Below are 115,343 nucleotides of genomic sequence, written 5' to 3' on the forward strand. Positions count from 1 at the left end.
AGTGTGTTGAGTGTTGTGGCCAGTCCAGCAAGTTTAGTGTTGGGATCCAATACAGTGACTTGGACCGTAACCGATGGTTCTAATAATACGGCAACATCTACACAAAGCGTAACGGTACTGGATAGTCAAAACCCCACAATTGCAACCTTAACAGGCATCAGTGTCAATGCGGATTCAGGAGTTTGTAGTTATGCAAGTTCTCAATTAACGAAACCTACAGCTGCAGACAATTGCAGTGTGTTGAGTGTTGTGGCCAGTCCAGCAAGTTTAGTGTTGGGATCCAATACAGTGACTTGGACCGTAACCGATGGTTCTAATAATACGGCAACATCTACACAAATCGTAACGGTATTGGATAGTCAAAAACCAACGATTACCGCACCAGCTGCAACAATAGGAACCACCAATGTGGCTTGTACATCAACCAATGTGGTTCTTGGTACACCAACAACTGGAGATAATTGTCACGTTGCTTTGGTAACCAATGATGCGCCTTCAGCTTTCTCAATTGGAATAACAACCGTAACTTGGACCGTAACGGACGGCGCTGGAAACACGGCTACCGCCACACAAAAAGTAACGGTAACCGACAACATCAAACCAACGATTGTATGTGTTGGAGATAAGGCAAAAATTACTGATACTGCTAATTGTAGTTATACTGTTTTAGGTTCTGAATTTAATCCAATCTCTTTTGGAGACAACTGTACAGGTTCAACAATAAGTAATAATTATAATAGTACAGCAACACTAGCTGGAGCTGTATTTCCTAAAGGAGTAACAATAGTAGTTTGGACGGTTAAAGATGCTTCAGGGAATACCACATCTTGTAATTTTACAGTTACAGTTGCTAGTCCTTTACTTGCAACTTCTACTACTGATAACCCACAATTGTATTTTGGTTTATCAACAGACCAGATAGCAACAATAACTACAACACCTAGCGGAAGTACTGGTCCATATACAATTGAGTATACGATGAGTCGTCCACTAAATTGTAATATAAGTGGTGGCAGTGAAACTTGGTCAACTAGTATAAATAACTCAGGAACTGGTTGTACTAGTTTAATGAATACAGGAACAGTTTCTACTGCTTCACCTTATGCAATTACACTTAAATTAATGGCAGATGCCATCATAACTGCAAAAGTTACTGATAAATTCGGGTGTGTTGTTTATACATCTGTTAAAATTTGGGCAGAGGATGTACGATGCTTTGCAGGAAAAAGTGGAAATATGAAAGTAAAAATTTGTCATAAAACAGGAAGTGTTAGTAATCCGTGTCAAGAAATATGTGTAGATGAATCAGCAGTACAATCGCATTTAAATCATGGTGATTTTGTAGGCACTTGTACGTCAAACTGTCAACCAAAAACATTTTCAAAACCTATTGTAATAGGCAAGGAAAAACTGATTGAAATTGATTCTTTTAATGTGATAGCTTATCCTAATCCTTCCAGCCACCAGTTTACATTGGCTGTACAAGGTGCTAGTGATGAAAAAGTGGAAGTTTTAGTCTATGACATGCTTGCCAGAATGGTGAAAAGAATTGAAAAAATAAATGGACAAAACATCCAATTTGGGGAGGAATTTCCTTCTGGGGAATATCTTCTAATAGTTAGACAAGGCGTTAACCAAAAAGTAATTAATGTAATAAAACAATAAATTTATTTTATAAAATTAGTTTAATAAACTCTATCCCAATTAAAAAAAGGGGGTAGAGTTTTTTTTATATAAGTAAGTGTCTCTTTATAATTCTTTCGATATTATAAGGTAAAAGTCATGCCCTAAACTGGGAAAATTAAACTTAGCAATATGAATTAATGTTATTAAATAGTTGAAATTAAAATTTTGGATTTATTATGCAAAAAAAAACACTCTGAAAACTAATTTTCAGAGTGCCTTAATTTATTTGTTATAATGATTTATAGGTATTCTCCGTGTTGAGAAATATCTAAACCTAATTCTTCTTTTTCTTCAGAAACTCTTAAAGGAGTAATTTTATTTACAATAAAGAAAAGGAAATATGATACTGAAAATGCAAATACCGAAACAAGAACTAATGCTTTTAATTGAATTAAAAACAAAGTAGCATCACCAAAAATTAAACCTTGGTTATCTCCTACAATCGCATTTACAGATTTTGATGCAAATACACCTGTTAAAAGCATACCTACCATACCTCCAACACCGTGACAAGCAAATACATCTAAAGCGTCATCAATTTTTCCTTTAGGGAATTTACTCACTACAAGGTTACTTACAATACTCGCAATAATACCAATTGCCATTGCATGAGGAATACTTACGAATCCAGCAGCAGGTGTAATAGCTACTAAACCTACAACAGCACCTATACAAGCTCCCATTGCAGAAAGTTTGTGTCCAAGAATTTTGTCAAGAAATACCCAACCCATTGCAGCAGCAGCAGCAGCAACTGTAGTAGTTCCTAAAGCTTGAGCAGCAAGACTTCCAGCTCCAACAGCAGATCCAGCATTAAAACCGAACCAACCGAACCATAATAAACCTGTTCCTAATAATACATAAGTAATACGAGCAGGATTTGATTTTTGTACTTTTCTTTTTCCTAAGAACATAGCTCCAGCAAGAGCAGCCCATCCTGCACTCATGTGTACAACAGTTCCACCGGCAAAATCCAATACTCCCCATCCAAATAACAATCCATCTGGATGCCATGTCATGTGGCACAAAGGTGCATAAACGAATAATATGAATAAAACCATAAATAATAAGTAAGCCCAGAAACGAACACGTTCTGCAAAAGCTCCTGTTATTAAGGCTGGTGTAATAATTGCAAATTTAGCTTGAAATAAAGCAAACAAAATCATTGGAATGGTTGGAGCTAATTCCCAAGCAGTGTTGGCACTTACTCCTTGAAAAAATAAGTTTGGCATAGGATTTCCTATAAGTCCACCGATTGATGGTCCAAAACATAATCCAAATCCAACGACAACCCATAGAACGGTAACTATAACCATTGCCATAAAGCTTTGTAATACGGTACTAATAACATTCTTTTTACCAACCATTCCGCCATAAAAGAATCCAAGTCCCGGAGTCATTAATAATACAAGAGCGGTAGCAACTATCATCCAAGCTGTATCTCCCGTATCTAATTTTAATGCAACAACATGTGCGCCTAATGTTGATGATTCAACAAATAGATGAATTGAAAAAATGGATAATACTAGAATTGTGATTAATATCACACTTAAAATAATCTTTCGCATAGTTTTTAGTTTTAAATTTCGATAAAAATATAAAATGATTTTAAACCCCCTATTAAAAAAGAGTATAATATTTTATTTTTATTGATTTTTCATTTTACCCCCCTATATTTTGTGGGTATGTGATAATTCAACATTAAATTTAATGATTTATTAATGTTGTTTTTCTAAAAAACAACAATTCTTATAAACTATTAAATTTATCATAATATATTAGCAGTCTTTTAATATTATAGGAGTTATTCGATTATTACACACAATAATAAACAATTTTACCGATAATTCGTTAAAATTAAAGAATAAAAAAAACACCTGATACAATAATGTATGAGGTGTTTTTTTAAATTTTAGAAGCTATTATTTTAAAATGTGTTCACTTAAAATTTTATAAACTTCATTGATATTGTTCCCTCCCTTACCAAATTGTTTAGAGATAGGGGTATCTTCGCTTTTTAACCAAATTTTTAATTCAGCATCCATGTCTAGTATTCCGGCACTTTCTTTTGAAAACTTTTTGATACTAGAATAAGGAATTGACATATAGTCGACTTTGGTTCCAACTAATTGTTTCTCCACTAAAATCAACCTTTTATTGGTAAAAATAAACATGTCTTTAATTACTTTATATGCTTTTTCGATTATTTCACCGTTAATTAAAATAGGTTCAAATTCTTTTGAAACATTTTCAATACTAACTTCTGATGCGTTGCCTAAAATGGCATTAAATAGTCCCATAATTTTTTAGAATTTATAATTTTCAAAAATAAATTAATTTCAGTGTTATTAATGCCAATATTTTACTAATTTTCATACAAAATTAACATACATGCTGATTAAAGTTTTTGGAAGTGCCGTTTTTGGAGTCGAAGCAACTACGATTACCGTCGAAGTAAATATTGATAAAGGTATAGGATATCATTTGGTAGGATTGCCCGATAATGCCATAAAAGAGAGTAGTTATAGAATTGCTGCTGCACTCAAAAATAATGGATATGCCATGCCTGGTAAAAAAATCACCATTAACATGGCTCCAGCTGATTTACGTAAGGAAGGATCAGCTTATGATTTGACTTTGACTATTGGAATCCTAGTTGCTTCTGGGCAAATTAAAGCAGATGATATTGACAAATATATTATCATGGGAGAGCTTTCTCTTGATGGAGGGTTGCAACCCATTCGCGGAGCTTTACCAATAGCTATAAAAGCTAAAGAGGAAGGTTTTAAAGGTTTTTTTCTTCCAAAGCAAAATGTAAAAGAAGCGGCAATTGTAGTAGGTTTAGATGTTTATGGGATAGAAAACATACAAGAAGTCATTGATTTTTTTGAAGGAAAAGGAACTTTGGAACCAACAAAAATAGACACAAGAGCTGAGTTTTATAAAGATTTAGATTTTCCTGAATTTGATTTTTCAGATGTCAAGGGACAAGAGAGTATTAAACGGTGTATGGAAATTGCTGCTGCAGGAGGACACAATATTATCCTAATTGGTCCACCTGGTGCAGGAAAAACAATGCTAGCCAAACGTTTACCCAGTATTTTGCCTCCCATGACTTTGCGTGAAGCATTAGAAACTACTAAAATTCATAGTGTTGCCGGAAAACTAAAAGAAGTGGGCTTGATGAATCAAAGACCGTTTCGCAGTCCGCATCACACTATTTCGAATGTAGCTTTAGTAGGAGGAGGGAGTTACCCACAACCTGGTGAAATTTCTATGGCACATAATGGTGTTTTATTCTTAGATGAGTTGCCTGAATTTAAGAGAGATGTTTTGGAAGTAATGCGTCAACCATTAGAAGATAGGGAAGTGACAATTTCCAGAGCTAAGTTTACGGTTACTTATCCGTCCTCGTTTATGTTGGTGGCGAGTATGAATCCGAGTCCGAGTGGTTTTTTTAATGATCCGGATTCACCACAAACTTCTTCGCCTCACGAAATGCAACGGTATTTGAGTAAAATTTCAGGTCCATTATTAGATCGTATTGATATTCATATAGAAGTAACTCCGGTTCCTTTCGAAAAATTATCAGATGACAGAAAAGCAGAGAGTAGCGTTGACATTCGAAAGCGAGTTACTGCTGCTCGTGAAATTCAATCAGGTCGCTTTGAGCAAATGGAAAATATACATTATAATGCGCAAATGAATACCAAACACATTCGGGAATATTGTGCCTTGGATGATGTTTCTAAGCAATTATTAAAAACAGCTATGGAACGATTGAATCTTTCGGCTAGGGCCTACGATCGTATTTTGAAAGTAGCACGCACAATCGCTGACCTTGATTCAGCTCCTACAGTAATTTCGAGCCATATTGCTGAGGCAATTCAATATCGTAGCTTGGACAGAGATGGTTGGTTGGGGTGAATTAGATTTCAGATTTTTGATTAACGATTTTTGATTGCAGATATTTAACCTCTACAAAATCGATAATACGATTGATAGCGAGAGCGTCCCGCTCGTGCCTATTACAAATTTATAGTGATTTACTTTTGTTAATGTTCATGAGCGGGACGCTCGCGCTAGCTAGGGATTTTTAAGAATATTTAAATTAAAAGCTCAAAGTCTTGAGACTTTGCGGAGCGGATTTTCCAGCGGAAAATCGAACGTGTTGTTAATGTAAAACTAGCTATTGTCCTCCGCTGTTAGGCGTAGTTTTAGGGACGAACTCGAAGGTCTAGTATTTCTAATTCAGTATTACTTACAGTTTCAATAAAAAAATAGTTTCCTGCATTTAGAAAATCAGTTGAGATTTTATATTTTCTATTTTCATTCGCAGCCTTTTGTAATAGTTGTCCCGCTGACACTATACCATTACCAGTAACACCTCCAGAAGCACTTATGAAATTTGTAGTAAAGGTTACTTCGACATCAGGCGACTTTAATGGAAATCCATCTTTTGAGCCAAAAATGAATTTAGTTCGTATGTGATTAGATAATGGATCTTTGACAGATTGACGTTCTAGAAAACTGATTTCAGGCTTGTATTGTTCTTTAGGTTGATTAATAATGTTATCTCCATTCTCATTAATTTGAATTGTCGAATTATTTGGATTTTGAATACTAATTTTTGGACCTTGTGAAGGCATACTGGAGATTTTTTTATCCACTTTTTTAATTCCACGTTCAACATTAGCGATAACATACTTTTGATTTTCAATTATTTCCTTTTTCGATTGGTTACCTTTATCTAATAGTTCTTTGTGATTAGCTGCATTTTCTTTTCCAGAGTATATTGAATATAATATTCCGCCAGCTACCGTAGAAATTGCCCCTATTACCATCATTACATATGAAATTGTTATCATTTTTCTTTTTATCATTTGTTGTATTAAGTTATTTAATTCTCCATGTTTAGTAAAAATTACGCCTAACTTGTATATATATTATCTCAAATATATTGTTTTTTTCTTACAAGTCGTCTGGTTATTTTAGATTAGTGGGATGAATTTGCAAAGTGGTATTATGAAAGTAAAAACGCTCTAAATAACCCCGATAGAAATGAAAAACCTAGTAAGAGCTGGTGTTCAGCTCTCACTAGGTTTGTAATGTATAGCGGGAAATACGTTCTAAAAAAAACGGAAATATTCTGCTCCTAAAAAAGAATAAAAATTAATTATCTATTAGAACGTCGGTCATTATTTTGACTTGGACGTCTTGGGCCAAAACTATTGTTGCTGCTACGGTTTGTAGTATCTGTTTTTGGTTTCTTAGGAGTCGAATTGCGCTGTTGTCGTCCTTGCCCTTGTTTAATTGGTTCTTTGGAAGCGTTAGGATCTGGCTCGAAACCTTTGATGTTTTCTTTAGGCAAATTCAAACCCACTAATTTTTCTATATCGCGTAAAAAGACAGTTTCGTCCGGACTGAATAACGAAATAGCTTCTCCACTAGCTCCGGCTCTACCAGTTCTACCAATGCGGTGAACGTAATCTTCAGGAATATTAGGCAATTCAAAATTAACGACATGCGGTAATAACGGGATGTCTAAACCTCGCGCTGCAATATCTGTGGCGACCAAAGCGGTTAGGCTTCCGTTTTTAAAACCGGCTAAGGCTTTGGTTCGTGCGCCCTGCCCTTTATTTCCGTGAATAGCTGCTGCTTTAATGCCAGCACTAATCATGCTTTCAGTCAACTTGTTGGCACCTTGTTTGGTACGCGTAAATACCAAAATTTGCTTCCAGTTTCCTTCCGTAATCAGTTTGATTATCAATTCTGTTTTTTTCTCTTTGGCAACAGGATATACTTTTTGAATGATAGCATCCACGGTTGTGTTTTCCGGTGTTGCTTCCACATGAACGGGATGGTGCAAAATGCCCATTGCCAATTTCTTGATGTCTTTTGAAAAGGTTGCCGAAAATAGTAAGTTTTGTCTTTTTGTAGGCAATACTTTCAAGATTCGTTCTATATCTCGTAAAAATCCCATGTCCAGCATACGGTCCGCTTCATCTAAAACTAAGATTTCAACTTTTGCAAGCGATATTAAACCTTGATTTTGCAAATCGATTAATCGGCCTGGAGTGGCGACTAAAATATCTACACCTTGACGCAATTGAGCAACTTGTGGTTTTTGGTTTACGCCTCCAAATATTACTGCGCTGCGTAAATCTAAAAACTCACTGTATTCTTTTATATTGGCCAGTATTTGTGCCGCTAATTCTCGTGTTGGGGTTAATATTAAGGCACGAATAGGTCTTTGTCGCAACTGCTGACCTTGCGATAATAATTGTAATATGGGTAGTGTAAAACCGGCAGTTTTTCCTGTTCCTGTCTGTGCAGATGCTAATACATCTTTGCCTTCTAAAATGGGTGGAATTGCTTTTTGTTGAATTGGAGAAGGGGTTGTATATCCTTTTTTGCTGACGGCTTTTAATAAAGCATCAGATAAGCCTAATGAGTTGAATGACATAAATAGTGTTTATAAAGTAAACACTATTAGTTAGGTTACTTTTTTAAGTGGGCGCAAAGGTACTGCTAATTTTTTCGATGTGCTTTTGATTGCTTGACTTTGTTTAAATAAAGATAGTATGTTGTTTTTAATCCGTTGCAAACCATCAGTATTTAAGTTTTTAATATTGCTATTGAAATTTACATTATCATTCAATCTATTCTAACTCTGCAAAAGTATCTCCTTGTTTAATATCTCCAGTTTTATATCCTTTCATAAACCAAAATTTACGCTGTTCAGAAGTACCGTGTGTAAAAGATTCAGGTACAATATGTCCTTGCATTTTACTTTGAATGGCATCATCTCCTACAGCCTGTGCGGCACTTAAAGCTTCGTCAATATCATCAATGTCAAGGTTTTCTTGATTGTGTTTTGCCCATACTCCGGCATAAAAATCAGCTTGGAGTTCCAGTGCTACAGATAATTTATTGGCTTCTGCCTCACTTTTTCCTTCTTGCATTTCTCTCATTTTACTGGAAGTTCCCAGTAGATTTTGTACATGATGTCCAACTTCGTGTGCAATTACATAAGCTACTGCAAAATCACCTCCTTTAGCACCAAATTTAGTTTGTAATTCATCAAAAAAATCTAAATCCATATATACTTTTTGATCTCCAGGACAATAAAAAGGACCAGAGGCTGAGGATGCACCTCCGCATGCAGTTTCTACGGCTCCAGTGAATAAGACCATTCCAGGATTTTTATACGTCATATTATTTTCACTAAATATCTGTCCCCAAATATCTTCGGTATCGGCAAAAACAGTTTTAGGGAATTCAGCTAATTTTTTTTCTTCAACAGATAATTCTCTCTGTTCAGTAGGAGCACTTTGTCCTTGATTCATTTGTTCTAAAATTGGAGTTAGCATTTGACCATTTTCTCCTCCAAAAACATTTAATAATAAAATTATAATTCCTATTATTCCGCCACCAACAATGGTCTTGCCTCCTGATGACATACCCCTTCTGTCTTCAACATTGTCACTTTGACGTCTTCCTATCCATTTCATAATTTTATATTTTTTTAAGTTAATCCCTTTATAAAGTTGACTCTAATTTAAAATATTTTTTAAAAATAAGAGCAAATTTCACTAGAATTAATTTGTCCATTTAGAAAGTGTCTCTTCAATAATTCCTTTTATTATTGGTTTTGAAATATAATCATTCATTCCAGCATTGATGCACTTGTCTTTTTCATCTTTCTCAGTACCGGCAGTTATTGCGATAATAGGAATTTTTTCACCAGCTTTTAAATTACGAATCTCATTAGTTGCTTCATATCCATTCATTATCGGCATTTGTATGTCCATGAAAATAATATCAGGATTTAGGGTTTCAAATTGATCTACAGCATCTTTGCCATTGAAAACTTCAGAAATGATAACATCAGAATATAAATTTTTAATTATTGTTTTAAGCAATAACATGTTAACTTTATTATCCTCAACAATCATAATTTTTATTTTTTTATTATTTTTATTGGTCTTAACCGGAGACTCTTTGTTATCAATCAATACCTCAATTTCCTTTTCGGACGTTTGATCGCTAATCTCTAAATCTAAATCAAAATAAAAGGTACTTCCTGTATTAATAATACTTTCTAATTGTAATTGACTATCCATCAAACCTAATAATTGATTTGAAATTGTTAAACCTAAACCGGTTCCACCAAATTTTCTGGTTGTAGAACTATCCTCCTGAGAAAAAGCCTGAAAGATTTTCTTTTGGTTTTCCTCTAAAATTCCAATTCCAGTATCTGTAACAGCAAAACGAATTTTTGCTCTGGAAACAGCTGTTTTTTCAATAACAGAAACATCTAATTTAATATTCCCTTTTTCTGTAAATTTTACTGCATTTGCTAAAAGATTGATAAGGATTTGTTTCAAACGAACACTGTCAATCCAAAAATATTTAGGAACATCAGAAAATATATTTAGTTCTAGACCTAGTTTTTTTTGATTGGATTCATATAAAATTAAATCAATGATTTGGCTTAATATTTCCTTAACATCATGTTTTTCAATAAATAAATCTAGTTTTCCGGCTTCTATTTTTGAAAAATCAAGAATGTCATTTATGATTTCTAACAAGGAATGAGCAGATTGATTTACAGTTGTCATGTATTTTTCCTGTGTTCTTCCCAAATTAGTTTTCATCAATAAATCAGTAAAACCAATAATTCCATTCAAAGGTGTTCTAATTTCGTGACTCATATTTGCAAGAAATTCTGATTTTGCTTTGTTGGAAGCTTCAGCTAATTCTTTTGCTTTTATAAAAGTTTCGGTTTGTTTTCTTTCTGTAATATCAATAAAAATACCCTCGATGAATGTAATTTTTCCGTCTTTATAAATAGCATCACCAAATTCTTCTACCCATATAATTTCCTTGTTTTTATGGTAAATTCGATAAATAGAATGTATAGGTCTTCCGTTTTCTATAGCATCTTGTTCTTCCAGCAAAGTTCGTTCTTTGTCTTCGGGATGGATTAAATCAATGAAAGACAGTTTTTTAGTAAGAAAATCTGATTTAGGATAACCTGTCAGTTTTTCAATTTCATCGTTGATGTAAATTTTAGTGGCGTATTTGTCATATTTAGATAAATAAACAGTACCCGGAATATTGTTAGCTAATAATCGAAATTTTTCTTCACTTTCATAGATTGCAGTCTCATTTGTGATTCGCTCAATGGAGGCAGCAATATTTTTTGCTAATGTTTGTAGAATATTGACCTCATCTTCACTCCATATTCTTTCTTTTTCGGTGTCATCAAATCCTAAAAATCCATGAAATTTATTTTTTACAAAAATTGGAAAAAGAATTAATGAAACTACATCAACATGAGATAATTTAGTTCTCAAGGATTCGTTTTTTATTTTTGGAACAACAGCTTCAAAAATTTTATTATTTAAAAGTGGCGTTAATAATTCCTCAAAATAGGCATGAGGTAAATTTTGAAGCTTGACATTGTTTTCAGTTAATTTAATATTATTGATTATCCAACGGTATTTTTGGCTTATTAACCCTGTATTTACATCATTTTCATAATAATAGGCACGATGCGATTTAGTGGCTTTTCCCATAATTATAAGAACATCCGAAAAAATAGCATTAATATCTTTACTATTTAAAAATTTATCGGTACAAAGTGTCATTGCCGATAAAAGATCACTTTTATATTCTAATTTTTTATCCGTTTCATGTCTCAATTGCGATGCTATAGCTAAGGAAATAATATCAGATATTGTTCGGGCAAAATTGATGTCTTCATTATCCCAATTTCTAATAGTTTCAGTAGTTTCAAAGCTAATGGTTCCAAATAATTCACCATTTGTAAAAATGGGTATATCGAGCAATGACTTGATATCGTTTTTTAAAAAATAGCTTTCAGTAAATTCTGAAACCTCCATTTTATTAAAAACATCTGGGGCACAAATTTGTTTTTTATTTTTTATGGATTCAAAATAAATTGGAAATTTTTCTCTTTTTAAAATATTTCCAGCACTAAATTGATTCGTTTCTAAATGATACAAATTCTCACAATTAATTAAGTCATCAGTGTATTTCCAATAACTGACGCGATTGCATTTTGAAGCTTTTGCGGCAGCTTCAAGTATTAATTTAATACTAATTTCTAAATTGCTATAACTGCTGAAATTTGTAGTGGATAATTTTTTAATTGTTTTGTTATACTCTTCCGTTTTTTCTTGACGAATTTTATTTTCGGCTTCAATATTTTTAAGTTTAGTAATGTCTCTTGCAATACCAGAGTAGCCTACTATTTTATTAGAATCATTTCTACGAATAATTACTTTTTGGGAAATCCATATTATTTCTCCATTCTTTTTTAATAAAGGAATTTCGATTGTAGGGAAATCATTTTCGTTTTCTTCTAAGTTTTGATAAAATCGCATCATTTCATCGATGTAATCAGGTCGAATAAATTCAGAATAATTTCTAGTTAAAATCTCCTCTTCTGCGTAACCTAAAATTTTAATGGTAAAGTCATTAATAAATATAAAATTGCCATCATCATCTACCTCAAAAATAATATCAGTAGCGGTTTGAATTAAATTTTTATATTGATTTTGAATTTGAACTTGATTGGTTACATCTTGTCCAATACCTATAATTAGATCATCTGTAAATTTTTTATCTTTCCACTGGATGTATTTGTATTCTCCATTTTTGCATTTAAGTTTCCTTATAAACATTGCTTCTTCATTGAAATCAGTTTGGTATGCTTCGCCAAAAAATTCGGTATCTTCAGTAAGTTCCCAATATCCTAATCCCAAAACTTCATTAATGGAATATCCTAAAATTGAAGTAATAGTTTCACTACAAAACGAAACCTCTCCTTTTTTATTTGTTGCAATAATAAGAGAATTCCCCTTATTTATAATTTGATCATTAAAACGAAATTTGTCCTTGATTTTTAATGATGATACATATCGAATGTAGTTTATAATGAATGTTATAAGGGAATAATTTAATAATAAGATACTTGTTTTAAATGGAATTAATTCTAAAATGGTAACTGTAATCAAATAAAGAATAACAGACAGAACAAAAAACCAATACAATTTTAAAGGTTTGAGAACACTATAGGAAAAGAAAAAAGTGACTATAAATGCTATAATTGGAATAATGTCAGAAGGGGTGAAAATTAAATTTCTACAGATTAAACCAAAATATAATATAAAAACTACAATGAAAAAATGCTTAATATTTTTTAAAACATAGATAGATTTTGTACTAATAAAATAGATAATCAATAAAGAAAAACCAATAAGACCGTTAGTGATTAAGAGACTTTTTGGTCTTATGTCAAAAAGTTCAAAATTAATTTCTATGATTGGTAGTATAATTCCTAAAAATAAAAGATAGATTTGATATTCTTTATTTTTTGAATCACTATAGTGGTTTTTTTCTATAAAAGTGCTGTTTAATTTTTTTTTAATTTTAAAAAAATTGTAGACTAACAAAAAAATAAAAAAGAGTAAAATAGTAATTACTAACCAAAATTTCAGATCGTTATTAATCAGTTTTTTAATTAATAAAAAATGATTGAAAATCACTAAATTATTAAACGAACTAAAAAAAGTAAGGTTAAGTTTAGTTAATAATAGGAAGCTATAGTAGGATACCATAGAATATATTTTGCTTAGGTTTGAAAGACTTGATTTGGGTTTCTATCTTTTTGGTCAAGAAATATAATGATTTTTTTAATCAAAAAACACAACATAAATTTTTTAGTTGTGTTTTTTGATGTTAAAAATTAAATATTTAAGTTAATTTATTCCAATTCACTTTCTGAATCAATTCCTATAATAGAAATGTAAATGGAATAATACATAGAATACATAAAAGGAATTGTAAAAAACACACCAATACAACAGCCTATAAATCCTACCATTGATGCTATAATAGCCACAATGATTAATCCTAAAATTACTAAGGGTTGTTTTGCAATAATGATAGCGCTAGATTTAATAGCATCGATTGCTTTTAGATTGCCAAAAATAATAAGCGGAATGGTTAAAAAAGTAAAAAAGGATAGTATCATAGACAACAAAGTTCCAATAAATTTAATTCCACTATAATCAAAAAGTGATGATAGTATTGAACTTAAAATAGAAATTGTTAAAGTAGAAATAACTAATTCCTTAAAATAGGGAGCCTTGTAATATTCGAAAACTGTTGAAACATGAAATTCTTCATCTTTTTCAGCGCAATGAGCCATTTTGATTAATCCTGCTGGAAAAGGACTTAACAGGCAAGTAAAAACTATTGCACTGACAATATATATCAAAAGAGAAATTCCTGTGAAATTTTCGTTTTTTAAATTTTCTAAAAACTGTTGATTCATACCAGACATTCCAAAAGTATAAATTATAACTCCAGCAGTTAGTATTCCTATTAATACGGAGAAAACAAATATCATTAAGCCAGCATATACTGCAATTTTTTTATAGTTTTCAAATGCCAAGTTAAAAACGTTTGCAAAATCTAATTGGTATCCATTATTTTTTATTTCTTCAATTTTTTCTTTTGTAGTTCTCATCAATTGGTTTGTTAGTTTTAAGGTGTGAATTGAATGTATTTATATTTTAAAATAGACTTCCTCAAAAGGAATCCTAAAACGTTCTCCATAAACGCCTTGTTCCTCCCGAAGACCACATCCTATAATCATATTTATCTCGGATGAAGCAGGTAAATGTAATATTTTTTTTATTCTTAGCGAATCAAAACCTTCCATAGGACAAGTATCATAGTTTATTGCAGCCATACTTATCATAAAATTTTGAGCAGCAAGTCCGGCACTTTTATGAGCGACAATACGCATATCACTTTGTCTTGCTTCTCTGTAAATGGGTTTGAAAATTCCAATAATTTGAAATACAATAAATTTTACCATTCCAATGATTCCCAGAAAATCAAAATAAAGTGTTGGGATAATTTTTTGATAATAATTTAAAGCAAATTTTTCTCTTTTTGAGTAAGTGGATTCTAGTTTGTTTCCATATAGCGATTTTAAATAATCAATATTTGACTGTACTCTTTTTCTCCATAAATCTTTTCTGGCGACAACTATAACCATTTGTTGTGCTGTTTTTGCCGCATTTTGACCAAAACTTGCTCCTGTTATTTTTTGTATAATTTCAGGAGAAACGACATGATAAAATTCCCAAAGTTGCATATTACTGCTCGTAGCTGCGAGTGTTGCTAATTGAATGCATTCTTTTACTTTTTGTGCATCAATGGGTTCGTTTTTAAAAAGCCGAACGGACCGTCGGTATTTAATGGCTTCACTTACCGATTTTTCATTGGTTACAACCATTTTAATATTTTTTTAATTGTTTTTAATTTATCATTGTAAGGGGCATAACGCATCGGTAAATCCAACCAGTTTGCTTTTTTTACGATTCCCTTTTTATGCGAAAAAGTGTCAAAACTCAAACTGCCATGATAAGCGCCTATTCCGCTATGGCCAACACCTCCAAAAGGCAATCTTTTATTAGAAAAATGGATTACAGTATCATTGATGCAACCACCTCCAAAAGAATATTTTTGTATAATTTTTTGTGCAAACGAATGGTTTTCAGTAAAAACATATAAGGCTAAAGGTTTTTCGTACTTAGAAATTACAGCATTTATTTCTGTTTCATTTTCATAGGAAAGAATAGGAAGCAAAGGACCAAAAATCTCTTCTTTCATAATCAGACTGTCCACACTCGATTCATCAATAAGGGTAGGGGATATGTAACAATTTTCAATTTCAGTCTGGCCTCCAAATATAACTTTGTCTTCCTCAATCATATTGACTAGCCGAAGCCAGTTTTTTTGATTTATAATTCGGGCATAATCAGGTGATAGTTTAGGATTTTCGCTGTATGCTTTGGTGATTTCTTCTTTCATGAATTCCAAAAAATGGCTTTTCATGTTTTTTTGAATCAAAATATAATCCGGAGCAATACATGTTTGACCAGCGTTTATGAATTTTCCCCAAACGATTCTTTTGGCAGCGAGTTTTAAATTGGCAGTTTCATCAATAATACAAGGGTTTTTTCCGCCAAGCTCCAGTGTTACAGGAGTTAAGTTTTCGGCAGCAGCTTTTGCCACAATTTTACCAACCGGAACGCTTCCTGTAAAAAAGATATAATCCCAACGTTGTGAAAGTAGATTCTGAGTGACTTCAACTCCTCCTTCTATAACTTCGACATGATTATTATGAAATGTTCGTTCAATAATTTTTGCAATAATTTCGGACGTTTTTGGGGTGAGTTCAGAAGGTTTTAAAACTACCTGATTTCCTGCCGCTACAGCCGAAATTAAAGGACAAAGAGCCAGTTGAAACGGATAATTCCAAGGCGCTATAATTAATACTTTGCCATAAGGTTCTTTGTAAATATAATCGGTGGAAGGAAAATTGAGAATGGATGGAAAAACCCTCTTTGGCTTTGCCCATTTATGTAAATTCTTTATAGTGTCTTTTAATTCAGAAATAACGTAATTGGTTTCTGTGAGTACCGCTTCAAAAGCTGGTTTCTTAAAATCATCATATAAAGCCTGAATAATTTCATTTTCATGAGTAATAATGACATTCAGTAACTTTATTAAAGTTTCTTTTCTAGAACCTATATTAGTTTTGTAATTCATTAGAGACACACCGTTTATTTAGTGCTATGCAAGTTAATTTTTATAATTTACATAATGAATTATTCTTAATAAAAAATTATAATGCATCCCAGATAGAGTCAGATGGAGTAGGAGCAGTTATAGTTATGGCTTCTTTTGTAACAGGATGGATAAATGTTAATTTTCGAGCATGTAAATGGATTCCGCCATCAGGATTACTGCGGTCAAAACCGTATTTTAAATCCCCTTTTATAGGCGAACTTATAGCGGAAAGTTGCGCCCTGATTTGGTGATGTCTTCCCGTGTGGAGATTAATTTCTAATGCAAAATAGTTATTGAGTTCCTTGAATATTTTATAATCCAAACTAGCTAATTTACTTTCTGGAACTTCTTTAATATGCGCTTTGGAAGTATTGTTTTTTTCGTTTCTTTTTATATAATGAACGAGATTGTCTTCCTCTTTTGAAGGTTTGTTTTTTACGATTGCCCAATATGTTTTTTGAGTTTCTCGGTTACTAAACAGTTCATTCATTCGAGTTAAAGCCTTACTTGTTCTGGCAAAAACTACTATTCCGGTTGTAGGTCTATCTAAACGATGTACAACACCCAGGAAAACTTCCCCGGGTTTGTTGTATTTATCTTTGATGTATTCTTTGACAACTTCACTCAAAGGTTTATCACCTGTTTTATCACCTTGCACAATATCGCCTACACGTTTATTGACCACAATAAGATGGTTGTCTTCGTGTAGAATTTGGAGGTTTTTTTTGTTTGAAATTATTTTGTTAGACACTTTTTCTGTTATTTTTTGGAAACTAAATACTGCGCGGTTGAATACTAATATTGTTCATTAGCATTAGGAAAATCACTCGATTTCACATCAGCAACATATTGACTGATTGCAGTTGTCATTCCTTCATATAAATTCATGTATCTTCTCAAGAAACGAGGACTGAATTCATTATTCATTCCCAACATATCGTGAATAACCAAAACTTGTCCGTCAACGCCACCTCCTGCACCAATACCAATAACTGGAATGGAAATGCTTTTGGCAACTTTTTCGGCTAAATCTGCAGGAACTTTTTCGATAACGATGGCAAAACAACCTAGTTTCTCAAGTAATTTGGCATCCTCCATTAATTTAAGTGCTTCTTCTTCTTCCTTGGCACGAACGGTATACGTTCCAAATTTATAGATAGATTGTGGGGTTAAACCCAAATGTCCCATAACTGGAATTCCAGCATTAAGTATTTTCTTGATAGAATCTTTGATTTCTTTTCCACCCTCCAGTTTTACGGCATGTCCACCACTTTCCTTCATGATTCTGATGGCAGAACGCAACGCTTCTTTTGGGTCCGATTGGTAACTTCCAAAAGGTAAATCAACGACAACCAAGGCTCTCTCTATGGCTCTGACTACAGAGGATGCGTGGTATATCATTTGGTCCAAAGTAATAGGTAAAGTCGTTTCGTGTCCAGCCATTACATTCGAAGCTGAATCACCAACAAGAATTACATCGATTCCAGCAGTATCAACAATTTTAGCCATCGTATAATCATAAGCGGTCAGCATGGAAATTTTCTCTCCATTGGCTTTCATTTCAATTAATGACTTTGTTGTAATTCTTTTGTAATCTTTTTTTGCTACAGACATTTGATATTAGATTTCAGATTTAGTTTGTAAAAGTAGTAAAATCGATTAGTTTTAAACAAAAAAATGGACTTGAAATAAATCAAATCCATTTTTTAACTATTGTTAAATTGAAAATATTTAAAGTTATGTAAGTGATTTTTTTTATTTATTGTTTTTACGAAAAAATCATTTCCAACTTGATCTAAGATATTTTTTTATTGATCCATTGCCTTACAGGTACGTCATATAATTTCAAGCAAATGTAAGCAAGCGCAACACACGATAATAAAACTAATATACTCACCGGAAATGCTTCACTAAAGGGTATTTTATTATCTGCTACCCATCCTGTATATATGTATATTATTGGATAGTGAGTAATGTATATCGGATACGAAATATCACCAAAAAATTTACATACCCGTGAAGAAAATTTACTTTTAATCTCTCCGCTTGCCGCCAAGAAAATAATCAGAGGGAAAAATAAAATTACAACTGCTGAATCATAAATACCATTGAGCCATAAATGCTCGCTTCCACCAATCCTTGGCATAGCTAAGGCTATTATAACTAGTAAACTACACCAAAAAAAAGCATTTTTTACTTGAATCAATTTTCCTATACGGAAAAGCAATAATCCTGCAAAAAAAGGATACATCATTCGAGCAAAACCAATATGCATTTGTTCTGGTTCTAACGACCATCCTCCAATAATATCCCCATTTGGAGCCGTAACTGCAAGATGAATTAATGCACATCCGGCAATAAATACGAGTATCGAAAGCGCTGTTTTTGAAAATTTTCTGACAAAAAGTGCATAGAGAATATTAGCTACATATTCATAAAACAAAGACCAGCCTGGGCCATTTAGCGGATGCAATTCTGTCCAGCCACGAATATCTAAAGACGGTGGAACAGGAATCAACGTAAATCCAATGAACATAACCAATAGCATTTTCCATACAGGTACATCATGAATAGTAGGCCACAATACCGAATCTTGAAAATAGAATAACAAAGCTCCGATAATCATTCCCATAATTACCATAGGCTGAAGCCTAATCAATCGACGTTTGAAAAAATTCCCGATCGACATAGTATCCCATCGGTCATCATAGGCATAGCCAATAACAAAGCCAGATAATAAAAAGAAAAAATCAACCGCAAGATACCCGTGGTTTATTATTTGGTCCAGATGACTTGTAGCATGTGCCTCAAAAATGTGAAAAGCAACCACCATCAATGCGGCTACACCACGCAAACCATCTAAAATAGGATAATGGGGTTTTGATTTTAAAGTGCTTAGATTCATATTTTTATCTTGTGTTTTGTTGTAAGTTAGTATTAGGTTTCAAAAGTATATATTTCTCTTCTTAAAAAAAGCATTTTTTCTCCTTGATAGTTAAAATAGTTAATGGGTAAATAAATTCATCAAACTTCTTTCAAGTCAGCATAAGATGCAAAAACTATTTTTATTTTAAAAGCCCAACATTGCTGTCAGGCTTTTAATTATTCTTCTTTGCAGAAGCTGCATCAATAATTTAATAATTGAAATGTATAAATTAGTGTTTCAAGTCTGCAAATTTTGTATCCGGAGCAAACGCTACATTTGTTTTTTCAACAATTTTTTCTTTTGCTAAAGTAAAATTTGCCGTTTGCTTAATATTTAATGATGACGTTCCAATTGCCACTTTATAAGAGCCTGCTTCAGCAATCCAAGCATTTTTGTTTGGAATAAATGAAGCCAAATCTTTTGAATTTAGTGTCAATACAATCGTTTGACTTTCTCCAGGTTGTAATAAATTAGTTTTACCAAAAGCTTTTAGTTCTTCGGTTGGTTTGTCAATTGTTTTTGCTGGAGCAGAAAGATATAGTTCCACTACTTCTTTACCTGCTATTTTACCGGTATTTTTTACGGTTACGGTAACATTCATTTTGTTTGCAAATGCACTTGAACTCAATTTTAAATTAGACACATCAAATGTAGTATAAGATAATCCGTAACCAAATTCATAAGATGGTTTTACATGAAATGTATTGAAATAACGGTATCCAACATAAATTCCCTCTTCGTAAGTTACACTAGTAGGATTTTCAGGAGGTGTTCCAATCCAGTTTTTAGCGGATGGTGTATCTTCATATTTTACAGGGAAAGTCATTGTTAATTTTCCAGAAGGAGTTACTTTTCCAGAGAAAACATCTGCAACAGAATTTCCACCTTCTTGACCCGGTTGCCAAGGTAAAAGTATTGCATCTACTTTATCTTTCCAGCTTGCCGTTTCTATTACACCACCAATGTTTAAAACTACTACCACTTTTTTGCCTTGAGCATGAAAAGCTGCTGAAACCGTATTGATTAAGTTGATTTCATCTTGAGCCAAATTAAAATCTTCATCTACTTTACGGTCGTCACCTTCACCAGCATTTCTTCCAATTGTAATTAATGCCAATTCAGAAGTGTTTGCTTTATTTTTAACGATTTCTGAATTTAATTCTAATTCAGGAAGTCTTTTTGGAGATGCCAATAAGCCTTCTTTTTCACGTCTTTTTGTTTCAATCTCTTTTTGAGTAGCCATAAAAGGTTTGTATAATCCTTCTAATTCTTTGTCAATAGAAAACCCAGAGTTTGTTAAACCATCAATTAGTGAAACAGAATAGGCTTCGTTAACATCACCACTACCAGTTCCACCAGAGATAAAATCATAAGAGGTTACACCAAAAACGGCTAAAGGAGCTGATTTTGAAGTAAAAGGCAATACATTGTTATTGTTTTTTAATAAAACAACTCCTTCTGCAGCAGCTTGTCTTGTAACTTCTGCATTTTCTTTTAAGTTTGGTTTGTTAGAATATTTGTAATTGCTCATTGCCGGAGATCTCATAACCAATTCTAATACTCTTCTTAAATTGATATTGATTGCTTCTTTAGATAATTTTCCGCTTTTTATATCTTCAGCAATTACTTTTTGTTGTGCAGGTAAACCTGGCATCAATAAATCATTTCCTGCTGTAAGTTGTTTGGCAACATCACTAACAACGTCTTTATTCATAATAGCTCCAAATCCATTATAACCTCCAAACCAGTCTGTCATCACTAATCCTTTAAAACCCCATTCGTTACGAAGTACTGTAGTTAATAGGTCTTTACGTGCTGATGTGTAAGTGCCATTTAATAAGTTATAAGATGACATTACCGTCCATGGTTGTGATTCTTTAACTGTAATTTCAAATCCTCTTAGATATATTTCACGTAACGCTCTTTCACTAACGTGGGCATTAACACCCATTCTGTTTCTTTCCTGATTATTGGCAGCAAAGTGTTTTATTGAAGTTCCTACGCCATTAGATTGTACACCATTTACCATTGCAGCTGCAATTTTTCCTGCTATTAATGGGTCTTCAGAATAGTATTCAAAATTTCTTCCACATAATGGGTTTCTATGAATATTCATTCCTGGACCTAATAAAACATCTACTCCATATTCTTTTACCTCATTACCCATTGCTTTACCAACAGTATTGATAAGTGCTACATTCCAAGTAGAAGCTAATGCTGTTCCCACAGGGAATGCGGTAGCATAATACGTATTCGGATCCTCGTCTCTAATGGATTTAATACGCAAACCAGCAGGACCATCAGATACAATTACGGAAGGAATTCCTAAACGAGAAATAGCTGTTGTTCCTCCTGCAGAACCGGGAACTTTTGCGGTGTCTTTTTCAGTGGAAAACTGCATTTTAGCCCAGTCAAAACCAGGCATCCCAATTCCAATAAGCATACTCGCTTTTTCGTCATCAGTCATCTGATTGATTAAATCTTGAATTCGGTCTTGAGTTGAAAGACGGTAATCTTCGTATCGGTCTAACTTTCCATTTTTGTTTAAATCAGAAAAGGTAAATCCATTTACAGTGATTATTGGGTTGGGTTTAGTCTCTTTTACTTCTGGGTTTTTTGCCCAAGAAATTCCAGAAATGACAAGCGCTGAAAGAAGCGAAGTCTTTGCGATTTTTGAAATTGAATTGTTCTTCATTTGGTTTTTTTAGTAAATAGTTTTTTATTGCTTCATTATGAAGCAATATTAATTATTTTTTTTAATATTTGCAAAAAAAAATAGTTTATTTTTTGATTATCAGTTTTTAAAGTAAAAATTATAATCAATTTCGTATTTTTGCAATCAATATAAAATAATGGAATTTAATAAAATAATAGAGGGAAAATCAGCTGAAGCTTGGGACATGTACATCCCAAATTTATCTGTGGATTGTGTCGTTTTTGGATTTCACGATACTGCCTTAAAAGTATTGGTTACTAGACTAAAAGAAGTAGATCTTTGGGCTCTTCCCGGAGGATATGTTTTAAAAACAGAAAACCTTAAAGAAGCTGCCAATAGAATTTTATTTAGTAGAACAGGTGCAGAAAATATTTATTTGCAAGAATTTAAAGTTTTTAGTGATTTGAATCGATCTGATGGAATTTTTGATAATTTTCCGGACACGCTATGGAACAAGCAGCGATTTCTATCCGTTGGATTTTATGCCTTAGTCGATTTTCATCATGTAAATTTAGTTATGGATGATTTTTCTGATGCGCTCGAATGGAAATCAATTGATGAATTGCCTGATTTTATGATGGATCACAGAAGTATTTTTGATAAAGCTTTAGAAACACTGCGCAGACAATTAAATCATAAACCGATTGGCTACAGTTTATTGCCTGAAAAATTTACGATGCCTGAACTTCAAAAATTGTATGAAATTATTTTAGCAAAGAAGTTGAATCGCGGTAATTTTTATAGAAAGATGCTGCGTTATGATATTCTCGAAAAATTAGAAGAAAGTAGAAAAGGGGGAGCGCACAAAGCACCGGATTTATATAAATTTGATTTAGAAAAATACCGATTAGCACTTAAAAATGGATTAAATGAAGGTTGGTAAAAGTTTTGAGTTGTTGAATGAGTGAATTTGTATTTTCATCATTGACGGCGAATAAAAATTACGTATTCTCCTTTACTGGAATCGTTTTAAGAAATCAGCGAAAGAAATCTTTATAAAATCTTTATGTCTTGTTCAGATATATTATAAAATACTTACAACATATCATTTAACTTTGTAGTGTTAATAAATGAGATCGTTGTGAGAAGTATTTTAAACCAAATAAAAAGAGAAAACCAATACCTGATATGTGTATTGTCGGTAAGCATAGTTGCTTCGCTTTGTTTGTTCACCAGAGATTATTTGGATTACAAAATTGTGGGTTATTTATTGCTGGTTGTAGTTTCTTTATTAGCTACATTTTTAGATATTTTGCCAGTATTGTTAAGTGCTATTTTAAGTGCTTTAATCATGAATTTTTTCTTCTTGAAACCCTATTATACATTTCATATCAGTAATGCCGAAGATTCTTTATTATTGTTTTTGTTCTTTCTAATTGCACTTATAAACGGAGTTTTGACCTACAGAATTAGAAAAGCCGAAAAAATATTGCAAATAAAGGAACTCAGGATAAATACAATGAAGCTATACGATGCCTTATTGGATTCATTATCACATGAATTACGAACTCCCATTTCTACAATTATGGGCTCGATAGATACGATACAAAGTAAAACGTTAACTATTTCGGAGGAAAATAAACAAAAATTATATTCAGAAATCGAAAAAGCATCTTTACGTTTAAATCATCAAGTGGAGAATTTATTGAATATGTCCAGATTAGAATCGGGGGTTATACAACCAAAAATGGATTGGTGTGATTTAAAAGAATTGGTTTATAATGTTCTCGATAGTTTGAAGGATGATTTACAATTTCATAAAATTGTTGTTGTTGCCGATGAAAATTTACCGCTTTTCAAATTAGATTACGGTTTGATGGAACAAATTATTTACAATTTGGTTTTTAATGCTTCACAGTATACTCCAAAAGGTGCTAAAATAGAAATCAAAGTAGAATATAATCCGGATATTGATTTTGAATATAATCCAGATAAATTAATACCGTGTGTCATCACTATTTCCGATGATGGAAACGGTTTCCCAGAAGCTGAAATAGATAAAGTCTTTGATAAGTTTTACAGATTGCAAAATTCTAAAACGGGAGGAACCGGATTAGGATTGTCTATTGTAAAAGGTTTTGTTGAAGCCCAAAATGGTAAAATAACTCTAGAAAATAAAGAAGAAGGCGGTTCCGCTTTTAAAATATATTTCCCAACATTAGTAATGAATACAGCAGCCATTTCAAATGAATAATTCAGCCGAAATATTAATCATAGACGATGAAGTTCAAATTAGGAAACTACTCGAAATCGCTTTAGATTCAAATGGGTATAAAACTATTTTCGCAGTAAATGGAAAGGAAGGGATTTCCCTTGCAGCAAACCATCAACCGGATTTAATTATCTTGGATTTAGGTTTGCCAGACGAAGATGGACAGGTAGTTTTAAAAAGATTGAGAGAATGGTATAAAAAGCCCATCTTGATTTTAACCGTAAAAAACACCGAAGAAGAAATTGTAAAAGCACTCGATAATGGGGCGAACGATTATTTGGCAAAACCATTCAGAACCCAAGAATTATTGGCTAGAATTCGCACCGCTTTAAGGAATTTAAACCAAGATGAAAATGAACCAATAATCGAGTTTGGAGCAATTTCGATTGATTTTACTTCGAGAATTGTCAAGTTAAAAAACGAAATCCTAAAATTAACAACCACTGAATATAATTTGCTTTCCATTTTGGTTAAAAATGAAGGCAGAGTACTTACGCATCAGTATTTGCTCAAACAAGTTTGGGGCAACAGCTATTCTGACCAAACACAATACCTGCGCGTTTTTGTGGCACAACTTCGTAAAAAAATAGAAGAAGATCCAAACCGACCTAAATATATCATTACAGAATCCGGAGTTGGCTATCGCTTTAATACCAGCTAAAATTCGCAATGCTTTGAGTAATCAGCTTTAAGCAATAATCAAAAATTGGCAAAAAAAATTATTGAATTGTATGTTCTAAACATCACGATAAGGGTTTCTATTGTCTAATAATTAATACGTTTTACAATCTTAAAAATTAAAATTAAAATGAATAAATCAACTATTCAAAAAGTCAGTGCCGCATCACTTTTAGTGGCATTAGGAATTATTTATGGTGACATAGGAACCAGTCCGTTGTATGTTATGAAAGCTATTATTGGACAAAGAGAAATATCAAAACTGCTTGTTTATGGAGGTATTTCCTGTATCTTTTGGACACTTACATTTCAAACAACTTTCAAATATATTTTCTTAACACTTTCAGCAGACAATCATGGCGAAGGTGGTGTTTTTTCGCTTTATGCATTGGTGAAACGGTTTGGAAAAGGTAAATTAGTAATTCCAACAATACTTGGAGCAACTACACTTTTGGCGGATGGAATTATTACGCCTCCCATTTCCGTGGCTTCTGCAGTTGAAGGATTAGGAGATGTGGTTCCCGGTATTCCAACACTTCCCATTGTGATTGTAATTTTATCTGGATTATTCTTTTTTCAACGATTTGGAACCCAAAAAGTAGGTTTCTTTTTTGGGCCGGCTATGGTAGTTTGGTTTTCGATGCTTTTTGTTTTAGGATTTGTACAAATACTGGATCATCCTGCTATTTTGACCGCATTAAACCCAATGTATGCGTATCAATTACTGGTTGAATATCCTCATGGATTCTGGCTGTTGGGAGCCGTGTTTTTATGTACAACCGGAGCAGAGGCTTTGTATTCGGATTTAGGACATTGTGGAAAAAAGAATATCAGGATTACATGGATTTTTGTTAAAATAGCTTTAGTCGTGAATTATTTGGGTCAAGCATCTTGGCTTATGACGCAAGGAAATTCATTTCTTGAAGGAAGAAATCCTTTTTATACCATCATGCCTCAATGGTTTCTTTTTTCAGGTGTTATCATTGCCACTTTTGCGGCAATCATTGCTTCACAAGCTTTGATAAGTGGTTCTTACACGTTAATAAATGAAGCGATGTCACTTAACTTTTGGCCAAGAGTTGCTATGCGAAATCCAACTAATTTGAAAGGACAAATCTATATTCCTTCGGTAAATACAATTCTTTGGGCAGGCTGTATTTTGATGATTTTATATTTTAAAAACTCCTCAAATATGGAAGCGGCTTATGGGTTTTCCATTACCATTGCCATGCTGATGACCACTGTACTTTTGAATTATTATTTGATTTATATCAAAAAAATGAACAGAATTTTGATAGCCATAATTATTACCGTTTTTGGTATTATCGAAATCGCATTTTTTGTTGCCAATATTATAAAAATCAAAGAACGTTGGATGTTCTTGTTCTTTGAGCTTTTCATTTTCATGACGATGTATACTTGGTTTTTCGCAAGAAAAATTAATAATAAATTTCTAAAATTTACGAATTTAACGGAGCATACACAGCAACTTCAAGAATTGAGTAATGACATCAGTATTCCAAAGTACTCCACGCATTTGATTTATCTCTCTAAGGCAGATAGAAATTATGAAATTGAGGAAAAAATATTAAAATCCATTTTTTCCAAAAAGCCAAAAAGAGCAGATGTTTATTGGTTTTTTCATATCAACAGAACAAATGATCCTTTTACTCTGAATTATGAAGTAATTGAGTTATTAGACGACAAAGTCATCAAAATTGTGCTAAATATTGGTTTTAGAATCCAGCCAAAGGTTGAATTGTATTTCAAGAAAATTGTTCAAAATCTGGTTCAAAATAAAGAATTGAATTTGCACATTCGCCCAGACGGTTCTACGAAATACAATGCCGAACCTGATTTCAAATTCATTATTTTGGAAAAGTTCCTTTCTGTCGAAAATGAATTTGCCGTTAAAGATGCTTTATTATTGAATTCTTATTATATGCTTAAAAACTGGTCCCTTTCAGATACGAAAGCATTTGGATTGGATAAAAGTGATGTCGAAATTGAAGAGATACCTTTTGTATACCAACCTATTCTTAAACTTGAATTAGAAAGAAAAAAGATTTAAAAATAAGTATTCAGTGTTCAATCGCAGTTACTGTGAGCTGCGATTGAACACGGAATACTTTCTTAACAATCGGCCATATTCACAGCAATTGCTAAACCTCCTTCGGAGGTTTCTTTGTATTTATTGTTCATGTCTTTGGCAGTTTGCCACATGGTGTCAACCACTTTATCTAAGGGAACTTTTGCGTTTTTAGGATCAGTTTCTAATGCTAATTCGGCGGCATTAATCGCTTTTATGGCTCCCATCGTATTTCTTTCGATACAAGGAATTTGGACTAATCCACCAATAGGATCGCACGTTAGACCAAGATGATGTTCCATGGCAATTTCGGCAGCCATTAAAACTTGTTCTGGAGTTCCACCCATTAATTCGCATAAAGCAGCCGCTGCCATTGATGATGAAACACCAATCTCTGCTTGACAGCCACCCATTGCTGCTGAAATAGTAGAACCTTTTTTGAAAATACTTCCTATTTCGCTGGCAACCATAAGGAATTGTTTGATTTCTTTTTCGCCTGCATTATGGTTTTCGATAACTAAGTAATACATTAAAACAGCTGGAATGACACCGGCACTTCCATTAGTTGGAGCGGTAACCACACGCCCTAAAGCTGCATTGACTTCATTTACAGCAAGTGCAAAACAACTTACCCATTTCAGGATTTGGCGAAACTTCACTTCGGTCAATCTAATTTGTTCTAACCAAGTTTGAGGCGAATTATAATTGGATAAACCAATTAGTTTTTGATGCATATCAAAGGCTCTTCGTCGTACATGCAATCCACCGGGTAAAATCCCTTCGGAATGGCAACCAATATACATAGACTCTAGCATGGTGTTCCAAATGCGCATTAATTCGTGATGAATAACTTCTTCGGAACGCATGGATTTTTCGTTCTCATAAACAATTTCCGAAATCTTTTTATGCTCGTTAGTACAATAATTCAAGAGTTCAGCAGCTTTGTCGATTGGAAATGGAAAAGCACATTTTATGGCAATTTTTTTCTTGGCATTGATGCGTTCTTCTTTCACAACAAAACCTCCACCAATCGAGTAGAAGGTGGAAATATATTCTTTATCATCCGTTATGTAAGCAGTAAAAGTCAGAGCATTAGCATGAAAAGGAAGGAAGTTTTTATTAAAAACAATGTCTTCTGAAAAATGGAAAGGAATCTGGTGTTCATTATCAAGATTGATTTCATTTTTATCCTTGATTAATTTTATAATTTTATCGATATCCGAAATAGGAATATATTCAGGATCTTGTCCGCTTAGACCTAACATAATTGCCAAATCAGTGGCGTGACCTTTTCCCGTAAGCGAAAGGGAACCATATAAATCTACTTTTACTCTGTTTACTTTAGGAATTAAATTTTCGTTTTTCAATTCACTCAGAAAACGTTCTGCTGCGCGCCAAGGCCCAAGTGTGTGAGAACTAGAGGGTCCAACACCAATTTTAAGCATATCAAAAACAGAGATACATTCTTCCATAATTTTATTAGTAGGTTTGTTTAAAAACAAAGATAATAGAATGTAGCAATGAAACGGTTTAAAAGTAGAGTTTTATTAAATATTTGGCAAGATATCACGTTATATTCTAATCATTCAATAACGCAAATAAATAAGAGGTTAAGATTGGAGTACAATAGGTCTTTCTGAAATTTTGGGTAGTTGGGCTAATTTGAACTAATGAGCTATTGAAATCACTTAAATTTAATTTAAAAACAGAATTACAATAGATTTTAGCTTTATTTTTACGTTACCTATGAAAATACTACTAATAGAAGACGAGCCAGAATTGCAAAAAAGTATTGAGCAATACCTTGAAATGGAAGGGAATATTGTTGAGATTTCTCCTGATTTCCATCATGCGCAACAGAAAATTGCGATTTACGATTATGATTGTATTTTGGTAGATATTACTTTGCCAAACGGTTCTGGTTTAGATTTACTCAAAGAAATTAAACTAAAAAAATCTAAAGCGGGTATCATAATAATTTCTGCAAAAAATTCTCTTGATGATAAAGTAAATGGTTTAGACCTTGGGGCGGATGATTATTTGCCAAAGCCATTCCATCTACCAGAACTTAATTCACGGATTAAAGCTTTGATTAGAAGAAAAAAATTTGATGGAAATGTAGAAATTAGCATTAATGAAATAAAAATTTTGCCTAACGAAAGGCGTGTTTTAGTTCATAACAATGATATAATTTTGACTTCAAAGGAATATGATTTATTGCTTTATTTTATATCCAATAAAAATAGGGTAGTGAGTAAAAGCGCGCTTGCAGAACATCTTTGGGGTGATAATTCGGATAGATTAGACAACTTCGATTTTATATACAATCATGTGAAAAATTTGCGTAAAAAATTATTGGAAAAAAAATGTGAAGATTATTTGCAAACTATTTATGGCATAGGTTACAATTTTAAAACTCAAGAATGAAATTATTAGCTAAAACAAGTTTGTATTATTTGATTTTGAGTATCCCGATATTAATTCTATCAGGATTTATTTGTTTTCATATTATTACAAGAGAGGTTAGAGAAAGTAATAATGAACTATTACTAAATCGCAAAGAACTAATTGAAAATTATTTAAAAGAGAAGGACACGATTTCTTTGAAAATAATTACTAAAAGCAGTGAAGCCACAATAAAAAAAATAACTAAAAATAATGCTTCCAAAATACCTGCAACTATTTTTTCGGACACTTTAATTTTTGATAAAAAAGAAAATGAACTGGCAGAAAATAGATTGCTTTCTTCTGTTTTTAAAGTTGGGAATACTAATTATTCCATTAAAATATGGAGAAGCACATTAGAATATAACGAATTGTTCAGAGGCATTTTTACTTCGTTAGTTATTTTATTGATTTTGCTTTTTGTAACCTATTTGATAATAAATTTTTGGATTTCAAAAAAGGTATGGAAACCCTTTTATCAAACAGTATCCAATTTAAAGAAATTTCGAGCCAGTGATAACGAAATTCCATTTTTGGCAAATACTTCTGTAACCGAATTTAATGAATTGAATCTTTCTTTAAATGTTATGATGCAGAAAATGATAGTTGATTTTAATAGCCAAAAGAAATTCACTGAAAATGCTTCGCATGAAATCCAAACGCCATTAGCCGTTATAAAATCGAAGATTGATTTACTTATTCAATCTGAAAATTTGAAAGAGAATGAAGTGAAATTAATAGTAGCGATTGATTATGCCTGCTCGAAAATAATTCGATTGAACAAAACATTTTTATTACTTACCAAAATTGAAAACAGACAATTTAATGCCACAGAAAAAGTATCTTTTGAAAATACTGTTGATAACTCCTTAGTCTTTTTTGAGGAGCACATTCAAGCCAATAAAATTGAGATAATAAAAAATATTGAAAGCGATTTTTGTGTTTTGATGAATGCTGATTTGTGTTTAGTACTGGTTAATAATTTATTGCAAAATGCGATTAGGCATAATATTAATAGTGGAAATATTGAAATTTTTATAGCGAAAAACAAAATTATAATCTCAAATTTGGGGGTTGATAACCCAATTGACAGTCAGTTGTTTGAGCGTTTTCATAAAAACTCTACTTCACAAGAATCACTGGGGCTTGGGCTGTCTATAGTAAAAGAGATTGCGGATGTAAGCGGATTGGTATTTAATTATAAATTTACCAATGGTAAGCATTGTTTTATTTTGACAAAAGATAATACTATTGAATTAAAATAAAAAAGAGTCAGTGTAATGAAATCAAAACAGCTTTTTAAATATTTTTTTCTTGCTCTATTGTTTTGTTGCTTAATTTCTTGTGACGTATTTCGATCCTTGAGATATGGGGGAATTCCTAGCCAAAGCGATTACAAACATTTTCCGCAAAGAATAGTTAATAATGAAGGTCCCGTTTATAATTTTTATAAATCCAATAAAGAATATCAATTAGGAACAAAAATAGGAGTAATCAATCGGGATTTTAATTCTACAAATGTCAGCTTGGATAGTTTTGCGACATTACATAAAACGATCACATTTTTAATTATTCGTAATGACACAATTGTTTACGAAAAATATAATAAAGGCTATACATCAAATTCATTTGTTTCCTCCTTTTCAATGGCTAAACCATTTGTTTCTACATTAATAGGAATAGCAATTGATGAGGGGAAAATAAAAAGTGAGAACGATTTTATCATTGATTATTTACCTGAATTTAAAGATAAAATAGGTTGGGAAAAAATCACAATAAAAAATTTGTTACAGCATACCTCCGGTATACGGTTTACTGATAGCGAATTAGATCCTGTGTCTGATAATGCGGAGTTTTATTGGGGTGATAATTTACGGGAAAGAATGATTAATATAACTCTTGAATGTCCGCCCAATACTAAATTTAGGTATAGCAGCGAAAATACATTGCTTTTAGGATACATCATTGAGAAAGTGACCGGAGGGACTATTTCAAAATATTTAGAAGATAAAATTTGGAAACCATTAGGAATGGAGGCATCTGCGGCATGGAGTTTAGACCGAAAAGATGATAAAGCAATCGAAAAATCCTTTTGTTGTTTACAAGCAAGAGCTATTGACTTTGCTAAATTAGGCAGACTTTATTTGAATGGAGGAAACTGGAATGGGAGGCAAATTGTATCCAAAAAATGGGTTGAATATTCTACACATTCTGATCCATCCGGAAATAATAAACACTTTTATAATAATAATTGGGGGATAGGACCTTTTAAATATGGCAGTTATTTTGCGGTTGGTTTGTTTGGTCAATATCTCTATATGTATCCTGAAAAGAATATTATTATAGTCCGTTTTGGAGATACTGAAACCTCGTATCATCCTAATTATTGGCAGGAAGTATTTTTGCAAATAATTGACCAGATGCAATAAACAGTTGAATTTTATTAGCGTTTAAAAAAACTGAATTGCTATGATTTTTGCATAGAATTAAAATAGAATTGTATTTGATATTTGTACTATGAAATTATTTACAATTAACTTTTAAATCTAAAAAAATGAAAAAATTAGTTATGATTATGTCGATTATATTCATTTGCAGTTGCGCATTTGCAGGAACTCCACCGGATGTAGTAAAAAAAGCCTTCGCTAAAAAATTTCCTACTGCAACAAAAGTAAGTTGGGGAGTTGAAGGTCCAAAAGAATGGGAAGCAGAATTCACATTGGAAGGAAACAAGATTTCTGCTAATTTTTCAGAAGATGGAACCTGGTTGGAAACGGAAAGAGAAATTAAAGCTGTCAATTTGCCAAAAGCAGTTTTAGCTTCTGTAAAATCGAAATACAGTGATTGGAAAATTGTAGAAGCGGACAAAACAGAAACTTCGAAACACGGAACTATTTATGAAGTAGATTTAAAAAAAGGGATGAAGAGTAAAAGTCTAGCTTTTAAAGAAGATGGAACCTCGATAAAAGAATGATTTTTTTTAAATAAATTAATATCCATTGAGAGTTGGACTTTTATATCCAACTCTTTTTAATTATGTAAAGAGTTGTGGTTTCCATAGAATTAAAATAGAATTACAGCTGAAATTCGTCTCATAAAATTAATTACAATTAACTTTTAAAGTTCTTTAAAATGAAAAAAATACTACTGTCATTTATCATTATTGCTTCTATTTCTAATAGTTACAGTCAAACCTATAAATTATCCAAAAAGATCAGCACTTCTGGCAATGACGGATGGGATTATCTCGCTGTTGATGATGTGGCGCAACATTTATTTGTTTCACACGGAAATATGGTCAATGTGATTGATTTAAAATCAGATAAAACAATAGCTACCATTCCAGATACAAAAGGAGTTCATGGAATTGCGGTTGCCAATGATCTCAATAAAGCATTTATCAGCAACGGAAAAGACAACTCTATTTCAGTTGTTAATTTAAAAACATTTAAATTACTTGAAAAAGTAAAAATTGCAGGAGTTAAACCAGATGCCGTTTTATACGATCAATTCTCTCGAAAAGTGTTTGTTTACAATGCTGAAAGTAATGATGCAACGGTTATTGATGCCAAAACAAATAAAGTGGTAAAAACAATTCCATTGGGTGGAAAACCAGAGTTTTCAGTAACGAATACTAAAAGGTTAATTTATGTAAATATTGAAGATAAAAACGAAATAAAAACGATAAATGCTTCAACATTAAAAGTTACAAATACTTGGAGTATTGCTCCCGGAGATGAACCATCAGGATTGGCAATAGATTTAGTTACTAATAGATTGTTTTCTGTTTGTGGCAATAATCTAATGATAATTGTTAATGCAACAAATGGAAAAATAATAAAGACTTTACCTATTGGTGATGGTTGTGACGGCGTTGCTTTTGATGCTAAAAAGAATCTTATTTTCAGTTCTAATGGCGAAGGAACAATTACGGTTATAAAAGAGAGTAATGCTAATACTTTTTCAGTTCTGGAAACTGTAAAAACTCAAAAAGGAGCCAGAACCATTGCACTGAATAAAACTACGAATCAATTGTATTTGTCTACTGCAGATTTTGGCGCAAAACCAGAACCAACAGTAGAAAACCCGAAACCACGAGCGGGAATAGCACCTAATTCTTTCGTTGTTTTAGTTGTTGAACCAATTTCTAAATAGTTTCATTCTTTTTACATAAATTTATCCAATGAAATGGAAGCTTTTACTACTAATTTTTATTTGTTTCAAATCTTTTTCGCAAGAAAAAGATTTGAATTACTTCATTACTAAAGCACAAAATAATTCTCCTTTAATTAAAGATTACAGCAACCAAATAAAATCAGCTACGCTGGATAGTTTATTGAATCGAGCAGTTTATAAACCACAAGTTACCGGAAATCTTAATGCTAATTACGCACCTATAATTAATGGTTTTGGCTATGATTCGGCTTTAAGTAACGGGCAATCCGTTTCGGGTTTGGTGGGTGTTAACCAGAAAATAATTGGAAAAAACAGAATCAATTCACAATCAGATTCGTTTCAATTGATAAAAGAAGCTTTGGTTTTGAATCAAAAAATTACTTTAAAAGATTTAAACAAAACCATTGTTGCTCAATATATTTCGGCTTCGGCAAGTTCAGAACAAATTGGTTTCAACCAGAAAATTGCAACTCTTTTAAAACAAGAAACAAGCATCCTAAAAAAATTAACCCAAAATGCAGTTTACAAACAAACGGACTATTTGATTTTTAGCGCAACTGTGAAGCAACAGGATTTGGTATTGTTACAATTAAAACAACAATATCAAAATGATCTGGCTTTGTTGAATTACCTTTCAGGAGAAACCGATACGACTTTTGTCCATTTAAAAAAAGCGGAGATCATTCTGAAAAATATTCAACCTTCGGATAAAATAGTTTTTATGAAACAATTTGAATTGGACAGTCTAAAACTTCAGAATCAAAATAAATTCATTGATTACAGTTATAAACCATCCTTGTCTTTATTGGGCGATGCAGGTTACAACTCCAGTTTTGCTTATCAGGCTTATAAAAATTTTGGATTTAGCGTGGGTTTAGGATTGTCAATTCCTATTTATGATGGAAACCAACGCACTTTGCAGCATCAAAAAAATGATGCGGCATTAGCTACTAATTTGGCCTATAAAAACAATTTCAATAAACAATACAAACAACAATTATTGATGTTAAATTTGAAACTGAAACAATCAGCAGCTGTAGAAAATCAGTTGCAATCGCAGCTTCTTATCGCTGACGCATTAATTGAAGCCAATAAAAAATTATTGCTTACTGGAGATGCACAAATTACCGAATATAGTATTGCTGTTGGCAATTTAATAGCAATCAAAAATGCCATTTCCCAAAATAATAGCAACAAACTCCAAATCATAAATGAAATTAATTATTGGAGTTTTAATGACTAATTCTATGAAGAAACCAATTCTATTTTTTATCCTGATAGCGCTTTTTTTTATTTCCTGTAAAAATAGCAACGAAGCCGAAAAAATAATTGACGCGAGTGTTCCTGTGACTTTAACGACTATTGATACCAGTTCAATTCAAAGTTATATTGATCTGAATGCTACAGCAACTTATTTGGTTAAAAATGTTATAAAAGCAAATGCTACTGGGTATTTGAATTCAGTTAATGTAGCTCCCAATGATTATGTTTCTAATGGGGCAGCATTATTTTCGATAAAAACTCGTGAGGCAAAAGTGTTAGGGAATACGATTAATAAAATTGACCCAAGTTTAAACTTTGGCGGAGCCATAAAAGTTAGAGCAAATACAAATGGCTTTGTAACTTCCGTAAATGTGCAACAAGGTGATTATGTTCAGGATGGGGATGCCTTAGTAACGATTAATGACGCCAATAGTTTTGCCATCGTTCTGAGTTTGCCTTATGAGTTCAAAAAATATGTTTCAATAAATGAACAACTAACGGTAATTTTACCGGATAGTACTTTGATAAAAACGAAAGTTCAAAAATACATGCCTACCGTTGATGCCACTTCACAAACACAAAGTGTGATTCTAAAAGTCATTGGTAAACATGACATTCCAGAGAATTTAATTGTAAAAGTCAGAATTAATAAAAGTTCAAATTCAAAAACGATTTCACTACCAAAAGCAGCTGTTTTAAGTGATGAAACGGAAACTGATTTTTGGATTATGAAGCTGATTAATAACAATACTGCGATAAAAATCCCGATAAAAAAAGGAGTAGAAACTCAAGATAAAGTAGAAATTCTAGCACCTGTTTTAACTCCTGAAGATAGAATTTTACTTTCAGGAAATTATGGCGTTGCAGATACAATTAAAGTAAAAGTGATAAAAGCGGATTGAAATGAATAACTTTTTTGTCAAACATAAAAACGGACTGAGTGCCATAATTTTTCTAATTATTCTGGGAGGTTTTTTTGCGTATTCTAAAATGCAAACCAGTTTATTTCCGGAGATTACTTTCCCAAAAATAAAAATCATCGCTGATGCCGGACAACAGCCCATCGATAAAATGATGATTACGGTTACAAAACCATTGGAAAATGCCATTAAAAAAGTACAGGATTTAAAAACGGTCAGAAGTACAACCAGCAGAGGAAGTTGCGAGATTTCGGCATTCATGGATTGGAAATCGGATATCGATTTGAGCAAAACCAGAATTGAGGAGCAAATCAACCAGATAAAAAATAACCTTCCGCCTGACACACAAATTTCAGTCGAGAAAATGAATCCTTCCATTCTTCCGGTAATTGGATATGCTATAGAAGGAAAAGGAATTTCGCCTATTGAACTCAAAAAAATAGCCAATTATACTATAAAACCCTTTCTTTCTCAAATTGATGGTGTTTCTGAAATTAGGATTATTGGCGGAAAAGAAAAAGAATATTGGTTGTCACTTGATTTTACTAAAATGACAGCATTGGGAATTACGCCGGATGTTATCACACAAGTTTTAAGTCAAACTAATTTTATTAAATCCAATGGGTATTTATCGGATTATCGCTATTTATATCTCACAATTACAGATGCCCAGGTTGATAAAAAGGACGAACTGGAAAATTTAGTTATTCGCAATAACGGAAAAGGAATTGTAACCTTAAAAGATATTGCTGCTGTTGAAATTAGGGAAGCTAAAGAATACATAAAAGTAAATGCGAATGGCAAAGAGAGTATTCTTATTGCCGTTCTTAAGCAACCCAATTCAAATTTGATTTCATTATCAGAGGCGATGCATGATAAACTGGAATCATTAAAAAAAATCCTTCCGAAAAACATAAAAATAACTCCATTTTATGAGCAGGCCAGTTTTGTAAATGATGCTGTAAAAAGTGTAACGGATAGTTTGTTAATAGGACTTTTGCTAGCCATAATTGTTGCTGTTTTATTTTTGAAATCAGTGAAAGCGAGCGCTACAATTTTGATTATTATTCCCGTTACTTTAGGATTAACATTGATTGTTTTGTATTTATCCGGGCAAACATTCAACATTATGACTTTAGGAGCGATTGCAGCGGCTTTAGGATTAATTATTGACGATGCAATTGTAGTTGTAGAACAAATTCATAGAACGCACGAGGAGCATCCTGATGAACCTACTGTTTCGCTTTTGCAAAAAGCGATTCACTATTTATTCCCAGCAATGGTTGGTTCATCCATAAGTACGATTGTTATTTTTATCCCTTTTGTTTTAATGAGCGGTGTTGCAGGTTCGTATTTTAAAGTATTAACGGATACTATGATAATTACTTTGGTCTGTTCCTTTTTTGTGACTTGGCTGTTACTTCCGGTAGTTTATTTATTGCTTTCCAAAAAAGAAAATAATTCGGAAACGAAAAAAGAAATTGAAATCCATGACGTGAAAACTCAGACTTGGGTAGCTTATTTTATTGGAAAACCGATAATTAGTATTTCATTTTGTATCGTACTGATACTTTCTATTTTTATTATTCTGCCCAATTTAGAAACGGGTTTTTTACCGGAAATGGATGAGGGCAGTATCATTTTGGATTATGAAAGTCCACCAGGAACTTCACTTGAAGAAACCGACAGAATGCTCAAAGAGGTAGAGAAAATAATTATAAAAATTCCTGAAGTGGAAGCGTACAGTCGCCGAACAGGAACACAAATGGGATTTTTTATAACGGAACCCAATCGCGGGGATTATTTGATTCAATTAAAAAAGGACCGAAGTAAAACCAGCAATGATATTATTGATGAAATCAGGCAAAAAGTTGAAGCGACTCAGCCCGCTTTACGTATTGATTTTGGTCAGGTAATAGGGGATATGTTGGGTGATTTAATGAGTTCTGTTTCGCCAATTGAAGTGAAAATATTTGGGGATAATCAAGCAGAATTGCAAAAAATAGCCAAGAAAGTAAATGCAATAGTAGAAAAAGTAAAAGGTACTGCTGATGTATTTGATGGTATTATTTTGGCTGGACCATCCATAAATATTGTACCTAATTATAGCCGGTTAGCACAGTATGGAATCACTCCGGCCGATTTGCAATTTCAGTTACAAACTGCGCTTGAAGGGAATGTTATTGGTAATTTATTAGAGAATGAACGCGTAACTCCCATTCGATTAATCTATAAAAATTCAGAAAAAAGAAGTTTAGAAGACATTAAAAAATTGCAACTGTTTTTACCTAATGGACAATCGATTCCTATTTCTAGTTTAGTTGCTATTTCAGCTCAAAAAGGTGTAGCCGAAATAGAACGTGAAAATCTTCAAATGATAAGTGTTGTAACCGGAAGACTGGATAATAGAGATTTAGGAAGTGTAATGAAGGATATTCAAAGACAAGTTACAAGCAATATTCATTTACCTAGTGGGTATTATATAGAATATGCGGGTGCTTATAAAGAGCAGCAGCAATCCTTCAAGGAGTTATTGATGATATTAATTGCCTCTTCCTTATTGGTTTTTGGTGTTATTTTATTTCTATTTAGAGATTTTAGAATTGCATTGGTAATCCTTTTAATTTCAGTATTGGGAATTGCAGGAAGCTATCTCTTACTTTTTATAACGCAAACACCTTTAAACGTAGGGAGTTATACAGGAATTATTATGATTGTTGGAATTATTAGTGAGAATGCTATTTTTACTTTTCTGCAATTTAGAGAAACATTCAAATTGACCCGAAATGTAAATGAATCCATAATTTATTCTATTTCAACACGATTGCGCCCCAAATTAATGACCGCGCTTGGAGCAATCATAGCTTTGTTTCCACTTGCAATAGGAATTGGAACGGGTTCCGAATTGCATCAGCCACTTGCTATTGCAGTAATCGGAGGATTTATCATTGCGATGCCTTTACTTTTGATTGTATTGCCTACTTTATTGTGTTTAGTTTACAAGAATGAAAAACATTTTACTCACTTTAATTGATTTAAATTTTTGTTTAGTTTCTTCATTTTTAAATGAATACAAATTATAGTTCAAATAAAATGTATAACTTTGATATAGAGAATGGTATGGGATAATAAGCTTTTATTTTGAATGGGTATTACGAATTTAAGATCAATTTTTTTATTATATAAGTTGGATTAGAATGAAACTAAAAAAAAATTAATTAATTTAAAACGCTGACAAAATGAAAAATTTATTATTAATACTATTAGCTTTTGCATTTACTTCTATTGGATTTGCCCAAGATACTGTAAGTAAAAAAGGGGATATGCATGAAATGATGGACGGTAAAATGATGGATGGAAAAATGCATGATTCAATGCATACAAGAATGCATGAAAAAATGTATACTTGTCCCATGCACTCCGATGTTATGCAAGATCACCCCGGAAAATGCCCTAAGTGTGGAATGAATTTAGTTGAATCTAAAAATAGGACTAAAGGCTATTGCCCAATGTGTAAAGAAAAAACCATGATGAAAGATGGCAAATGCACAAAATGTGGTAAACAAATTACAAAATATGGAGAGAAAGGGCAATCTAAAAAAGTATACATTTGTTCCTCTTGCCATGCTAAAAGTAAAACATCTGGTAAATGCCCAAAATGTGGCGCTAAAATGGAAGAAATGAAATAAATACATATGATTTAATTCCTTATAAACTCTGATGAAGCAATACTGCTTTTCAGAGTTTTTTGTTTGAATTATCCAAATACTTGTAAGTAAATTAAAGCTACTGCTGCAATTGTCATAATAACGAATGCCGAGACCCCAAGAATATTAGCAGTTTTTCCATTTGTGAATTCTCCCATTACTTTTTTGTTGTTTGAAATGTGAAGAATAATTGCAATTAATACCGGTGCTGTCAAACCATAAAGAATGGCAGTGTAAATCAGTGCTTTAATTGGCGAAATACCAATGTAATTCAGCGATAAACCCAATATAAGGGATATAGCAATGACAATGTAAAAAGCTTTGGCTTCATGAAACTTTTTATCTAACCCTTGTTCCCAACCAAAGGTTTCGGTGATAATATAAGAAAGGGAACCACTTAAAACAGGAATAGCCAAAAGACCAGTTCCAATAACTCCAATTGCAAAAAGAAGGTAAGCTGAATTACCTGCTAATGGTTTCAAAGCTAATGCCGCTTGTTCTACGGTATCAATTTGATGGATGCCACTTTTAAATAAAACCGTGCCGGTGGTAAGAATAATAAAAAACATGACTAAGCCTGAAAAGGACATGCCAAAATCAACATCTTCCTTCATATCATTAATTATTTTTTTATTGACTATCAAATGATTTTTCTTGTGTTTCATTTCTTCCACTTCCATTGATGCCTGCCAAAAGAACAAATAAGGTGAAATAGTTGTTCCAAGAATCCCAACAAGAATTCCAATGTATTCTTTATTGAATTGTATGGTAGGAATAAAAGTTGCCTTTAGTATTTCCGTTACATCCTGTTTATATAAAAAGGGAACTATTAAATATACCAAAAGAACAATACAGAGGTATTTAAGCGTTGCAGCAATTTTTTGATAAGGCAAATAGACAATCAGTATTAGTAAAATAATAGTGAAAACTACACTGAAAAAAGTGGCATCAATAGTGGGAAATAATAAATTACCCACTGCTCCCATTCCTGCAATATCGGCACCAATATTCATAACAATAGCAGGGAAACTAAATAATAACATTAGATACAAAACAGGTCTTGGATAGTTTTTTTTAAGTGTTCCTGTTAAGCCTTGCGAAGTAACTAAACCTATTCTGGCACACATTTGTTGAATAGAGGCCATAAGCGGGAATGCAATAAGTGCAGTCCACAATGTTGAAAGCCCAAATGCAGCTCCTGCTTGGGAATAAGTAGCAATACCGGATGGATCATCATCACTGGCACCAGTTATTAATCCGGGACCAAGGAGTTTCCAAAAACGCACAAACTTAGTTGATAATTTTTTTCGGGCATTCATTTTCTAACCGCTTATTTTAGTGTGTAGTAAAAGTACAACCATGCAATTTAATTTCAATAAAAAGTTGTTTCAATATTTTTAAAATCAATTCTATCAAAGCTAAAATGGATAGCCAATTGCTAAATTGAAAACTAAATTTTCTTTTCGCCATGAGCTATTTCCAAAATTGATTTGATCTAAAACCCATCGCTGTCCATCCGGTAAATAGGGTTTCCGAATAGGGAAGGCAAAGTCAGTTCTAAGAATAAGAAAAGAGAAATCAAAACGCAATCCGGCACCAGCTCCAACGCCTAATTCATTCAAGAATTTTTTAGAAAATTGAGCACCAGGTTTTTCAGGATTATTGTTCATGAGCCAAATGTTCCCGGCATCTAAGAATAATGCCCCTTTCACCAAACCATAAATCTTGGCTCTGTATTCCGTATTAAATTCCAGCTTTAAATCGCCTGATTGGTCTGCTAAAAAAGAACTTGCGGTAGCAGAACCATCATAACTTCCCGGACCTATGGAACGCGCGCGAAATGCTCTTAAACTATTGGTTCCACCAATAAAAAACTGCTTGATAAATGGCATTTCTCTAGAATTTCCATAAGCAAATCCGGCTCCAACAATTATTCTGCTGGCAAGTTGTGAATCTTGACCCAATTTTAAATAATGTCTAAATTCATTTTCTATTTTTATAAATTGACTAAACGGAACACCAAACACTTTAATGGTATCTCCTTTTTTACTGTTTGCTCCAGTAGCTAATCCCGCAATGTTTCCCGCTAGATCAATAGTTCCTTTATAGTAAAAGGTGTTTTTTCTTCTTTTTTCCAATGTATTGGTGTACGTAAAAGAGTAAGTCGGGCCAAAAATTAATTGTTTCTCAATTACTTTCCCCAAAGAAGGATTGGCATCAATTTGTTCTTGATACAAAGCCGTCACATTTTGTGGACTGGCATAGGTAATTTCAGTTACATTTAATAGATGTTCTGTTCTTTCGTTTGCTTTCCATAAATAACCAAACGAACCTTTGAATGTTTGTAAGGAATATAATTTGGTTCTGTTTTGGAATTCATATCCTATTGTAGTTTTTGTTTTTGGTACAAAACCACTTGAAGATTTTAGTTTGAAAGGGGAAATAAATCTCGGCCACACTAGATTAGCTTCAGTTCCAAAACGGTATACATTAAAGCCATTGTTTTGCCCTGAAACTTGTACTTCAACGCCACCAAATGCAGAAATGATAAGTAATTCAGCTCCTCTAAAAGTATTTCGATTACTCCAGTTCAAATTCAATTCGGTACCGGTATAATTAGCTGAATTAGTTTTTGCCAATACTTCTAAACGGAGTGATTTTTTAGGCAAAGGAGTGAGATAATAATAGGCATCCAGATAATTACCTAAAGTGTCTGAAGTTTTAAACTGATTTTTAACAAATTTGAAAGTACCTAGATTCACTAATCTGTTCAAAGATAAATTATGATTGGTACGATTGTAGAAATCTCCTTTTTTAAAATACAAAGCACGGTCAAAAATTCGGGGCTTGAATAAATTTTCTTGATCGATAATAGTAAAATCATTATACTTTACTACCGAATCGGATTCAATGCTTAAACTATCAGAGCCAATAGAAAAATTTGGATAAACGATAATTTTATTGATTTTGTATGGTGTTTCAGCCAGTTTTGGAGCTTCTTCTTTTACTTTGACAATCAAATCAACTTGATGATCAGCAACAGTGCTATCCACCTGTACTTTAAGATAATCTGGATTAAAATAATAAAAGCCTTTTTCTTTTAACCTTGTATCGATACGAATTCTTTCCTCTTTTATAACATCAAGACTATACGCTTGGTCTTTTTTTAATAAACTTCTTTTGCTGGTTTTACGAACTGCAGTGGAAATGGCTGAGGAATCCATAGGGAATTTTACTTCTCTAATTTTGTATTGTTTTCTCGGTTTTACATTATATTCTGCTGTTGCTTTTTTACCATGACGGGTTGAATCTGCGGAAGTATGTGCGTTGAAATAGCCGTTGTTTTCAACAAAGTTTTGTAAAACACTTTTATTATATTCTAAATCGACCTTACTGTATAAAACGGGTGGTTCTCCTACTTTAGTTTTCAACCAATAACGCAATCCTTTCTCTTTTTTTGGTGTTCCCACAATATTATAAACATACAATTTAGGTCGTAATCCCAGAATTGAAGAATTTGGTTTGGGTCTAACGATATTTTTTAAGGCTGTTTTTAATGCTTTATTTTCTTTATTGGATGTTTCGTTTCCTTCTATTTTTATTTTTGCGCCAGTGTACAGTAATTCTCCTTCTGGTAAATATCTCGTATTGCTGCAAGATGTAGCAAACAATGCCAAAAAAAGAATATATAGGAAATGGGGCTTATTCATTAGTTTTTTTTGATATTATTATTATTATTATTATTGTTCCGCTAGGAACTAAATATTGGTAGAAAAATTAATCAATGCATCTTTTGTCCCTTTAGGGACTATACGAATTCTAAATTAATTCATTAAAAATAAATCTTTCATCATAGTCGACTTCAAATTTTTTAAGAAAATCTAAATATTCTTCTCTGAATGTGAGCTTTTTATGGTGTAATTCTTGGTTCTGGATGTAATTTATTACTTTGTTTATCTGTGATTTACTATGAGAAAATGCACCATATCCTTCTTGCCATTCAAAATGTCCATTTACTAATTTATTCTCATTAATCCATTTTGAAGAACTTTGCTTTACATCTTTCATTAAATCGGAAATAGATTGTGATGGTCTTAGTCCAATTAAAATATGGATGTGATCCGACATTCCATTAATTGCTAATAATTTATGGTTATTATTTTGAATAATTCCTGCAGTATATTTATACAGAGAGTCTTTCCATTCAGAACGTATAATTCCATTTCTAAATTTAACTGCAAAAACAAAATGAAGATGTATTTGTGTATAAGTATTTGCCATAAAGGTTTAGTCCCTACGGGACATTATTGTGTTAGATTCATAATTATTCTACCAATATTTAGTACCTAAAGGCACATTTAAAACTTGATTTATTTTATTCTTTTTTTGATTCTTTCTTAGTTGCTTTTTTAGCTTCACTTTTGCGAAATAATTCCTTGAATGTATTATAGTCCAAAGTGATGATAAAAGCGATTCCGGTTTCAACAACTTCTCCTTGAAGCGCTACTTGATATTTATTTATTCGATAGGCTCGTATTTTATACCTTCCGTCTTTTGAAAGTTGGTAATCCAAAGAAACATCACCAGCTATATTATTGGCGTTTTGATTGACTTGTTGTGGTCCTTCAATACCAAAACTACTTCCTACGGTTACTTTTAATCGGTCGTTTAATAACTTTTTAGAAATCCCTACATTCAAATCGGTTTTGTTTTCTCGTTGCCCAGTTGTATAATCATCGGATGCATTCAAATCAAAATTAAGCTCCACACCATTGATCAAATTACCCGCAAGATTATTAAGCTGTTGCGATAAAATTTTACTGGCACTTTCTCTGGCCAAAGACGATACATTCGTTCCACCGGCTTCACTGGCAAAAGGATTTTCTCCAATGAAACGATTCAGTAGGAGTAAGGCAAAAACCTGTTTATTCAATTCATCCGGTTGCTGACGCAATTGGGTCAGTTTGGCTTGTGTTGTATTAATTATTTCAGTTGAAACGCTATTATTTCCTTCTGGCAGAACGATATTAAATGCAATGGTAGGTTTCATCAATTCGCCAGTCATTTTTAATTCAGTTTCAAAAGGAATTTTTTGTTTGTACGTATTTCTAACTACTGCGGTAACAGTTCCTAGCTGATCATTGACTAAATCTATTGGAGCAGCTTCGGTTTTATAAATCGCCGTAATATTAATATCAGCTGTAGTAGGTTCTCCGGTCCATAGAATATAACTTCCTTTTTTGATGTCAAATTTTCTTTTGATAGAACTAAAACTCATTTCATAACTCCCTTCGGATAATTCATATCTTCCAGTCAAAGTTGTTTTTCCCGAAGGATCAATTCCACCATTCAATTGTGCTTCTCCTTTTAACTTCAGGAAATCTCCGTTGGCTTTGTCTATAACCAGAGACAATTCGGCTTCTTTATCAATTTCAATATTTACCGAAGCATTGATTCCTTTTATATCCGATTGGCTATTCAATTCATTGGTAACAATAGTTTTAATTAATTGTGGTTGGTCTTGGTCAATAAATTCTACGATACCTTCTCTGTCGGCTATTGATGGATCAGATTGTGGTAAAACAATAGTGAATTTAGTGTCTTTATTAATTTTGATGTTTCCTTCAACAACAGGATTATCAAAATTACCTGTTATTTTTAAATGATTGTCTAAGTATAATTCGCCATAATACAAATCATTGTCTTTGGCTTTAGAATTGATGGCTTTGAAATTATCTGCATCTAAGTTTAAATCAAAACCAAAATTGCTGAAATTGGCACTATTAATTTTTCCATTGATAGTTAAATCATTGTCTTTTTCATCTTTTATAATAAAGTTATCGAAAAGGATAGCATCGCTTGTAAATACGATTTTATCATTTGCCGATTTGAATTTAGAATTGAGTTGCGTCGCTTTGAAACCAATTTCATTAAATTGTAATTCTCCAATAACTTTGGGCTGCTTTGTAGTACCTGTAATTTTGAAATTCCCAGTAAAAAAGCCGGTACTTTCTTTTATATTATCCAATGTAAAACCCTGAATACTTTTCAAGTTTAGTTTTTCAATTGCCAGATTCATATCAAAACTGGTGTCAGCTGTTTTATAATTCCCGTCTAAATTGACTTGATTTCCTTGGCCAGTAATCGAAATAATGGCATCATATCTATTGGCAATTTCATTATTAACTTTTATGCTAATGTTCCCAACAGTATCTTTTTTGAAAGTAAAATTTTCAATATTTAAATCTGAAGTAAAAAGTGGTGCTGTATTTACATTTTTAATAAGAGCGTGTCCGTTTATTTTTCCGCTCATTTGTAAATCACTTTTTTCGACGATACTTGTAATGGTTTTTATATCAAAATCTTTGAAATCAATTGCCATTGGTGCATTCGTTTCCTCAGATTGTGATTGTATTTTGATACTGTTTCCATCTTTGCTCAATTCAAAATTATCAGCATAAATGCCTTTTTTGCCAAAACGAATTAAATTGTCTGGAGCTATTTTCCAGGATTCATAGTTAAGTAGCAAATTTTTCGGATCAAGAATTATTTCGTTATTCCCGTTTGTTGCTTTTAGGGTTCCGGTAATTAAGTATCTTTCTTTGTCTTTTAAATCTTTTAACTGCAACGTATAATCTACAACATTGTCTTGTACTTTTCCTGAAATATTGGTGTAAGGCAACTGAATTTGTTTGTTTAGAATGTCGTCTACAATTAAACTGTAAACAAGTGCATTGTCTTTCGTGTCCACTTTAACCACAGCATTTGTAACGGTATTTTCTCCATAAATTAATTTTGGAATCGTACCATTCAGAACTAAAGAATCGTTAACTGAATTGTATCTTCCACTGATGTTTATGGGTTCGAGACTTTTCAATTCAGGGATTAATTTTAATAAAATAGGATTGTCTTTTACGCTAATTTTAAAAGCAAATTGTTGTTTTTCAATAGCGATTTTTTTTGAATAAGGTCTACTGTCATAATACTTGGAAATAGAATTTGATAAAGCTGTTGCTATTTTTGACAACTTGTATTTTCCATTTACTTCTCCATCCAAAAACGGAGATTTCAATACTAATGTATTCTTTTCAGCAGTTGAAGTTGCTGTTACATTGATAGAATCAATTACAAATTGTTCTTTTTCATTAGTGATACTTATGTTGTGGGCACTAATATTTCCGTTGAGGTAATCTAAATTACCCGACTGAATATCAGCATCTACAACACCTCTTATTTTCATTGGGCCGGCATGTAGATTTAGTTTTTCCAAATCAGCGATATCAACATTCAGTTTTAATTTTCCAGTTGGATATTTGTCTCTAAAACTTCCGTTACTGACTAAATCAAAAGTCAGATTTGGATCTTTTGCGACAGCAGTAGCGTTGAAGTTTCCGTTACGAATAGTCCCTTTTACGCTTAAATTTTGATACGTATATTTATTGTAATAGGCTTTTTGAATAGTTCCGCTGAAAGAAGCCGTAGCTGTTTTTAGATTGGAGCCACTTCCTTTTATGTTGGTTTTTAAAGTGACTTTTCCAATAGAATCGTTTTTAATGAATTTCCCTAAATCAAAATTTTCCAATTCCATTTGAGCATCGTATTTATCCTGATTTTTTATGCTGCGGTCGTATGAACCTTTGATTTTTGCTTTACCAAAATTACTCACCACATTCATATTCGTATTAAAATTAACAATAGTCCCTTTGAAAGTTCCTATGGCACTAAATTTTGTAGGCAATTGAATCGAATTAGGAATAGTTCCTGGAGGTAAAAAGCTATTAAGATCTTTTGAACCTGATTGTAGGTCTTTGATATTCAAATCAAAATAGGCTTTATTTACATCAGGTAAACCTGTAATGCTTCCGCTAGCTGAAACTTCAGTAGTACCAATGCCGCTGATCTTAATATCCGGGAACTCAAGATTCTTTATTTTTCCTTTAATAGCTCCGTTGATTTGCAGTATCGCATTAGGATTGCTCATGAAAGGATTCGTATTTATTAAAGTGGGAGCAAAAAGCAAAATATCTTTAATACCCAATTTACTTTTCTTTAGATTAGCCGTAAGACCTAATTCTCCGGGATTTTTTGCTAAAGATTCAATAGAAGGATAGCTTATCTGGATTTCATTTTTTAACTCCGTTTGAGGCGTTTTTAGATATAATTTTTTAAGAAAAGCATTTTTTTTACCGTAGAAAAACTCCGCATTAAACGATTGAATATTCAAACCGCTTTTATCTTTAAGAGTTAACGAATTGGTATCTCCAGAAATGTTTTCGGGATTGTAATACAGCGCGTCAATTTGTAAATTTAATTTAGTGAGATTTAAATGGTTGTAATCGATACCTTTTTGTACTGCTGCAACATTATTATTGTCATAACGAAAATACACGCGTTTAAAATCTGTTTTGTTTACTTTCACTTCCCAGTTGTTAGGTTCTGCATTAACAGATTCTTTTTTTACTTTTTCTAATTTTCCAAAAGCTAATGCACCTTCTACACCCGTCAAATCAATGCTGTCAATTAAAAGTATTTGATTATTGAAATCTATTTTATCAATTTTAGCTAACAGTTTTTTTAAATAAAAAGTGGTGGATAACTTGGTTTCTTCACTTTGGTAATCAATGTCAATTTTAGATAAATCAATTTCACCCAGTTTTAATTTTAAGGCAGTTTGAGAGGTGTTTTTTTCTGTAACTACTTTGCTTTGTACCAAGCCTTGTTTTAATTTAAACTTTAATCCTTTGATTTTTGCTTTAGGAATTTCAAAGTTCATTTGATCTAAATCAAAAGTCTTTATTATTGTTTCAAAATGATTTAGGTTTGCAACAATATCATTTTTTGAAATGGCATCAGTATATTTAAATTGTATCTGATTCAATTCAATTTCCTCAACAGAAAATAGCATCGGTTTTGAATTTCCTTTTTGTTTTTCAGGAGAAGCAAAAGCTTTGATGATATAATCAAAATTGAAAACCCCATTAGAATCTCTATTTAAATGAGTCGTAATACCTTCGAGTTGCATGGAGTTAATCTCGACTTTATTATTTATCAATTGCAACAAACTAATGTCAACTGCTAATTTTTTACCAGCTAAAAGCGTATCTTTTTTTTGATCCTGAAAATAAACGCCTTCCAGAATTATTTTCTCGGGAAAACCAATTTTTAGTTTGTCTATCGAAACTTTGGTTTGAATTTTCCCTTCGAGATAAGTTACCGCTTTTTCTTTGGCATAATTTTGAACGGAAGGGAATTGAATAACAATAATTAATAATAGAAACAATAGTAGAATTGTCCCTATTATCCATAGGAAAATTTTAAAACTTTTTTGTAAGTATTTTTTCAAATGGTCTTGTTTTAGGTCTAAAATTAGCCAATTTAGACTAGAAAAGCAATTTATAGTCCAAATTGGATTAAACACAAAGATGAAAATTTAAATCAGAAATGCTTTATATAATTTGAATATAAAGTTGTAAAATCTTTGGATTCAATCCTTAAAAATGATCTTAATAATTGTATTTCAAGAGTGTTAAGATAATTTGTTCTATGTTTTGTAAATAGGAATCTCATTAAAATATTCCGCTTGTTTTTCTTCCAATAAAATTTCTTTTATAGCCATAAGCATTGCTTTATTTGAGGTGAATAATTCTCTGTTAAAGTTAATGACAGTCGTTATATCAATTTTTTCAATAGGCGCATTTACGGCTTCAGTGTAAAAAGTATTGAGAGCAGTACTGTAGTTATTTTGTATGGAATCAAATAGATGTTGTAGTTCTTCAAAACTTGCTGTTTTATCTTGGGTAAGAAATGCATTCAATTCGAGATATAGGTTTTCAGTTTCTTTTTTATGATGTATAAAAAAATTGTACTTGATGTCTTTTGACGAATTTCTAAGGTTTGTAATATTAGTGCCAATGTCTTTTACACTTTTTACCGAGTGCATGGCACTGCGTACTGCAGAAATAAGTTGGTTGAGTTCCGCTTGTTGCTCTCCTTCTAATTTTGTTCGTAGCTCTAAATAAAACGCCTGTATTTCACCTTGTAATTGTTTCAGGAATTCATATTTTTCTGTTATTGTTTTCGAAAAGAAATTTCTTTTTTCATTGATAGCTTTAAAGTCATCATTTTTTCGAAGTATTAAGGTGTCAATCTTGAATAATTCCAGATTGAATAACATTGAATTATGAATGAAATATTTTGTTTCCATACGCAGTAAATCAAGAGCAGTTTCAGGTTCTTTGATTGTTGCATGACTTATAAAAGCCACAGTAGCTGCATCGGTATCTTTGAAAAAGAGTTCTAAAAACTTGGTGAATGAATTGAGTATTGGAAAAAAAATCAGGATGGCTAAAAAATTAATCAGACTGGAAAAAGTGGCCAATCCAATTAAAGGATCTTTTATATTTAAAACATCAGTTATCAAAAAAAGAATTGGATTCAGAAATAGAAAAACCAATGCTGTAATGAAAATATTAAAAAATAAATTACCAAGAACGATTCGTTTTTTTGAAGCATTGCCGCCAATCGCTCCCAATACGATTTTAATAATGGTACCCGTTTCTGAACCTAGTGCAATTATTGCCGCAATAGGAAAACTGATGGCTCCTGCATGAAGCGCACTGAGCGTAAGTGCCATAGTTACGGAGCTGGATTGTACAATAAGGGTAATGAGAAAACCAATAAGGATGAAAATAACTTGAGGCATTTCGACATATTTTGAAAAATCAAAATCCTGCACTTGTGATTCCATGGCTGTTTTCATGAAGGAAAGACCAATGAATAGCAAACCAAAACCAAAAAGAAAGTAGGCAAGATATTTCATGGACTTGCGATTACCGAAAAGGATGAGAAATATGCCTCCTAAGCATATTGCTGGATACGCAATTACTTCAATATCTACTTTAAAACCAAGGCTGGCAATAAGCCAACTATTAACTGTTGTCCCCAGATTTGCACCTAAGATAATTGCCATAGCATTTCGCATACTGAAAACTCCTGCGCCTACAAAAGCCAGTAGCATCAACGTAACCATAGAACTACTTTGAAGAATACCTGTTATGATGACACCACCTACAACAGCACCAATTTTATTTTTGGTAATACGTTGCAGAAAAAGTTTGAAACTCCTCCCTGAAAGGTTTTTTAAAGATTCCTCCAGCAGGTACATGGCAAAAAGGAATAAACCAATCCCAGCCGCAAGTTTTAAGAAATGATTGAGGGTTTCCATAGCTGTATATAGAAATAAAGATACTTAAATTTAATGGTTTTATCTTACTTAAAGCGTTCATTTTTATTCAAGTAAAGTCATGAAAAGAATAAAATTTATTTAAATTATATAAAAAAACTACAACTTTTTTAGGGTTGTAGTTTTGGTGAGTTTTTAGGAATCAGATTGATTAGTAATCGGAATAGTCAGTTGGATATAAAAAAGTAATGTCTATGTGGGAAATATTGTTTTTGTATTTTTCCATAGCGATTAATCCTTTCCATTCAGGCGAATCTACAAAGGCTTTCCAATGTGCGTCTCGACTTTCTTGATCTGCAAAACTGGTCATGTACATCAAATTTGGCATTTTGGCACCCGAAATCACTTCGCCGTAAAAAACGGGATTAAACGCAAGTCGGTCAAAGAGTTTTACTTCTCCACCGGCATTAAACATATCTACTTTATTTCTATAAATCGCTTCGGTTGCTGATTCGTAACTTCTTAATTCATACACTCGATTTGCTCTGGGACTATTCAAAGCAGGAGTTGTCAAAATGGGATGATCAGCAAATGCCTTTAATAATACAGATTCCATACGTGCATAAGGTGCTTGCTTATAACTTGCATTCAAATAATCAGCTCCAGCAGCCAAATAGGTTTTGTCTTTGGCTAATTTTTCTTCCAGTCCAAGAAATTGTGACAGGGACGAAAAAGGAATTAACACTATAATTTTTTTTAGTGTGTCTGTAGCATTTGGTCTTGGTTTGAAAACTCCAATGTTCTTTATCCCCATTTTTTTCAATCCTGGCAAATACGCTTCTTTTAAAAATTTGTCAGTTGTTTGTACTTGCTGTTCCGTATTCAAAATGTATGTTTTGAGCTGGTAGAATTCCCTAGATGGCGCAACGATTTTAGAATCAGAAGTTATAGTTTTAAAGCTGGTAATGGCTAAGGCGATAGCCATTAGGAATAGTAATTTTGTTACTTTCATATTTTATTTTGATTTATAATAATTTTGGTTTAATTAAAAATTATAGCAATAGATTTCAGCTTAAAGCAAATGCTACTGCAGCTGCCGAATGAATTATGGCGGTGTCGAAAATAGGAACGGCAACATCCTCTTGTTGAATTAATAATGGAATTTCAGTGCAACCCAGAATAATTCCTTCCGCACCATTTTCTATTAATTTATTGATGATATTGATGTAACGCTGTTTCGTATCGGAGCTAATGATTCCTTTTCCAAGTTCGTGGTAAATGGTATCTTGAATAAAATCTCTGTCTTCCTGCTCCGGTATACAAGTTTCAATATTTTCATTACTGAGTTTAGAGGTAAAAAAGTCCAGCTCCATTGTAAATTTAGTTCCTAAAAGCCCTACTTTGGATAGATTCAATTTTTTTATTTCTTTTGTAGTTTCAGTTGCAATATGAATTACGGGTATCGACATTTTTTCCTCAATTCTATCGGCTAAAAGATGCATTGTATTAGCGCATAAAACAATTGCTTCGGCACCACTTTGTTGCAGGTTTTCACAAGCTTCTGAGAGCATGATAAATGTTGATTCCCAATCATTGTTGTTGTTATTTCTTATGATATCTGCATAATTGAAAGAATGGATTATGCATTTGGCAAAATTGATACCTCCCAGTTTCTCGTTTACTCCTTCATTAATAAGTTTATAATAATCAGCAGTAGAAACCCAGCTAATCCCACCAATAAGCCCCAATGTTTTCATCTTTTTTTTATTTTTTGTTTGTCGATTTAGAATCCTTTTTTCAAAACCGTCGTTATTCTTGTTGTGTTTATAAAAGTATAAAAAAAAGTATCACTTTTTTGGAATTGCATAAATAGATTCTATCTGATTTAAGAATTTGATAAAAGGGGAAATCAACCAATAATAAATCTAATAATTTCATTTAGTGCTAATTGTAAAACTATATATTTACAAAATGAGATTTAAAGTATACAGTGAATTATCATACGAAGTTTTTTCTCCAACTACCTTTATTTTTAATATACAGGCAGCAAAATCACCGAACCAAATAATTATTTCAGAATCTATTATTGTTACTCCCGCTATAAAGTTTGAGGAATTTACTTTGAAAAATTCGGATACACGATTTGTAAAAATGGAGGTAGAGCGAGGCCAGTTTTTTACAATAATTTACCAAGCAGAAGTTGAGGTAGAACATACAATTTATGATGAAAAAGTACTTTTGAAATCCATACCAATTATAAACTTGGATAACGAAGTATTGCCCTTTATTTCTCCAAGCAGGCATTGTGAATCGGATAAATTATTGGAATTTGCCACTAAGGAATTTGGATTTTTACCCAATGAATATGCTAAAGCAAAAGCCATAAACGAATGGATTTTCAACACTGTCGAATACAAAACCGGCGTTACTAATTCCAGTACTTCAGCCTGCGATACGTTGCTTGATAAAGTGGGTGTTTGTAAAGATTTTGCCCATTTAGGGATTGCACTGTGCAGAGCTTTAGATATACCGGCACGCTATTTTACAGGATATGCCCATAATCTTAATCCACCGGATTTTCATGCTTGTTTTGAAGCGTATATCGGTGGACAATGGCTATTTTTTGATCCCACTAAATTAGCTGTTGCTAATGGATTAGTAAAAATTGCTAATGGTAAAGATGCTTCAGAAGTGGCTGTTGCCAGTTACTTTGGGGATGTTACTTGTACGTTCATGAAAATTGATTGTAATCCTGTTGCATCTGATTTTATACCTTTCAATTCTGAATTTGATACAAAAGCGATTTCTTATGAATGAAATATTGTCGCTTAAATGTTTTATTGGAGTGTTTTAATCTAAAATTTTTCTAACGGTGATTCGGTTGTCGTCTCCCATTTTCCAGATTTCTCCGAACAAAGTAACCTTTTCTCCTGTTTTAAATTCACGAAATTTTCCTGGAGTTCCAAGATTTGGAATGCTAATTACGGCAAAATAAATTGCTCCTTCGTTTGTTTTTATTTTGGCAGTATAGCCATCTTTCCCTTTTTCGACAGATTGAACTGTTCCAGTGATTTTAGCTTCGGCAATGTTCTTCTGTTTCAGTTCCAATATTTCTCTGACAGTAATTTGTTTTTCTTTTCCCATTTTCCAAAGTTCTCCTTTCACTGTTATTGTATCTCCAATTTCGACTTGTTTGAATAACTGGGGATTACTCAAATTAGGAATGCTAATTGTTCCAAAATAAATGCGTCCTTTTGTATTTTCAATTGTTGCAGTGTAGCCATCTTTCCCTTTTTGAATAGCCGAAACTTTCCCACTGACGGTAGCTGTTTTCACGGAGGAACACGATAGAATACTTAAAATAATCAGACTTGCAATGCTTTTCTTTATTTGGAATATTTTCATTTTTTTTGTTTTCTTACGGATATAATATTCGATAAATGTATCATTGTTTTTACAAATACAATACGCTATCAATACTATGTTTTCATGTTTAATTGAACGAACTTCTAAATTCTAAAGGCGAAACATTGGTTTTACTTTTGAATAATTTGCTAAAAGACTGTGGGTATTCAAAACCCAATTGGTATGCTATTTCACTAACGGATAAAGAAGTTGTAGTCAAAATTTCTTTGGCTTTTTCAATTAACTTATCGTGAATGTGCTGTTGCGTACTTTGTCCAGTGAGTGATCGAAGCATATCACTTAAATAATTTGGTGAGACATTCAATTGCTCTGAAATGTATAGAACGGTTGGAAGACCAAATTCCTGAACTTTGTTACCGTTAAAATAATCCAAAAGCAGTTTTTCCAGATTACTCAACAAATCATTACTGGCATTTTTTCGGGTAATAAACTGTCTGTTATAGAATCGGTTGGAATAATTGAGCAATAATTCGATGTGAGAGAGTATAACATCCTGACTAAAACCGTCTATTACAGAACAATATTCGGTATCAATATTTTGCATAATGTCCGTAATCATTGCTTCTTCTTTATCCGAAAGGTGTAGCGCTTCATTTACTGCATAGGAGAAAAATCCATAGTCTTTGATGCTTTTTGCCAAGGCATAATTTTGGATGAAATCAGGGTGAATGACTAACCATATCCCTGAAAGCGCTATATCTTCATCAACAACAGTCGAGATTACCTGACCCGGTGAAAAAAAGGTCATTATACCTTCGTCAAAATCATAATAGTTTTGTCCATATTTCAATTTGCCTTTAAAATCCTTTTTGGTACAAACCGAATAAAAATTATAAACGAAACTTTTTATACTTTCATCAAAATGATACTTTATTTCATTCAGATTAATGACACTAACCAACGGATGTTTTGGTTTAGGTAATTCCAATAAACGATGCAACTCAGAAATGGAATTGATGATATAAGGAGAATTGGTCTCTTTTTTCATGGTGCGAATTATAAAATCAGTAGGAAAAGCGAATAGTAAAGATAGCTTTTCCTACTGAATAATGTTGTTTTATTGATCGATAGCGCCCATATTGGCAGCGTCATAACGATCGCCTGTAATAGTTCCTAAAGGGATAATGGTTTCTAAACGATTTAGGTCTTCAATGCTTAATTTAATTTCGGCGGCAGCATTATTTTCTTCAACATATTTCACGCGTTTTGTTCCCGGAATTGGAAAAATACCTTTTGAAACAATCCAAGCAATGGCTAATTGTGAAGGTGTTATTTCTTTTTCGATAGCCAATTTTTTTATTTCATTTACCAAAGCAATGTTTTTGTAAAATTGTTCGCCTTGAAAACGAGGTAAACTTTTTCTAAAATCATTATCAGGAAAATCATCAGGGCTTTTGATATCGCCAGAAATAAATCCTCGACCTAATGGGGAATAAGCCACAAACCCGATTCCAAGATCTTGAAGTGTTTTTAAAATCCCCGTTTCTTCTACGCCACGCTCAAACAAAGAATATTCTGTTTGTACCGCAGTCAAAGGATGAATAGTATGGGCTTTTTTTATGGTCTCCGATGAAACTTCCGAAAGTCCGATGTGACCAATTTTTCCTTCTTTTACCAATTCGGCCATTGCTCCAACAGTTTCTTCAATAGGCGTATTTGGGTCTAAACGATGCAGGTAATACAAGTCAATATAGTCAGTTCCCAAATTTTTAAGCGAACGCTCCACGGCTTTTTTTACATAATCTTTTGTACCGTTGAATTGCCAAGTCAGTTGTTCTTTGTCATCAATTTCATAACCAAATTTTGTGGCAATGGTATATTGATTTCTGTTTCCTTTAATGGCTTTGGCGACAAGCCTTTCATTTAGTAAAGGACCGTATAAATCTGCAGTGTCCAGGAAGTTGTACCCTAGTTCCAATGAACGGTGAATGGTAGCTATAGATTCGGCTTCATCCGCTTTTCCATAAACATCCATTCCTGCAATTTGGGTCATCCCCATACAACCTAATCCTACTTTTGGAACAAAAAGGCCTTGACTTCCCAGTTCGATTTTTTTATTAGTATTCATACTTTTTTATTTAATTGTGGATTTAAATTAACAATGCAAATATCAGTACGATACTAAATTTAAAAGTAACCCAATCTCTTATAGTTGTATCCAAAATGAGGAAAGTTGATTTTTTTAAAAAAGTCAGCCGTAAAAATAAACCGCATTTAAATGAGATTTTGAGATGAGTTATTTACGTCGAAGTTGAGTCTCATTTATTCATTAAATAGGATGTTAAATGTTTTATTTTCTCGCTTTGCATATGGAAAACATCGCAAAATACAGCGTCGAGTAAACTGCCATTTTTCATTTGAGATTGGACCGCACCTTCTACGATTACAATATTATTTTCTTCAATCATTCTAATAATCTGTATGGTTGGACTACCAATAAAATTGTCGTTTTCTATCTCCTTATCAAATGCTTCTTTCCCAGATAAACGAAACACTCCAGGGACTTCCCAAGTGACATCTTCGGTTAAGCAGGATAAAATTTTTTCATGGTCACTAGCCATAAAGCCTTCCATATATTTTTGTACAGTTTGCTTATTTTTTGTCATGGTTTCTGTTGTGATTTAAGGAAGAATTGTCTTTGATTTAGAGACTTACGAAATCATCGCTTTTTGGAAAAATACTTAATGCTTGAACCGCAATTTCTGGAGTTGGAGAAGCTAATTTGCGAAGTTTGGTATCCATCCAAGCACCATCAACAGTTATGGTTGCACAAAGTTTGTTGTCTTCATTCAAAAACTCATGTAAAATAGACCAGCGCGAAGCATCTGCTTTCATTTTGGAGGTTTTGGTGTGCATGAAAATTTTGTCCGAAATTTTTATTTCTTTTCTAAAAACACATTCTTCCCTAAAAAGTATAGGGCCAAAACTTTGTGCTTGCATCACCTTCATCGTTAATCCAAGGCTTTCTAGAATTTCGATACGATGCTGGGCTCCAAAATCATAGTAAGCGCTATGTCGTACATGAAAATTAGGGTCAAGATCAGACCAACGGAAAGATAATTCTTTTATAAATGAAGTCATTTTATGTTATTTTAGGATACTTTTTGGATTAAATTTTAGTAAAAGTATATAGATTTAGAAAATCGAAAATAATAATAAAAAAGGAATGTAATGACGGTAGGCTTTGTTTTTTAAGGCTTTTTTATGATAATCCTGACTGAAATTCGTGCAATTCTTTAACATATTGTTTTCGTTGGTACCAATCGTTATAAACCAAATGATATTTTTCGACTTTGAATTTTCCGAAATCAAAATTCCGATACTTTTCTAAAACTTCAATCCACTTTTCTTTATGGTTGATTTCTTTTCGGAATCGTGCTACAGTTGTGTGAGCTGTATTAATAGAATAGCGTTTGTCAATGCTTTCCTCTAATCCAGAATTCGTAAAATTTGTTCTTAAGTTATTTCTCAAATTATCCAGGGAATTAGAATTAGTAAAACCTTGTAGCATTATAGCAGATGGGGAAGCAGTAATGCCTTGAAAATTAATTGCGATATCCGGTATTCTAACAAGACTTTTTTCGATAATTGCAACATAATCGGGAATCGAAATTGTTTCCAAATCAAAACCATCATAACAAGAAATAATAGATAGTATGGTGATATGAATATCCGAATTGGGATAATAATATTGCTCCGGATCGATTTGCTTGAGTTCGTCTAAAAAGCCCTGAATGTTTTTTTTGGTTTGACTGTCAGGTCGAATTAATAAAGTAATACCAAATCTATTATCTGAAAAGGAATCGATTTGATTGTCAATTTGATACGTGTCCGTCACAATCTTTTCAATAGATTCACTGTATAGCGCAGTATAATGCTGTTTTAAATCCATTTGCTTCTCTTTATCTTATCATATCCCAAAGCAAGTCAAAAGTGTCATTAATAACGGTGTCTTGTTCGGGTTTTGAAAATTCTTTAGCAACTAAATATTGATTGACGCTGAAAGTGTGTCCACAAATTAGTGTAAAAATAAGGTCAACATCCATCGGCTTTATGATTTTGTCTTTTACGCTTTTTTCTAAAAGAGCTATAATTGGTTTAATGTATTTCTGGATTTCTTCTTCAGCGATTTGTTTTAAGTAAGGCGAAGAGTTGAATTGTTCCATGAAACGGAACTCTGTTTTATGCTTTAATGCCCAATGAAGTGTAGCACAATAATAAACTTTCAAAATTCCCTGCAACGATTTTTCGTCTTTAATTATTTCTGAAATGTGTTCATTCAGGCGGCTTTTAATGTCAATATATAAGGCCTTGACTAATTCGTCTTTTGTTGGAAAAAAGTAAAACAAGGTGCCGCTGGCAATGCCCGCTTCCTTTGCAATTTTACTTGTGGGTGTATCGTGAAAGCCAAACTCAACAAATAGTTTGAGTGCCGCCGCCAGTAATTTTTCTCTCTTGTCCATTATTCAGATTTTGGTTCTTTCCAAGTGTATACCACTTTGGATTGCTTTATTCACAAGGAATTTATGGTGTTATTTTACCCCTTTCCACCATTGGGAAAATTGCTGTGTGGTATCTTTTAAATTTACTTGTTCGCCAATCATTGGTGTGATGAGGTTTATGTTTTCTTGTTTGTTATTTTCGGTTATCAATTCCAAAGGTTCGTACCAAGGGTGATTTCCGAGCGCAAATTTTGATGAATGGACGGGAAAAATTCGTTTGGCGTTTAAGTCTTTTGCTGCTTGCAAAATTTCATCTGGCATCATGTGAATGTATTTCCAACTCTTGTCATACTGACCGTTTTCTAATATGACTAAATCAAATACGCCAAACGTTTTTCCAATATCGGCAAAGTGTTTGTCATAGCCACTGTCACCACCAAGAAAAATTTGCATTGTTGGTGTTTGCAAAACATACGAGGTCCAAAGTGTCTTGTTTCTAGTTAGTCCACGACCCGAAAAATGTCTTGAAGGAACCGTATGTGCCGTAAAACCTTCTTCCAAAACTATTTTCTCGTTCCAGTCTTTTTCAATGATTTTATTGGTGTCAAAACCCCAGTATTCAAAATGTTCGCCGGTACCCAGTCCGCAGATTATTTTTTTGATTTTAGGTTTTAGTTTCAAAATGGTTTTGTAATCCAAATGATCCCAATGGTCGTGCGAAATAAAAAGGTAATCAATTTCGGGAATGTCATCTGTTGTATAACGATCAGTTCCTTTGAAGGCTTTTGTTGAAAATGAAAATGGAGAAGCAACACCACTTAAAACAGGATCAACTAAAATTCGTTTTCCGTCAATTTGAATGTAGTAGGAGGAATGCCCAAACCAAACCAAAATGTTTTCGTTTAGATCTGCATTCAAAATGTCCGTCTTAGTAGATGGAATTTTGTCCACTGGTGTAACATTCTTGTGCTGTCCAAAAAAGAACTCTTTGCCAACGGTATAATAAGTTGCTCCTTCGGTTAGGTCAGGAGTATTGCTTTGGTTTTGAAAAGAACCGTTTTTATAATTTGGTGATTGTTTAATTCTTTCTAATCTTTTGCCTGTAGGCAGTTTACCAAATTTTACTTGTTTTAAATAGGATAATACACTCATTACGAATAAGAAAATTAAAGAAATTGAAATAAAAATATGTTTATTACTGACTAATCAGTCAGTAAATGTAAATCTATTTTTTCAACTGGCAATAGTTTTTCAAAAAAATCATTTTTTTCTAAAAAGTAGCGGGTTTTATACAATCGTGTTAGTGTCTTGTTTTAGTCCTTTGCTTTCGCTAGCAAAGGACTTTACAATATTCAATGAATTATGGTTTTGAAATTTCTTCCAATACTTTTTTTCCATTTTCATTATTTGGATCAAGTTCCACCGATTTTTTATAATTTATAATGGCAAGGTTTTTATCGCCATTTTTCAAATAGGCTTCTCCCAAACTATCATAGGTATTCCCTGATTTTGGAAATGCTTCCACATTTAGTTTGAAAACTTCTATAGCTTCTTTTACTTTTCCGGTTTGTAATAGTTGGTATCCTGCGCTGTTCATCTCATTTTCATTGATAGCGTAGGTACTTGAATTTTTATTTTCTTTAAAATAATTTAGTCCAGATGCAATTCCCTTTTCCAGAATAACGTCTACTAAAGCAGTGGCCAATGATTTTTTAGGCAAACTGTATGGTTTATTGTAAAGGATATTTCTAATCGCTACATTCATTTCGTTTAAGTTTGTGCCTCCTGTATTGTTTAATAATACAACCAGATTTTTGTCAGACGGAATGCGGGAAAGCAATGTGTTAAATCCATTTATTCCACCGCCATGCTCAATAACTGTTAAGCTGTCATTCTTTTCTCCATTGAAAGCTTTATTGATAAACCATCCGTAACCATAATGTCCTGGTCCTGCAGGGATATAGGAATTAAATAACAGCTCTTTATATTTTTTCGAAAGTAACTTTTCAGTGTAAAGCGCTTGGTCCCATAAATACAAATCTTCAACGGTAGAATACAAAGAACCGGCAGCGTAGGGGATAGACATATCAAGATAATTGGCATTAGTATAGTTTTTACCATTTTTCTCATAACCCGAAGCTCTGTTTTTTAGAATCGTTTCATGATGATCGAATCCTGTATTATTCATTTTGAGTGGCGTAAGAATATTGTCTTGCAAAAACTGCTCATAGGTTTTACCGGAAACTTTCTCTATGATGTAACCCAATAAAAAATAACCGGAATTGCTGTATGCAAATTTTTCTCCTGAGGTAAATTCCAGCGGTAAGTCAGCGAATTTTTTTACAAATGCTTCCGGGCTGTACGGATTAAGACTTAATTCTTTTACAAAATTTGGGAACGAAGTATAATTTGGAATTCCTGACGTATGTGTCAGTAAGTGATGAATCGTGATTTTATCGCCCGATGCTTTAGGATAATCAGGAAGATACGTTGTTATCGGAGCATCCAATTTTAATTTTCCCTGCTCGACTAATTGAAGTATTAGCATGGAAGTAAACTGTTTGGTAACGGAACCCAACCGGTGTTTGGTATCCGGTTGATTCGGAATATTCCATTCCATGTTTGCCATTCCAAATCCCTTTTTGTAAATGACTTTACCAGCGTCAGCGACAAGAATGGAGCCGTTAAACTGCCCGTAGTCCGAATATAGATTCATCAATTTATCGATTTGCTCCGTTTTGGTTTGCCCAAAGGAAACTGTTACTGTAGTGATTTGAATGAATAGACCAATTAAGATTGTCTTTACTGCAAAATGCTTGGAACGTTGTTTCATAATGATTGTTGATTTTTGTGATTGATGTTGTGTGTTGCTATTATTCTTCTAATAAATTTTCAGTTTTTGTCAAAAAGGATTCTATTGATTCATTAATGTCTATGTCCATTCGGTCAGCAAGGACTGTGAGCCACCAAATACATTCGCCCAATTTATGCTGTAGTTCAGGATTTGTATTTCCTTTTGGCCAGCGCCCTTGTTGTGACATTGTGTGACGCCCTACTAATCCCGCATCAGTAAGAAAAGCCAAAGCATCTTCTTCTACCGTCCATTCACTGCCGTGGTGGGTCTTTTCCAGTTGATGGTATTGTTGTCTGATTTTTAACGTTCTTTCCTTTATTTCTTTTAAATCTAAATTCTTCATTTGTTATTTATTTGGGTTAATCAAGCTGTAGTTTGGTTCTTTTATTCAGATAAATGTATGCAAATTCCAATATGATCACTTAGTTTTTTGTCCAAATTCCAAGTTTCAATATTTATTTTTTGATTTTTTATGAAATCTTTGCTCAAAACAATATGATCAACATTATCAGCAATTTCACTGGTTAAACATTTTAAATTTAGGTTGTCAAAAATTTGATTAAGTTTTTTTCGAGCTTCATGACTTGGGTATGCATAACCTGACATATAAACATTGAAGTCTCCTGCAATACAAATATTACCCAAAAGATTTTTAAAGTCTAAAAGTTGTGATTCCAAATCGGTTTTAAAGCGTTCATCTTTTCCTCCAAAAACGCCAATGATTGTTCCGTAAATATTTAGTAACCCTAAAGGTGTTTTAATTTCAGCGGAAACACTAGTAAAATTAGCAAAGGTTTTGTATTGTTTTTCAATTTTATACTTCGTCCAGATTGTTGTTCTGTTTTCTCCACTTTTATACGGAATCCCATCATGGCCTTTTGATAAACTTTCTGTTGCAATACATGAATAACCTTCCCCAGGATTTATAATAGAATTTGTTTCTGTTAAGATTAAAATGTCAGCATCAAGTTCTGAGAGTTTGTCTAGAATTAATTGATTTTTATTTTTTATAAGTCTTTCTAAATTCCAAGTTAAGATTTTCATGTTTGAAATTTTATTTATCGCTTTGTTCTTTTGCGGGCGTGATGCTATCGAACTGTATTATATTTTAAATTCAAAGTTATGAGGTATAGTTGTTTCCGTAAATGAGATTTCTTGGTCAATTTTTGTAAGAGATTTGTTGATTTTTATTTTACAAACAAATCTTTTGTCTTCACTTACTTGTAAATCAGTAATTTCAATTATTTGGCTAAATAGTTTGTAATCTATTTTTGCATTTGATTTTAGTCCATTTATTTCAGTTATGTCTCCTTTTGATATTGCTCTCTGAACTGTTTGCAGCCATTCTACGATTTGAAATTTTAAATGCTTACTCAAATCAACTTTGATTTGAGGAACAGAAGATTTCAATACAGGTATAACCTCTGCATAATTGCTTTCTAATTCAGTTATATTAGCACAAGCCAAAATATAATCTCTTTCAGTATGGAATGAAGAGTTTTTGTCTTTGTCTGTGAAGTTTAAATAATCAATTGGTGTTTGTGTATAATAATGTTCAATTTCTCCCTTTTGAAAAATAAAAATATTTGCTGATTTAAAGGCTTCTAATAATTGTATAAATCTTGGAATAATATAATTAATTTCACCTTGTTGAATAGGTGATGCTATTGCTATAATTTTTTCTTTAAATTTTACTAAGGCTATTAACATAGATGTAATTACTGAATTTCTTTTTTCAGTTATTGCAATAATGGGGTTTAAATAATTGATTATGTGATTTATGTCAACATCAGTAGTTGTTTTCGTAATTAAGTCATCGGCAACTAATTTTAATTTTCTGTCTAACTCTCCAATAAGATTCGATAAATCTGTTCCTAAACCATTTTCCTGAATATATTTATTACAGTTTTCATCTTCTTGTGCAACTTCTCTTAATTTTCCTTTAAAGAATGCGTCTAAATCAGCAATAATTCTAGCTTTTATGTTCAACTTTTTACAAAGTCTAAAAAACACAGCTAATTCATCTTTTCCGCCAACATCTATAATACTTGAACCTGATGCACTTATGTTATAATCAAGTTTATCAAACAGTAACGTTATTATTTGCTGGTCTGTATAACCTTCAACAAAAACAGGGTTTGGTGAGAAGAAAAACTGTTTATGATGAGTATTAAAACGAGGAAGAAATTTCTTTAAAATATATTCATCTTGAGAATCTAATGTATCAACAAAATTGGGAGGTTGATTATAATGACAAACAAGAATACTTTTTAAATCATCTATGCTTCTCAAATCTAAAAAGTAAGGTGAATGAGTAATTATGAAAAATATTTTTTTTGTTGGGTCAATATTTGGGTCGCCTGCAAACTTTCTGATTTCACTAAGTAAAAAAGATTGAAATTGCGGATGAAGATGTAGTTCTGGTTCGTCCAGTATTAGACAATTCTTGCTGTCATCATATATAAAAGTCAGAAGTGTCATTAACTCTTTCAAACCGTGACATTCTTTCTCTTTAAGTCCATATTCTTCGCCACCTGAGTTATTTTGAATTTTAGGTTTAAGAAATCCTCCTTCTTCAACTAAACGAATTGTTTTATTAAAAATGTCAGATAGTAGAGCCTCAATTTTTACTCTTACATCAAGTCTTTCTTTTAAGATAATGAAAGCAGATGATGAAAGTCCAAATTGCTCGCCATAATTTTTTATGTCTTTAAATTGAGAAATATTAAGTCCATCATTTAAATTACTATTGCCATAATAGTGATATTGTTGTTTTTCTAAACCACTTAATCGTTCAGCGTTTAACAGCCGTACTTTGTAGTTTTGTTGAAGTTGATTTTTTAATTGATCAGCAAAAAGTGATTTACCTGTTCCATTTGGTCCAACAATCAAATTAATTTCACCCCATTCATTTTTTGAAAAGTTTTTTGTCAACCAAAGTTCTGGAAGAATAATATCTATTGGAATATTTATCATTTTATTGTTTCATTTTCAAATTATCATTAACCAGTATATATTCGCAGATCCACCCAAAATCGGGAATGCTTTACACTACAAATAGCATTTTATTGTTCCGCTAATGTAGTTAATTTATTACGGATTATTGGTGTTGTAATTCCTAAACTAATCGAATAGAAACAAACTGAAATTAGGAATCAGATACCCAAGCTCCGATAGCATTCAACTTTACTAATTTCAATTTCAAAAAATGTAAACAATTTTGTTTACATTTATACCATGAAAACAATTGACATCATAAAAGGAATTCATCCCGGTAAAATTGTGGAGCGGGAATTGAAGAAAAGGAACATCAACCAAAGACAATTTGCTCTTTCTCTTGGTGCCCATCCTCAAACTTTGGGTGCCATAATAAAGGGTAATAGGAGGATGAATGTTGATTTATCTCTTAAAATGGAGGAGAAGCTAGAATTAGAAGAAGGTTTCCTGATGACGCTTCAAGTTTTTTATGACATAAAGGAAGCAAAGAAAGATAGTACTTATAAACCAGATCTTTCAAAATTGAGAAAAGGTACTTTTTGGGATACTACTTTTGATAAGATTGACTGGAAACAAAATAAGGTGGCTGTTGTTAAACGTGTTTTTTCTAGAGGAACTGAAATAGAACAGGAGGAAATTATTCGTTTTTATGGAAAAGAAGAGGTTGATAGGATTAAATTATTAAAACACCAATTGTAATATAAATTGAAAAATACTCACTGGAATACTGTTTTGCATTTGCTCAAAGAGATTCTTACCGAATTTTATGCATTAGCTTTTATTTTTCCACTTTAGATTGGCTGTTCCAATATTAAAAGTCAATTTTTAAATTTTGAATTGGCTGATGCTGATTTTGACGCGTTATGTTTACTTGTTAAATCTTGGGAGCTTATCAAATTGGATTTTTTTGAAAGTATCAATAGGAATTCTTAATTCCAAGAAAAAGACTTTGAAACCCAAATGCCTTAGCCCCGATAGCAGCGGCATCCTTTATGTTCTTTCTTTAAGAACATAAAGATACAGCGGAGAGCGGGAATCAGCTCCTGATTACGACTTCCGCCAGAATGACAAATCCTCTGAAATGTCATCTTGTCAGATTTTTTTACGCCAATTTTAACAGAAACTGACAATTTAAGGAGCTGTATTGCATTGGCACAAAGATTGACTTATCGACTTCGAGCTATTAAAATGAGTATATAATAAAATTAAATATATTAAAAATGGGTAAAATAATCGGAATTGATTTAGGTACAACAAACTCTTGTGTTTCTGTAATGGAAGGTAATGAAGCAGTAGTTATCCCTAATGCTGAAGGAAAAAGAACAACACCATCTATCATTGCATTTGTAGAAGGTGGAGAAATTAAAGTAGGAGATCCTGCTAAGAGACAAGCGGTAACTAATCCAACTAAGACTATTGCTTCTATCAAACGTTTTATGGGTCATTCTTTTTCAGAAGTTTCTGCTGAAGCAAAAAGAGTTTCTTATTCAGTAGTAAAAGGGGACAACAATACACCACGTGTTGATATTGATGGTCGTTTATACTCTGCACAAGAATTGTCAGCAATGACACTTCAAAAAATGAAAAAAACTGCTGAAGACTATTTAGGTCAAACAGTTACTGAAGCAGTTATTACTGTTCCTGCTTACTTTAATGATGCACAACGTCAAGCTACGAAAGAAGCGGGTGAAATTGCAGGTCTTAAAGTTATGCGTATTATCAACGAACCTACTGCTGCAGCTTTGGCATACGGTCTTGATAAAAAAGGTAAAGATCAAAAAATTGCTGTTTACGATTTAGGTGGAGGTACATTTGATATTTCTGTTCTTGAATTAGGAGACGGAGTTTTTGAAGTATTATCTACAAACGGAGATACTCACTTAGGTGGGGATGATTTTGACCACGAAATTATTGACTGGTTAGCTGCTGAATTTTTAGCTGAAGAAGGTATTGATTTACGTTTAGATCCAATGTCTTTGCAACGTTTGAAAGAAGCTGCTGAGAAAGCAAAAATTGAATTGTCTTCTTCTACTGAAACTGAAATCAACTTACCTTACGTAACTGCTACAGCTTCAGGACCAAAACACTTAGTTAAAAAATTAACTAGAGCTCAATTTGAAAAATTAACTGACGCTTTAGTAAAACGTTCTATGGCACCAGTTGCTAAAGCGTTGAAAGATGCAGGTTTATCTGTTTCTGATATTGACGAAGTTATTCTTGTAGGAGGTTCTACTCGTATGCCAAGAATTGCTGACGAAGTGGAGAAATTCTTTGGTAAAAAAGCGTCTAAAGGAGTTAACCCTGATGAGGTTGTTGCAATTGGAGCAGCTATTCAAGGTGGAGTTCTTTCTGGAGATGTAAAAGATGTATTGTTACTTGACGTTACACCTTTATCTTTAGGTATCGAAACTATGGGCGGTGTTATGACAACTCTTATTGAGTCTAATACAACTATTCCAACTAAAAAATCTCAAGTTTTCTCTACAGCTGCAGATTCTCAACCAACAGTTGAAATCCACGTTTTACAAGGAGCTAGAGCAATGGCTGCTGATAACAAAACTATCGGTCGTTTCCATTTAGATGGTATTCCACCAGCACCAAGAGGTGTTCCACAAATTGAAGTAACTTTTGATATTGATGCTAATGGTATCATCAAAGTTTCTGCAACTGACAAAGGAACTGGTAAATCTCATGATATTCGTATCGAAGCTTCTTCTGGTTTAACTGCTGAAGAAATCGAAAGAATGAAAAAAGATGCAGAAGCTAATGCTGATGCTGACAAAATTGCAAGAGAAAGAGCTGAAAAATTGAACGAAGCAGACGGAATGATCTTCCAAACTGAAACTCAATTGAAAGAATTAGGTTCTAAATTATCTGATGAAAACAAAGTTGCTGTAGAATATGCATTAACTGAATTGAGAATGGCACACCAATCTCAAGACATTCCTGCAATTCAAACTGCTCTTGACAACATCAACGCTGCTTGGAAAAAAGCAACTGAAGCGATGTATGCTCAAGGTGAACAAGGTCAAGGTGAAGCACAACCTCAAGGGGATGCAGCTCAAGGAGACAATGTTGAAGACGTTGAATTCGAAGAAGTAAAATAATAATTTCCAGTAGAGACGCGATTCATCGCGTCTTTACATTCTATAAAAAAAAACCGTTCGCCTTTGGTGAACGGTTTTTTTTATGGAATTATACGTGAAAGGGTTGTGTAATTCGTCGGGTTTGGTTTTTGGTAGTGACACGCTGTAGTGTGTCTTTGTATATTCTAATTTTTATATCAAACATTATAAATCAATTAACACCGAAGAATTTAGGACTTAAATGGAAATGATTAATTTTGTTTAAATAGAAAATTTATAATGTCAAAAAATATTCCAGTCTCCTTATTAGAATTAGCAATAATTACCCAAGATAGCAATGCAGGCGAAACTTTGCAAAAAACAGCAGCACTTGCACAACTTGCCGACAGTTTAGGTTACAACCGATTTTGGTTAGCAGAACATCATAATATGGCACATGTCGCCAGTACGGCAACGGTGGTACTGATTGGTTATATTGCCAGTCAAACTAAAAATATCCGAGTAGGTTCAGGTGGAATCATGTTGCCTAATCATGCGCCGTTAATTATTGCAGAACAATTTGGAACACTAGAAATACTGTATCCGAATCGGATTGATTTAGGATTAGGAAGAGCACCGGGAACTGACTCGTTAACCGCGCAAGCCATTCGAAAAGATTTCTTTGAACAATCGCAACGCTTTCCGCAAAATGTGACTGCGCTTCAGGAATTTTTCTCTGAAGACAATGCTGCTGCAAATGTGCGTGCTTTTCCTGCCGAAGGGACTAATGTTCCTATTTGGATTTTAGGTTCCAGTATGGATAGTGCTGCTTTAGCTGCTGCCAAAGGATTGCCGTATGCATTTGCCGGACATTTTGCTCCCAAACAAATGCATCAGGCATTTGAATTTTATAGAGACAATTTTCAACCTTCGGAATATTTAGACCAACCCAAAACAATGGCGTGTGTCAATGCAATTGCCGCCGATACAGATGAAGAAGCCCAGATTTTGTCAACCAGTTTGACTCAGATGTTTCTGAATTTGATTCGGAATGATAGAAAACCATTGCAACCACCAGTAGATTCTATGGATGGAATCATGAGCGAAGAAGAGCATTTTCATGTAAACCAAATGACTTCTTGTTCGTTTGTAGGTAGCAAAGAAAAACTAGCTGTCGAATTGCAGCAATTTATTGATTATACTCGTATTGATGAATTAATGATTACCAGTCCGATTTTCAATCATCAGGATAAATTGAAAAGTATTCGAATAATGAAAGAAGTAATGGATACCATAAAATAGCATTTTATAGCTTTTAAAAACAAAAAACCCTGCAACATACATTGCAGGGTTTCTATTTTATGACTCATTAATAATTAACAATTCATCCTTGATAATTAATTATTTAAGGCTTCCAACCATATCTTCCGGTTTGACCCAAGCATCAAAATCCTCTGAAGTTACATAACCTAAACGAACGGCTTCGTCTTTTAGAGTAGTTCCGTTTTTGTGTGCGGTTTGAGCAATTTCAGCTGATTTATAATATCCAATTTTTGTGTTCAAAGCTGTAACCAGCATCAATGAGTTGTCAACCAATTCTTTGATTCTTTTGTAGTTTGGTTCGATACCTTGTGCACAATGTTCGTCAAAAGACATACAAGCGTCACCCAATAATCTTGCTGATTGCAAGAAGTTTGCTGCCATCAATGGTTTGAAAACATTCAATTCATAATGACCTTGCATTCCACCAACTGAAATAGCCACATCATTCCCCATAACTTGCGCGCAAACCATAGTTAATGCTTCACATTGTGTTGGGTTTACTTTTCCTGGCATGATAGAAGAACCTGGTTCGTTTTCTGGAATAAGGATTTCTCCAATTCCTGAACGTGGTCCAGATGCTAACATTCGCACGTCATTGGCAATTTTATTCAATGAAACAGCCAGTTGTTTTAATGCCCCATGTGATTCTACGATGGCATCATGTGCTGCTAAAGCTTCAAATTTGTTTTCGGCAGTTACAAATGGATGTCCCGTAAATTCAGCGATATATTCAGCTACTTTTACGTCATATCCTTCTGGAGTGTTTAATCCAGTTCCAACAGCTGTTCCTCCTAAAGCCACTTCTGATAGGTGAGCTAAAGTGTTTTTAACTGCTTTCAAACCATAGTTCAATTGCGCTACATAACCTGAAATTTCTTGTCCTAATGTCAATGGTGTAGCATCCATTAAATGCGTACGGCCTATTTTAACTACATTATTGAATTCAACTGCTTTGGCATGAAGTGTATCTCTTAGTTTTTCAACACCTGGAATGGTAATTTCTACTACTGCTTTATAAGCTGCAATGTGCATTCCTGTTGGGAACGTATCATTAGAAGATTGTGATTTGTTTACATCATCATTAGCTTTGATAAATTGTTCGCCTTCGCCAATGTTGAATCCTTTAAGAACTTGTGCACGATTTGCAACCACTTCATTTACGTTCATGTTACTTTGTGTACCTGAACCGGTTTGCCAAATTACCAATGGAAATTCATCGTCTAGTTTTCCGGCTAAGATTTCATCGCAAACGGCTGCAATAGCATCGCGTTTTTCAACTGGTAAAACACCTAAATCGCAATTAGCGTAAGCAGCTGCTTTTTTTAAGAAAGCAAAACCTTCAATAATTTCTTTTGGCATGGAAGCCGATGGACCTATTTTGAAGTTGTTGCGGGAACGCTCTGTTTGAGCACCCCAATATTTGTCTGCAGGAACCTGCACTTCACCCATCGTGTCTTTTTCTATTCTAAATTTCATTGTGTTGTTATTTATAAGTATTAAGTAGTTTAGTAGATTTTTAGCCCCGATAGCAGTGAAAATCCTTTTATGCCGGTGTTCGGCATAAAAGATTGTAACGAATAGCGGGATAAGCTCCAAATTCTGAGCTCAAAAATACGGATAATTCCCTTTTTATAAAAATTGATTGATAGTTTTTGTTAATTTTTATTGGTAAGAAAAGGAATTAAACTTACATTTGTGGCTACATTCAAAATTCCGGAAAACATGTTTGAATTTTCACAGTACTTAGGCTTTTTACTTTTCTTAACCGTTCTTACAATAGGATTTTGGTTAATGTTTTTTCTTGTTGGTTTCGTATCCTATTGGGTAGGAGGAGCAACTTGGGAAGCATACAAAGAGAAAAGAGCAAAAAAGAAGCATGAACAATCAGTTTAATCTAATTGTTTTATAAAAAAAGGACCCGTGAAAACGAGTCCTTTTTTTTATGCTTTTATTTTATTTTTTTACAAAAAAAAGACCCGTTTTCACGAGTCCTTTTTGTTTGTTACTTATCCTTATCCAGGAAATTCTCCTCCATTATCATTATTTTCGTTTTTAGGCGCTTGTTTTTCTCTTTCGTTTTTAGCTTTATTGAATCTATATGTAAAAGAAAGATTGAACTGTCTCTTACGAAATTGCATTTCGCTATACGATGTCTGGCCTTCAAGGTGAGTATAAGACTTCATTATTCTAGAATTGAAAATGTCACTTATATTAAATGCTACTGTTGCTTTATCTTTTAGAATGTCTTTGCTAAAAGCTGTATTCATACCAAATTGACCTAAGTTTTTACCTTGTGCTGTATTTTGTGGACCATTATACATTGCTGTTAATTGCCAATCTATTTTATGGGGTAAGGTTAATTTTGAGTTGATTCTTGCAAACCAAGAATTTGCTTGATTATTAAGATTTTGAGTTACAACGACACCATTTGCATCTGTGTAACTATTTTCTCCAGTTGTTTTTACATTGTAAAGATTAAAATTACTATTTAATTTCCACGATTTAAAAGGGGTGTAATTTAGAGTGAATTCGAAACCAAATTTTTGTTCTTTTCCTAAGTTAATTGGTCTGCTCAAAATAACTGGAATTCCGTTTACATCTTCACCTGTAGGAGATCGAACAAAACTAAAGACATCTTTTGTATCTTCAAAATAAGCTGAAGTATTAAAAGTTATTTTATCCCAACGCTTGATATATCCAATGTCGTATTTGTCCGTTAGTGACGGATCTAAATCAGGGTTTCCTTGAAAAATATTAATATTACTTGAGTAATTCGTTGCCGGGTTCATGAAACGCCCTCTTGGTCTTGATAAACGTTTGCTATAACTGGCAGTGAAGTTACTTTGCTTAGATATTTCATAACTAATAAAAGCACTTGGAAACAAGTTGTTGTACTTTTTAGTATTGAATACATTAGTGTCTAATAAATTAACCTGGATATTGGTGTCTTCCCAACGCAACCCGAATAAATAGGAAAATTTATTTACTTTGAAACCATACTGCGTATAAATTGCATTTATGTTTTCTTTATATTGTAAAGTGTTTGACAAACTCGGAATTGTTGCGCCCTGATCATCAAGAACATAATATTTATTATTTAAATCCCCAAAACTTCCTTTGTAACCCGCTTCAAACTGACTTCCTTCACCTATTGGAAGAACGTAGTCAGCTTGCAATTGAACTTGTTTTTGAACTTGGTTATTTAAGGTGTTATTAAAATCATTTGTAGCGGTTATTAGACTATTGCTATCATCGGTGTTTCGAGAAATCGATCCGTCAACGGTAAGTTTGTGCCCTTTATCGTTGAAGTTTTTTATTAAATTTGAACTATATTCAACGTTTTGATTACCCGTATTTCCATCATTCAATCGGTAAGATGATGAAGTAAAATTATGAGCAGCATCAAAATTAGTATAGTTGATTAGATCTCTATCTTCACCATTATTCTTTTGGTAATTTATAGCATTTGTCCAAAAAGTGGTTGGTGTAATAGACCATTCTACACCAGTTCTTCCGTTAAAACCTTTTCTAATTCTTTTAGTATCACGATTTTCATCTAAAAAACTTTTTGCAGAACCATCTGTATTAAAATAATCAGAATTAGTTAAACCGCCACCTTCATTTGTTCTGTAATTATAACCCGCTGTAGTAAAGTAATTTAGTTTTTCGGTTTTATAATTCAAATTTGCACTTAATCCGTATGTTTCTGGAACACCAGTTGAAGCGATAAAAGTTCCATTTAAACCTTGATTTTTTCCTTTTTTAAGGATAATATTTATTAATCCTGAACCTCCTTCGGCATCATAACGTGCAGATGGGTTTGTAATTACTTCTACTTTATCAATTGCATCAGCAGGGATTTGACGTAATGCTTCGGCAATGTTTATGGCATTTGAAGGTCTTCCGTCAATTAAAATCCTAATGTTATCGCTTCCTCTTAAGCTTACATTTCCTTCGGTATCAACTGAAACCGATGGAACGTTGTCTAAAACGTCGCTAACAGTTCCGCCTTTGACCATCATATCTTGGCCAACATTATAGACTTTTTTATCCAGTTTGATTTCGACTGTAGATTTTTCAGCACGAACGACAACTTCATTCAGTTGGTTGGCATCTTCATCTAAAGCAGTTGTGCCTAAATCAATATTTCCTTGAATACTTTTTTGTTTAATTTCAGTTGGTTTGAAAGAAATGAATTCAATTTTTACATCATAAATGCCCGGTGTCACATCTATACTATATTCTCCTTTTGCATTTGTAATTCCGCCGGCAAGTGCTTTTGGATTTTTGGCACTCATAAACGTAATTGTAGCATACTCTAATGGTTGTTTGCTCAATTTTTCAATAACTTTTCCACTAACTTTCACTTTTTGTGAAGGAGCGGGTTGCTGTGCAAAATTTATTAAGCTTGTAAATATAAATGCAAGAGCAAGTAGATTTTTTAATTTTTTTGGCATTTTTATAGTTTTAGTTTCTTTTTTAGATTACAAAAACTAAGTTAGGTTTAATGTGTAAATCATAAAAAAGTGTTAATTTAATTATATGAAATCATTTACATTATCTAGCACTCTTCCTATGATTGCTTTATCTCCTTTGATTACAATAGGTCTTTCAATTAAAATAGGATAGGTAACCATTGCTTGAATGATTTCGTCATTAGTCATTGTTTTATTTTTGAAATTTTCTATCCAAATTTTTTCTTTTTGGCGCACTAATGCAAGCGGTTCAAAATTTAGTTTTTGAATAAGTGTTTTTAATTCTTCGAAAGTGGGAACGTTGTCAAGATAATTAATGACTTCAAATTCTTTTTCAGATTCTTTTATAAAAGCCAGGCAGTTTCTTGATTTTCCGCAACGCGGATTGTGGTATATTTGTATCATAAGTAATTTTTTGATAAAGAAAATGAAGTATTAATCTCGTTTCATAAGTGTAACAAAAGTAGAATTTGTTACTCTAATTTTAATAATATAAAAAACAAAAATCTATGTTTATAGAACAAGGAGTGAAATCTGAGAATAAATTTTGGAAGTATATTGTAGGCTCTTTAGTAATTATTTTTGCTTCTTTTTTAGGTCAGATACCTTTATTATTAGCACTGCTTTATGAAACATTTATAAATGGGAAAAAATATCCATCTTCTAATGAAGATGTTATGACGTTTTTTGAACCTAATATGACATTGTTTTTGATTCTTGCTTCGTTTGTTTTTGCGATGCTGGGAATTTATTTTGTCATTAAATACATTCACAATCAAACGATGCTTTCTATAACTACATCCAGATCAAAAATGGATTGGAAAAGAGTACTTTTTTCGTTTTCTATTTGGTCAGTTTTTACAATTGTGTCAACATTATTGTTCTATTTTTCAAATCCAAGTGACTTTGTAATTAATTTTAAACCCATTCCATTTGTCATTTTAGCTGTTATTGGGACGCTATTAATTCCCATTCAAACCAGTACGGAAGAATATGTTTTTAGAGGTTATTTGATGCAGGGTTTTGCCAATCTCGCTAAAAATAAATGGTTCCCTTTAGTGATGACTTCTGTTATTTTTGGAGCGATGCACATTTCAAATCCTGAAGTTTCTAAAATGGGGAATATTATTTTAGTCTATTATGTAGGAACTGGATTTTTACTTGGGATAATAACCTTGATGGATGAAGGGATGGAATTAGCTTTAGGTTTTCATGCGGCTAATAATTTAGTGAGTGCTTTATTAGTAACATCCGATTGGTCAGCATTTCAAACCCATTCTATTTTTAAAGATGTTTCGGAGCCTTCAGCAGGTTTTGATGTTATATTCCCGGTTGTTATCATTTACCCAATCCTTTTATTTATCTTTAGTAAAAAATACAAATGGACAAACTGGAAAGATAAATTGACCGGAAAAATAGAAGAACCAGTGCATTTTAATGATTTAAACTCAATATAATTACCAATGAATACAATAACTTATAAAAACGTAAACAATCATTTTAAACTGAATGGATTTCATCTGGATCGAAAAGATTTATGTAGAGTAGCATACAGTTTTATAAAAGAAGGGGAAGAGCATGAAAAATCGGTTGGAGATTTTATATTGGATTGGTTTGATAAAAAAAGCTACATCGAATTGAACACTTCCGGAACTACGGGAAGCCCAAAAATTATTCAAATGGATAAACAAGCGATGGTAAATTCAGCTTTAGCTACCGGCGATTTTTTTGATTTACGTCCCGGAGATAAAGCATTACATTGTTTGCCAACTAAATATATAGCTGGGAAAATGATGTTTGTCAGAGGCTTTATTTTAGGATTGGATATGGATTTTGTAGCTCCAACTTCGCATCCGATGTTGCTTAACGAAACTAAATATGATTTTGTTTCTATGGTACCTTTGCAAGCTCAAAATTCTTTGGTAGAATTAAAAAATGTAAAAAAAATGATTGTTGGTGGCGCTAAAATGGGAAAATCACTTGAAAAAAGTCTTTCTAAATTAAGTACCAAAGGATATGAAACGTATGGTATGACAGAAACAATCACCCATATTGCTGCCAAGAAAATAGGAGAGAAGGCATTCTCAGTTTTACCGAATATAAAAATTTCTCAAGACGAAAGAAACTGTTTAGTGATTGATGCACCAAATATTTCAGAAGAAACTATTGTGACCAATGATTTAGTTGAGTTAGTAAATGAAAACGAATTTGTTTTCTTGGGTCGTATTGACAATGTGATTAATAGCGGCGGAATTAAACTGATTCCCGAACAAATCGAAGAGAAATTATCAAATAAAATTCATTCAAGATTTTTTGTTACAGGAGTTCAGGACGCTACTTTAGGGGAGAAATTAGTGCTGATTATTGAAGGTGAAAAGCAACCTTTGGACGAAACTATTTTTGATGGTTTAGACAAATATGAAAAACCTAAAGAAGTCTTCTATGTTTCAAAATTTATTGAAACACAAAATGGAAAAATAAAAAGGAAAGAAATTCAAGAGAGCCTTTAATTAGTTTCAGAATAGCTAGACATAAAAAAGCATCCCGTTTGCAGGAACAGGATGCTTTTTTAGTTTTGACTATTGTTGCATTTTGAAAAAATAATCTGCAGAGTGTTTGCCGCTTCCATAAAATAAGAAAAAGACACAAATTCCAAGTATTAGGAATGCTAACAATAAGTTTTGAGAATGCATTTCGCCCATAAAATTTACAATAATTGCCCCAATCAGTATGGGTAATTGTGCTATTATTGCCCATCTGGTAAGTAAACCAAAAGCAATCATTATTCCTCCAACCATATGTGCCGGAGCAATATAATGAATCAGAAACATTCCACCGCCAATTTTGTCAATTGGGGATATTAAGTCTTGTAAATATTGGATGTTTGTTATAAAAGAGATTCCTTTCATAAACAAAAAAACACCAAGTGCTATTCGTACCAAATCTAATGATAAATAAGTGTGTGTATTTGCCCACTTATTTAAATTTTTTACGTTGCTCATAATGTATAGTTTAAATATTTAACACTAAGTTACTAATTTTTAAAGATATAAGCGATTTTTTGAGTCTATAAATTTTTTTAGTGATTTTAATCAGCAGCTAAACACTTTCTTTTTTATAAAGGAGTATAAAACGAATTTATTTAATGTATGAACCGGTATTTTAGCTTTAGACCAAGACTATTTTCAGCATGACCATGAGCTAAAAATTGAGTAAAATCCATTGACAAACCTAGTCTGTTTTTAGTATTACCAATGATAAAATACCTTCCTAAGTAGAACGCTGAAGAAAGTCCAAATTGCTGGTCCCCTCCGCCATATTCAGATACAAAACCAAGTCCAAATTTTTTGTCTGCATCCGAAAGAGCATAACCTACCCCTGATTCTGCCCCCCAATACCATTTATGGCTAAAGCTATATTGGGTATTAATTTTTATGGAAAATATATTAAAGTTACTGTATAATGTTTTCTCTGTTAATGTACTTTCAGGTGTTATTTTTGGTAAGTTTTGTTTGACGAGCCAATAGTCATAATCGACTTTAATACCTAAGTCCAATTTTGGTGAAACTTTTTTCCATGCTCTTATATTGATGCCAATTTCAAATCTATGGGAGCGATACATTTCTATGTGTACAGGTATGGATAGGTTAATACCTGATTCGAGATAAATTGTTTTATCTTTTTTGGATGAAACACTATCTTGGGTAATTGCCTGCGCAGAAACAAACTGTACAGCCAAAAGCATTACATTTAGGAATACTATCGGAATCTTTTTCATTTTTTCTTATAATTAAATAATTCAAATCGTCGTGACAATTTTTATTGAATTGAAAAAAATGATATTATAAAGTGGATGAGTATTTATTGGCTTAAATAAAATTTAAAAAGAGTTAGTAAAGATACAAATAACTATTAATCAATGCTATATGATTTGTTTGAAATGTTGTTTATATAATTTTATAAACTCATTTTGTTTTTAAGAATTTCAGAAATGTCTTTTTTTCGTATCTTAATGTCATCCAAAATCCAATTCATTTCAGGGTCATTTTCTTTTATACGGTCTTCAATCGTAGGAATTATTTCCATGTCAGGAAATATGCCACGACCTTCAATAGTTGTTTTGAAAGGAGCAGCTATATACATTAATCCGATACGAATTTGGATGCCGGTATTTGGTAATTTTACCCTGGGCATAAAACCAGCAACTGTCCCATTAAATGCGCCACCTGTTTCTTCACCTATAAAATAGGCTCTTTTGGAGCCTTTCAAATTAGAAGAAATAATACATGAAGCCGAAAAACTTCCACCATTGATAAGAATATAAATTTTTCCCTTGAAAGCATTTTTACTCACTTTATGCGGGGTAGTTTGGGTTGCATAGTAATTTTTACCGTTTTGGTTTTTATGAACAGTCAACAGTAAATAACTATATATTATCGGAGAAAAAATCGTTTTTAAAGCTTTAAACCCAAAAGAACCTCCATTAAAGTAAGCTCCTTTGAACAAGCTTGATTTTGAAACTACTTCAGATTTATCTAAAAACACAAAAGTAGAATCTGCTAAATAGGAATATAAATCGGCAATTTCAGTTACTCGTCCGCCTCCATTATTTCTCAAATCGATGATAAGTGTTTTAGATTGATAACCAGTAATTTTAGAAAAGCTTTCTCTGTAAAAAGTTTTATAATCGCCAATTTTGAAACTTCTAATTTTCATTATAGCTACGCTGCTGTCTTTTTCTAAAAAGTGTAGGTTCCGATTGTAATTTTTTTCAGCGGAATAATAACCATTAATCCTTTTCTTTTTTCTGATTTCTTTGGATTTGGTTTTATCTTTCAGCGCTAGCTTTTTTTGAATTTTTTTGAGATGTTCCCCAGTTGTATCCTCCGCTTTTCGTTTGATAGTAATCGTTTTTAAGCTGTCATCAAATTTGAAATCAAATTGAAGACTATCCTTAATTCCATTTTCATTGGAGAATAATGTAGAAAAACGTTTGCCTGAATAATTGGTTTTGTAAGTGGTATTATAACCGTCAGAACTATAATAATGATTGTATTCTGTAATTAAATCGATTGGTTTTGTACCGTTTACAGCAATGACTTCAGTTCCAGGTTGTATCGTTTTGTCATAAGACTTGTTTTTTACAACATATAATTTTCCATTAAAAAGATCGAAATCAAATTGCGAAAAAGGACCGGTCCCTCTTTTGATAAGTGCTTTGGTTTCTCCTTTTGACAATAATTTCGTTGGTGGATAAACAACTAAATGCCCTTGTCGCACCGCAGCAACCACAGGACTTAATTTTTTGTAAAAATTAAAAGAAGTCATTGGTTTTGTAAGGGTCGATTTTAGACTGTCGAATTTATAATCTAAAGCTTCCTTACTGATATACCAATATAAATTGGGGTGTAATTCCTGTAATTTTCGGTAGGTAAAATCAACATCCGATTTTAATTTCTCTTCAGCTATCAAATCATTCAAATGCTTGTTGTGCTTTTTTATGGAAGTACATTGAACAAAGAATAACATTGCAAAACCAAATAGAACTATTTTTCTCATATTTTAATTACTTAGGTTTTTCCTCAACATTGATGACTAAATCTAAATTCTGAAATCTATCATTTGAGATTAAACCTGAATAACACCTAAATTAAATTTCTTTTCAATAGGCGAGTGATTAGCAGCTTCAATACCCATGGAAATCCAAGTTCTGGTTTCTAAAGGATCAATTATGGCATCAGTCCATAATCTGGAGGCTGCATAATAGGGTGAAACCTGTTCATCATATCGCGCTTTTATTTTGTCGAATAATTCTTTTTCTTTCGTTTCATCTACCACTTCTCCTTTTGCTTTAAGCGAAGAAGCTTCAATTTGGGCCAATACTTTAGCTGCTTGCGTTCCACCCATAACTGCTAATTCTGCACTTGGCCAGGCAAAAATTAATCTTGGGTCATACGCTTTCCCGCACATGGCATAATTTCCTGCACCATAGGAGTTTCCTACAATAACGGTGAATTTTGGAACAACTGAATTAGATACAGCGTTCACCATTTTTGCACCATCTTTAATAATTCCGCCATGTTCTGATTTGGATCCTACCATAAAACCGGTAACATCTTGAACGAATACCAATGGAATTTTCTTTTGGTTGCAATTCGCAATAAAACGGGTGGCTTTGTCCGCACTATCGGAATAGATTACGCCTCCAAACTGCATTTCACCGTTCTTAGTTTTTACCACTTTTCGTTGGTTGGCAACAATCCCCACTGCCCAACCGTCAATTCGCGCATATCCAGTAATGATAGTTTGTCCGTAACCGTCTTTATAGGCTTCAAACTCAGAATTATCAACCAAACGATTGATGATTTCCATCATGTCATATTGTTCATTTCGAGCTTTTGGCAAAATGCCATAGATTTCATTTTCGTCTAAAGCTGGTTTCTCCGATTTGATTCGGCTGTAACCCGCCTTATCGAAATCACCTATTTTGTCCACTATGTTTTTTATTTTGTCTAATGCGTCTTTGTCGTCTTTGGCTTTATAATCTGTCACACCGGAAATCTCACAATGCGTGGTTGCTCCGCCCAATGTTTCGTTATCAATGCTTTCGCCAATGGCAGCTTTCACCAAATAACTTCCCGCAAGGAAAATGCTTCCCGTTTTTTCGACTATTAAAGCTTCATCGCTCATAATTGGCAAATAGGCACCGCCAGCAACACAACTTCCCATTACGGCAGCGATTTGGGTAATTCCCATGCTGCTCATTTGAGCATTATTTCTGAAAATCCGACCAAAATGTTCTTTGTCCGGGAAAATTTCATCTTGCAAAGGCAAATAAACGCCTGCACTATCTACTAAATAAATGATTGGCAAACGATTTTCCATCGCAATTTCCTGCGCACGAAGATTTTTCTTAGCAGTAATAGGAAACCAAGCACCCGCTTTTACGGTAGCATCATTGGCCACAACAATACATTGCTTTCCTTTGATATACCCAATTTTAACCACAACGCCACCCGAAGGGCATCCACCATGTTCTGCATACATTCCTTCACCAACAAAGGCTCCAATTTCTATGCTTTTAGCTTTGGCGTCAAGCAAATAATCGATGCGTTCTCTGGCAGTCATTTTGCCTTCACTGTGTAATTTTTGGATGCGTTTTTCACCACCACCTAATTTCACCAGACTCAATTTTTGTCGCAATGCCGAAAGTAAAAGTTTATTGTGGTCTTCGTTTTTGTTGAAGTTCAAATCCATGATGCAATAATGTTAAAAATAGTTTGGGCTAAAATACAAAATCCAATGAAATAAAATTTATTATTTTATGGGTATAGAAAGTAAATCGGATATAAGTTTGGTATAAAAACAAAAAAACAGAAGTTACCTCCTGTTTTTTTATGAATTTAATAAAAAAAGTAATTATTTGCTTTTGGATTCATTTACGAGTCTTTTCAAAATTGCCCATTGTTTTAATGCATCACGAGCTTCAACAGCTGGATAACCCAACATGGTTTTCCCTGCAGGAATATCTCCTGTTACACCTGAACCAGCACCTACAATGGCTCCATCGCCAATAGTGGTGTGGTCTTTTATAGAAGCGCTTCCGCCAATAATAACTCCGTTTCCTAGCGTTACTGAACCAGCCAATCCGCTATTTCCGGCCATGATACAAAAACGGCCTAATTTACTGTTATGTCCAATTTGGACTAAATTATCAATTTTACAGCCATCACCTAAAACGGTAGAACTGAATTTTCCTCGGTCAACGCAAGTGTTGGCGCCAATTTCAACGCTATTGCCTATAATCACATTTCCAATTTGTGGGATTTTCACTAAACCTCTTTCGGGATCGGGGCGAAAACCGAAACCATCTGCTCCAATTGTCGCATTGGGATGTATAATACAATCATTTCCTATGTGACAACGTTCTCTGATTACGGCTCCAGACCAGATTACAGTATTTTTTCCTACGCTACATTCATCCAAAATAGTAACGTTTGGATATAAAGTTGTATTGTCTCCAAGCACAACTTTAGGGCCGATATAACAACCGGCACCAATTCTAACGCCATTACAAATAATCGCGGTTTGATCGATAACTGCAGTTGGATGAATATCAATATTAAATAATGGAGTTGGAGGTGCAAAAAGAGCTAATACCTGTGACATAGCTAAATCTGCATTTTTCACCTTAATGAAAGCTCTGCTTTCTCCTGGTTCTATTGAAATATCTTCATTTACAACTGCAACACAAGCTTTAGAAGTTGCCCAAAATTTTTCGTATTTTTTGTTTCCAATAAAAGAAATTTCAGATTCATTAGCTACTTCAAGTTGTTCAGGAGCAGTGATATTTTGGATAGTACTTCCCACAATAACTCCTTTTAAAATTTCATTTATTTCTTGGATGGAATAGGATTTCATTAAGTGTAGATTGGATTTGGTTTTGTTATAGTCGTCAAATAAAACAAATTGAGATTATAATTCCTAATATTTCGGGATTCTTTAACAGGATTAAAAGTGGGATTTATGTAACTAATAAAAATAAATATGCAACAAATGAAGAGTTTAAACAATTAGTTTTGCAGGTTAATTACGATTATATATTATGAAATTACTGCAAATAAAGTTCTCGATTTTTATACTTTTCTTTTCTTATTTTACTGCAAACGCCCAAATTCAGGCTTTATTTAACAATAAAACACAACTCCGAAATCTAACGGAACGATGGGAATTAGACACGACTTCCGTAAGAGGAACATTTTTAGTTACTCCTTATAAGCCCATGTATGTGTTACCTGTTCGCTGGTCAAATAATCCAAATGAACAACCTCATTCAGGAAATATCGACCCTGATTATATTGCGCCTCCTGGTGTTGATTATAATAATATTGAAGCTAAATTTCAATTGAGTTTTAAGACTAAAGTTTTGCAGGGTATTTTTTGGGGACGCGGTGATTTATGGGTTGCTTATACACAAATATCGCATTGGCAAATTTATAATAATAATCTTTCACGACCTTTTAGAGAAGTTAATTATGAACCGGAACTGATTTTGAATATTCCCGTAAACTTTAAAATTTTTGGTTTTAAAGCACGAATGGTTGGTGTCGCATTCAATCATGAATCCAATGGAAAAAGTGATCCATTCTCCAGAAGTTGGAACAGAGTTATTTTTCATGCAGGATTTGAACGTAATAATTGGACTGTTTATATTAGACCTTGGTTACGAATGTCAGCTGCAAAAGACGACAATCCGGATATTTCTGAATATGTAGGTCGGGGAGATTTAAATGTAATTTATGCTAAAAACGGGAATATATTTTCGTTTATTGGGAGTCATAATTTAAATTTTGGTTCAAAAGCGAGGGGCAATTCCTCATTTTCCTGGTCGTATCCCATCAAAAATAATTTAAAAGGATATTTGTTAGTTTCTCATGGTTATGGTGAAACGTTAATCGATTATAATAATCTGCAAACTACTGTAGGCGTAGGGGTTTCATTGATAGAATGGTTATAGATTTTAGAATTAATACCTTCAAAAAAATGCGACTCAAATAGGGTTACCGATAAATTTGTTATGTTTGTAAGTGAGAGTAAAATAGAATTTAGAGTATCAGAGGACTTTCCTTACTGACTATTAAATAATATACCCACAATAAAATGATTTTTTTAAACCGTTTCTTGTTTTTGGCTGCAGTATTGTTTTTATGTATTAACCTGCAGGCTCAAACAAATACTACTACGATTAAAAATGCTTTATTAATTGCGGCGCATAATAAAAGTAAGTTAGAAAATAGCGAACAATTATTGGTAGTGTACAATTATCAGCCAGAAAGTTACAGCGCTTTTTTTGTAGCCTTAGAGAAAAAAGATAATCGTTGGATTGTAAAACAAGAACCCGTAAAAGTGGGTATTGGTAAAAATGGTTTTGCCACGCCACTGAATAAGCGTGAAGGCGACGGCAAGTCTCCAACAGGAATATTTCGTTTAGGGAAATTATATACCTATGAAAAACAACTAAACACGCTATTGGAATACCAACAAACTACTGCCGAAGATAAATGGATTGATGATCCCAATTCAGAGGACTATAATAGGTTTGTGAAAGGTGTTACTAATGCAAAATCCTATGAAAATTTATTGTTAAAGACTGATGCTTACAAGTATTGTATGGTTATAGAATACAATACAAATCCTGTTATAAAAGGAAATGGGAGTGCAATATTTTTTCATTTGGCTGTAAAAAAACCTTCTTTTACTGCCGGTTGTGTTGCTATTGATGAAGAAAATATGGAGTTAATGGTAAATTGGTTAGATTCTAAACGAAACCCAACAATTATTATGGGGAATTTTAATGTTTTGAAAAGCGGTTTGTAAAGAGTTTTTTAGCAAACGTTTAAAAAACAAGCTATTAAAATTAAAAAATCCCCTCAAACATTTCGATAAACGAAAGTTGAGAGGATTTTTATATAAATTTGAGATTTTTCCTGCTCCAGAAATTTCGGGACAAATGACAAGTTAGAGACTGAAAACTGCTACTAAATACTGCAAACTATTCTTCTTCTCTCTGTCCCATCATCATTAAATAGGCTTTCAAGAATTCATCAATTTCGCCGTTCATAACACCGTCGACATTGCTGGTTTCATAACCGGTGCGAACATCTTTGACTAACTTGTAGGGTTGCATCACATAATTCCTGATTTGTGAACCCCATTCTATTTTCATTTTTCCGGCTTCGATATCAGCGCGTTGTGCCTGTTTCTTTTTTAACTCAATTTCGTATAATTGAGATCGTAACATTTGCATCGCACGTTGTCTGTTATCTTGTTGCGAACGTGTTTCGGAACATTGTATTTGAATTCCCGTTGGTTTATGAAACAATTGTACTTTGGTTTCTACCTTATTTACATTTTGTCCTCCCGCACCACTGGATCTTGAAGTTGTAATTTCAATATCAGCAGGATTAATATCAATTTCGATACTATCATCTACAAGCGGATATACATAAACGGAAGCAAATGAAGTGTGACGCTTGGCATTACTGTCAAAAGGCGAAATTCGAACCAATCGGTGTACGCCGTTTTCTCCTTTTAAATAGCCAAAAGAATAATCGCCTTCAAATTCGAGTGTTACAGTTTTAATACCCGCAGATTCTCCTTTTTGGAAATTCAGTTCTTTTATTTTATAACCGTATTTTTCACCCCACATCATGTACATACGCATGAGCATTTCGGCCCAATCGCAACTTTCGGTTCCACCGGCACCTGCGGTTATTTGTACAACAGCACTCAAAGTATCGCCTTCGTCCGAAAGCATGTTTTTGAATTCAATCGCTTCAATATGGTTTGCTGTTAGTGAATATTGCTCGTCTAATTCTTCAGCAGTAAGTTCCCCTTCTTTATAAAAATCATAGGCGAGTTGCAACTCGTCAGTCATTTCGACCGCTTTGTTGTAATCTTCAATCCACTTTTTCTTGTTTCTAAGGTTTTTTACAATGACTTCAGCTTCTTTTGCATTGTTCCAAAAGTCAGGAGCAAAAGTTTTCTCTTCTTCGTTTGAGATTTCAATTAGTTTGGCATCAACGTCAAAGATACCTCCTCAACGCACCAAGGCGCTCCACAATACCCTTTATTTGTTCGGTAGTTGTCATAAATTTTATTAAATTAAATAGGTCTGTTTTCCAATATTTACAAAAAAAGCCGTTATATCATTCATTTAATTTAGATTTAACTGAACTAGCTTGAATTAACAAACGGTATTATGTAATTTTGTGGCACAAAAATAGAAAAATTTTACGAAGGGACAATTCGAGAATTGTCCGTACTGAAAATAAAAATATATATGGAAATAAATTTAGTTAGCGATACGATTACCAAACCTTCTCGCGAAATGTTAGTGCATATGTTGAATGCCAAAGTAGGAGATGACGTATACAAACAAGACCCGACGGTTATTGAGCTCGAAGCTAAAGTTGCCGAAATGTTCGGGATGGAAGCAGGGCTTTTTTTTCCATCAGGAACTATGGCAAACCAAACGGCGATAAAATTGCATACACAACCAGGGGAACAATTAATTGCTGATAAATATGCGCATGTCTATCATTACGAAGGCGGTGGTGTTTCTTTTAACAGTGGTGTTTCATGTTGTTTATTAGATGGAAATCGCGGAATGATAACTGCAGAACAAGTGGCTGGGGCAATTAATGATCCTGAGTTTTATCACAGTCCTTTGACGAGTTTAGTTTGTGTGGAAAACACAACCAATAAAGGCGGTGGTGCTTGTTATGAATTGGAAGATTTACAAAAAATAAAGCAGGTTTGTGATGCCAATAATCTGAAATTTCACATGGATGGCGCCCGAATTTGGAATGCATTGGTAGCCAAAAAGCAAGATCCTAAAGCATTTGGAAAACTATTCGATACTATTTCGGTTTGTTTATCGAAAGGTTTGGGAGCGCCAATTGGTTCGGTTTTATTGGGTGATAAAGCTACGATTCACAGAGCGCTGCGAATCCGAAAAATATTAGGTGGCGGAATGCGTCAGGTAGGCTATTTGGCGGCAGCCGGAATTTATGCTTTGGACAATAATATTGAGCGTCTTGCCGAAGACCATAGAAGAGCTAAAGAAATTGCCGAAGTATTAAAAAAGGTAAGTTGGGTAGCTTCAGTAGAGCCTGTTGAGACTAATATCTTGATTTTTTCATTAGTTCCAAATTGCATTGAAAAAAATTTAATTGAATTATTAAAACAAAAAAATATTTCAATCAGTTCTATGGGACATGGAAAATTGAGAATTGTAACGCATCTTGATTATCGGGAAGTGATGCATACGTATGTTATGGAAACACTACAAAAATTAGTATAGTAGTTCAAAAATAGTTATTTCACGTTTAAGGTTTTTAGTATTATCAAAAACCTTAAACGTGATTTTTTTTATTTAAAAAGATTGTCCATTCCTGGAATCATTGGCATATCCATTTTTGCAACAGCATCAAGTTCCGCTTCATTTGTTTTAGTTGCTTTTTCGATAGCTTTATTCAGGACTAAAATCATATAATCTTCAAGTTGTTCTTTGTCTTCTAATAAAGAATCGTCAATTGTGATTGATTTTATTTTTCTATTGGCAGTCAAAGTAACTTTCAATAAACCATCAGTACTTTGTTCATCAATAAGAACAGTGTCTAAACGTTTTTTAGTGTCTTCTATTTTTTGTTGGGTTTCTTTTAGTTTACCCATCATTCCCATTAAATCCATTTTGATAAATTTTAAATATTGAACTACGAAATTACTACATTCAGTGTAATAAGCAATGTTAAATTAGATAGAAAATAGAATCGTTTTAAAATGTGTTTGTGCTATTTTTGTAACGTCACTTAAATATAAAAGCGCAAACAATGCCAGAAAATATACAACCACCAGTTGCTAAAATAATACCTGAAAAATTAGAGAAGTTTGATGACGTGAGAATCGATAATTACTTCTGGTTGAATGATAGAGAAAATCCTGAGGTTATTGATTACCTGAATAAAGAGAATGAGTATTACCATAAAATGACTGATCATACTAAGGATTTTCAAAAGGAATTATTCGAAGAAATGAAGGCTAGAATCAAGGAAGATGATGAATCAGTTCCTTATTTATACAATGGATATTACTACATCACCCGTTTTGAAACAGGAAAAGATTATCCTATTTATTCCCGAAAAAAGGAAAGCCTTTCGGCAAAAGAAGAAATAATGTTTGATTGTAATGAATTGGCGAAAGGGCAATCGTATTTTCAATTGGGAGGTTTGAGTATTAGTCCGGATAATAAATTAGCTGTTTTTAGTACCGATACGGTCGGAAGAAGAATTTATACCATTCAAGTTAAAAGTTTAGAAACCAATGAGATTTTAGAAGATAAAATAGAAAAAGTTACCGGAACTGCTGTTTGGGCAAATGATAATCATACTATTTTTTATTCTTCGCAAGATGAAGTTACACTACGTTCTGATAAAGTTTTCAAACATAAATTAGGTTCAAAACAAGCGGATAATGTTTTAGTTTATTTTGAAAAAGACGACACCTATAATGTTGAAGTTGCTAAATCTAAATCCAGAAAATACCTGGCAATCGAGTCTGGAAGTACACTTACAACAGAATATCGAATCTTAAATGCGGATAATCCTGACGGAAAATTTGAAATTTTTCAGAAACGAATTAGAGGAGTTGAATACAGTATCAATCATTACAAAGACAGTTTTTATATTTTAACCAATAAAGATAAAGCGGAAAATTTCAAATTGATGAAAACGCTGGAAACTGCCACTTCACAAGAAAATTGGACAGAAGTTATAGCGCATCGAGAAGATGTTTTATTAGAAGATATCGAAATTTTTGCTAATTATTTAGTAGTTGAAGAACGCTCGAATGGTTTAAACAAAATCAGAATTATGCCTTGGAGTGGGGAAGGGGAATATTATTTGCCTTTCGAAAGCGAAACCTATACTGCTTACACCACAACCAATGTAGATTTTGAAACAGAAATTTTACGTTACGGCTATCAATCCATGACAACTCCTTCTTCGATTATTGATTTCAATATGCGAACTCAAGCAAAGGAAATCAAAAAGGAGCAACAGGTTCTTGGTGGCAAATTCGATAAAAATAATTATAAAGAAGAGCGTGTTTGGGCTACAGCCAAAGATGGGACCAAAATTCCAATTTCAATGGTCTATAGAAAAGAGTTGAAAAAAGATGGGAATAATCCCTTGTTGCAATATGCTTATGGTTCTTATGGGCATTCTATGGATGCCACTTTCTCTTCGACACGATTAACGTTATTGGACAGAGGATTTATATTTGCTATAGCGCACATTCGTGGCGGTGAAGATTTGGGACGACAATGGTATGAAGATGGAAAATTATTAAAAAAGAAAAATACGTTTACTGATTTTATAGATTGTTCTAAATTTCTGATTGATCAAAAATACACTTCACCTGAACATTTATATGCCGAAGGTGGTTCTGCCGGTGGCTTATTGATGGGAGTTGTGGTGAATTTAGCACCTGAATTGTATCATGGTATAATTGCTCAAGTGCCTTTTGTTGATGTGATTACAACAATGCTGGATGATAGTATCCCGCTTACCACTGGTGAGTATGACGAATGGGGAAATCCAAATAAAAAGAAATATTACCAATATATGTTGTCTTATTCTCCTTACGATAATGTAAAAAAGCAAAATTACCCTAATATGTATGTATCTACTGGACTCCATGACTCACAAGTTCAATATTGGGAGCCTGCAAAATGGGTTGCAAAATTGAGAGACATGAAAACGGATAAAAATGTCTTATATCTTGATACTAACATGGATGCAGGTCACGGAGGAGCATCTGGGAGGTTTGAAGCTTTAAAGGAATTAGCAAAAGAATTTAGTTTTTTATTAGATTTAGAGAAAATTAAAAAGTAATTAGATTTTTTTTGTTAAATTTGCAACGTTCGAGGTTAAATTAAAAATTCTCCTCGACTAACTATTTTTTTATGAAAGAAGAAATAAACGCTTATAATAATGTTTTAGAATTAATAGGTAACACTCCACTTATTAAGCTAAATAAAGTCACCGAAGAATTAGAGGGTAATTTTTACGCAAAGGTAGAAGCTTTTAATCCAGGACATTCTTCTAAAGATAGAATAGCATTATATATAATCGAAGAAGCTGAAAAAAGAGGGATTTTATCTCCTGGTGACACCATCATCGAAACTACATCCGGGAATACTGGTTTTAGTTTAGCCATGGTAAGCATCATAAAAGGCTACAACTGTATTCTTGCCGTAAGTTCTAAATCATCTAAAGATAAAATAGACATGCTACGTAGTTTAGGAGCAAAAGTTTATGTTTGTCCTGCACATGTCTCCGCTGATGATGAGCGTTCGTATTATAATGTTGCCAAACGTTTGCATGAAGAAACGAAAGGTTCTGTTTATATCAATCAATATTTCAATCAATTAAATATTGATGCACATTATAAATCTACTGGTCCTGAAATTTGGAAACAAACAAATGGTAAAATTACACACCTTATCGCTTGTAGCGGAACAGGAGGAACCATTTCCGGAACAGCAAAATACTTAAAAGAACAGAATCCTAACATTAGAATTCTTGGAGTTGATGCTTTTGGTTCGGTATTAAAAAAATACCATGAGACCAGAGAATTCGATAACGATGAAATTTATCCATATAGAATTGAAGGTTTAGGTAAAAACTTAATTCCATCTGCAACTGATTTTGATCTTATTGATAAGTTCATGAAAGTTACTGATGAAGAAAGTGCGCATTCTGCCAGAGAGATTACCAGAAAAGAAGGGTTATTTGTAGGGTATACATCCGGAGCAGTTTTACAAGCAATAAAACAATATGCTGACGAAGGTGAATTTGATAAAAACAGTAATGTAATTGCTATATTCCCCGATCATGGTTCTCGTTATATGAGTAAAGTATTTAGCGATGACTGGATGAATGAACAAGGTTTCTTTGACAGTATTAACGAAGAAGAAGCTCAAAAAATTGAATTTATAAAATAGAGTATTCTCTGTTTTTAGCTATAAAAAAAACTCCATCAGCTTTAAGTTGATGGAGTTTTCAGTTTTAAAGGGAGTTTTTTTTAACGTATATTTTTATTCCCTTTTTTTATGACAAACTGTTAGGTATTAAAAACAAAAAACTCCAGATTTCTCCGGAGTTTAAAACTGTAATGTGATAGCTATTCTTCTTCCATAGTATGATACACGTTCATCACGTCATCATCTTCTTCTAGTTTTTCAATTAGTTTTTCTACATCGGCTACTTCAGCTTCAGATAGTTTTTTAGTTATTTGAGGAATTCTTTCAAATCCTGAAGAAAGAATTTCCAATCCTCTGTTTTCTAATTCTTTTTGAATGGTTCCAAAACTTCCAAATGGTGCATAAATCAAAATACCGTCTTCGTCTTCAAAAACTTCTTCTGCGCCAAAATCGATTAATTCTAATTCTAATTCTTCAGGGTCAATTCCGTTTGCTGGAATTCTAAAGTTACACGTATGGTCAAACATAAATTCAACCGAACCTTGTGTCCCCATTGCACCGTTACATTTGTTAAAATAACTTCTAACATTAGCGACAGTTCTGTTATTATTATCTGTAGCCGTTTCAACCAGGATTGCAATTCCATGAGGTGCATATCCTTCAAATAAAACTTCTTTATAGTTAGCGGTGTCTTTATCTGTTGCTTTTTTGATAGCACGTTCTACATTTTCTTTTGGCATATTGACTGCCTTGGAATTCTGGATAACTGCTCTTAATCTTGAGTTGGCATCAGGATTTGGACCACCTTCCTTTACAGCCATTACAATATCTTTACCAATTCTGGTAAATGCTTTGGCCATTGCTGACCAACGTTTCATTTTTCTCCCTTTTCTGAATTCGAACGCTCTTCCCATTACTTTATGAGTTTATTTTATTTAAGTGCAAAAATAGAATTATTCAATTGTTTTAAAATAGTTTCTATCGTTTTTTTTGTGATAAATTAAAAAAAAATAAGCATTTTACTATTTTAAGTTAGCCATGATTTTTATAGATTCAAAAACACGGAAGTTGTTTTTCAAATTTTTAATTTGAGTACTATTTATAGATTTTAGGTAATCATTTGTTTGTATTTTTTTAGTGTCATTACTAGTATTACTTATAATAAAAGGATATTCGGTTTTGACAAATGCTTCTATCTCTTTCCAATGTTTCGAAAAACCAATCGATTTATTAAAAACAGCATTAAATTGTAAAGGTATAGCTACTGTTGCTTGTGTGAAAAACTGATTAAAAGTAGCTTTTAGTCGGGTGTTTTTTTGAAATTCTATATTCGTTTTGGATTTTTGGGTGTACTCTGTAATAGCTTGTTTCTGTTTTTCATTCATCGGGAATCTATTGGTGTCGATAATGCTTTCAATTTTATCATTTTTTAAAGCGGTTGGATAAGTACTTTCCTTAGGCATTTGATCATCAAATAAACTAGGGATTTCAATATCGGGGGTAATACCATTGTATTGATTTGTTTTACCCGTCACTCGATAAAATTCTCCTATTGTTACTTTTAGAAATTGATTTTTTTCATCTTTTAATGGAACTATTTCTTGCATAGTAGCTTTTCCTAATGATTTCGTTCCTACAATTAAGGCTAAATTATAATCTTGCATGACGTTAGCAAAAAATTCACTTGCTGAAGCTGAAAAGCCATTTATTAAGATAATAATTGGACCAGTATAGCTGTTTTTAGGTTTTTGATTGCCAATGATTTCTTTTTGATTTGTTTTGGTGACAACTTGCGCTAAATAGGGAGTGTTTATAAACAAACCACAAAGCATAATGGCTTCTTCCATAGAACCACCACCGTTGTTTTCTAGATCAATGATTAGTCCCGTAATTTTATCTTCTTTTAGTTTGGCTATTTCTTTGGCTACATCATCACTAACATTTGTTTTTCCATTTTCCAAAGTCGAATAAAAACTAGGGATTTTAATATAGCCCGTTTTTTGATTATCTCGTTCCAGTACATAGCTATAAACACTATTTTGATAATCTCTCATGACCTGTTTGGAGAGGTTTGTGGTGTAAACTTCTCCACTTTTTTTCTTGAGTGTTACCCAGACATTTTTGTATTCATTAGAGCTTAAAATTTTCTCTATTTTTTCAAAATTATAACAATTTACTAAGTATTCTTCTTGTTTCGATTTTATTTTAATGACTTGATCTCCTATCTCTATTTTTTCCGAAAAGTATGCTGGACCACCGGGTAATATTTCATCTATAGAGATGTCATTTTTTTCTTTTACTGAAAGGATAAGCCCTAAAGTATAATTATCAGAACTTACCAATGATAAAAAATCTGATTTTTGATTGGTTGAAAAGAACTCGGTATGAGGGTCAAAATAAGAACAAAAAATAGTGAAAAAGAGGTTGTTAAACTCCTCGGTTGTAAGGTTATATTTGGTTGCTTCGCAGGTATAATCGTCAAATATTTTTTGCTTTATATTTCCTGAAATGCTAGGAAATACTGCGATAAGGGAATCTTTATTAGGACTGCTTTGTGCTATTTCACTAAGCACATCAAAAAGCATTCGTTTTTTATTGATTTTTTTTAAATCTGCTTCTGTTGTTAAATATGGAGTGGGGGTTTTATAAGACCTAATGATTTCGGGGCTGCTCAGCGGGAAACTTTCTTTTTTGAGGGTTTCAATAATAATAGTATGACGATTAACTGCTTTTTGATAAGTAATGTAAAATTCGTTTAAAAAACTGCAATTTGAATGGATGATATTGTCATCTAATTTGTATTTGAGTTTTTTTAGACTATTAATTTCGGATTCTAAAAATAAATCGTTTCTGCCGTCTAACGCTTTTAGAAAATGATTAAAAACATAAACCGATAAACTGTCATTTATCGGTTTAGGTTTGTAGTGAAACTCTTTGACCAATGCATTAATTTTGGATAAAGTCTTGCAGGCATTCGTTTCAGATTGAGCAATGAGCTCTTTTGAAAAAAGCAAGAATAAAAAGATGGCTACTTTTTTCAATTGTTATTTTTTGTAAAAAGGTAATTTTACCACTTTGGCAGGAACATCATTTTTACGGATTCTAATGAATATATCGCTGTCTAAAGTACTGTTCTCAGTGGTAACGTATCCTAAACCAATTCCTTTATTCATTGATGGCGACATGGTTCCTGAAGTTACAATTCCTATAGAATTTCCGGTAGCATCAACGATTTCATAATCGTGTCTTGGTACGGCACGTTCCTGCATTTCAAAAGCCACTAATTTTTTAGAAACTCCCGTTTCTTTTTGTTTTTTCAGGTTTTCTGAATTCGTGAATTCTTTAGTGAATTTAGTAATCCAACCCAAACCAGCTTCAAGTGGAGAAGTGGTATCGTTAATGTCATTTCCGTACAAACAAAATCCCATTTCTAATCGTAACGTATCACGAGCGGCAAGACCAATTGGTTTAATCCCAAAAGGAGCTCCGGCTTCAAAAACTTTATTCCAAATTTGTTCTACTTCTGAATTTTTGCAATAAATCTCAAATCCTCCAGAACCAGTATATCCTGTAGCCGAAATAATTACGTTATCAATTCCTGCAAAATCACCCACTTCAAAATGATAATAAGGAATAGCTGATAAATCCTTAGAAGTCAATGATTGCATTGCTTCAACAGCTTTAGGACCTTGAATAGCCAATAATGAATAATCATCAGATAAGTTTTTCATTTCGACTCCTAAATCGTTATGAGCAGAAATCCAATTCCAATCTTTATCAATATTCGAAGCATTTACGACTAATAAATACTGTTCGTCTTTCATTTTGTAAACAATCAAATCATCTACAATTCCGCCATCATTGTTTGGTAAACAAGAGTATTGTGCTCTTCCAATGGTCAAAACAGACGCGTCATTAGAAGTTACTTTTTGTATTAAAGCTAATGCATTTGGTCCGGTAAGCAAGAATTCACCCATGTGAGAAACATCAAAAACACCCACGGCATTTCGAACCGTTTCATGTTCTGCATTCACACCTTCATATAAAATAGGCATATTGTATCCGGCAAACGGAAGCATTTTCGCTCCCAAACTCTCGTGTATGTGCGTAAGCGCAGTGTTTTTCATTGTTATTTTGTATAGAATTTCAAGTGGCTAATTTATTGATTTTATTTCGGGTGACAAAGACGTAAAGAAGCAAAATTTAAAGTTTCAAACGTTTTCGAAATAACAGGCTGTACTATTTTAAAATAATAATTTTTAGGATTTAATCCAATGAAGTTAGGAAGCTATTTCCTGCTATTCATTACAATCTTTTCCTTTTTAATGTTTAATTTTACAATTAATTAATTTGCGGTCTCTAATTTGCGAGAGCAAAAAATCAACCATCATGAAAAAAAGTAGATTTGTTATTATAGCACTGTTTTTTGTTACCATTTTCTATGGTCAAAATCAAACGGTTATTGGTAAATGGAAAACGATTGATGATGAAACTGGAAAAGCCAAATCAATAGTGGAAATCTATGAGAAATCTGGAAAGATTTATGGTAAAGTAATTGAAATTCTTGAAGAAGAACATAGAAAAAAAGTTTGTAGCAATTGTTCAGGTGAGGATAAAAACAAACCTATTCTTGGAATGATAGTAATAAAAGGATTGACTAAAGAAGGAAATCAATATACAAGAGGTAAAATCTTAGATCCTAAAAACGGGAAGCTTTATAAATGTTACATCACTTTAGAATCAAAAGACAAACTTAAAGTCCGTGGTTTTATTGGGATTTCATTGTTTGGACGAACACAATATTGGTACAGAGTAAAAAGTTAATTCATATTGAATGAATTTGATATTCGTCCAAATAATAATAAATACCTAAAATCTAAAAATGCATTTCGTCGAAGTAATTTTACCCCTTTCTCTTGCCAAAACCTTTACCTATCGCGTTTCTGAAGCCGAATTTCATTATATCAAGAAAGGAATGCGTGTGGCAGTACCTTTTGGGAAAAGTAAAATTTACACAGCGCTAGTTATTGAAATTCATCAAAATGAGCCCACTTTATATGAAGCCAAAGAAATTCACCAAATTCTGGATGAAAAACCTATAGTTACTGAAATCCAAATTGCGCATTGGCAATGGATTGCTTCTTATTATATGTGTGCTATTGGTGATGTGTATCGTGGCGCTATGCCAAGCGCGCTTTTGCTGGAAAGCGAAACCATAATTTCTCAAAAGCAAGATTTGTTTGTGGATGAAAGCCTGCTTTCGGATGATGAATATCTGGTTTATCAAGCCTTGCAACAGCAAAGTTCCCTTAAAGTTCAAGACATTATAGCTATTTTAAACAAGAAAAATATCTTTCCTGTTATTCAAAAATTGATTGACAAAAATATATTGGTTCTTCAAGAAGAAATCTCAGAAAGTTATAAGCCTAAGTTAGTTCGTTATGTGCGTTTACATTCTAAATACGATTCGAATGCAGGTTTGGGTGAATTGTTGGAAACTCTGAAAAGTGCTAACAAACAAAAGGAAATTGTACTGACTTATTTTCAATTGAGCGCTACCGAAAAAAAGCCCATAACCGTTAAAAAGTTGGTTGAAGCTACTCATTCCTCTTCGGCGATTATAAAAGCATTAATTGAAAAAGAAATATTTGAGGATTATTTTCTTCAGGAAGACCGAGTAAATTTTAATGGAAAAATAAGAGAAGAGCAATTGCAATTAAGTCAAGCGCAGCAAACTGCTTTTGAAGAAATTAAAGATAGTTATACTCAAAAAGAAGTCTGTTTGCTACATGGTGTAACTTCCAGTGGAAAAACTGAAATTTATATTAAGCTTATTGAAGAATATCTGGAAACAGGAAAACAAATATTGTATTTATTGCCTGAAATTGCCTTGACAACACAGTTAGTGGGAAGATTAAGAACTTATTTTGGAAATAAAGTAGCAGTTTTTCATTCGAAATATAACAATAATGAACGCATCGAGGTTTGGAACCAAGTTTTGGTAAATTCAGAGAAAGCACAAGTAGTAATAGGAGCGCGATCCGCTTTGTTTTTACCTTTTCATAATCTGGGATTTATAATTGTAGATGAAGAGCACGAACAAACTTTCAAACAAGTAGATCCTGCGCCGCGTTATCATGCGCGTGATGCTGCGGTGGTTTTGGCTCATTCGCATAAAGCAAAAGTTTTATTAGGTTCGGCAACACCAAGTATTGAAACTTATTTTAATGCAAAATCAGAAAAATATGGTTTAGTCGAAATTTCGAAGCGATTTGGAAATGTAATGATGCCAAGTATTGAATTGGTGGATTTGAAAGACAAATACTTTCGCAAAAAAATGACAGGGCATTTCAGTGATGTTTTAATTGAAGAAATCAATATTGCACTTTCATTAGGCGAACAAGTAATTTTGTTTCAAAACAGAAGAGGTTATTCTCCTATAATAGAATGTATTACTTGTGGTAATGTTCCTCAATGTCAGCAATGCGATGTGAGTTTGACGTATCACAAACATAAAAACCAGTTGCGTTGTCATTATTGTGGCTATACGATGGCAAAACCGACGCATTGTCATTCGTGTTCTAGTGTTGATTTGACTACAAAGGGCTTTGGAACCGAGCAAATAGAACAAGAATTGATTTCTATTTTTCCAAATTCAAAAACGGGAAGAATGGATCAGGATACCACGCGAGGTAAATTTGGTTTTGAGAAAATTATTGATAGTTTCAAGAATAGAGAAATTGATATTTTAGTTGGAACGCAAATGCTTGCCAAAGGATTGGATTTTGACAATGTAAGTTTGGTGGGAATCATGAATGCGGATAATATGTTATATCATCCTGATTTTAGGGCATTCGAAAGAAGTTTTCAAATGATGACGCAGGTCGCAGGTCGGGCAGGGCGTTCGGAAAAACAAGGAAAAGTTATTATTCAAACGTATAATCCCAATCACAATACGATACAGCAAGTAACCAATAATGATTATCTGGGAATGTATAAGGAGCAATTGTATGACAGGCAAATCTATAAATATCCTCCTTATTTCAGAATCATAAAATTGACATTGAAACAGCGCGATTTCGATAAGCTAAAGGAAGGTGCCATGTGGTTGTATCAGGTAATGAGTCAAAATCTTACTATGCCGGTATTAGGTCCTGAGGAACCAGCTATAAATAGAATTAGAAATGAATACATACGAACAATCATTATTAAAATTCCACAAAACGTGTCTGTAGTAAGCACAAAAAAAACTATTCAAAAGATATTGAATAGTTTTGAGGCTGTTGCTCAATATAGAGCTATTAAAGTTACGCTAAACGTCGATTTTTATTAAAAGTAATTTTAGGCAAATGATAGGGCTTTAACTAAATCTTCTTTTTTATTTCTACTCAAAGGTATTTTTGTAATTCCAATTTCGGCAAACTTGCTATTGAAACGCTCTACTTTGTCTATATTTATAATATAGGACTTATGAACTCTGATGAATTTTTCTTTTGACAAATCATTTTCAAAAGATTTCATTGTAGAAAGCACTAAGTTGCTGTCTTCTTCAGTAACAACTCTAACGTAGTCACCAAAAGCTTCAATCCATTTAATTTTAGAAGTGAAGATTTTTAATTTTTTAAGATTACTCTTAATGAAAATATGTTCGCCTTCTTCTTCTTTATTCTCTTTTTTAAGAGAATATAAATCGATTGCTCTTCTTACCGATGCATTGAAACGATCTATTGCAATAGGTTTTTGCAGATAGTCGGTAGCATCATAATCAAATGCCTTCATGGCATACTCCGCTTTAGAAGTAATGAAGATTATTTGTGGTTTAATTTTTAAACCATCTAAAAAATCAAAACCGCTTATTACAGGCATTTCAATATCTAGAAATATTAAATCCACATTATGTACGGACATACAACTTCTAGCTTCAATTGCATTAGAAAAATCACCAATTAAATGCAGATTGGGGTGATTATTCACTAACTTTGCGATGATCATTCTTTGAATGGAACTATCATCAACTACTACACAATTAAGTTTCATAATTTAGTATTTTAAGATTTGGAATAGTAAATTTAACAAAGATTTATTTTAAAAACTAATCTTTATCGGTTTTTTTTGCCGTACAACGAATAAAGTGAAATTTTAATTGTTTATTTAAAATAATTGATTACTTTTGCACCCAAATTAACAAATAAATACATATTTATGAATCATTATGAAACTGTTTTCATTTTAAATCCCGTTTTATCTGAAGTTCAGGTAAAGGAAACAGTAAGCAAATTTGAAGATTTTCTTACTAGTAGAGGAGCAGAGATGGTATCGAAAGAAGACTGGGGTCTTAAAAAAATGGCTTACGAAATTCAAAACAAAAAAAGTGGTTTTTACCATTTATTCGAATTCAAAGTAGCAGGAGAAGTTCTTATTGCTTTTGAAACTGAATTTAGACGTGACGAAAGAGTAATGCGTTTCTTGACTGTAAGTTTAGATAAACATGCTATATCTTGGGCTGAAAGAAGAAGAACTAAATTAAAATCTACAAAAGCTTAATTATCATGGCAACATTACAACAATCGGCTTCAGGAAAAAAAGACGGAGATATCAGATATCTTACACCTTTAAACATAGAAACAAACAAAACTAAAAAGTATTGTCGTTTCAAAAAATCAGGTATCAAATATATTGATTATAAAGATGCTGATTTCTTATTGAAATTTGTAAACGAACAAGGAAAAATTCTTCCTCGTCGTTTAACAGGAACTTCATTGAAATACCAAAGAAAAGTTTCAGTTGCAGTTAAGAGAGCACGTCACTTAGCATTAATGCCATATGTGGCTGATTTATTAAAATAATTAAAAATTAACAGTTGTTGGTTTTCTGAAATATGAAACCTAACTTCTCAAATAAAGGACAACAACATGGAACTTATTTTAAGAAAAGATGTTCAAAATTTAGGATTTAAAGATGACGTAGTAAATGTGAAAAACGGATACGGTCGTAACTTTTTAATCCCACAAGGTCACGCACATTTAGCAACTTCTTCTGCAAAGAAAGTGTTAGCTGAAAACCTAAAACAAAGAGCTCACAAAGAAGAAAAAGTAGTAAACGATGCAAAAGCATTGGCTGAAGCTTTGAAAGCTATTGAAATTAAAATTTTCGCAAAAGCAGGTGGTGAAAAATTATTCGGTTCAATAACGAATATTGATATCGCTGAAGCATTAGCAAAAGGTGGTCAAGTAATTGACAGAAAATTTATTACTAGTGGAATCGTTAAACGTACAGGAAAATATGCTGCTAACGTTAGATTACACAGAGAAGTAATTATTGAATTACCTTATGAAATTGTTGCTGAAAAATAACATTCTGTTAACACTTTGTTAATAAAATATAAAAATCACTCTTAGGAGTGATTTTTTTTTGGCTAATTTTGACCAAAATAATTAACACTCAAATAAATGAAAAAAATTATTACTTTATTGTTTTTTGTGTTTGGTCTTCATATGATGGTAGGCCAAACTACAACATCGAGTATTAAGGGAATAGTGAAAAGTTCTAGTAATGAGTTGCTTCCAGGTGCAACGGTACTCGCAATTCATACTCCTTCAGGAACTAAATATTCTGCATTATCAAATGCTGATGGAAGATTCAACATGTTGAACATGAGAATTGGCGGGCCATACAAAATTGTAGTTTCATTTGTAGGTTTTAAAAATCAAGAATTCAATGATGTCTACCTTGAATTAGGTAAAGCATTTGGTTTAGATATCATTTTGCAAGATGAAAGCCAAAAGTTAGAAGAAGTAAAAGTTGTTGGAGCTAAAAATAAAGTTTTTCAAAGTGGAAGAACGGGTGCCGAAACTACTATAGGTAGAAGAGAATTGGCAGTATTGCCATCAATCTCAAGATCAGCTGAGGATTTTACACGTTTAGAGCCTTCTGCCAGTGGAGGATCTTTTGGAGGTAGAAATGATCAATATAATAATTATTCGTTGAATGGAGCTGTATTTAATAATCCTTTTGGATTGGATGCCGCAACTCCCGGCGGACAAACGAGTTCTCAGCCAATTTCATTAGATGCGATTGACCAAATTCAGGTTGCTACTGCTCCTTATGATGTGACTTTATCAGGTTTTACGGGAGCTTCTGTAAATGCTGTAACTAAATCTGGTACAAATGAATTTCATGGTACTGCTTATACTTTTTACAGAAACCAAGATTTAACAGGTAATAAAGTGCATGGAGAGAAAATATTTGTTCCTTCTTTAGAGCAAACACAAGCAGGGTTGAGTATTGGAGGTCCAATAGTTAAAAACAAATTATTTTTCTTTGCCAATTATGAAATTGACAAAAGAAGCGATTTAGGTTCAAATGTTGTTGCCAATGATGGAAATGCTACTACAGGTGTAAATGAATCCAGAGTTTTAGCTACTGATTTAATGCATGTATCTACTGAATTAGGGAAGTTAGGTTATAATACTGGAGCTTATCAAGGATTTACTCATAATTCAGATTCAAATAAAGGAATTATTAAATTTGACTGGAATATTAATGACAATCACAAATTAGCTTTTATTTATAATTTCTTGGATGCATCCAAAGATAAACCTGCGCATCCTACAGCGATTCTTCGTAGAGGACCAGATGTTAATACAATGCAGTTTCAAAACTCGGGATATCAAATAAACAATCAAATTAGTTCTTTTTTAGTGGAGTTGAACTCTAAATTTAGCGAAGTAGTTACTAATAAACTACAAGCGGGTTATACTCATTTTAACGATTTCAGAAGACCATTTTCTGCACCAGCACCAGTTATTAGTATAACTAAGGATGGTTCTCCATATATTATTGCTGGTCATGAACCATTTTCAATCAACAATAAATTAGATCAAAAAGTAATTCAAATTACAGATAATTTGAATATTGTAAAAGGAAATCATACTTATACAGCAGGTTTCTCTTTTGAAAAATTCATTTTCAAAAACTCATTCAATCTTAAGGGATATGGATTTGATGTCTTTGGAACAACAGATATGGCTGGTTTTGATGCTAATATTGCAAATGGATATTATGCTTCAGCGATTGCAGCGGCTCAAACAACATATGATACAAAAAATGCACTTCAAGACGGAGCGAATGGCGGTTGGAATTTAGCTGAAACTACTGTTGGTCAATTAGCATTTTATGTTCAAGATGAGTGGAATATCAACGATAATTTCAAATTAATATATGGATTAAGAGCTGATAAACCATTGTATTTTAATACCTCAAAATTAATACAGAAATTTATCGATACGGATAATTCTGAAGGGTATGTTCCAACTATCAATTATTATAATCCAAAAGATGGTAGTACTGTAAACTTCGATTCTACAAAACTACCTGGAAATGCATTGTTATGGTCACCTAGAGTAGGTTTCAATTGGGATGTAAATGGAAATAAAGTAACTCAATTGCGTGGTGGAACAGGGATTTTTACTGGAAAACTGCCATTTGTATGGATAGGAAATCAAGTTGGCGGTACTGACCCATTTTTCTACGAAGTTGTTAATAATAATTTTAAATTTCCTCAAGTTTGGAGAACAAGTTTAGGTATCGACCATAAATTTGAAAATAATTATATTTTAACAGTAGATATGTCTTATAATAAAGATATCAATGCAGTCCATGTTCAGGATTGGGGATTAAAAACACCTACCAGTCAATTGAATGGAGTTGATAAAAGACCAATTTACGGTTCTAATGATTATGGTACTTGGAATGAATATGGTTTTCCAACAAGGGCTCATGCCTATGTCTTGACTAATTCCAAAAAAGGAAGTGCCTTTAATACTTCTGTTAAAGTGCAAAAAACTTTTGATAATGGATTTTTTGCTAGTTTAGCTTATAATTATCTAAAATCACAAGATGTGAATTCTATTGAAGCAGAAATTACCGGTGATGCCTTTAATTTTAACCCAGCTTTAGGGAATGTAAATAATGATGTTCTTTCTAATTCTAAATATGGAGACACTCATCGTTTTATTGGTGTAGCTTCAAAAAAATGGAAATATGGAAATGATAAATGGGCAACTACAGTTTCTACTTTCTTTGAATATGCTCAAGGAGGTCGTTTCAATTATACTTACGGAGGCGATATTAATAATGATGGAGCCTCAGGAAATGATTTGATTTATATTCCAACTACAGCTGAAATCAGTGCCATGATTTTTTCGGGTGCAGGTCAAGGTGCAGCATTTGATAATTTTATCAAACAAGATGATTATTTGAATGGGAGAAGAGGTCAGTACGCAGAACGTTACGGTGCTTTATCTCCATGGAGAGGAAAATGGGATCTTAAATTAATGCAAGATTATAATTTTAAAATTTCATCAGCTTCTGAAAAGAAAAATACAATTCAATTCAGTGTTGATGTTTTGAATATAGGGAATTTATTGAACTCAGATTGGGGATTAATCCAACAACCAATCAGCGTGCAACCAATAGGAGTATCAGTTAATGCCGGAAATATTCCAACTTATACATTCAATGGTACGCAAACAAAAACCTTTAGTTATGACGCTAGTTTAGCATCAAGATGGCAAGCGCAATTTGGTATCAGATATATTTTCTAGAAAAGATAAAAAATATATTAAATTTGCCCTCTCATTTGAAGAGGGCTTTTTTATTCCAATGAGAATAAAATCTCAACAGTTAAAATTAAAATACAATAATGAAATACTCAAGATTAACAAAAGAACAGTTTGAAGAATTAATGCCTGAATTTACTAATTTTTTAGCTACTCAAGCAATTGATAAAGCGGAGTGGGATAAAATTAAAACGGAAAAGCCTGATGTGGCTGAACAAGAATTAGATGTTTTTTCTGATTTGATTTGGGAAGGTGTTCTGTCGAAAGCAGAATATTTAGAACATTTTTCTAAAAATCATATTTTCCTTTTTCATTGTTTTGATACATATGTTCAATCCATTGTTTTGAAATCATTGGTTCCAGAAACTGATTTCTTGACCAAAGAAGGATTGCAATGGCTTAGCGATAACATGTTTACCGAAACAATCGAAATGAAAGTGGGAAAAAAAGAGTTTACTGATGAGCGTAATACTTCTGTTTTTGCTTTAATACAACAAGGTTCTTTTTTAAGTGATGGCCTTTTATACAAACAAATAAATACAATTATAGAGTCATAATTGTATTGCAGTTTCTTTTAATTTGGTTATTTTAGTACACTTTTTCAAAAACTAAAATAGCCAATTTTTATTTTCTATGGATATTCAAAATACAATTCAAACTTTAAGAGAGGAATTAAATCAGCACAATTATAATTATTACGTGTTGGATAAACCAATAATTTCCGATTATGAATTTGATTTTAAATTAAAACAACTCCAAGATTTAGAAAATAAATATCCGGAATACTTTGATGAAAACTCTCCTACGCAACGAGTAGGTGGCACAATTACAAAAAACTTCCAAACCGTTCCTCACGAACACCGAATGTATTCTCTTGATAATTCCTATTCTAAAGAAGAATTAGTTGATTGGGAGAAACGGATTCAAAAAGTTCTCGGAGAAGTTCCATTAGAATATACTTGCGAATTAAAATATGACGGGGCATCAATTAGTATTACTTACGAAAACGGAAAATTAAAACGCGCAGTTACGCGTGGTGATGGTTTTCAAGGAGATGATGTGACTAATAATATCAAAACTATAAAATCAATTCCGCTTAAGCTAAAAGGAAATTTTCCTGAAAAATTTGATGTACGGGGTGAAATTATTTTGCCTTTTGCAGGTTTCGAAAAAATGAATCAGGATTTAATAGAAATAGGGGAATTACCGTATTCAAATCCTAGAAACACAGCTTCGGGAAGTTTGAAATTACAAGACAGTGCCGAGGTTGCAAAAAGACCATTGGATTGTTTGCTGTATTTTTTAATTGGAAACAATCTGCCTTTTAAATCACAATTTGAAGGATTAGAAACTGCTAGGGAATGGGGATTTAAAGCGCCTAAAGAAGCAAAACTGGCCCATAATCTAGAAGAAGTTTTTCAATACATCGATTATTGGGACACGCATAGACATAATCTTCCTTATGAAACCGATGGTGTTGTCGTAAAAGTAAATTCTTTTAATTACCAAGACGAATTGGGTTTTACGGCTAAATCTCCGCGTTGGGCAATTGCTTATAAGTTCAAATCAGAACAAGTTTCAACAAAGCTAAACTCTATTTCTTATCAGGTGGGAAGAACAGGGGCAATTACACCAGTAGCTAATTTAGAGCCAGTGCAATTGGCGGGAACTATTGTAAAACGTGCTTCTTTACACAATGCTGATCAAATTGAGAAACTGGATATTCGTGTAGGAGATACAGTTTTTGTAGAAAAAGGAGGGGAGATAATCCCTAAGATAATTTCCGTTGATTTAAGCAAACGCCCAGAAAATACAGAGCCAACAAAATACATCACCCATTGTCCGGAATGCCATACAGAATTAGTTCGAAGTGAAGGTGAAGCAAATCACTATTGTCCCAATTTTTATGGCTGTCCTCCACAGATTATTGGAAGAATCCAGCATTATATTTCTCGAAAAGCTATGGATATTGAAGGCCTTGGCGGAGAAACGGTAGCATTACTTTTCAATAATGGATTGGTTCATAATTACGCTGATTTATATGAATTGACTGTGGAGCAAATTCTTCCTTTGGAAAGAATGGCTCAAAAATCTGCTGAAAATTTAGTGAAAGGTGTAGAAAATTCAAAAAATATTCCTTTCGAAAGCGTTTTATTTGCGCTTGGAATTCGATTTGTTGGTGAAACGGTCGCTAAGAAATTAGCGAAGCATTATAAAAATATTGAAGCATTAAGTCAGGCCACATTGATGGATTTGATTTTGGTGGATGAAATTGGGGACCGAATTGCCCAAAGTGTGATTGACTTTTTTGAAAACCAAGAAAATAAAATTATCATTGAAAGGTTAAAAAAACATGGGGTACAATTTGAAATTATTGAGAAAATAAACCCAAATTCCACGGATAAACTTTCTGGAAAAACTTTTGTAGTTTCAGGTGTTTTTGAGAAATTTTCTAGAGATGATTTGAAAAAAGCCATTGAAGATAACGGAGGTAAAGTAGGAAGTTCAATTTCTGCAAAAACTGATTATGTTGTTGCTGGCGATAATATGGGGCCAGCTAAATTAGAAAAAGCCAATAAATTAAATATCCCGATAATTACGGAAGATGATTTTATGAAACTGATAAATGAAAGCTAGTACACCTTCTCTTATACTTTATTTTTTCGCCTGCATATTAACTATTTTATTTGATTTGCTAGGGCAGGAATCATTAGTGCTTTATGCAAAATCTATTGTTGTACCCTCAATTTTCATTTATTATTTAACCACAAATAATTACAAAATTGATTTAATTAAAGCCGGTATCTTTCTTTTTTCGTTTATTGGAGATGTTTTTATTTTGATGAACTATAATGATTCAGAAACCGGTTCTGTATTGAGTTTTTTAATTGTCTATATACTATTGATAGTTCATCTTTTTCAAGGCTTAAAAAAAGTGAAGCTTGATAAAATAGATATTTTGTTTTTATTATGTGTAATAATTGTGATGGTCGTTTTATCGATTACTATTTTAAGTTTACAATTTGAGAAAATGAAAACAGATTTTTCAATTATTATAATTTATAGCATTATTCTAAGTATGTTAATCTGTATATCTGTTATGAATTATATTATAAAAAGCAGTTTTGCTTTTCTAAATTTAGTTCTAATGTCAGTTTTTTTTATGTTTTCTGATATTTTTTATGTTCTAAATGGATTTTATCTAAAGCTTTCCGTTTTTAGTCTAATCGAAATGGCAACTCAGGTATTTTCTTATTTTTTTATGGTAAATTACTTTATTGCAAATGACAAATCTATCCATAAATTAAACAATTATTGATGTTCCTTTGGATGCATTCAGTTTATTATTATCCAAATAAAAATCAATTCGACCTAAATTAATACCGTAACAACCTACTTGGTTTACCAAAACTTCTTTACCAAGAAGATTTTTTGCAACCGTTGGTTTATCAAGAAAAGTATGCGTGTGGCCACCTATTATTAAGTCTATATCCTGGGTCAGTTCCGCTAGTTTTAAATCACAAATTTTATTAGGTTCATCTTTGTATTTATATCCTAAATGCGACAAACAAATCACTAAATCACATTGTTGTTCTTTTTTTAAAATCCGAACCATATCTTGTGCTGTCTCAACAGGATTATTGTAAACAGTTTCTTTATACATCGCTTTATCCACTAATCCATCGAGTTCAACTCCAAGGCCAAAAACACCAACTTTGATTCCATTTTTATTGAATATCTTATACGGTTTTACAAAACCATCCATCACCGTGTTTTTAAAATCATAATTTGCTGATAAGAATTCAAATTTTGCATGAGGCATTTGTGCATACAAACCTTCAACGCCATTATCAAAATCATGATTCCCTATCGTGGAAGCATCATATTGCATCATGCTCATCAATTTAAATTCTAATTCTCCGCCATAATAATTAAAATACGGCGTTCCCTGAAAAATATCACCGGCATCAAGTAACAATACATTTGGATTTTCTTTTCTGATTGATTCTATAAGAGCGGCTCTTCGTACAACGCCGCCCATATTAGGATTTCTGGGATGATCCGCCGGAAAAGGATCTATATAACTATGGACATCATTCGTGTGTAGAATTGTCAAATGTTTCGTCTCACTAGATGTAAAGCTGGTTAACGGCAGTCCTAAACTCAATAAAGCGGTACTTGCAGCGGTTTTTTCGATAAAATCTCTTCTTTTCATTTTTGTTTTTTTGGAGCTATTTCCTGCTGTCCGCTATATCTTTATGTTTTTAAAGAAAAAACATAAAGGATGTCGCCTCCATTAGGGCTAGGGCTATATATTTATGAAATTATTTTCTGTTTTTTAAACGGAATCCTTTTTTATTCAACAGTAATTCTGACATCATTTACAACAGGGATGGTGTCGACTTCTTTGAAATAATCAATTAGAATATTTCTTAACTTATAATCCAAAACATATTTCTGAACGCTTTTTTTAAAGAAATTCATATTGTCGCCACCATTAGATAAATAATCATTGGTTCCTACATAATAAATTTTGTCTTTATCAATAGATTTTCCTTGAATTAAGATGTTTTTGGCTGCGTTATTTTTGTCTATCGTAAAGGTTAAGCCGGACAAAGGATGTGGTTTTTTCTCGTTGATAAAATAATCAACTAATTCAAGAATTTGCGCCCCTTTTAAAGCAACAACAACCATACTGTTTTCAAAAGGCATGATTTCAAAAGCGGTTCTGCTGGTTACATTCCCTTTTGGAAGAATAGAACGAATACCGCCATGATTCAGTAAACAGATATCAATATTCTTTTTTTCTCTGGCATTAAAAACTAAGTTGCCTCGCATTAAGGTAACATCAGCAAGTAAATTTCCAATAGTAGTCTGCCATTTTCCAGAACTTTTATCTAAAGTTACCGGACAATATGCCAGAACGCTGTCTAAATCTTTATTAATGTGTTCGCGGTAGGGTTTGATAAAGTTTTCGATTAACTTTGTTTGTTCGCTATCTAGTTTCGGCTCAGGAGCTTGGTTTTCCTTTTCAGCAATTGGTATTCTTTTACCTTCTATCTTTGTAATGTAATAATTTTGTTTACTACAGGAAGTAATAAAAACAAATGTTAAGAATATAACAAAAAGTTTTAAAACATCGTTATACTTTTTTAGATTTACCATTTCAAATGCGACTTAATTAATTAATTTTGTAAACAAGTAAAAGTAATATGTTTTTAAATTACATAAAGGATTTTTCTGTAAAAAAAATATTAAAAAACAGCTTGCATAATGTTAAAAGCAGTTCGCTTTCAACTTCGATACAAACTGTAGGTTTACTTATAGATGCTAGTTATTTTTCGAAAAAAGAGGTCTTGATTAAAGAATTAATTGCAAACGGAATTTCAGCAGACAATATTAAAGTTATTGTTTACAAAGACAAATTTAAAAAAAGCGATGCGCATCAGTATCCTGCTTTTGGAGCAAAACATCTCAATTGGAAAGGGGAGATTACTGATTCACAGGTAAATGATTTTATAAACGAAAATTTTGATTTGCTAATCAATTATTATGATGTTGAAAAAGCAATTTTAATGGTTGCTACTCACAATTCAAAAGCATTATTTAAAGTTGGATTTTCATCAATAGACAAAAGATTAAATCATTTGATGATTAATACCAGTGCCGAAAATTATAAAGTTTTCATTCATGAATTATTTAGATATTTAAAAATATTAAACAAATTATAATCCAATATGCAATCATTAATAGGAACAGGTGTTGCCCTTGTAACGCCATTTAACGAAGATTTTTCAATTGATACTGAAGCATTAAAAAGAATTGTTAATTTTTCCATAGATAATGGAATTGAATACCTTGTCGTACTTGGTACAACTGCTGAAAATGCAACGTTGTCCCAAGATGAAAAAGAATTGGTTATCAAGACAGTAATAGAAACTAATAATGGAAGATTACCATTAGTATTAGGCGTTGGAGGTAATAATACAATGAAAGTCGTAGACGAGCTTAAAACGAGAGATTTGTCAAAATTTGCTGCTATACTTTCGGTTTCTCCATATTATAATAAACCAACTCAGGAAGGAATTTACCAACACTTTAAAGCTGTTGCTGAAGCTTCTCCGATTCCTGTAATCTTGTATAATGTTCCAGGAAGAACAGCTAGTAATATGTTACCATCAACTGTTTTGCGTTTAGCAAATGATTTTGAAAATGTAGTTGCTATCAAGGAAGCAGCTGGTGATATTGTTCAAGCAATGCAAATATTGAAAAACAAACCAAAAGATTTTCTTGTGATTTCTGGTGATGATATGATTGCATTACCAATGATTTTAGCAGGTGGATCTGGCGTTATATCTGTAATTGGACAAGGTTTTCCAAAAGAATTTTCTGAAATGATTCGATTGGGTTTAAATAGAAAAGTAGATGAAGCGTTCAAAACGCAATACCTTTTATCAGATTGTATTGATATGATTTTTGAGCAGGGAAATCCTGCAGGAATCAAACAAGTGTTTCTCTCACTAGGAATTGCTGAAAATACGGTGCGTTTACCATTGATAAAAGTAGATGAATCGTTGGCTAACAGAATTGATCTATTTGTTAAAAAAATCAATAAACAAGCGTAAAAAACAGCGTCTTTTTTTAAGCAAAAATATATTTTGTAGTAGCTAAATTAATAACTAAATTTGCCACCGAAACTTCGGTATGATTTTCTGTAGGTTGAACACAACAACGAAATCGTAAAAAAAGTAAAAAAATGAAAAAAATAATATCTCTATTGCTTCTTGTGGCACTTTTCAGTTCTTGTAACGAATACCAAAAAGCACTAAAAACCGAAGATGTTGCTGTAAAATTTGATATAGCTACGAAATTGTACGATGCTGGTAAATATTCAAAAGCAATTCGTCTTTTTGAACAAATTGCTCCGGCATACAGAGGGAAGCCTCAAGCGGAAAAATTGTTTTACATGTTCTCTCAGTCGTACTATAAAACCAAACAATATTATTTAGCGGGATATCAATTTGAAAGTTTTGTTTCGGGTTATCCAAAAAGTGAAAAAATACAGGAAGCGGCTTATTTAGGTACTAAAAGTTATTCTAAGTTATCACCGTCTTATAGCTTAGACCAGGCAGATACTGTGAAAGCGATAGATAAATTACAATCTTTTATTGATTCTTATCCTAATTCAGAATATTTGACAGAAGCAAATGCAACTTTAAAAGTGCTAAGTGATAAAATAGAGAAGAAAGTTTATGAAAATGCAAAAGGATATAATACTATTTCAGATTATAAATCAGCGATAGTTGCTTTTGATAATTTTATAGCGGATTATCCTGGAACAAAATTCAAGGAAGATGCCTTATTTTATAAATATGATTCAGCGTATCAACTGGCAATCAATAGTATTCCTGCAAAAATGGAAGAGCGATTAAATGTTGCAAAAGTGGCACATTCTAATTTGGTAAAATTTGATGCCAATACAAAATACAAAAAGAAAGCAGACGAAATGTTTGCAAGGATTGATAAAGATTTACAAAAATTTACTAAATAAATAAAGTCATGGATTTAAAAAAGACGAATGCTCCAGTAAATACAATAACATACAACAAGAATGTTATTGAAGAACCTACTGGTAACGTGTATGAAGCGATAACCATTATGGCTAAAAGAGCAAACCAAATCAATTCTGAAATCAAAAAAGAATTGACTGAGAAATTGGAAGAATTTGCTACATATAATGACAGTCTTGAAGAAGTTTTTGAAAACAAAGAACAAATTGAGGTTTCAAAATTTTACGAAAAATTGCCTAAGCCTCACGCTTTAGCAGTTCAAGAATGGTTAGATGGTAAAATCTACCACAGAGATTCAAATAAGTAATAGTAGTAATGTCAGTTTTAAACGGTAAGAAAATTTTACTAGGTATTTCTGGTGGAATTGCAGCCTATAAAACAGCTTCATTAGTACGACTTTTTATAAAAGCAGGTGCACATGTCCAAGTGATAATGACACCTGCTTCTAAGGATTTTATAACTCCATTAACGTTATCTACGTTATCTAAAAATCCTGTATTTTCGAGCTTTTACAATCAAGACGACGAGAATGAGATATGGAATAATCATGTTGAATTGGCACTTTGGGCTGATTTGATGGTGATTGCTCCAGCTACTGCAAATACCTTGTCAAAAATGGCAAATGGTACTTGTGATAATCTTTTGATTGCAGCTTATTTATCGGCAAAATGTCCTGTTTATTATGCACCTGCAATGGACTTGGATATGTACAAACATCCCTCTACCGTTGCTAATTTTTTCTCGCTGACTGAATTTGGTGACACAATAATTCCTGCTGAAAGTGGAGAATTAGCCAGTGGACTTTCAGGAGAAGGTAGAATGGCAGAACCGGAACACATTGTTGCATTTATAGAAGCTGATTTAGAAAGCAGATTACCCTTAAAAGGAAAAAAAATATTAATTACTGCCGGTCCCACATACGAAGCAATAGATCCTGTGCGTTTTATAGGAAATCATTCTTCGGGGAAAATGGGTTTTGATATTGCCTCAAGTGCAGCAAATTTGGGAGCTTCAGTGCTATTAGTTACAGGTCCTACACATTGTAAAGCAACCAATCCATTGATAAAAGTGATTCCTGTAGTTTCTGCTCAGGAAATGTATGATGCCTGTCATCAATATTATGCTCATGTAGATGTTGCTATTGCTGCTGCTGCTGTAGCGGATTATAAGCCTAAGAATGTGGCTTTGCAAAAGATAAAAAAGAATACAGATGATTTCACTATTGAACTAGAGAAAACAAAAGATATCTTAGCCTCTTTAGGAGAAAGTAAAAAAAATCAGTTTTTAATTGGTTTTGCTTTAGAAACAGAAAATGAAATTGAAAATGCTAAGTTGAAAATTCAGAAAAAAAACTTAGATTTGATAGTTCTAAATTCATTGCAAGATGAAGGAGCCGGTTTTGGAAAGACAACAAATAAAATTACTTTTATAGATAAGTTTTTTACTATCGAAGCCATGGAATTAAAATCGAAAGAAGCAGTTGCTGATGATATATTAAACAAAGTAATAGCACACTTTTATGCATAAAATAATTACTTTTCTTTTACTACTGACTTTTGGGCTTTCGCAAGCGCAACAGTTAAATTGTACTGTGACAGTAAATGCACAAAAATTAAGTAATGCAAATCAGCAAGTTTTCAAGACGCTGGAAACATCGATAAGTGAATTTGTAAACAAAACGGATTGGACAGGGCAGACTTTTAAGCAAAACGAAAAGATTAATTGCTCTATGTATATTACCGTTTCATCAAATAGTTCGGATCAATTTACGGCCACTATTCAGGTGCAATCATCAAGACCTATTTTTAATTCTTCCTACGCATCTCCAGTATTAAATTTTAATGATAAAGACTTTAGTTTTAGATATACTGAGTTCGAAAATTTAATTTTTAATCCAACTACTTTCGATTCTAATTTAGTTTCTGTAATTGCTTTTTACAGTTATGTGATTTTAGGAATGGATTCAGATACGTTTGTTTTGGAATCAGGAAATCCAAATTTTGAAATAGCCCAGAATATTTCCAATGTGGCACAACAAGGAGGGTCTAAAGGATGGGGACAAACAGATGGAAATCAAAATCGATATTTTTTGATAAACGATATTTTATCACCTGCATTTAAACAAGTCAGACAAACCATGTATGACTATCATACAGGATTAGACTTAATGAGTCAAGATTTAAAAGCTTCGAAAGAAAAAATAAAAGGATCGTTAATTAATCTGTCAAAATTAAATGCTTCAAGACCTAATGCTTTTTTGACGCGTGTCTTTTTTGATGCTAAATCAGATGAAATAGTTTCTATATTTTCTGGTGGACCAAGTATTACTATATCAGATTTAGTCGATAATCTGAATAAAATTTCTCCTCTGAATTCAAGTAAATGGGGGCTTATAAAATATTAATTGTTTTTTCAATTTCTAGTTTAATTCCAACTCCTCATAACAAATAACATATAAATGATAACGTCACTTTCGATAAAAAACTATGCTTTAATAGAAAAATTGACTATCGATTTTTCAAAAGGTTTCTCAACTATTACAGGAGAAACAGGTGCTGGTAAATCAATAATTTTAGGCGCATTGGGACTGGTTTTAGGAAAAAGAGCCGACTTAACTTCTTTGAAAAATAAGGAAGAAAAGTGCATCATTGAAGCTCATTTTGAAATTTCAAAGTATAATTTGTTGCCGTTTTTCGATGCCAATGATTTGGACTATGAAAATGAAACTATAATTAGACGTGAAATTCTGCCTTCGGGGAAATCTAGAGCTTTTATTAATGACAGTCCGGTAAATCTTCAGGAACTTCAAGAATTGAGTTTGTTCTTAATTGATATTCATTCGCAACAGCAAACTCAAGAGCTTTCGGATGAAAATGTTCAGTTCGATATTATTGATGCCATTGCCAATAATAAAGAGACAATTCTGGATTACCAATCGCTTTTGAAAAGTTATAAATCGGATAAATCCAAATTGAATTCGCTGCTGAAAAGACAAAGCGAATCTAAGAAAGAACAAGAATACAATACTTTTTTGTTGGATGAATTAATTGCGGCCCAATTAAAATCAGGGGAACAAGAAACTCTTGAAGCTGATTTTGAGAAGTTGAATAATGTTGAGATTATCAAAGAGTCTATCGATAAAGCTTTGGCTATTGCCAATGAGGAACAGATAGGAGTGATGAATAATTTGAAAGAAATTAAAATTTCATTACAGAAAATCGCACCCTTTTCAGTGGATTACCATTCTTTGTTGGAAAGAATTACAAGCGTAACGATTGAGTTTGATGATATTTCAGAAGAGATGAATCGTTGTTCGGAAAAACTTATTAATGATCCAGAGCAATTGGACTTAATCAGCCAAAAGTTACAGGTTATTTTTAATTTGCAAAAGAAACATCAGGTTACTACGGTGGATGAATTACTGGAAATTCAAACTAACTTAGAAAATTCAGTTTTAGAGCTAGGGAATATCGAAGAAGAAATTATAGCATTAACGCATTCGATTGAACAAAAAACAACCACATTAGACGTCATGTCGAATATAATTCATGATAATAGATTTGAATCGATTCCAGTTTTATCTCAAAAGTTGATTTCGATTTTAGAAACGTTAGGAATGCCTAATGTCCGTTTCAAAATCGATATTAATGCTGGTGAAACGTATTTTCAAAATGGAAAAGATGAACTTCAGTTTTTATTTTCGGCCAATAAAGGAACTGATTTTGGCTTATTGAAAAAAGTGGCTTCCGGTGGGGAAATGTCGAGAATCATGCTGGCAGTTAAAGCAATATTGGCACAATATTCGAAATTGCCAACACTAATTTTTGATGAAATTGACACGGGGGTTTCCGGTGAGATTGCAATCAGAATGGGAGAAATCATGAAAGAAATGAGTCAGGAGATGCAAATTTTTGCCATTACGCATTTACCTCAAATCGCGGCAAAAGGGAATGCGCATTTCAAAGTATTTAAATCGACTGTTGGTGACGATACACAATCGGAGCTAAAGCTGTTGAATGAGGAAGATAGAGTAGTGGAAATTGCACAAATGTTATCAGGAACAATCGTTTCTGAATCAGCCTTAAATCATGCAAAAGCCTTGTTGAACTAATATTTTGCTTTATATTTGTTCCCTTTTAGGAAGCATTTTGCGAAAGCTTAAAACAATTATACAAAAAATTAAATTAAAGAATAACCAAATATGATTATAGAACCTAGAATGAGAGGATTTATTTGTACGACATCTCACCCAAAAGGATGCGAACAAAATGTTAAAAATCAGATAGAATATATACAATCAAAAGGAAATATTAATGGTGCTAAAAAAGTCTTAGTAATTGGAGCTTCAACTGGTTTTGGGTTGGCTTCAAGAATTACAAGTGCTTTTGGTTCTAATGCAGCAACGATTGGTGTGTTTTTTGAAAAAGCACCTTCTGAAGGAAAAACGGCTTCACCAGGTTGGTATAATTCTGCAGCTTTCGAAAACGAAGCGCATAAAGCAGGTTTATATGCAAAAAGTATCAATGGTGATGCATTTTCGAATGAAATAAAAAAACAAACATTAGATCTTATCAAAGCTGATTTAGGTCAAATTGATTTAATAATTTATAGTTTAGCTTCTCCAGTTCGTGTTCATCCGGTTACAGGTGTAATGCATCGTTCTGTTTTAAAACCAATTGGAAGTACTTTTACAAACAAAACTGTTGATTTCCATTCTGGTAAAGTTTCTGAAATTTCTATTGAGCCATGCAGTGGTGATGATATTGAAAATACGATTGCTGTAATGGGCGGTGAAGATTGGGGTATGTGGATTGACGCTTTAAAAGCAGAAAATTTATTGGCACCTGGAGTAACAACTGTTGCTTATTCTTATATTGGACCATCATTGACTGAGGCAGTTTATAGAAAAGGAACAATAGGTCGTGCTAAAGATCATCTTGAAGCGACAGCATTTGCTATCACTGACAGTTTAGCCGATATTGATGGGAAAGCATTTGTTTCTGTAAACAAAGCATTAGTAACTCAAGCAAGTTCTGCGATTCCTGTTATCCCATTGTATATTTCTTTATTGTACAAAATAATGAAAGAAGAAGGGATTCATGAAGGTTGTATTGAGCAAATTCAACGTTTATACCAAGAGAGATTGTATACCGGAAATGAAGTTCCTGTAGATGAGAAAGGAAGAATTCGTATTGACGATTTAGAAATGCGTTCTGATGTTCAAGAAAAAGTAGCTAAATTATGGATTGAGGCTGTTACTGAAAACTTATCTGAAATAGGTGATTTAGAGGGTTACAGAAAAGATTTTTATAATCTGTTTGGCTTTGACGTTCAAGGGGTAGATT

The 115,343-nt window shown here is 32.8% G+C and carries 93 protein-coding genes (1 of these 93 running past the window's edge); 44 read left to right on the top strand and 49 right to left on the bottom strand.

Going from position 1 to position 115,343, the window contains the following annotated elements; translation table 11 throughout:
- The coding region (locus ACM55H_RS12180; protein WP_416836748.1) for an HYR domain-containing protein at window positions 1-1,665 on the top strand (1,665 nt) is incomplete at its 5' end.
- A 260-nt stretch (window positions 1,666-1,925) separates the two neighbouring features.
- Here ACM55H_RS12180 and ACM55H_RS12185 read toward each other — a convergent pair.
- Together ACM55H_RS12185 and ACM55H_RS12190 are read right to left on the bottom strand one after the other, a co-directional pair.
- Window positions 1,926-3,251, bottom strand: a complete 1,326-nt coding sequence (locus ACM55H_RS12185; protein WP_039110506.1) for an ammonium transporter — start codon at window positions 3,249-3,251, stop codon at window positions 1,926-1,928.
- 354 nt (window positions 3,252-3,605) lie between these two features.
- Window positions 3,606-3,983, bottom strand: coding sequence for a PH domain-containing protein (locus ACM55H_RS12190; protein WP_416836749.1), 378 nt, complete (start codon window positions 3,981-3,983; stop codon window positions 3,606-3,608).
- Between the two features lie 91 nt (window positions 3,984-4,074).
- Between ACM55H_RS12190 and ACM55H_RS12195 the strand changes: the two genes are divergently transcribed.
- Complete coding sequence (locus ACM55H_RS12195) at window positions 4,075-5,610, top strand: YifB family Mg chelatase-like AAA ATPase (protein WP_416836750.1); 1,536 nt, start codon at window positions 4,075-4,077, stop codon at window positions 5,608-5,610.
- Between the two features lie 290 nt (window positions 5,611-5,900).
- Here ACM55H_RS12195 and ACM55H_RS12200 read toward each other — a convergent pair whose 3' ends face one another.
- From ACM55H_RS12200 to ACM55H_RS12250, 11 genes are all read right to left on the bottom strand, one after another.
- Window positions 5,901-6,551 (bottom strand): hypothetical protein, encoded by a 651-nt coding sequence (locus tag ACM55H_RS12200; RefSeq protein WP_416836751.1) that lies wholly within the window; start codon window positions 6,549-6,551, stop codon window positions 5,901-5,903.
- Between the two features lie 308 nt (window positions 6,552-6,859).
- Complete coding sequence (locus tag ACM55H_RS12205; protein ID WP_416836752.1) at window positions 6,860-8,149, bottom strand: DEAD/DEAH box helicase; 1,290 nt, start codon at window positions 8,147-8,149, stop codon at window positions 6,860-6,862.
- Between the two features lie 196 nt (window positions 8,150-8,345).
- On the bottom strand, window positions 8,346-9,197 hold the full coding sequence (gene ypfJ, locus ACM55H_RS12210) for a KPN_02809 family neutral zinc metallopeptidase (protein WP_416836753.1): 852 nt from the start codon (window positions 9,195-9,197) through the stop codon (window positions 8,346-8,348).
- Between the two features lie 87 nt (window positions 9,198-9,284).
- Window positions 9,285-12,767 (bottom strand): PAS domain S-box protein, encoded by a 3,483-nt coding sequence (locus tag ACM55H_RS12215; protein ID WP_416836754.1) that lies wholly within the window; start codon window positions 12,765-12,767, stop codon window positions 9,285-9,287.
- 713 nt (window positions 12,768-13,480) lie between these two features.
- Window positions 13,481-14,248, bottom strand: a complete 768-nt coding sequence (locus ACM55H_RS12220; RefSeq protein WP_416836755.1) for a hypothetical protein — start codon at window positions 14,246-14,248, stop codon at window positions 13,481-13,483.
- 39 nt (window positions 14,249-14,287) lie between these two features.
- Window positions 14,288-15,025 carry a nitroreductase family protein gene (locus tag ACM55H_RS12225; protein WP_416836756.1) on the bottom strand — a complete coding sequence of 246 codons (738 nt, stop codon included), beginning with the start codon at window positions 15,023-15,025 and terminating at the stop codon, window positions 14,288-14,290.
- Window positions 15,016-16,344 (bottom strand): aldehyde dehydrogenase, encoded by a 1,329-nt coding sequence (locus tag ACM55H_RS12230; protein WP_416836757.1) that lies wholly within the window; start codon window positions 16,342-16,344, stop codon window positions 15,016-15,018. Before ACM55H_RS12230 ends, ACM55H_RS12225 begins: the two co-directional genes overlap by 10 nt.
- A gap of 76 nt (window positions 16,345-16,420) precedes the next feature.
- Window positions 16,421-17,116, bottom strand: a complete 696-nt coding sequence (locus tag ACM55H_RS12235) for an RluA family pseudouridine synthase (RefSeq protein ID WP_416836758.1) — start codon at window positions 17,114-17,116, stop codon at window positions 16,421-16,423.
- A 44-nt stretch (window positions 17,117-17,160) separates the two neighbouring features.
- Complete coding sequence (gene panB / locus ACM55H_RS12240) at window positions 17,161-17,979, bottom strand: 3-methyl-2-oxobutanoate hydroxymethyltransferase (protein WP_039110518.1); 819 nt, start codon at window positions 17,977-17,979, stop codon at window positions 17,161-17,163.
- A gap of 181 nt (window positions 17,980-18,160) precedes the next feature.
- The gene (locus tag ACM55H_RS12245; protein WP_416836759.1) at window positions 18,161-19,270 is read right to left on the bottom strand and encodes an acyltransferase family protein; all 1,110 of its coding nucleotides are present in this window, start codon (window positions 19,268-19,270) and stop codon (window positions 18,161-18,163) included.
- A 250-nt stretch (window positions 19,271-19,520) separates the two neighbouring features.
- Window positions 19,521-21,986 (bottom strand): glycoside hydrolase family 3 N-terminal domain-containing protein, encoded by a 2,466-nt coding sequence (locus ACM55H_RS12250; RefSeq protein ID WP_416836760.1) that lies wholly within the window; start codon window positions 21,984-21,986, stop codon window positions 19,521-19,523.
- A gap of 157 nt (window positions 21,987-22,143) precedes the next feature.
- Here ACM55H_RS12250 and ACM55H_RS12255 point away from each other — a divergent pair, with 157 nt between their 5' ends.
- The 4 genes from ACM55H_RS12255 to ACM55H_RS12270 all read left to right on the top strand — a co-directional run bounded on the left by ACM55H_RS12255 (window position 22,144) and on the right by ACM55H_RS12270 (window position 26,968).
- Window positions 22,144-22,890, top strand: coding sequence for an NUDIX domain-containing protein (locus ACM55H_RS12255; RefSeq protein ID WP_416836761.1), 747 nt, complete (start codon window positions 22,144-22,146; stop codon window positions 22,888-22,890).
- Between the two features lie 198 nt (window positions 22,891-23,088).
- On the top strand, window positions 23,089-24,201 hold the full coding sequence (locus ACM55H_RS12260) for a sensor histidine kinase (RefSeq protein WP_416836762.1): 1,113 nt from the start codon (window positions 23,089-23,091) through the stop codon (window positions 24,199-24,201).
- Window positions 24,194-24,880, top strand: coding sequence for a response regulator (locus ACM55H_RS12265; protein WP_416836763.1), 687 nt, complete (start codon window positions 24,194-24,196; stop codon window positions 24,878-24,880). The genes ACM55H_RS12260 and ACM55H_RS12265 overlap by 8 nt, the downstream gene beginning before the upstream one ends.
- A 147-nt stretch (window positions 24,881-25,027) precedes the next feature.
- Entirely contained in the window at window positions 25,028-26,968 is a 1,941-nt protein-coding gene (locus ACM55H_RS12270) for a KUP/HAK/KT family potassium transporter (protein ID WP_416836764.1), read from the top strand.
- 62 nt (window positions 26,969-27,030) lie between these two features.
- Here ACM55H_RS12270 and ACM55H_RS12275 read toward each other — a convergent pair whose 3' ends face one another.
- Entirely contained in the window at window positions 27,031-28,458 is a 1,428-nt protein-coding gene (locus tag ACM55H_RS12275; RefSeq protein WP_416836765.1) for an L-serine ammonia-lyase, read from the bottom strand.
- Window positions 28,459-28,732: 274 nt separating this feature from the next.
- Here ACM55H_RS12275 and ACM55H_RS12280 point away from each other — a divergent pair, with 274 nt between their 5' ends.
- The 9 genes from ACM55H_RS12280 (at window position 28,733) to ACM55H_RS12320 (ending at window position 39,479) form a co-directional block, all read left to right on the top strand.
- Complete coding sequence (locus ACM55H_RS12280) at window positions 28,733-29,413, top strand: response regulator transcription factor (protein WP_416836766.1); 681 nt, start codon at window positions 28,733-28,735, stop codon at window positions 29,411-29,413.
- A complete protein-coding gene (locus tag ACM55H_RS12285; RefSeq protein WP_416836767.1) occupies window positions 29,410-30,696 on the top strand; it encodes a sensor histidine kinase in 1,287 nt (428 codons plus the stop codon). The genes ACM55H_RS12280 and ACM55H_RS12285 overlap by 4 nt, the downstream gene beginning before the upstream one ends.
- A gap of 15 nt (window positions 30,697-30,711) precedes the next feature.
- Window positions 30,712-31,860, top strand: a complete 1,149-nt coding sequence (locus ACM55H_RS12290; protein ID WP_416836768.1) for a serine hydrolase domain-containing protein — start codon at window positions 30,712-30,714, stop codon at window positions 31,858-31,860.
- Window positions 31,861-31,985: 125 nt separating this feature from the next.
- Window positions 31,986-32,405: a PepSY-like domain-containing protein gene (locus ACM55H_RS12295; RefSeq protein WP_416836769.1), complete on the top strand. Its 420-nt coding sequence runs from the start codon at window positions 31,986-31,988 to the stop codon at window positions 32,403-32,405.
- Window positions 32,406-32,563: 158 nt separating this feature from the next.
- Entirely contained in the window at window positions 32,564-33,586 is a 1,023-nt protein-coding gene (locus tag ACM55H_RS12300) for a YncE family protein (RefSeq protein ID WP_416836770.1), read from the top strand.
- 28 nt (window positions 33,587-33,614) lie between these two features.
- Window positions 33,615-34,850, top strand: a complete 1,236-nt coding sequence (locus tag ACM55H_RS12305) for a TolC family protein (RefSeq protein WP_416836771.1) — start codon at window positions 33,615-33,617, stop codon at window positions 34,848-34,850.
- Window positions 34,819-35,772: an efflux RND transporter periplasmic adaptor subunit gene (locus ACM55H_RS12310; protein WP_416836772.1), complete on the top strand. Its 954-nt coding sequence runs from the start codon at window positions 34,819-34,821 to the stop codon at window positions 35,770-35,772. Before ACM55H_RS12305 ends, ACM55H_RS12310 begins: the two co-directional genes overlap by 32 nt.
- A 1-nt stretch (window position 35,773) precedes the next feature.
- Window positions 35,774-38,824: an efflux RND transporter permease subunit gene (locus ACM55H_RS12315; RefSeq protein ID WP_416836773.1), complete on the top strand. Its 3,051-nt coding sequence runs from the start codon at window positions 35,774-35,776 to the stop codon at window positions 38,822-38,824.
- Between the two features lie 205 nt (window positions 38,825-39,029).
- Window positions 39,030-39,479, top strand: a complete 450-nt coding sequence (locus ACM55H_RS12320; protein ID WP_416836774.1) for a heavy metal-binding domain-containing protein — start codon at window positions 39,030-39,032, stop codon at window positions 39,477-39,479.
- Between the two features lie 68 nt (window positions 39,480-39,547).
- On the opposite strand, the gene ACM55H_RS12325 is transcribed toward ACM55H_RS12320, so the two are convergent.
- The 7 genes from ACM55H_RS12325 to ACM55H_RS12355 all read right to left on the bottom strand — a co-directional run bounded on the left by ACM55H_RS12325 (window position 39,548) and on the right by ACM55H_RS12355 (window position 52,436).
- Entirely contained in the window at window positions 39,548-40,816 is a 1,269-nt protein-coding gene (locus ACM55H_RS12325) for an NRAMP family divalent metal transporter (protein WP_416836775.1), read from the bottom strand.
- A gap of 99 nt (window positions 40,817-40,915) precedes the next feature.
- Window positions 40,916-43,207, bottom strand: coding sequence for a translocation and assembly module lipoprotein TamL (gene tamL, locus ACM55H_RS12330; protein ID WP_416836776.1), 2,292 nt, complete (start codon window positions 43,205-43,207; stop codon window positions 40,916-40,918).
- Between the two features lie 109 nt (window positions 43,208-43,316).
- Complete coding sequence (gene tnpA, locus ACM55H_RS12335; RefSeq protein WP_416836777.1) at window positions 43,317-43,778, bottom strand: IS200/IS605 family transposase; 462 nt, start codon at window positions 43,776-43,778, stop codon at window positions 43,317-43,319.
- 94 nt (window positions 43,779-43,872) lie between these two features.
- On the bottom strand, window positions 43,873-48,840 hold the full coding sequence (locus ACM55H_RS12340; RefSeq protein WP_416836778.1) for a translocation/assembly module TamB domain-containing protein: 4,968 nt from the start codon (window positions 48,838-48,840) through the stop codon (window positions 43,873-43,875).
- Between the two features lie 198 nt (window positions 48,841-49,038).
- A complete protein-coding gene (locus ACM55H_RS12345; RefSeq protein ID WP_416836779.1) occupies window positions 49,039-50,721 on the bottom strand; it encodes a Na/Pi cotransporter family protein in 1,683 nt (560 codons plus the stop codon).
- A 169-nt stretch (window positions 50,722-50,890) separates the two neighbouring features.
- Entirely contained in the window at window positions 50,891-51,691 is an 801-nt protein-coding gene (locus ACM55H_RS12350) for an NIPSNAP family protein (protein ID WP_416836780.1), read from the bottom strand.
- 55 nt (window positions 51,692-51,746) lie between these two features.
- Window positions 51,747-52,436 (bottom strand): aspartate/glutamate racemase family protein, encoded by a 690-nt coding sequence (locus ACM55H_RS12355; protein WP_416836781.1) that lies wholly within the window; start codon window positions 52,434-52,436, stop codon window positions 51,747-51,749.
- A 214-nt stretch (window positions 52,437-52,650) separates the two neighbouring features.
- Here ACM55H_RS12355 and ACM55H_RS12360 point away from each other — a divergent pair, with 214 nt between their 5' ends.
- On the top strand, window positions 52,651-53,496 hold the full coding sequence (locus ACM55H_RS12360; RefSeq protein ID WP_416836782.1) for a transglutaminase-like domain-containing protein: 846 nt from the start codon (window positions 52,651-52,653) through the stop codon (window positions 53,494-53,496).
- A gap of 33 nt (window positions 53,497-53,529) precedes the next feature.
- On the opposite strand, the gene ACM55H_RS12365 is transcribed toward ACM55H_RS12360, so the two are convergent.
- The 12 genes from ACM55H_RS12365 to ACM55H_RS12420 form a co-directional block, all read right to left on the bottom strand.
- On the bottom strand, window positions 53,530-54,084 hold the full coding sequence (locus tag ACM55H_RS12365) for an OB-fold nucleic acid binding domain-containing protein (protein ID WP_416836783.1): 555 nt from the start codon (window positions 54,082-54,084) through the stop codon (window positions 53,530-53,532).
- 88 nt (window positions 54,085-54,172) lie between these two features.
- Window positions 54,173-55,093: a helix-turn-helix domain-containing protein gene (locus ACM55H_RS12370; RefSeq protein WP_416836784.1), complete on the bottom strand. Its 921-nt coding sequence runs from the start codon at window positions 55,091-55,093 to the stop codon at window positions 54,173-54,175.
- A 69-nt stretch (window positions 55,094-55,162) separates the two neighbouring features.
- Window positions 55,163-56,173 carry an aldo/keto reductase gene (locus tag ACM55H_RS12375; RefSeq protein WP_416836785.1) on the bottom strand — a complete coding sequence of 337 codons (1,011 nt, stop codon included), beginning with the start codon at window positions 56,171-56,173 and terminating at the stop codon, window positions 55,163-55,165.
- A 190-nt stretch (window positions 56,174-56,363) separates the two neighbouring features.
- The gene (locus tag ACM55H_RS12380; RefSeq protein ID WP_416836786.1) at window positions 56,364-56,711 is read right to left on the bottom strand and encodes a nuclear transport factor 2 family protein; all 348 of its coding nucleotides are present in this window, start codon (window positions 56,709-56,711) and stop codon (window positions 56,364-56,366) included.
- A 37-nt stretch (window positions 56,712-56,748) separates the two neighbouring features.
- Window positions 56,749-57,186 carry an acyl-CoA thioesterase gene (locus ACM55H_RS12385; protein WP_416836787.1) on the bottom strand — a complete coding sequence of 146 codons (438 nt, stop codon included), beginning with the start codon at window positions 57,184-57,186 and terminating at the stop codon, window positions 56,749-56,751.
- A 121-nt stretch (window positions 57,187-57,307) separates the two neighbouring features.
- The gene (locus ACM55H_RS12390; protein WP_416836788.1) at window positions 57,308-57,997 is read right to left on the bottom strand and encodes a 2'-5' RNA ligase family protein; all 690 of its coding nucleotides are present in this window, start codon (window positions 57,995-57,997) and stop codon (window positions 57,308-57,310) included.
- Between the two features lie 10 nt (window positions 57,998-58,007).
- Entirely contained in the window at window positions 58,008-58,568 is a 561-nt protein-coding gene (locus ACM55H_RS12395) for a TetR/AcrR family transcriptional regulator (RefSeq protein ID WP_416836789.1), read from the bottom strand.
- 69 nt (window positions 58,569-58,637) lie between these two features.
- Window positions 58,638-59,699: an MBL fold metallo-hydrolase gene (locus ACM55H_RS12400; protein ID WP_416836790.1), complete on the bottom strand. Its 1,062-nt coding sequence runs from the start codon at window positions 59,697-59,699 to the stop codon at window positions 58,638-58,640.
- Between the two features lie 208 nt (window positions 59,700-59,907).
- Window positions 59,908-61,380, bottom strand: coding sequence for a serine hydrolase (locus ACM55H_RS12405; RefSeq protein ID WP_416836791.1), 1,473 nt, complete (start codon window positions 61,378-61,380; stop codon window positions 59,908-59,910).
- 40 nt (window positions 61,381-61,420) lie between these two features.
- A complete protein-coding gene (locus tag ACM55H_RS12410; RefSeq protein WP_416836792.1) occupies window positions 61,421-61,744 on the bottom strand; it encodes a nucleoside triphosphate pyrophosphohydrolase family protein in 324 nt (107 codons plus the stop codon).
- A 41-nt stretch (window positions 61,745-61,785) separates the two neighbouring features.
- Window positions 61,786-62,445 carry an endonuclease/exonuclease/phosphatase family protein gene (locus ACM55H_RS12415; RefSeq protein WP_416836793.1) on the bottom strand — a complete coding sequence of 220 codons (660 nt, stop codon included), beginning with the start codon at window positions 62,443-62,445 and terminating at the stop codon, window positions 61,786-61,788.
- 57 nt (window positions 62,446-62,502) lie between these two features.
- Entirely contained in the window at window positions 62,503-64,377 is a 1,875-nt protein-coding gene (locus tag ACM55H_RS12420; RefSeq protein WP_416836794.1) for an ATP-dependent nuclease, read from the bottom strand.
- Window positions 64,378-64,638: 261 nt separating this feature from the next.
- Between ACM55H_RS12420 and ACM55H_RS12425 the strand changes: the two genes are divergently transcribed.
- The 3 genes from ACM55H_RS12425 to ACM55H_RS12435 all read left to right on the top strand — a co-directional run bounded on the left by ACM55H_RS12425 (window position 64,639) and on the right by ACM55H_RS12435 (window position 68,765).
- Window positions 64,639-65,097 carry a HigA family addiction module antitoxin gene (locus ACM55H_RS12425; protein WP_416836795.1) on the top strand — a complete coding sequence of 153 codons (459 nt, stop codon included), beginning with the start codon at window positions 64,639-64,641 and terminating at the stop codon, window positions 65,095-65,097.
- A gap of 521 nt (window positions 65,098-65,618) precedes the next feature.
- Window positions 65,619-67,505 carry a molecular chaperone DnaK gene (dnaK, locus tag ACM55H_RS12430; RefSeq protein ID WP_416836796.1) on the top strand — a complete coding sequence of 629 codons (1,887 nt, stop codon included), beginning with the start codon at window positions 65,619-65,621 and terminating at the stop codon, window positions 67,503-67,505.
- A gap of 258 nt (window positions 67,506-67,763) precedes the next feature.
- A complete protein-coding gene (locus ACM55H_RS12435) occupies window positions 67,764-68,765 on the top strand; it encodes an LLM class flavin-dependent oxidoreductase (RefSeq protein ID WP_416836797.1) in 1,002 nt (333 codons plus the stop codon).
- A 99-nt stretch (window positions 68,766-68,864) separates the two neighbouring features.
- Here ACM55H_RS12435 and fumC read toward each other — a convergent pair whose 3' ends face one another.
- Window positions 68,865-70,262 carry a class II fumarate hydratase gene (fumC, locus tag ACM55H_RS12440; RefSeq protein ID WP_416836798.1) on the bottom strand — a complete coding sequence of 466 codons (1,398 nt, stop codon included), beginning with the start codon at window positions 70,260-70,262 and terminating at the stop codon, window positions 68,865-68,867.
- 219 nt (window positions 70,263-70,481) lie between these two features.
- Here fumC and ACM55H_RS12445 point away from each other — a divergent pair, with 219 nt between their 5' ends.
- On the top strand, window positions 70,482-70,679 hold the full coding sequence (locus tag ACM55H_RS12445; protein ID WP_416836947.1) for a hypothetical protein: 198 nt from the start codon (window positions 70,482-70,484) through the stop codon (window positions 70,677-70,679).
- A gap of 119 nt (window positions 70,680-70,798) precedes the next feature.
- Here the strand turns inward: ACM55H_RS12445 and ACM55H_RS12450 are convergent, their stop codons facing one another.
- Both ACM55H_RS12450 and arsC read right to left on the bottom strand, forming a co-directional pair.
- Complete coding sequence (locus ACM55H_RS12450) at window positions 70,799-73,243, bottom strand: TonB-dependent receptor (protein ID WP_416836799.1); 2,445 nt, start codon at window positions 73,241-73,243, stop codon at window positions 70,799-70,801.
- A gap of 81 nt (window positions 73,244-73,324) precedes the next feature.
- Window positions 73,325-73,666 carry an arsenate reductase (glutaredoxin) gene (gene arsC / locus ACM55H_RS12455; RefSeq protein WP_416836800.1) on the bottom strand — a complete coding sequence of 114 codons (342 nt, stop codon included), beginning with the start codon at window positions 73,664-73,666 and terminating at the stop codon, window positions 73,325-73,327.
- 104 nt (window positions 73,667-73,770) lie between these two features.
- Between arsC and ACM55H_RS12460 the strand changes: the two genes are divergently transcribed.
- A complete protein-coding gene (locus ACM55H_RS12460; protein ID WP_416836801.1) occupies window positions 73,771-74,718 on the top strand; it encodes a CPBP family intramembrane glutamic endopeptidase in 948 nt (315 codons plus the stop codon).
- Window positions 74,719-74,724: 6 nt separating this feature from the next.
- On the top strand, window positions 74,725-75,771 hold the full coding sequence (locus ACM55H_RS12465; protein WP_416836802.1) for an AMP-binding protein: 1,047 nt from the start codon (window positions 74,725-74,727) through the stop codon (window positions 75,769-75,771).
- A gap of 69 nt (window positions 75,772-75,840) precedes the next feature.
- On the opposite strand, the gene ACM55H_RS12470 is transcribed toward ACM55H_RS12465, so the two are convergent.
- The 5 genes from ACM55H_RS12470 to lpxD form a co-directional block, all read right to left on the bottom strand.
- A complete protein-coding gene (locus tag ACM55H_RS12470) occupies window positions 75,841-76,263 on the bottom strand; it encodes a DoxX family protein (RefSeq protein WP_039110562.1) in 423 nt (140 codons plus the stop codon).
- Between the two features lie 140 nt (window positions 76,264-76,403).
- The gene (locus ACM55H_RS12475) at window positions 76,404-77,039 is read right to left on the bottom strand and encodes a hypothetical protein (protein WP_416836803.1); all 636 of its coding nucleotides are present in this window, start codon (window positions 77,037-77,039) and stop codon (window positions 76,404-76,406) included.
- A 179-nt stretch (window positions 77,040-77,218) separates the two neighbouring features.
- Window positions 77,219-78,820 (bottom strand): S41 family peptidase, encoded by a 1,602-nt coding sequence (locus ACM55H_RS12480; RefSeq protein WP_416836804.1) that lies wholly within the window; start codon window positions 78,818-78,820, stop codon window positions 77,219-77,221.
- 69 nt (window positions 78,821-78,889) lie between these two features.
- Complete coding sequence (locus ACM55H_RS12485) at window positions 78,890-80,518, bottom strand: acyl-CoA carboxylase subunit beta (protein ID WP_416836805.1); 1,629 nt, start codon at window positions 80,516-80,518, stop codon at window positions 78,890-78,892.
- Between the two features lie 162 nt (window positions 80,519-80,680).
- Window positions 80,681-81,682 carry a UDP-3-O-(3-hydroxymyristoyl)glucosamine N-acyltransferase gene (gene lpxD / locus ACM55H_RS12490; RefSeq protein WP_416836806.1) on the bottom strand — a complete coding sequence of 334 codons (1,002 nt, stop codon included), beginning with the start codon at window positions 81,680-81,682 and terminating at the stop codon, window positions 80,681-80,683.
- Window positions 81,683-81,866: 184 nt separating this feature from the next.
- Here lpxD and ACM55H_RS12495 point away from each other — a divergent pair, with 184 nt between their 5' ends.
- Both ACM55H_RS12495 and ACM55H_RS12500 read left to right on the top strand, forming a co-directional pair.
- Window positions 81,867-82,778 (top strand): phospholipase A, encoded by a 912-nt coding sequence (locus ACM55H_RS12495; RefSeq protein WP_416836807.1) that lies wholly within the window; start codon window positions 81,867-81,869, stop codon window positions 82,776-82,778.
- Window positions 82,779-82,921: 143 nt separating this feature from the next.
- The gene (locus ACM55H_RS12500; RefSeq protein WP_416836808.1) at window positions 82,922-83,638 is read left to right on the top strand and encodes a L,D-transpeptidase family protein; all 717 of its coding nucleotides are present in this window, start codon (window positions 82,922-82,924) and stop codon (window positions 83,636-83,638) included.
- Window positions 83,639-83,813: 175 nt separating this feature from the next.
- Here ACM55H_RS12500 and prfB read toward each other — a convergent pair.
- Window positions 83,814-84,912, bottom strand: a protein-coding gene (prfB, locus tag ACM55H_RS12505; protein WP_416836809.1) for a peptide chain release factor 2 whose coding sequence is annotated in 2 segments (ribosomal slippage) — window positions 83,814-84,848 and window positions 84,850-84,912 — 1,098 coding nt in all. Because the reading frame shifts where the segments join, the coding sequence is not laid out codon by codon here.
- 191 nt (window positions 84,913-85,103) lie between these two features.
- Here prfB and ACM55H_RS12510 point away from each other — a divergent pair.
- Window positions 85,104-86,126 carry a threonine aldolase family protein gene (locus ACM55H_RS12510; RefSeq protein WP_416836810.1) on the top strand — a complete coding sequence of 341 codons (1,023 nt, stop codon included), beginning with the start codon at window positions 85,104-85,106 and terminating at the stop codon, window positions 86,124-86,126.
- Window positions 86,127-86,194: 68 nt separating this feature from the next.
- Here ACM55H_RS12510 and ACM55H_RS12515 read toward each other — a convergent pair whose 3' ends face one another.
- Window positions 86,195-86,515 (bottom strand): YbaB/EbfC family nucleoid-associated protein, encoded by a 321-nt coding sequence (locus tag ACM55H_RS12515; RefSeq protein ID WP_035671607.1) that lies wholly within the window; start codon window positions 86,513-86,515, stop codon window positions 86,195-86,197.
- 140 nt (window positions 86,516-86,655) lie between these two features.
- On the opposite strand from ACM55H_RS12515, the gene ACM55H_RS12520 reads away from it, so the two are divergent.
- Together ACM55H_RS12520 and ACM55H_RS12525 are read left to right on the top strand one after the other, a co-directional pair.
- Entirely contained in the window at window positions 86,656-88,716 is a 2,061-nt protein-coding gene (locus tag ACM55H_RS12520) for a S9 family peptidase (protein WP_416836811.1), read from the top strand.
- 71 nt (window positions 88,717-88,787) lie between these two features.
- Window positions 88,788-89,828, top strand: a complete 1,041-nt coding sequence (locus ACM55H_RS12525) for a PLP-dependent cysteine synthase family protein (protein WP_035671610.1) — start codon at window positions 88,788-88,790, stop codon at window positions 89,826-89,828.
- A gap of 179 nt (window positions 89,829-90,007) precedes the next feature.
- Here the strand turns inward: ACM55H_RS12525 and ACM55H_RS12530 are convergent, their stop codons facing one another.
- The 3 genes from ACM55H_RS12530 to gcvT all read right to left on the bottom strand — a co-directional run bounded on the left by ACM55H_RS12530 (window position 90,008) and on the right by gcvT (window position 93,934).
- On the bottom strand, window positions 90,008-90,721 hold the full coding sequence (locus tag ACM55H_RS12530; RefSeq protein WP_035671611.1) for a YebC/PmpR family DNA-binding transcriptional regulator: 714 nt from the start codon (window positions 90,719-90,721) through the stop codon (window positions 90,008-90,010).
- Between the two features lie 108 nt (window positions 90,722-90,829).
- Window positions 90,830-92,848: a S41 family peptidase gene (locus ACM55H_RS12535; RefSeq protein ID WP_416836812.1), complete on the bottom strand. Its 2,019-nt coding sequence runs from the start codon at window positions 92,846-92,848 to the stop codon at window positions 90,830-90,832.
- 3 nt (window positions 92,849-92,851) lie between these two features.
- Window positions 92,852-93,934 (bottom strand): glycine cleavage system aminomethyltransferase GcvT, encoded by a 1,083-nt coding sequence (gene gcvT, locus ACM55H_RS12540; RefSeq protein ID WP_416836813.1) that lies wholly within the window; start codon window positions 93,932-93,934, stop codon window positions 92,852-92,854.
- Window positions 93,935-94,196: 262 nt separating this feature from the next.
- Between gcvT and ACM55H_RS12545 the strand changes: the two genes are divergently transcribed.
- A complete protein-coding gene (locus ACM55H_RS12545; protein ID WP_416836814.1) occupies window positions 94,197-94,631 on the top strand; it encodes a DUF2147 domain-containing protein in 435 nt (144 codons plus the stop codon).
- Window positions 94,632-94,689: 58 nt separating this feature from the next.
- Window positions 94,690-97,140 (top strand): replication restart helicase PriA, encoded by a 2,451-nt coding sequence (gene priA / locus ACM55H_RS12550; RefSeq protein ID WP_416836815.1) that lies wholly within the window; start codon window positions 94,690-94,692, stop codon window positions 97,138-97,140.
- An 8-nt stretch (window positions 97,141-97,148) separates the two neighbouring features.
- On the opposite strand, the gene ACM55H_RS12555 is transcribed toward priA, so the two are convergent.
- Entirely contained in the window at window positions 97,149-97,844 is a 696-nt protein-coding gene (locus ACM55H_RS12555) for a LytR/AlgR family response regulator transcription factor (RefSeq protein WP_039110583.1), read from the bottom strand.
- Between the two features lie 165 nt (window positions 97,845-98,009).
- Here ACM55H_RS12555 and rpsF point away from each other — a divergent pair, with 165 nt between their 5' ends.
- From rpsF to ACM55H_RS12590, 7 genes are all read left to right on the top strand, one after another.
- Window positions 98,010-98,351 (top strand): 30S ribosomal protein S6, encoded by a 342-nt coding sequence (gene rpsF, locus ACM55H_RS12560; protein ID WP_035671622.1) that lies wholly within the window; start codon window positions 98,010-98,012, stop codon window positions 98,349-98,351.
- A gap of 5 nt (window positions 98,352-98,356) precedes the next feature.
- Complete coding sequence (gene rpsR, locus ACM55H_RS12565; protein ID WP_007138295.1) at window positions 98,357-98,653, top strand: 30S ribosomal protein S18; 297 nt, start codon at window positions 98,357-98,359, stop codon at window positions 98,651-98,653.
- Window positions 98,654-98,719: 66 nt separating this feature from the next.
- On the top strand, window positions 98,720-99,160 hold the full coding sequence (rplI, locus tag ACM55H_RS12570; protein ID WP_039110588.1) for a 50S ribosomal protein L9: 441 nt from the start codon (window positions 98,720-98,722) through the stop codon (window positions 99,158-99,160).
- 96 nt (window positions 99,161-99,256) lie between these two features.
- Window positions 99,257-102,412: a TonB-dependent receptor gene (locus ACM55H_RS12575; protein WP_416836816.1), complete on the top strand. Its 3,156-nt coding sequence runs from the start codon at window positions 99,257-99,259 to the stop codon at window positions 102,410-102,412.
- 98 nt (window positions 102,413-102,510) lie between these two features.
- Window positions 102,511-102,984, top strand: coding sequence for a DUF6495 family protein (locus tag ACM55H_RS12580; RefSeq protein ID WP_416836817.1), 474 nt, complete (start codon window positions 102,511-102,513; stop codon window positions 102,982-102,984).
- A gap of 76 nt (window positions 102,985-103,060) precedes the next feature.
- Window positions 103,061-105,064 (top strand): NAD-dependent DNA ligase LigA, encoded by a 2,004-nt coding sequence (gene ligA, locus ACM55H_RS12585; protein WP_416836818.1) that lies wholly within the window; start codon window positions 103,061-103,063, stop codon window positions 105,062-105,064.
- Window positions 105,054-105,746, top strand: a complete 693-nt coding sequence (locus ACM55H_RS12590) for a lysoplasmalogenase family protein (protein ID WP_416836819.1) — start codon at window positions 105,054-105,056, stop codon at window positions 105,744-105,746. The genes ligA and ACM55H_RS12590 overlap by 11 nt, the downstream gene beginning before the upstream one ends.
- Here ACM55H_RS12590 and ACM55H_RS12595 read toward each other — a convergent pair.
- Window positions 105,732-106,643: a bifunctional metallophosphatase/5'-nucleotidase gene (locus tag ACM55H_RS12595; RefSeq protein WP_416836820.1), complete on the bottom strand. Its 912-nt coding sequence runs from the start codon at window positions 106,641-106,643 to the stop codon at window positions 105,732-105,734. The two genes, ACM55H_RS12590 and ACM55H_RS12595, sit on opposite strands and share 15 nt — an antisense overlap.
- A 140-nt stretch (window positions 106,644-106,783) precedes the next feature.
- Window positions 106,784-107,593 (bottom strand): 5'-nucleotidase C-terminal domain-containing protein, encoded by an 810-nt coding sequence (locus ACM55H_RS12600; RefSeq protein WP_416836821.1) that lies wholly within the window; start codon window positions 107,591-107,593, stop codon window positions 106,784-106,786.
- Between the two features lie 47 nt (window positions 107,594-107,640).
- Between ACM55H_RS12600 and ACM55H_RS12605 the strand changes: the two genes are divergently transcribed.
- The 8 genes from ACM55H_RS12605 to fabV all read left to right on the top strand — a co-directional run.
- Window positions 107,641-108,159, top strand: coding sequence for a DUF6913 domain-containing protein (locus ACM55H_RS12605; RefSeq protein ID WP_416836822.1), 519 nt, complete (start codon window positions 107,641-107,643; stop codon window positions 108,157-108,159).
- A 6-nt stretch (window positions 108,160-108,165) separates the two neighbouring features.
- Window positions 108,166-109,053 carry a 4-hydroxy-tetrahydrodipicolinate synthase gene (dapA, locus tag ACM55H_RS12610; RefSeq protein WP_416836823.1) on the top strand — a complete coding sequence of 296 codons (888 nt, stop codon included), beginning with the start codon at window positions 108,166-108,168 and terminating at the stop codon, window positions 109,051-109,053.
- Between the two features lie 131 nt (window positions 109,054-109,184).
- Window positions 109,185-109,979 (top strand): outer membrane protein assembly factor BamD, encoded by a 795-nt coding sequence (locus tag ACM55H_RS12615; RefSeq protein ID WP_416836824.1) that lies wholly within the window; start codon window positions 109,185-109,187, stop codon window positions 109,977-109,979.
- Between the two features lie 8 nt (window positions 109,980-109,987).
- Window positions 109,988-110,305 (top strand): DNA-directed RNA polymerase subunit omega, encoded by a 318-nt coding sequence (locus ACM55H_RS12620; RefSeq protein ID WP_035671643.1) that lies wholly within the window; start codon window positions 109,988-109,990, stop codon window positions 110,303-110,305.
- An 8-nt stretch (window positions 110,306-110,313) separates the two neighbouring features.
- Window positions 110,314-111,525: a bifunctional phosphopantothenoylcysteine decarboxylase/phosphopantothenate--cysteine ligase CoaBC gene (gene coaBC / locus ACM55H_RS12625; RefSeq protein WP_416836825.1), complete on the top strand. Its 1,212-nt coding sequence runs from the start codon at window positions 110,314-110,316 to the stop codon at window positions 111,523-111,525.
- A complete protein-coding gene (gene porD / locus ACM55H_RS12630) occupies window positions 111,518-112,402 on the top strand; it encodes a type IX secretion system protein PorD (protein ID WP_416836826.1) in 885 nt (294 codons plus the stop codon). Before coaBC ends, porD begins: the two co-directional genes overlap by 8 nt.
- Before the next feature lie 54 nt (window positions 112,403-112,456).
- Window positions 112,457-114,109 carry a DNA repair protein RecN gene (gene recN / locus ACM55H_RS12635; RefSeq protein ID WP_416836827.1) on the top strand — a complete coding sequence of 551 codons (1,653 nt, stop codon included), beginning with the start codon at window positions 112,457-112,459 and terminating at the stop codon, window positions 114,107-114,109.
- 90 nt (window positions 114,110-114,199) lie between these two features.
- On the top strand, window positions 114,200-115,343 hold the 5' portion of the coding sequence (fabV, locus tag ACM55H_RS12640; RefSeq protein WP_416836828.1) for an enoyl-ACP reductase FabV. It continues 47 nt past the right edge of the window; only the first 1,144 of its 1,191 coding nucleotides appear in the window; the start codon lies at window positions 114,200-114,202; its stop codon lies off the right edge, out of view.

The sequence above is a fragment of the Flavobacterium cryoconiti genome, from assembly GCF_048158645.1.
GTDB classification, from domain to species: domain Bacteria; phylum Bacteroidota; class Bacteroidia; order Flavobacteriales; family Flavobacteriaceae; genus Flavobacterium; species Flavobacterium cryoconiti.

Bases quoted from the DNA above. Each gene is read 5' to 3' on its own strand.
- ACM55H_RS12185 (WP_039110506.1), bottom strand. From the start codon at position 3,251: ATGCGAAAGATTATTTTAAGTGTGATATTAATCACAATTCTAGTATTA.
- ACM55H_RS12190 (WP_416836749.1), bottom strand. From the start codon at position 3,983: ATGGGACTATTTAATGCCATTTTAGGCAACGCATCAGAAGTTAGTATT.
- ACM55H_RS12195 (WP_416836750.1), top strand. From the start codon at position 4,075: ATGCTGATTAAAGTTTTTGGAAGTGCCGTTTTTGGAGTCGAAGCAACT.
- ACM55H_RS12200 (WP_416836751.1), bottom strand. From the start codon at position 6,551: ATGATAACAATTTCATATGTAATGATGGTAATAGGGGCAATTTCTACG.
- ACM55H_RS12205 (WP_416836752.1), bottom strand. From the start codon at position 8,149: ATGTCATTCAACTCATTAGGCTTATCTGATGCTTTATTAAAAGCCGTC.
- ypfJ (WP_416836753.1), bottom strand. From the start codon at position 9,197: ATGAAATGGATAGGAAGACGTCAAAGTGACAATGTTGAAGACAGAAGG.
- ACM55H_RS12220 (WP_416836755.1), bottom strand. From the start codon at position 14,248: ATGAGAACTACAAAAGAAAAAATTGAAGAAATAAAAAATAATGGATAC.
- ACM55H_RS12225 (WP_416836756.1), bottom strand. From the start codon at position 15,025: ATGGTTGTAACCAATGAAAAATCGGTAAGTGAAGCCATTAAATACCGA.
- ACM55H_RS12230 (WP_416836757.1), bottom strand. From the start codon at position 16,344: ATGAATTACAAAACTAATATAGGTTCTAGAAAAGAAACTTTAATAAAG.
- panB (WP_039110518.1), bottom strand. From the start codon at position 17,979: ATGTCTGTAGCAAAAAAAGATTACAAAAGAATTACAACAAAGTCATTA.
- ACM55H_RS12245 (WP_416836759.1), bottom strand. From the start codon at position 19,270: ATGAATCTAAGCACTTTAAAATCAAAACCCCATTATCCTATTTTAGAT.
- ACM55H_RS12250 (WP_416836760.1), bottom strand. From the start codon at position 21,986: ATGAAGAACAATTCAATTTCAAAAATCGCAAAGACTTCGCTTCTTTCA.
- ACM55H_RS12255 (WP_416836761.1), top strand. From the start codon at position 22,144: ATGGAATTTAATAAAATAATAGAGGGAAAATCAGCTGAAGCTTGGGAC.
- ACM55H_RS12265 (WP_416836763.1), top strand. From the start codon at position 24,194: ATGAATAATTCAGCCGAAATATTAATCATAGACGATGAAGTTCAAATT.
- ACM55H_RS12270 (WP_416836764.1), top strand. From the start codon at position 25,028: ATGAATAAATCAACTATTCAAAAAGTCAGTGCCGCATCACTTTTAGTG.
- ACM55H_RS12275 (WP_416836765.1), bottom strand. From the start codon at position 28,458: ATGGAAGAATGTATCTCTGTTTTTGATATGCTTAAAATTGGTGTTGGA.
- ACM55H_RS12280 (WP_416836766.1), top strand. From the start codon at position 28,733: ATGAAAATACTACTAATAGAAGACGAGCCAGAATTGCAAAAAAGTATT.
- ACM55H_RS12285 (WP_416836767.1), top strand. From the start codon at position 29,410: ATGAAATTATTAGCTAAAACAAGTTTGTATTATTTGATTTTGAGTATC.
- ACM55H_RS12290 (WP_416836768.1), top strand. From the start codon at position 30,712: ATGAAATCAAAACAGCTTTTTAAATATTTTTTTCTTGCTCTATTGTTT.
- ACM55H_RS12295 (WP_416836769.1), top strand. From the start codon at position 31,986: ATGAAAAAATTAGTTATGATTATGTCGATTATATTCATTTGCAGTTGC.
- ACM55H_RS12300 (WP_416836770.1), top strand. From the start codon at position 32,564: ATGAAAAAAATACTACTGTCATTTATCATTATTGCTTCTATTTCTAAT.
- ACM55H_RS12305 (WP_416836771.1), top strand. From the start codon at position 33,615: ATGAAATGGAAGCTTTTACTACTAATTTTTATTTGTTTCAAATCTTTT.
- ACM55H_RS12310 (WP_416836772.1), top strand. From the start codon at position 34,819: ATGAAATTAATTATTGGAGTTTTAATGACTAATTCTATGAAGAAACCA.
- ACM55H_RS12315 (WP_416836773.1), top strand. From the start codon at position 35,774: ATGAATAACTTTTTTGTCAAACATAAAAACGGACTGAGTGCCATAATT.
- ACM55H_RS12320 (WP_416836774.1), top strand. From the start codon at position 39,030: ATGAAAAATTTATTATTAATACTATTAGCTTTTGCATTTACTTCTATT.
- ACM55H_RS12325 (WP_416836775.1), bottom strand. From the start codon at position 40,816: ATGAATGCCCGAAAAAAATTATCAACTAAGTTTGTGCGTTTTTGGAAA.
- tamL (WP_416836776.1), bottom strand. From the start codon at position 43,207: ATGAATAAGCCCCATTTCCTATATATTCTTTTTTTGGCATTGTTTGCT.
- tnpA (WP_416836777.1), bottom strand. From the start codon at position 43,778: ATGGCAAATACTTATACACAAATACATCTTCATTTTGTTTTTGCAGTT.
- ACM55H_RS12345 (WP_416836779.1), bottom strand. From the start codon at position 50,721: ATGGAAACCCTCAATCATTTCTTAAAACTTGCGGCTGGGATTGGTTTA.
- ACM55H_RS12350 (WP_416836780.1), bottom strand. From the start codon at position 51,691: ATGAAAGTAACAAAATTACTATTCCTAATGGCTATCGCCTTAGCCATT.
- ACM55H_RS12355 (WP_416836781.1), bottom strand. From the start codon at position 52,436: ATGAAAACATTGGGGCTTATTGGTGGGATTAGCTGGGTTTCTACTGCT.
- ACM55H_RS12360 (WP_416836782.1), top strand. From the start codon at position 52,651: ATGAGATTTAAAGTATACAGTGAATTATCATACGAAGTTTTTTCTCCA.
- ACM55H_RS12365 (WP_416836783.1), bottom strand. From the start codon at position 54,084: ATGAAAATATTCCAAATAAAGAAAAGCATTGCAAGTCTGATTATTTTA.
- ACM55H_RS12370 (WP_416836784.1), bottom strand. From the start codon at position 55,093: ATGAAAAAAGAGACCAATTCTCCTTATATCATCAATTCCATTTCTGAG.
- ACM55H_RS12375 (WP_416836785.1), bottom strand. From the start codon at position 56,173: ATGAATACTAATAAAAAAATCGAACTGGGAAGTCAAGGCCTTTTTGTT.
- ACM55H_RS12380 (WP_416836786.1), bottom strand. From the start codon at position 56,711: ATGACAAAAAATAAGCAAACTGTACAAAAATATATGGAAGGCTTTATG.
- ACM55H_RS12385 (WP_416836787.1), bottom strand. From the start codon at position 57,186: ATGACTTCATTTATAAAAGAATTATCTTTCCGTTGGTCTGATCTTGAC.
- ACM55H_RS12390 (WP_416836788.1), bottom strand. From the start codon at position 57,997: ATGGATTTAAAACAGCATTATACTGCGCTATACAGTGAATCTATTGAA.
- ACM55H_RS12395 (WP_416836789.1), bottom strand. From the start codon at position 58,568: ATGGACAAGAGAGAAAAATTACTGGCGGCGGCACTCAAACTATTTGTT.
- ACM55H_RS12400 (WP_416836790.1), bottom strand. From the start codon at position 59,699: ATGAGTGTATTATCCTATTTAAAACAAGTAAAATTTGGTAAACTGCCT.
- ACM55H_RS12405 (WP_416836791.1), bottom strand. From the start codon at position 61,380: ATGAAACAACGTTCCAAGCATTTTGCAGTAAAGACAATCTTAATTGGT.
- ACM55H_RS12410 (WP_416836792.1), bottom strand. From the start codon at position 61,744: ATGAAGAATTTAGATTTAAAAGAAATAAAGGAAAGAACGTTAAAAATC.
- ACM55H_RS12415 (WP_416836793.1), bottom strand. From the start codon at position 62,445: ATGAAAATCTTAACTTGGAATTTAGAAAGACTTATAAAAAATAAAAAT.
- ACM55H_RS12420 (WP_416836794.1), bottom strand. From the start codon at position 64,377: ATGATAAATATTCCAATAGATATTATTCTTCCAGAACTTTGGTTGACA.
- ACM55H_RS12425 (WP_416836795.1), top strand. From the start codon at position 64,639: ATGAAAACAATTGACATCATAAAAGGAATTCATCCCGGTAAAATTGTG.
- dnaK (WP_416836796.1), top strand. From the start codon at position 65,619: ATGGGTAAAATAATCGGAATTGATTTAGGTACAACAAACTCTTGTGTT.
- ACM55H_RS12435 (WP_416836797.1), top strand. From the start codon at position 67,764: ATGTCAAAAAATATTCCAGTCTCCTTATTAGAATTAGCAATAATTACC.
- fumC (WP_416836798.1), bottom strand. From the start codon at position 70,262: ATGAAATTTAGAATAGAAAAAGACACGATGGGTGAAGTGCAGGTTCCT.
- ACM55H_RS12450 (WP_416836799.1), bottom strand. From the start codon at position 73,243: ATGCCAAAAAAATTAAAAAATCTACTTGCTCTTGCATTTATATTTACA.
- arsC (WP_416836800.1), bottom strand. From the start codon at position 73,666: ATGATACAAATATACCACAATCCGCGTTGCGGAAAATCAAGAAACTGC.
- ACM55H_RS12460 (WP_416836801.1), top strand. From the start codon at position 73,771: ATGTTTATAGAACAAGGAGTGAAATCTGAGAATAAATTTTGGAAGTAT.
- ACM55H_RS12465 (WP_416836802.1), top strand. From the start codon at position 74,725: ATGAATACAATAACTTATAAAAACGTAAACAATCATTTTAAACTGAAT.
- ACM55H_RS12470 (WP_039110562.1), bottom strand. From the start codon at position 76,263: ATGAGCAACGTAAAAAATTTAAATAAGTGGGCAAATACACACACTTAT.
- ACM55H_RS12475 (WP_416836803.1), bottom strand. From the start codon at position 77,039: ATGAAAAAGATTCCGATAGTATTCCTAAATGTAATGCTTTTGGCTGTA.
- ACM55H_RS12480 (WP_416836804.1), bottom strand. From the start codon at position 78,820: ATGAGAAAAATAGTTCTATTTGGTTTTGCAATGTTATTCTTTGTTCAA.
- ACM55H_RS12485 (WP_416836805.1), bottom strand. From the start codon at position 80,518: ATGGATTTGAACTTCAACAAAAACGAAGACCACAATAAACTTTTACTT.
- lpxD (WP_416836806.1), bottom strand. From the start codon at position 81,682: ATGAAATCCTATTCCATCCAAGAAATAAATGAAATTTTAAAAGGAGTT.
- ACM55H_RS12495 (WP_416836807.1), top strand. From the start codon at position 81,867: ATGAAATTACTGCAAATAAAGTTCTCGATTTTTATACTTTTCTTTTCT.
- ACM55H_RS12500 (WP_416836808.1), top strand. From the start codon at position 82,922: ATGATTTTTTTAAACCGTTTCTTGTTTTTGGCTGCAGTATTGTTTTTA.
- ACM55H_RS12510 (WP_416836810.1), top strand. From the start codon at position 85,104: ATGGAAATAAATTTAGTTAGCGATACGATTACCAAACCTTCTCGCGAA.
- ACM55H_RS12515 (WP_035671607.1), bottom strand. From the start codon at position 86,515: ATGGATTTAATGGGAATGATGGGTAAACTAAAAGAAACCCAACAAAAA.
- ACM55H_RS12520 (WP_416836811.1), top strand. From the start codon at position 86,656: ATGCCAGAAAATATACAACCACCAGTTGCTAAAATAATACCTGAAAAA.
- ACM55H_RS12525 (WP_035671610.1), top strand. From the start codon at position 88,788: ATGAAAGAAGAAATAAACGCTTATAATAATGTTTTAGAATTAATAGGT.
- ACM55H_RS12530 (WP_035671611.1), bottom strand. From the start codon at position 90,721: ATGGGAAGAGCGTTCGAATTCAGAAAAGGGAGAAAAATGAAACGTTGG.
- gcvT (WP_416836813.1), bottom strand. From the start codon at position 93,934: ATGAAAAACACTGCGCTTACGCACATACACGAGAGTTTGGGAGCGAAA.
- ACM55H_RS12545 (WP_416836814.1), top strand. From the start codon at position 94,197: ATGAAAAAAAGTAGATTTGTTATTATAGCACTGTTTTTTGTTACCATT.
- priA (WP_416836815.1), top strand. From the start codon at position 94,690: ATGCATTTCGTCGAAGTAATTTTACCCCTTTCTCTTGCCAAAACCTTT.
- ACM55H_RS12555 (WP_039110583.1), bottom strand. From the start codon at position 97,844: ATGAAACTTAATTGTGTAGTAGTTGATGATAGTTCCATTCAAAGAATG.
- rpsF (WP_035671622.1), top strand. From the start codon at position 98,010: ATGAATCATTATGAAACTGTTTTCATTTTAAATCCCGTTTTATCTGAA.
- rpsR (WP_007138295.1), top strand. From the start codon at position 98,357: ATGGCAACATTACAACAATCGGCTTCAGGAAAAAAAGACGGAGATATC.
- rplI (WP_039110588.1), top strand. From the start codon at position 98,720: ATGGAACTTATTTTAAGAAAAGATGTTCAAAATTTAGGATTTAAAGAT.
- ACM55H_RS12575 (WP_416836816.1), top strand. From the start codon at position 99,257: ATGAAAAAAATTATTACTTTATTGTTTTTTGTGTTTGGTCTTCATATG.
- ACM55H_RS12580 (WP_416836817.1), top strand. From the start codon at position 102,511: ATGAAATACTCAAGATTAACAAAAGAACAGTTTGAAGAATTAATGCCT.
- ligA (WP_416836818.1), top strand. From the start codon at position 103,061: ATGGATATTCAAAATACAATTCAAACTTTAAGAGAGGAATTAAATCAG.
- ACM55H_RS12590 (WP_416836819.1), top strand. From the start codon at position 105,054: ATGAAAGCTAGTACACCTTCTCTTATACTTTATTTTTTCGCCTGCATA.
- ACM55H_RS12595 (WP_416836820.1), bottom strand. From the start codon at position 106,643: ATGAAAAGAAGAGATTTTATCGAAAAAACCGCTGCAAGTACCGCTTTA.
- ACM55H_RS12600 (WP_416836821.1), bottom strand. From the start codon at position 107,593: ATGGTAAATCTAAAAAAGTATAACGATGTTTTAAAACTTTTTGTTATA.
- ACM55H_RS12605 (WP_416836822.1), top strand. From the start codon at position 107,641: ATGTTTTTAAATTACATAAAGGATTTTTCTGTAAAAAAAATATTAAAA.
- dapA (WP_416836823.1), top strand. From the start codon at position 108,166: ATGCAATCATTAATAGGAACAGGTGTTGCCCTTGTAACGCCATTTAAC.
- ACM55H_RS12615 (WP_416836824.1), top strand. From the start codon at position 109,185: ATGAAAAAAATAATATCTCTATTGCTTCTTGTGGCACTTTTCAGTTCT.
- ACM55H_RS12620 (WP_035671643.1), top strand. From the start codon at position 109,988: ATGGATTTAAAAAAGACGAATGCTCCAGTAAATACAATAACATACAAC.
- coaBC (WP_416836825.1), top strand. From the start codon at position 110,314: ATGTCAGTTTTAAACGGTAAGAAAATTTTACTAGGTATTTCTGGTGGA.
- porD (WP_416836826.1), top strand. From the start codon at position 111,518: ATGCATAAAATAATTACTTTTCTTTTACTACTGACTTTTGGGCTTTCG.
- recN (WP_416836827.1), top strand. From the start codon at position 112,457: ATGATAACGTCACTTTCGATAAAAAACTATGCTTTAATAGAAAAATTG.